We start from the raw sequence: 114,419 nt of genomic DNA on the forward strand, positions 1-114,419 counted from the left end.
TGGCCGGGGCTGGGGTAAGGGAGAAATTTGCGCAACGGCGAAAAAATTTCGCTAAGTGCAGAACTTTTCTGTCAGATGTCAGTCATAACTATTGCCACTGCTTTTCTTTGATGTCCCCAATTTGTGGAGCCCATCAACCCCGCCGTTTTGGTTCAAGGTTGATGGGTTTTTTGTTGCCTGAATTTTACCACCCATCGAATGAAACACTTACACCACCGCTTTCCCTTGTTGGCTACAAAGTGGCGACAATGCTTTAAACTGGCAGCAAAATCTTCACCTTAAGCCGTTTCAATCGCGTGCAACAATTCAACCAAAGCAACAGCGCCAACATCATCCCAGCGCAAATAACTCGATAAAGAACTTGTTCCTGAATCCCTTCCTAAAACTTTCTGACAGATAGCCTGATGATCGGCTGATGCGGAAACCCAAACGGCCCCGCCCTGATGGCAAAAGTAAGTAGAACCTTTCAAACCATCCCTCTGAATACGTTTCTTCCAGGTATCCACCTGCTGCGTTGTTACTCTTAAACTCATATTAGCCACTACGTAAATCAACTCATCACAGCCAACGATCCCTTAAAATACCAGGAATCAATCAGCGCGGAGAATCTCAGTGTTTAATTTTTATCCTGACAAAACATTCAGCAGAACAGAAGTCATGAGCCAACCAACACCTGTTCCTGCAATCAACGGTGTCTATTTCTGGTGGTTCAAAGAAATCCCTCCAGGCGTACCGACGGAAGATTGCCTCACTCAGGATGGGTACACATTGCTCTATGTCGGTATCTCACCTGATAAAAAGGGAAAACCCAACAGTCGCGCTAACCTTAAAACACGCATTAAAACGCATTACAGCGGCAACGCAGAAGGCTCGACACTCAGACGTTCGCTAGGGGTTTTACTTGCACTGGAAAGCAATTATCCGCTCCGCCGGGTTGGTTCAGGAAAAAGAACGACGTTTACCCATTTAGGTGAGCAATGGCTTGACCAGTGGATGGAAGAGAATGCAAAAGTTTACTGGGTCGCACATGAAGAACCCTGGTTACTTGAAGAAATTCTTATTGGCAGTATCTCACTGCCATTAAATATTCAAGGAAACAACCATCCTTTTAAGCCAACCCTTTCAGCCATGCGTAGTAAGGCAATGAAGGAAGCCAAAATAATGGAGATCGCAGATGAAACAGGATTTAGCAGAAGTAAAGTTGCAGAGATTATAGAGCAAGCTACGCAAGTAAAATGAAACAGTTATGAAGACAGCCGCTGCGCACGCCACCCTTCTCCCATTTAAGTGTTACGCTTAATACCTGAAACCCCATCCCTCCCCGAGCCAAAGGAGCAACAATGCTCGCGTTGTACAACACATTGATCGTGCTTTTAACCGTTGCCGCCATGGAGTTAGTCGCGGCCCTTGCGCATAAGTACATTATGCACGGCTGGGGTTGGGGGTGGCATGAATCGCATCATGAGCCGCGCACCAGCTGGTTTGAGGTAAACGACCTTTACGCGGTGGTGTTCGCTGTGCTGGCGATTGTGCTGATTGCTCTGGGCACCTGGGGGGTGTGGCCGCTGCAGTGGATTGGAGCGGGAATGACGCTTTACGGCGCGCTCTATTTTATGGTGCATGATGGCCTGGTGCATCAGCGCTGGCCGTTTCGCTATATCCCGCGCCGGGGTTATCTCAAGCGTCTTTATCTGGCGCACCGCCTGCACCATGCCGTTCGGGGCAAAGAGGACTGCGTCTCCTTTGGTTTCCTGTATGCGCCGCCCGTTGAAAAATTGCAGGCCACGTTACGCCAGCGCAAGGCGCGTCGCACGACTAGCGCGGACGCTGCCAGAGCCCGGCCGGACGCGGCGTCTGTGTCGCAAAACGAGAAGTGAGCGCCTGCCCGGCGCCTTTCAGCAGTAATCCCGACTTTTCAACCGCGCTGGTCCCCTGCCGTTTATCCCAGGCGCGGGACCCAGCCGCACTCACCTTCACGCCAATCTCACGATATACCCCGTGCGCCGAGGCGATTGCCCAGGCGGATCGCAGCGGCAGCCCCGCCAGCCCTTGCCGGGCAGAGGCATAGTAAGGCTCGGCTTCTGCCACCAGCCGCTGGGCAATATCCGCGAGGGGGGCGCGCATTTTGGGTTGCGCTATCGCCTCCGGGGGGATATCCGCCTCGGCCAGCCATTGGGCGGGCAGGTAACAGCGGCCAACCCGGGCATCCTCGACAATATCTCTGGCGATATTGGTCAGTTGAAACGCCAGGCCTAAATCACAGGCACGATCGAGCACAGCTTCATCGCGCACGCCCATCACCCGGGCCATCATTAACCCCACCACGCCCGCCACGCGGTAGCAGTATTGCAGGGTGTCATCGAACGTCTCGTAATGCGTCTCGCGTACGTCCATGGCAAAGCCATCAAGGTGATCGTAAGCCAGCTGGAGCGGGATATTGTGGCCCAGCGCCACCTCCTGAAAGGCGGCAAAGGCGGGCTCGTGCATCTCGCACCCTTCCCAGGCGCGCAGGGTCTGCTTTTTAAGCATCTCCAGGCGTAACTCTGCCTGAGCGCTATCCACGGGAGTGGCGTTAAACCCCAGCTCCTGGCCGTCGATTACGTCGTCGCAGTAACGGCACCAGGCGTAGAGCATCAGCACGCTACGTCGGGTCGCCGGGTCGAAGAGCTTCGCCGCAGTGGCAAAGCTTTTCGAACCCACAGCCATGGTGCCGGTGGCATGATCCATCAGGGTCGTATTCATCGGGAAAGCGCCTCCAGCATCAGCCCTGCCGTCGCTTTTGCCGAACCAATCACGCCGGGAATACCGGCCCCCGGATGGGTACCCGCCCCGACCAGGTAAAGGTTGGGGATTCGGCTGTCGCGATTGTGCGGTCGGAACCAGGCGCTCTGGCGCAGGATCGGTTCGACAGAAAAAGCCGACCCCAGATGGGCGCCCAGCTGATCGCGAAAATCGAAGGGAGTGAACATGCGGTGGGTTACCAGCTGGCTGCGCAGCCCCGGCATGTAATGGGCTTCCAGATAGGCAAAAATCCTGTCCCGCAGGCGCGGCCCTTCCACCGTCCAGTCGAGATCTGCGGTGCCCAGGTGGGGCACCGGCGCTAATACGTAATAACTGCCGCAGCCCGGCGGTGCCAGCGAGGGATCGGTAACGCAGGGGGCGTGAAGATAAAGCGAAAAATCCTCCGCCAGCGCATTTTTATTAAAAATATCGTCGATCAACTCTTTGTACCGCGGCCCGAAACAGACGGTGTGGTGCGCAAGATCGTGCTGCTTGTTCAGGCCAAAATAGAGCACAAACAAGGAATTACTCATCCGTTTACGCTTGAGCGATGCCGCACGAGAGGCGCCTACCGGATGGTGTCCCAGCAGTTTTTCATAGGTATGCACCACGTCGGCGTTGGAGGCCACCGCCGCGACCGGGATGACCTGGCCATCTTTCAGCTCCACGGCGCGAATATGCTCGCCCTCGGCCACCAGCCGGGTCACCTCAGCATTCAGCTGCAACTCGCCGCCCAGATCCTGATAGAGCTTCACCAGCCCCTGCACCAGCGCCCCGGTGCCGCCGCGGGCAAACCAGACGCCCCACTCACGCTCCAGGGCGTGGATCAGGGTATAGATGGACGAGGTGGCAAACGGATTACCGCCCACCAGCAGCGAATGAAAAGAGAACGCCTGGCGCAGCTGTTCATTCTCGATAAAGCGCGAGACCATGCTGTAGACGCTGCGCCAGGCCTGCAAACGGGTAAGCTGCGGCCCGGCGCGGAGCATATCGCGGAACGAGAGGAACGGCACCGTGCCGAGCTTGAGATACCCCTCGTTAAACACCTCCCGCGAGTAGGCGTGAAACTTGCGGTAACCTTCCACGTCGCGGGGGTTGAACCGTCTTATCTGCTCTTCCAGCCGGGTCTGCACATTGTCGTAATCAAACACCTCGCCGGTCTCCCAGCACAGGCGGTAGAAAGGGGTGACCGGCAGCAGATCAACATAGTCCGCCATGCGTTTGCCGGCCAGGGTAAAGAGCTCTTCGATGGCGGTGGGATCGGTTATCACCGTCGGTCCGGCGTCAAAGGTGAACCCTTTATCGTGATAAACGTAAGCGCGCCCGCCGGGCTTATCCCGCTGCTCCAGCAGAAGTGTGGCAATACCCTGCGCCTGCAGCCGAATGGCCAGCGCTAATCCGCCAAAACCGGCACCAATAATCACTGTTTTATTCATGGTGAAACGCTCGCATCCGGGGAGTGAGTTTCAGTATGGCGAGCATCGCTTCGCCGACGGGAACCGGGGGCTTACCTGCCAGGATCCGCGCTTTATCGGCCAGGTTCAGTTGCCCGGCGTAAAAGCGGGCAATCAGCCCTTCGTTAAGAGAGTAAAAACGCTGCATGACCTGCCAGCGTTTATCAGCATCCCCTGCCAGAAAGAGCATCCGGTTCAGGGTGCGGAAAAAACGCTGCGCGTGCCACTGGTGCAGGGCATAACGATGTATAACGGAAAAAACTGCGGCCGCGCTGAACTCCGCGCTTGCGGCAATGGCATCGGCCAGCGCCACCGCGTGCGGCAACGAATAGCCGGTGGTGGCATGAAACAGCCCGGCACGCAGGCCGCTGCATGGCTTCTTATCCCGCGCCTGCCAGTACGCGGGGAAATCCCCCGCCAGCATAATCGGCAGATGGCCCTGCTCTTCGCGAACCAGGCTCTCCAGGTACCAGCCCTGCTGACGGGCATAGTCAGCGATATTTTGCCGCGCGGCGCTCAGATGCAGCCGGGCGGCGTCAATGTAGTGGGTATCTTCAATCAGCAGTTCGGTTGCGGAAATCGGCAGGGTATAGACAAAACGATACCCGCCCTGCTGATTGACCGTGGCGTCCATCAGTATCGGCCGGGTCAGGCCGTGGGGCTGGCGCAGACGCCACTGTTGGCCGAGGAATGACTGGCTACCGGTGTTGAGGTGTTTGTCCGGCGTATAGCCCCGGCCATCAATGACCGCGCTGGCCCGGAGCCGCGTGCCGTCGGCGAGGGTCACCGTCTCAGGGGTGATATCAGTGACCACGGCGTCGGTTTGCAGGCTCTCGCCCAGGGTCTCCGTCAGCACGGCGGCAAAACGCGCCGAAGTGATGCTGAGATATTCTCCGGCAAGGGTCCGGTTCAGGCGGGGAAAGCGGACGTCGTATCCCTGCCAACGATGCGCCACCAGGGGGGCCATCCACCGGTGCTGATCGGGGGTTATGTCGCCCTCATGAAAGGACCAGGTGTGGTTACCGCCCGGCTGGCTGTCGGCCTCGAGCAGCAGCACGCGTAGCGCCGGGCACTGTTGTCGCAGCCGCAACGCGATCAGCCCGTTCGCCAGCCCACCGCCCACTAAGATGATGTCCCACGCGTGTGCCATCAGGTTTGTGCCACCAGCGGGGCCTGACGCAGCTGCGCCAGGTTTGCACTCCCGGTGCAGAAACAGGCGACGCGCAGTTGGGCGATGATTACCTGGAAATGGTCAATGACCGCCTCGCTGGAGATCAACGCGCTCTGCAGCACCCCGGCCGCTTGCCCCACCACGCTTGCGCCTAAGCGGATGGCTTTTGCCACCTCAATACCGTTGGCGATCCCGCCCGAGGCCACCAGCGGCATGTCGGGCAGGGCCTGATGCAGATCCTGTAATGCCGTTGCGGTGGGGATGCCCCAGTCGGCAAACGCCATGGCCACCGCCCGGTCGTGCGCGGTGACGGCGCGTTCGCCCTCTACCGCCGCCCAACTGGTGCCGCCAGCACCGGCGACATCCAGCATCGCCACGCCCGCCGCGGCCAGCTCGCGGGCAACCGGAACCGAAAGCCCGTTGCCCACCTCTTTTATCACCACCGGCACATGCAGCGCCTCAACGGTATGATGAATAGCGTCGATCACCCCGCACCAGTTGCGATCGCCGCCGTGCTGCAGCGCCTCCTGAAGCGGGTTGAGGTGGATAATCAGCGCATCTGCCGCAAGGGTCTCTACCGCACGTCTGGCGTAGTCGATCCCCTGTCGGCTCGCAATCTGCGCCGCACCGAGGTTGGCCATCAGCACAACGTCCGGGGCAAAGGAACGCAGCTCGCGCGTCAGGCCATAATTTACCTCGCTCTCCAGCGCCACACGCTGGGAGCCAACCCCCATAGCCAGCCCCAGCGCCTGCGCGGCAAGGGCCAGATGTTGATTGATCTGGCTCGCCCGGCGGGTGCCGCCGGTCATCGAGCTGATCAGCAGCGGCGCGTTAAGGGTCCGGCCAAACAGCGAGGTCGAGAGGTCAATATCATCCAGATGCAGTTCGGGCAGAGCACAGTGCCCGAAGCGCCATTTTTCAAAGCCGTTGGTACACTTTTTTGCGCCGGGTGCGCTGTTCAGTACGATATCGAGATGATCGCTTTTACGTTGCGACAGGCTGCTCATTGACACTCCGACAGGGATAACGACAGGCTCTGACTGATAAGCGTCAGCTGTTTTTCAAACCAGACGTGAACATAGTACCGGGCGGTATTTCCCGGCTGGCAGGCGCTGGCAATATGCTGATCGGCGCTGCGCACGTGTTCGCGCAGCCGCAGGAAGACGCTTTCTGCCCCCAGCACCGCCACCAGCGTCGATTTATCTTTATCCTGATGCGGATCTTTACCGGTGGCACTGGAGCCGTCCGTCAGGTCATCAATCAGCTGGAAGGCCTGGCCCAGATCGCGGGCGAAAAAGCGCAGACGTTCACTGACCTGAGGCGGTGCATCAGCGGCAATGGCCGCCAGTTGCAGGGTGGCGTTGAACAGGCTGCTGGTTTTCAGCTCGTTGGTCAGCAGGATCTCATCCGCATTCCGGCTCTGCCGGGACTCGTTCAGATCGCGAAATTGCCCCTGCACCAGCCCCATATGCCCCACCGATGCCGACAGCTCAGCAATCGCCCGCGCTTTTGCCTCAGGCGTAAGCGCAGGCGCGCGTGAGATAACGCAAAACGCATGACTCAGCAACGCCACCGCCGCCAGTATCGCGACGTTTTCGCCGTACTGATAATGAACGGTAGGACGTCCACGTCTGAGGGTGGCATTGTCCATGCAGGGCATGTCATCCAGAATCAGGGAGGCGACATGGACCATCTCAATGGCGCAGGCAAGGTCCAGCAGGCCTGTCTGCTCAGTTTTATAGCCCATATCCGTCGCGGCCAGCAGCAGCAACAGAGGGCGCATTCGCTTGCCGGCGACAAGCGTTGCTTCGCGCATGGCCGCATAGACCTGGCCTTCCTGCTCGCCCTCGGGCAAGAGTTGTTCCAGACGTCGTTCAAACGCAGACAGCAGCATTTTGACATCATCTTCATGACTAAGGGTCATAGGGGCTTCCCCGGTATTATGGTGGCGACGTCCGCAGAAGGGGTAAAAACGCTTGCCGCAGGATGATTTACAAAGCGTAGCGTATCCTTGTGCGTTTTGTTGTCCGGCGGAACAGTGGAAACGATATTTTGATTTTACACTCAATAAAATCAATATCTTAAAATTTATTTTGAGGAGTAAATTGCACAAAAATTTACATTTGTAGAGATTTTGAGTCGCCCGGCTGTGCCTCTCCCCGGGCTATCCTCATTCTTTGCCAAACGCCAGCCGGAGTGCGTAGTGGCGAATATCCTGCGGCCAGTGCCTGATACACGCGGTAAACGCCGCCTCGTCATCAGCGAAAAGTGCGCGCAGGCTGGCCTCGTAATCAGGCAGATCTCCCGCGATTTCGTACATAAAGTGGTAGGCGCGATCGTGGCGCTGGCGCTTATTATCCGCCGCTACGCTGGATTTTCTGGCCTGGTCGACAAGCCTGCGCAAGGTGGCAGACGCTCCGCCGGGCTGGGTGGCCAGCCACTCCCAGTGGCGTGGCAGTAATGTGACCTCTTTCGCGAGGACGCCGAGCTTTGGCCTGCCCCGGCTTCTGATGACGCTGCTTTCAGCCAGCTCCGGGTATACTGCCAGCGTGCTGGCAATATCTTCGTGAAGGTGAATATCGAGACGCTTGCCGCTGCGATCGTTAAAGATGAAAACGGTTTCATGACCGAGTTTTGCCGATTGAATCTGCTGGATCAGTTCGCTCAGCGTACCCTGGGCGATCTGTTTGTGCCGCCAGAAGGCGGTAAGGGTAATGTTCGCCATGCCGCTTCCTTTTTTATCCGGGTAAAAATAGCAACGTAGGCGTAAGGCCGCATCCTGTCAATTATACCCGGGTAAAAACCATGGCCCCCTGGCCCCTGCTTAACATGGGGAGATATGACGCGCTGGAAGTGTGTATAACAGCGGAAGATCGCTGTAAGGCTTAAAAATAAAAGGCAGATAAAAGCGTAGATCATTTTCGGTTAAAAACGGCTTCTGGAGGAATATATATCATCGCAGCGGAAAAATTTAATCCCTGTGGTTTTTCGCCGCCTGCTCTGCTGTATCCCGCTCCAAAGAACTACCAGAAATGGAGATTGACTGATCATGTCAACATGTTAAATTTTTTGAGGTTTTTCTCATGGATGAGCATCACGCTTTCTCGAGAGCAGTGGCAACATAAATTTTTCCTCCATCAGAATACGTTTTCGTGACTTGCCAGAACTTAAGTAAAATTTATAAGCGACCGCGAAAATCCTCCTCATCAATTATCAATGGCTCCATTGATAACATTGCGCCTTGAAAAAATAACGAACAAAAACGGAATTAACAGATGAGTATCACCCGACACAATTTAATCCTGCGTAGCTTACTGGTTCTGGCGTTAATTCTTGGATTAAGTGGCTGCTCTGTTCGTTACGATAAAAAAGGCAAAATTCTGTTTAATACCGATCTGGCGAGCGTACTGGGGAACGAAGTCGGACAGTTCACGCTGGCGGATGGCTCAACAGGAGCATTAAGAGAGCTGAATGGTCGTTATAGCCTGAAGTGGAGCAATCTGATGATTGAGCGCCCGCTGGAGGGCATCAGCTGGGCGAGGATCATCAACCAGTATCACATTGAAGGACATACGTTACTGCTGCTGAAAGTGGCAACGCCATCCTGCCCGGCACAGTATCGCCTGGTCGATCTGCAAAATACGCGCTCCCAGGAGTGGGCCTTCACCGGCGTGTGCGATACAGGGCCAGAGATCAACGCCAGCGCGGACAAGCTGCAACTGAATTTCACCACCGGCAATCGCGTTGAGCAGTTCAACTGGCAGCATGGCGAGGTTTACCACCGTCGCTTCCCTGTTCAGAAGCAAAAAACGGTCGTCAGCAACAGTAACGATAACGTGAGAACGTCCCGTAAAACCAAAGCGCAGCCTGTGGCGAAGCCGGTTAAACGCACACCGACCAAAACGGTGGAACCACTGCCGCCTAAGGTAGCCCAGCCGGAGTTGAACAATTCCGTGCCTACCGAGATCTATGCCCCGACGAAGACCCGTCAGACCAGCCTGGAGCTTAAATCATGACCGCGCAGGTTCAGGAAAAACACTGGCCGCAGGACGGGATCAAGCGTTCGGTCCTCCCCGCCTGGCAAAACTGGCTGGTGACGGGCATCACCCTCACCTATCTCATTTGTGAACTGGCCTTCAACTCCCGCCTGCTGGACCTGGTCGGCAGCGTCTCGACCGCCGATGAAGTTCACAACATGGAGCGCTACGGACGGACATTAACCGCCATCGCGGCGGCGCTGCTGGCGTTACAGTTCTCGCTGATGGGTCTTGTCCGGCTAAAGAAAAAAGGCGTCTGGCTGACGGCGAAAGCCAGCACCGCGCTGGTGCTGTTGATCTGCCTGATCACCGGCACATTAACCTGGCATGCGGTCGAATGGGTGATTGAACGCCAGGTGACGAAGAGCACGGGTGAGTTCCGTCAGATGTCCCTGCTGGCGCAGCTCTATCAGCACGCCTTAATTGAAGGACAGCAGACGCTGGAAGGCATCCCGCTGGATAGCGGCGGCGGGCAGGCGCAAACCTGGACCAGCCCCTCCGGGAAGGCGTTTCTGGCAACCTTACCGGTTCTGCTCAGTTCGTCCGATCGCTACCGTAAATTACTGGAACGCGATGCGGAACAGAACTTACGCGACAATATCAGTGCCCGGGAAGGCGGCGTTCGCGGCTACTACGAGCTCTGGCTCCAGGCTCGCGGCGAGGTGCATAAACAATTTGTTGCCTATTACAACGATGAGATGGATATCAGCGAAACGGTGCGACTTGAGCAGGCCCGGGCCTGGCAAAGGTACGAGCGCTCCTTAGAAGCGAAACGCCTGAAAACCTGGAACGTCCCACGCCGTTATTACGCCACTGTAAGAAAACAGGTTCGCGGCCAGGGCGTCCCTGTCACCAATGACTGGTCACCGTCAGATCGCACCGGGTTTAATGCCGCAGTGGCGAAAGCCGCCAGGCAGAAATATCTCGCCCAGCGAACCGTGGTCTACAAAGGGGTCACCCTCCCTAAGCGGCTGGACTGGGGCGTCTTTTTCCGCCTGGACGTGATTCAGAAAGAGTTACGCGAAAAACTGCTTCTCCCGGCGAATACGCTTGTTCGTGAAGAGTATCCGCTGAACGATAAGCTGAAGCAGTTTGCCCTTGAGCTTCACACGCCACATCTTAACGAGGCGGTGAAGCAGCAATTACCTGAACTGCGCGCGGCGGTATCAAGCTATAGCGCGGGAGGGAGTAATGAAAAGCTGGGTGAAGATGCCGCGCGTGCCGTTATTGTGCCGCCCATTGCGCTGATTTTCTCTCTGGTGGGTGCGCTTACGCACCTGGCAAAACTGCTCTATTTAGTCCTTCTTCCCCTGACGGCGACGCTATTAACCCGCCGTCCCTCGCGCCCGGTGCGGTTCCTGAATCGCCATCCTTTAGCCTTCCCTGTCGCGTTAATTGTCGTTCTGGTGGTCACGTTCAGTCTTATCAATAACAGCATCACTGAATCAGTGGCCTATAAAAATTTGAAAGATGGGCTGGCGGGCGCGAAAATTACCATAACCGATGAGCCTCTACCGCTGAGCGGGGGAGCGGTATTGCGTGTGATGCATGCCGTCAGTATCGGACAAAGCTACAGCTACCCGATCAATCAGTATTTGCGTGAACATGTGCTGCAGGGATTTGATTTCGGGTATGTCACGCGCGAAAAGTAATTTCCAGTCGGGAATACATCCATCAAAACAGCACATAAAGGCCAGCGCAAGCTGGCCTGTTTGTTGAGGTTAGATTCCCGCAATTCGCCTCACCATCGCCCGTAACGCCTCCCGCGAAAGCGGCTGTCTGTCGGTGACAAAATGCAGCGTCATCCCTTCGATAAACGCATCCAGCCCGCGGGCGGTGACCGGATCAAACCACTGCTCCAGCGTCGTCTGGCTGGTTTTCATCCAGTCCTGCATCACGGTTTTTAACGAGGGGCTGCGGTTCATAAACGCATAAAGCTGGTACATCAGCTCCATATTGTGCGGCGTGGTGACCTGGGAGCTGTAAATCAGGGTGGTGATGGATTCACAGGCCATTTCCGGCCCGGTCACACCGGCAAAGAACTCGCGGTACTGCACCGACATCTGCTGCGTAAACCAGGTGAAGGCCTCCTCAAGCAGTGCATCCATACCGGAAAAATAGTAGGTCATCGACCCCAGCGGCACCCCGGCGCAGCTGGCGATTTTGCGATGCGTGACGGCGTTCAGACCATGTTCAGCAATGGTGTCCAGGGTAGCCTGCAATATCCGTTCCCGCCGTTGCGGATCGTTGGGTCGTCTGTTCATTTATACCTCAGCGCATTTATGTACAAATGTACACAAACTTGCTAGTGTTGTCTTCTATGTTGTCCTTCTGGTACAGAAACCATGACCGTCATCTCACCGCGCAAAACGCTGCAACGCCGCCTGTGGGCGCTGTTTATGTTCTTCTTTATCCCCGGCCTGTTAATGGCCTCCTGGGCCACGCGTACCCCCGCCATCCGCGACATTTTGTCGGTCTCGACGGCGGAAATGGGCATCGTGTTATTTGGTCTGTCGATAGGGTCAATGAGTGGCATTCTCTGTTCCGCCTGGTTAGTTAAGCGCTTCGGCACGCGGAAAGTGATCCGCGCCACCATGTGCTGCGCGATTGTGGGTATGATGATGCTCAGCGCTGCGCTGTGGTTCGCCTCCCCGCTGGCCTTTGCCCTCGGACTGACCGTGTTTGGCGGCAGTTTTGGCGCGGCAGAGGTGGCGATCAACGTGGAAGGCGCCGCTATCGAGCAGGAGATGAACAAAACCGTGCTGCCGATGATGCACGGGTTTTACAGCCTCGGCACGCTGGCAGGCGCCGGTATCGGCATGGCGCTCACCGCCTCCGGTATCGCCGCCACGACCCATACCTTACTGGCCGCGCTGGTCTGTATCGCCCCGGTTCTGCTGGGGATCACCGCCATCCCGGATGGCAACGGCAAGAACCCCGCAGGTGAAGCCAAATCGGGTGAGAAAGGGCTGCCGTTTTATCGTGATATGCAGCTGATGCTGATTGGCGTGGTGGTGCTGGCGATGGCCTTTGCCGAAGGCTCTGCGAATGACTGGCTGCCGCTGCTGATGGTGGACGGTCACGGATTCAGCCCGACCTCTGGCTCGCTGATTTACGCCGGGTTCACGCTGGGGATGACCGTCGGTCGCTTTACCGGCGGCTGGTTTATTGACCGCTACAGCCGCGTGACGGTGGTTCGCGCCAGCGCCCTGCTGGGTGGTCTGGGCATTGCGTTGATTATTTTTGTCGATGTCGATTGGGTGGCTGGCGTATCGGTGGTGCTGTGGGGGCTGGGTGCCTCGCTCGGTTTCCCGCTGACTATCTCCGCGGCCAGCGACACCGGCCCGGATGCGCCAACCCGCGTCAGCGTGGTCGCCACCACCGGCTATCTTGCCTTCCTGGTGGGACCACCGCTGCTGGGCTTCCTCGGCGAGCACTACGGCTTACGTAGCGCCATGCTGGTGGTTTTAGGATTAGTGATGATTGCCGCCCTGGTCGCCCGGGCGGTCGCCAAACCGGTGACCCAGGCGAACTCGGTCATGGAGAATGGATAATGAGCGTAAAACTGATTGCGGTTGATATGGATGGCACCTTCCTGGACGATGCGAAGCAGTACAATCGCGCGCGTTTTCTGCGCCAGTACGCGCAGATGAAGGAACAGGGCATACGGTTTGTGGTCGCCAGCGGGAACCAGTACTACCAGCTGATCTCCTTTTTCCCGGAGATCGCCGATGAGATCGCCTTTGTCGCGGAAAACGGCGGCTGGGTAGTGAATGCCGGAGAAGATGTTTACAACGGCGAGTTAACGCAGGCCCAGTTCGCCACCGTGGCGGAGTTTCTCTGCACCATTCCTGAAGTCGAAGTGATCGCCTGCGGTAAAGGCAGCGCCTATACCCTCAAGCATTATGGCGAAGCCTTCCACGATCTTGCGGCGAAGTATTACCACCGGCTGGAAAAGGTGGATAAATTCGACAACTTTAACGACATCTTTTTCAAGTTTGGCCTAAACGTGTCGGATGACGATATCCCGCGTATCCAGGCAATCATCCACGAAAAGCTGAGCGACATTATGGTGCCGGTCACTACCGGACACGGCAGTATTGACCTGATCCTGCCGGGCATCCACAAAGCCAATGGCCTGCGTCTGCTGCAGGAGATCTGGGGCATCGACAACAGCGAAGTGGTCGCCTTTGGCGACAGCGGCAACGACGTGGAGATGCTGACCCAGTCCGGATTCAGCTTTGCGATGGCGAATGCCCGGGATCACATCAAAGCGGTTGCCCGCTATGAAGCGCCGAACAATAACGAAGAAGGGGTACTGGAAGTGATTGACCGCGTGTTGAAAGGGGAAGCCCCGTTCAACCAGGGCTAAACCCGGCGGCGCGTTACTTGCACCGGCCTACGGGTTTCGTAGGCCGGGTAAACGCAGCGCCATCCGGTAAAACGGCGAGCAGACTGCTTGCTTAATCCGGCTGTAATGAACTGCCCACCTGCTTGTCTTTCAGGAACACAAACATCAGTGCCAGCCACAATACGCCGTTCGCCAGGTTGAACAGGCTGAACAGCCCGTTGCCGCCGCTGCTGAAGGCGTGTTTGCTGACTTCGATACCAACGGTGAAGATCAGCATTTGCAACATGCCCATCGCCGCCGATACGGTGCCTTTGCTTATCTCGCTGGCAAACAGCGTCAGGCGCACCAGCCCGGCATTCGCCAGCCCAATACCAAACGCATAGATGCTCAGCCCGGCGGTCATCCACAGATACGCATGGGAAGAGACCACCGTCGCCACCGCCGCAACCACCAGCCCAATCACAATCGGCCAGCCGCCCATAATGATCAACGAGCGCACAGTACGGCGCGACGTCAGACGGGCCAGCACAACGTTGCCCACAATCAGCGCGCCAAAAATAGGCACCTGTAGCAGGCCATACTCGTAGCTGCTGAGCTTTTCGCCACTGATGATGATCACCGGCGACTGGGCAATCCACGCCAGCAAGGGCAGGCAGACAAAACCAATTGCCAGCGCCCCCGCCACAAAGCGAACATTTTTCAGCACCGCTTTATAGTCGCGCCCCAATTCCTGCAGGGAGAGCTTCTCCCCGATGCGGGTAGCGGTTTCGGGCATGGCGCGGTACAGACCGTAAAACGAGATCGCCGCCAGCGCCGCAAAGAGTACGAACATCCCCTCCCAGGGCGCAACATGCACCCAGGCGGCCCCCACCAGCGGGCCGAGCAGCGGCGCAATCAGCGCCACGTTAGCCATCAGGGCGGTGATTTTAATGCACACCGCTTCCTCGAAAGACTCCTGAATGGCGGCATACCCGACAGCGCCAATAAAGCACAGGCTGATGCCCTGTAAAAAACGCAGCACCATAAATTGTTCGATGGTTTGCGCCAGCAGGGTCGCCAGGCAGGTGACGATAAACCACACCACCCCGGTTAACATCACCGGGCGGCGGCCAATACGATCCGACAGCGGCCCGAGCAGCCACTGTAAAAACATCCCCCCCGCCAGATAGGCAGTCATGGAGGTGGGAACCCACTCAATCCCGGCGTTGTACTGCTCCACCACCGCCAGCATGCCCGGCTGGATCATATCGTTGCCGATATAGGTAGAGAATTCGTACAGCACCAGACACAGCGGGAACAGCAACGCCTGACGCCCCAGGCGCGTGCGGGAAGAAGAACGGTTTAACATGGGATCTCAATATCCGATAAAAAATCGCGCAAAGTGTAATGAAATGGCTGCGTCAGAGATAGCAGAAACACGCAGTTGTACAGAAATAACGCACAAATCGCCGTCGTTTAAGGTTGCCTTAAGTTAACGACCGTATGCTTAGACGTTTTTAGTCATTGGCTCTCAGTATGACACAACTCGCCTCCACTTCAGAATTGTCTAAGTTAAAGACTTCTAAGACAAAACCGCTTTACCGTATGCCGGTTCGTTTTTATGGTTACCAGCTCCTTGCGCTGCTGGTTCTGGCCGGGCTTTTTACCTGGCTGGCGCGGGACGAAACGCTGGACAGGATGTTAACGGGCTACTGGTATGACGCGGCGAGCCAGCACTTCCCGCTGCAGCACAACGCGCTGCTGGATCTGCTCAATCATCGCCTGGCGAAATACGCGACCATTACCGTGGCGGCGGTGACGCTGCTTTACGGCGCGTTCCGGCGTAATGCCCGGCTGGTGACCGCAGCGCTGCTGATGGCGCTGGGTACGGCGGTGGTGGGTTTACTGAAAGCGATCAGCCATCACAGCTGCCCCTGGGATCTGGTGGAGTACGGCGGCAAGGCGTTGTCCTATCCCCTGTTTGACGCAGCCCCTGCTGGCAGTGGCCCTGGCCGCTGTTTTCCGGGCGGCCACGCCTCAAGCGGCTTTATGGTGATGGGATTGTTTTTTGCTTTCTGGCGCGAGCGTCCCCGTCTGGCCTGGGCGCTGATGGCCACGGGTGTCGTACTCGGGCTGGTCATGGGCTATGGCCAGGTGATGCGCGGCGCACATTTCTTCTCTCATAACCTGTGGGCAGGTTGGTGGGTGTGGTTTTCACAGGTGGTGGCCTATGGCCTGATTTCCATCTGGTTTGCAAAAGAGTAACAAGGGTATGTTAGAGAATCTGAACTACGGACTGTTTTACCTGATTAATGCGACGCCAGCATCACCGGAGTGGAGCATCAAACTGGCCATCTTTGTGGCGAAAGATCTGATCAGCATTATGCCGGCGCTGATTGCAATTCTCTGGCTATGGGGACCGCGCAAGCAGGTGGGTGCTCAACGTCAGCTGGTGATTAAAATCGCCATGGCGCTGGTGATAAGCCTGGCGGCATCGTGGCTGCTGGGCCATCTGTTCCCGCATGACCGTCCGTTTGTCGATCATGTCGGCTATAACTTCCTGCATCACGCCGCCGATGACTCCTTCCCGAGCGATCACGGTACCGCCATTTTCACCTTTGCCCTGGCATTCCTGCTCTGGCACCGGCTCTGGTCGGGTATGGTGTTGATGGTCGTGGCCTGCGCCATCGCCTGGTCCCGCGTTTATCTGGGGGTCCACTGGCCGATGGATATGCTGGGTGGGTTGATGGTCGGGCTGCTGGGCTGCCTGAGCGCACAGATCCTGTGGAACCTGTGCGGAGACGTCCTCTACCAACGCCTCTCGCAGCTGTACCGGTTCTGCTTTGCCCTGCCCATCCGTAAAGGCTGGATACGTGACTAATTTGGGTCTCGCGAGTTAAACTTGAACCCCCGACGTAACGGGGGTTTATTAATGGCTCTGAGGACCTATGGAAACACGACGTGACGAACGGCTGGCTCAACTGATTACCGCGCTTAAGCGCAGCGATAAACTGCATCTGAAAGAAGCCGCCGCACTGCTGGGCGTCTCGGAGATGACTATCCGTCGCGACCTCAACAGTGAAAGCGGGCCAGTCGTGCTGCTCGGCGGCTACATTGTTCTCGAACCTCGTAGCGCCAGCCACTATCTGCTGAGCGATCAAAAAACCCGCCTGGTGGAAGAGAAGCGCAAAGCGGCGCGCCTGGCCGCCTCGCTGGTGCAGCCTCATCAGACGTTGTTTTTTGATTGCGGCACCACGACGCCGTGGATCATCGAAGCCATTGATAACGCCCTGCCCTTCACCGGGGTCTGCTACTCCCTGAATACGTTTCTCGCCCTGCAGGAAAAGCCCGAGTGCCGGGTGATCCTCTGCGGCGGCGAGTTCCATGCCAGCAACGCCATTTTCAAACCGCTCAATTTGCAGGACACCCTCAGCAACCTGTGCCCGGATATCGCCTTTTACTCCGCGGCAGGTGTGCATGTTCGCCAGGGGGCGACCTGTTTTAATCTGGATGAGCTGCCGGTAAAACAGTGGGCGATGAACATGGCGCAGTATCACGTGCTGGTGGTGGATCACAGCAAAATTGGGAAGGTGCGCCCGGCGCGGATGGGGGAACTGACGCGCTTTGACGCCATTGTGAGTAACTGCCGCCCGGATGAAGAGCTGGTGACGTATGCGAAGGCGCAGCAGATTAAACTGATGTACTGAGTGCAGTTTATTGCCCGGCAGCGCTACGCTTGCGCGGGCATACCGGGTCGTTCGTAGGCCGGGTCAGGCGAAGCCGCCACCCGGCTTTGACTTAATTAAACCAGCCGCCAAACCAGTCGTGGAACTTCATCAGCACGTAATCCCACATCCGACCAAAGAACCCGCCCTCTTCCACCGCTTCCATCACGATCAACGGACGCTGCTCAATCGATTTGCCGTTCAGCTGGAAGTCGATAGAGCCGACCACCTGGCCTTTTTTCAGCGGTGCGGTGAGTTGCTTTTCCGTCAGGGTGTAGCTGGCCTTGAGATTTTTCAGTTGGCCGCGCGGAATGGTGACCGAGCCGCTTTCACCGGCACCGAGCTTGACCTCGCTCTTGTCACCAAACCAGACGCGCTGGCTGACAAAGGTGGCATCCGGCTTGATAGGGGTAACGGTTTCGAAGAAGCGGAAGCCCCAGGTCAGCAGTTTTTCTGACTCGTTAAAGCGGATACGGTCGGTTTTGGTGCCCAGCACCACCGAGATCAAACGCATATCGCCCTGGGTTGCCGAAGCCACGAGATTATACCCCGCCCCGGCGGTAGTGCCGGTTTTCATCCCATCCACATTGACGTTGCTGCTCCACAGCAGACGGTTGCGGTTCGGCTGGCGGATCTTATTGAAGGTAAACTCTTTCTCTTTATGGATGGCGTACTCTTCCGGCACATCATGAATCAGGGCCTTACCCAGCAGCGCCATATCGCGGGCGGTACTGAACTGGCCCGGCGCGTCCAGCCCGTGAACGGTCTTGAAGGTGGTGTTGGTGAGGCCTAATTTTTGCGCATAACCATTCATCAAACCAATGAAAGAATCCTGACTGCCGGCCACATAATCGGCCAGCGCGATGCAGGCATCATTCCCAGACTGAATGATTACACCTTTGTTCAGATCGGAAACCGCCACCTGATCCCCCGGCTTGAGGAACATGACCGAGGAGCCGCGCAACGCCGGGTTGCCGGTCGCCCAGGCGTCTTTGCCGATGGTAACCATGTCGGTGAGCTTGATTTTACCGGCCTTCAGCGCCTGCCCCACCACGTAGCTGGTCATGATTTTGGTCAGGCTGGCTGGGTCGAGTTTTTCATCCGCATTGCCTTCTGCCAGCACTTTGCCGCTGGCATAGTCCATCAGTATCCAGGCGCGCGCATCAACCGGCGGAGCTTCTGGTGCCGCCTGTTCCGCTGCGTACAGCGAAGGTGCAAAAAGGACCAGTAGCGCAGAACCTGCGACCAGACCGCGTAAAGAAAAAGTTTTTCGCATCATAATGCCACCCGAGTTTCCATTCCAAAAATCACGTCATACCACCGTGTCAAAAGAAGCGATGAGTAATAACGTACTAACGCCTTAAAAAAAACCAAAACCTCGTAAAGTTTTTAAAGTTTATGCAATAACAACCCGATACGCTTTGACCGCATCGATTTTTTTCGCGTCTGTTGCGTATTGGTTTGGTTTATCTCACCATGTAAAGTCATCAACACGGATCTCATCCTGATATCGGCTTTAATTATAAGGGGTTGTTATGATTACTTTGTGGGGCAGGAACAATTCAACCAACGTTAAAAAGGTCATCTGGACGCTGGAAGAGCTGGATTTACCCTTTAAGCAGATCATGGCGGGACTGGAACACGGGGTAAATAAAGAGGCCGAGTATCTGGCCATGAACCCCAACGGCCTGGTGCCCCTGCTGCGGGATGACGAAACCGACCTTACGCTGTGGGAGTCCAACGCCATTGTGCGTTATCTCGCTGCGCAATATAGCCAGAACCGTCTGTGGATCGATGCGCCTGCGAAGCGTGCCGTCGGCGAAAAGTGGATGGACTGGGCTAACCAGACGCTCTCCCCGGCCCACCGGGTGATTTTGATGGGGCTGGTCAGAACCCCGGAAGCCAGGCGCGATTATGCGGCCATCGACGCTGCCAAAGCGACCTGCGAATCGCTGTTCGCCATGATGGACGAGGCGCTGGCGGCCCAGCCGTGGTTCTCGGGCGACGAGTTTGGCGTGGGTGATATCGCCGTCGCCCCCTTTGTCTGGAACCTGACCAACGTGGGCCTGGAGTGGGCACCGCGCCCGCATCTGGCACGCTGGCTGGCGAACCTGAGCGAACGTCCGGCCTACCGCAGCGTGGTGATGATCCCGGTTACCTGATCTACTCCCTGGACGGGCTGACTTTTAACAGCTGCCCGTCGGATTCATCGGTCAACACGTACAGATAGCCATCCGGCCCGACCCGCACGTCGCGCACCCGCTGGTTGCGGTCGCCGAGGATCCTTCCCTCCTCGGTGACGCTATTGCCACTGACGTTCAGCACAATCACATCCTTGTCCTTCAGCGCGCCGATAAAGAGTTTGTTTTTCCACTGCGGGAAGACGTCGCTGTTATAGAAAGCCATCCCGCTGAGCGCTGGGGACTTTTTCCAGACAAACAGCGGCGGCTCGGTGCCTGCGACCGTTTCCCCTTTCGCTTCCGGGATGGGCAACCCGCTGTAGTTGATGCCATGCGTCGCCAGCGGCCAGCCGTAGTTTTTGCCTCTTTCCGGGATATTGATTTCGTCGCCCCCGCGCGGGCCGTGCTCATGGAGCCACAGGGTGTTACTCCACGGGTTCATCGCCATCCCCTGCGGGTTGCGGATACCGTACGACCAAATTTCCGGCCGCGCCTCTTTGGTCTTCACAAAGGGGTTATCGTCCGGTACTGCTCCGTCTTCGGTCAGTCGTACCACTTTGCCCTGTAACTTATCCAGATCCTGGGCCGTAGGGCGCTGGTTATTCTCGCCCAGCCCAATAAACAGGTAGCCTTTGCCGTCGAACACCAGTCTGCCGCCAAAGTGATTGCCGGTAGAGAGTTTAGGCTGCTGTCGGAAGACCACCCTGAAGGCCTCCAGTCGGGTGTTATCGTCGCTCAGACGGCCATACCCCACCGCTGTGCCCGCTTTCCCGTCGTCGCCCGCCTCGGCGTAGCTTAGCCAGACCCGGCGCGACGTCGCGAAATCGGGTGCCAGCGCCACGTCAAGTAATCCCCCCTGGCCGCTGTCCCAGACCTTAGGTACGCCGACAATGGGATCAGATAGGCCTTTGCCTGGCTGCCAGCGTTTAAGCTGCCCGCCTTTCAGCGTGATGAGCATGCCCTGATCTTGCGGCAGGAACGCCAGCGCCCAGGGGTGATCGAGTTTATTTTGCAGCACCGCCACCTTCACTTCGGCAGGCGCGGCAAACAGCGAGGCGGATATTAGCAACACTGGCAGGGAAATAAGCGAGGATCGACGCATAACGCACTCCTTTTCGACGTATGGCATAAGACTAGCCACTCAGCGCAGGGGCGTTGATACTTTTACAAAAGCTTAACCAGAAGGGGGAGTTGCCTCCCCCGGGATCAGCTCTGAATCAGCGGTGTCTGTGATTTCAGATACTGGATGCAGAGAGTGAGATCGTTCAGACAGTTTTCCAACTTCTCTGCGTTGACGGCGATGAACGTCGGGCAATCGTGGTTGCCGGTCATCATACAGACGCCTGCGGTGGTGAGCGATCCGGCGGCGCGATAGAGCATCGCCTGCTCGTCGGCATTGCAATGCGCTCTCAGCTCAGGCGCTTTTTCTCGCATGTAGGTGCAAAGTTCAAAGAAGTTGTCACGCAGATGGTCGCTTTCGCTGACTGACATATACCCTTTCGCTTTCCTTAACTGCAGATAGGCCGCGAGATCAATTCGGGCATTGATCATCTTGTTAAGAAGATCGCGTTTCAGTCTGTCAACGGACATGCTTTTTCCCCCCTTGTCAGCTTAATTGCACCTTCAGATTATGTTTATTTTTTGCTCAATTTAATGCGTCAGGTCAATAATTCGTGACGGATTAACAAAATTTACAATGTTAAAACAGCAGGCGGAAAGGCTGTGCGGAGGTGGTTGTTTTGACTGAGCATAAAATCATGCTTCTCTTCTATAGCCTGTGGAGTCTCTTAAACGTGGCCGGGATGCTGGACGTTTCGGCCTTTGCTTTTAGCCCGTCTTTGGGATAACGGCACGGACCGCTGCGAGTCCCTTAAAGCCGGAATAGGTAAATATAAACAGTTACCTTCCCTGCACAGGGATCTGTATAAATCCCCGCGAGAACGCTGTACAATCCCTGCCCTGATAACTCCCTAACTGACTACTTTTTAATCTATGAGCAATGTTACGCACCAGCCGAAAATCGGCTTCGTCTCGCTGGGCTGTCCGAAAAACCTGGTGGATTCCGAACGTATCCTGACCGAACTTCGCACTGAAGGCTATGACGTCGTGCCGAGCTACGACAATGCCGACATGGTGATCGTTAACACCTGCGGCTTTATCGATAGCGCCGTGCAGGAGTCTCTGGAAGCCATCGGTGAAGCACTCACTGAAAACGGCAAGGTGATTGTCACCGGTTGTCTGGGCGCCAAAGTCGATCAAATCCGCGAAGTCCATCCGAAGGTACTGGAAATCACCGGTCCACACAGCTACGAGCAGGTGCTGGAACATGTGCATCACTATGTGCCAAAACCAAAGCATAACCCGTTCCTGAGCCTGGTGCCGGAACAGGGCGTGAAGCTGACCCCGCGTCACTATGCGTACTTAAAAATTTCTGAAGGCTGCAACCACCGCTGCACCTTTTGCATCATCCCGTCCATGCGTGGCGATCTGGTGAGCCGTCCGATTGGCGAAGTGCTGGCCGAAGCCAAACGTCTGGCGGATGCGGGTGTGAAAGAACTGCTGGTGATCTCCCAGGACACCTCGGCCTACGGCGTGGACGTGAAGCACCGCTCCGGCTTCCACAACGGCGAGCCGGTGAAAACCAGCATGGTCGGCCTGTGCGAACAACTGTCTAAGCTGGGCATCTGGACACGTCTGCACTACGTCTACCCGTACCCGCACGTTGACGACGTGATCCCGCTGATGGCGGAAGGCAAAATTCTGCCTTATCTGGATATCCCGCTGCAGCACGCCAGCCCGCGTATTCTGAAGCTGATGAAGCGTCCAGGCTCCGTTGACCGCCAGCTGGCGCGCATCAAGCAGTGGCGTGAAATCTGCCCGGATCTGACCCTGCGCTCCACCTTTATCGTCGGCTTCCCGGGTGAAACCGAAGAAGATTTCCAGATGCTGCTCGACTTCCTGAAAGAAGCGCGTCTGGACCGCGTGGGCTGCTTCAAGTACAGCCCGGTAGAAGGCGCTACCGCCAACGAACTGGCGGATCAGGTGCCGGAAGAGGTTAAAGAAGAGCGCTGGAACCGCTTCATGCAGCTGCAACAGCAGATCTCTGCTGAACGTCTGCAGGAAAAAGTGGGCCGCGAAATTCTGGTGATCATCGACGAAGTGGATGAAGAAGGCGCGATTGGCCGCAGCATGGCCGATGCCCCGGAAATCGACGGCGCGGTCTACCTGAACGGCGAAACGAAGGTGAAACCGGGTGATATCGTGCGTGTGAAAGTCGAAAACGCCGACGAGTATGACCTGTGGGGTAGCCGGGTTTAATCCCGGTTAACGCCTGATGACGCTGCGCTTATCAGGCCTGAAAAAAAGGGGACGTAACGTCCCCTTTTTTATTGCTATTAATACTCGAACTGCCGGTAGTAGCGGCGAATATCCAGACTGTGGCCGGTGTAGTGCTCGAAATGGGCAGCAAGACGGTCTACCAGCAAGGTTGAGATGAGGCACGGTGCCAGCAGCCAGCGGAACCGATCATCAATCCCCGCCAGCGCGTACTCACGCGGGTCAAACACCACCAGATTATCGGTAATTTTCGCTGCGAAACGCTCCACGCGGTCGTCCAGCGCCCGGCATTTGCCCTCGCCTTTCACCAGGAACAGCGGGACGTCCTTTTCCAGCAGCTCCAGCGTGCCGTGGAAAAACTCCGCAGATGAAACCGATTTGGTGCGCTTCCACTGCATCTCTTCCAGAATACACATCGAGAAGAGATAGACTTCGCCCCACATCTCCGCGCCGCCAATCCACATCATATAGTCGGCACTGTGATATTTTTGCGCGATGGCATCGGCCTGCGGATCAAATTGCTTTTTCGCGTTCAGGAGATTCTCAGGTAACAGCTCCAGCTGGCTGGCGAAGCGGTCATAATCGTCAAATTCCCCGTTACCCTGAACCAGGCGGAAGAATACCCAGTACAGCAGCATATACTCATATTCCACGCCGTTTTTGTGCCGCATCGGAATATGCCAGGTGGCGGCATTTGCCAGCGGCGAATCGCTATTTTTGGTGATCGCCACCACGCGGATCCCTTGCGCCTTACACAATTCGGCAATCGCCACCGACTCTTTGGTATCACCCGATTTCGAGAGAGTAATCACCACGGAATCTTTATTTAAGCGTTTATGTCCGGCATGGATTAATTCTGCCGCCTGCTCAAGATAAACCGGCAGCTCGGTTAATTCCCGGGCGAAGGCGTTAATCGCCATCATCGGCGCTAACGATCCCCCTACCGAGGCGAAAAATAGCGTGCTGAAGCCCTGCTGAATAATCTCATCAGCGACCTGTTCCGCCTGTTTACGCGCAGCAACAATCTCACGAGCACTGGTCAGGTACTCGTCCTGATTAAAACCTAACATAGTTGTTCTCCTTTAGATTTTACTCTTTAAAACCCGATCGAAGTCGTCGAAGATACGCACCGAGAGATCGATGCCTTTGGCGCAGGCGGTACGCCAGGCCAGAATTTGCAGAGGGATAATCAACAGCAGCGGCGAGAGCAGATGCGGCAGACGGCAGTTCAGCGCCAGGGTATTCTCCCCCTCCTCACCCGTCAGGGTGATCAGGAACGCCCGGTTAACCGCCGGAGCCATATAGTCTCTTAGCGCCCGCAAGCGTGGGTTTGGCGCATCCTCAATAAAGAACATCACATGCTCAGCGTTGGCCTCCAGATAGGGGCCATGCATGTACGCCTCCAGTTCAAACCCACCGGACGGCACCCGCACCGTTTCGGTGAACTTGGTTTCAAATTCTTTCGCCACGCCGGTCAGGGCACCTTCACCGATGGCGATAAAGCGCGTGCCGGATTGCAGGGCCTGAAGGTGCCGCTCGAAGAATGCCTCCGTGCGGGCAATCGTGTCGGGGATCGCCGCCGCGAGCTGGTGCAGCGCCGCCAGGGTGTCCTGCGTTTCACGCTCATCGAGCTGCTGTTGCGCCCGGGCAAGCGTCAGCGCGACCAGCAGCAGATTCAGCACCGTGGCGCTAAAGCCGCGGGTCACGAAGCCCACTTTCTCGATCCCGGTATGGATGTCTAGCACCTGGTCGCAGCGGCGACCGATCGGGCTGTCGGGATCCGAGGTCAGGGCAAACACCGGCAGCCCGGCGGCCTGCACTTTTTCCATTGCTGCCAGCGTCGAGGCGCTTTTTCCGCTCTGGGAAACGACCAGCACCATATCCGTGTGCGGGTCGATGGCCTCATAGTGCATAAAGTTGTACGGCTCTTTGATGTCCACCAGCAGGCCAAAGCGGTGTTCAAAGAAGTAGCGCGCGCACATCGCTGCATTCAGCGAGGAGCCGGTCGCCAGCACCAGCAGACGGCGCACCGGATGCTGGCGGGCAAAGGCTTCCACGGACGCCAGATGCTGCGGGTAGGCCCCGAGGATCGCCTCAAGCGCCGCGGGCTGCTCTTCGATATAGGTCATCATTGTCGGTTGCATCGTTTTCTCCGCTTAAAACAGGCCAATCCACGAACCCAGAATCCCCACCAGCGCCATGCCACCGATAATGGTGAGCGGTTTGACCTTGCGCCCCAGCAACCAGTAGACAATGCCGAAGCTGACGAGCGGCAACAGGCACGGCATGATGTTGTCGATAATCCCCTGGACCTCGGTTTTCGCCTCCCCCGCGCCGAAGGAGATGGGGATAGTGATGTTGATCATCGAGGCAGCCATTGCCCCCACCACCATCAGCCCGATAATCGAGGCGCCGTAGGTGAGGCTCTCCATCATCCCGCTCTTCTGAACGCGATGAAGCACCCCGGTGCCGAGCACGTAACCCCAGCGGGTAAAGAGCCAGCGCACCAGAATGTGCGGCACGTTAAACACCAGCAGGAACAGGATTGGCCCCAGGATGTTGCCCTGCAGCGCCAGGCTGGTGCCGATGCCGGTGGCAATCAGGCGCAGCGTGCCCCAGAAGAAGGAGTCCCCCAGCCCGGCCAGCGGCCCCATCAGCGACGCTTTCACGTTGTCGATCGCCGTGCCGTCCATCTCCTGCTGCTGGCTGTTTTTCTCCTCCATCGCGGTGGTAATGCCCAGCAGCAGCGTGACGATATGCGGCGTGGTGTTAAAGAACACCAGGTGGCGTTTTAACGCCGCCGCCAGCGCGGCTTTTTGCGGGTAGAGCTTTTTCAGCACCGGGATCAGGGCATAGACAAAAGCGAGGTTCATCTGCCGCTCATAGTTCCAGGAAAACTCCATCTGGAACGACCGCCAGAACACCCGGCGCAGATCGCGTGCATTGATCGCGTTCTCATCCTGCGTCTCAGGCAGGGTCTCTTCAGAAATCATCTTCGTCGTCATCACTGACTCCTTGATCGGTGGTAGTACGGGGAGCGTTATGCGCAGTCGTGTTGACCATCACTACCGCCACAATGGCACCCAGAATGGCGATACCGGTGACGGGTATTTTCAGGTACGCCATCAGCGCAAAGCCGAGGAAGAAAAAGGGGGCCACTTTTTTGTTGATCAGCAACCGGGCCAGCATTGCAAAGCCCAGCGCCGGAATGATTCCCGTCGCCACGCTTAACCCGTGTTTAATAAATTCCGGGATAGCATCCAGTAAGGATTTCACCGCGCTACTCCCGACCAGGAACGACACGGTGACCACTGCCGCCAGCATCAGTGACAGACCAAACCCGGCGAGAAGGTGCATTCGCTCGATACCGCGGGTATCCGCCTGCTCGGCATAGCTGTCGGCCTTCTGGCTGAGCATCGGGATAAACATGCCGAGATAGACGTTTTTCAACACCAATGTCAGGGTGGCAATCGGCAGGCCGAGCAGCAGCGCCGTTTCGGTTCCCGCCCCGGAGGTGATGGCAAACGCCACCCCCAGCACCCCGCCGGTGACCACATCGGGCGGAATCGACGCCCCCACCGAAAACGATCCGATAAACGCCAGTTCCAGCGTCGCCCCCATAATCACGCCCGTCTGTACATCGCCTAACACCAGCCCGGTTAATAATCCGGTGACAATGGGCCGGGAAAGCAGCGAGGTGCCCAGGGCATATTCCGACTGGGCGATAAACGCCACCAGTCCGAGTAACAGTGCCTCTACCATAGTGAGTCCTCAGGAGTTACAGAGATTCCGCTAATAACTGTTTGCGATCGTTAGGCACCTGGCGTATTTCGATCTCAATGCCAGTGCCGACCAGCTGAGTGAGTTTTTCAATTTCGTCCGGCAGCAAATTAATGGCCTTTGAAATATTCCTTGCCCCTTCTTTCGCTTTAATGCCGCCGAGATTAATGCTCTTAATCCCGTCCACCGCGGAGGCTAATCGCCAGGCATCCTCTACCGACTCCACCACAATAAACAGGTGGTATTTATCGGTGACGCCGCTTTTGATGGCCTCAATCGAGTCGTTAATATTTTTAATCACCAGCTTGACCGCAGGCGGCTTGGCCAGCTTGATAGTTGTTTTTCGCAGTTCGTCGTTGGGCACGCTGTCGTTGGCAATTAAAATGCAATCTGCCCCGACATATTGCGTCCAGGAAAAGGCCACCTGTCCGTGTAATAAGCGGTGGTCAACACGCAGTAACGTAATCATTATTATTCCTCGCGTTCAGAAGTCTTTATCTGCCTGTACCGCACTGGCAATGGTGTGGTTGCAATACTGAATACTTTCCCGGGCGCTGAATAACGCCTCATGGATTAATTTTTCGGTATCCGGTTCATCCGCAGAAATAAGCAAGCCGATGACCAGCGGCAAATTCAGGCCAGCGATCAGATGAAATTTCGGCTGATGCAGATAGCGGATAAATTCGTTATTGACGCTCCCGGCAAAAATATCGGTGATCACAATCACCTCATCCTGCTCCGGCAGGCTGGCAAGTAGCTCAGCCACCTGCCCGGTAACATCCTGGTTCTCGTCGACATAAGCGCAGAGGGTATGGATGTCCTGCTGCTTGCCGAGGATCAACTCGACCGAGTCGAGTACCCCGCGGGCTAAGGTGCCATGGCTGGCAAATATGTAATGTCGTTTCATCCTGTCCTCGAAGCTCATTCCACTGTGCAGCTGTTTGCTCTACAGAGACTGCAACCCACGTGCCAGGAAAAAGTGGCGCGTGGGAGACAGGAGAGAGGGAGGGATTAAAACTCTTGATCTGCCTGAATAAATTCCGTTTCCAGGGTCAGAATATTGTGGATGTAGCACAGCTCGACAACGGGGATTTTGACACTATAACTGCTCTCAATGACACTAAAGGCCTGCCGCAACAGCGCCAGCTCGCTTTCAGGACACTGTCGCCCGGCGTAGGTGGTGGGCGAGGCGTTACGGATCAGCCGCTCAATCAGACAGCTGATGTGCACATAGAGCGCCACCTTGCGTTCGTTCGGCACCTGGCAGCCCGCCAGATGCTCATAGCGGAAGACAAATTGCTCCACCTGGTTGATGACTTTGGTGGTATCGAGAATGGTCACCGACTCAATCACCCGCCGCAGGGAGAAGTTCTTCAGCAGCAGATTGTTGATCTCGGCCACCTGCTCCACCGTGGCGATATCGCCAAAGATGCGCATCAGCGGCCGCGTCCCCTCCCCGGCAATCAAGGAATCCAGTGAGATCCACGGCACACCGGGCACCTGCGGGTCGAAGGTGCCAACAATCGCCAGCATGTCGTAGCGGTTAAAGGCCACCGCCCGTTCCTGGGCGTCGCTGAGCATCTCGTAGTCGCAGGCGATGATCTCAATGCCCAGCGCCTCCGGGATGCTGGCCTTCAGCAGCTGACAGAGATTGGCCGCCGCGCCAATCCCGGTGATGCAGGTGGTGAGAATAACCCGGGGTTTACTGGCCTGCGGCCAGAAAAGCTGGTGTTCCACCGGCAAATCCGCGCCGATCTCGCGGGCGATTTCCTCGATGTGATGTCCCTGGAGGATCCGCTCCCCGACATACAGCGCCATGCTGGTGGAGACGTTGTTCACAATCGCGACCGGCGTGGAGACGCGGCGCTGGAAGTGGCTGTGGATAGCGTTCAGCGACCCCATATCCACCAGAATCATCAACCCGGACGCCAGAGCATTGCTTTCGATGTAGTGCATCACCTGCTGGGCAATCGCCTCCGGCGTGACGTCGAGCGGCATGTCGAAGGATTCAAAGACCGTGTGTTTCAACAGGCGGTTCGCCACATTGGCGATGCTGCTGGCGGTGGCGTAGCCGTGGGCGAGGATCACCGCCCGGGTCACCTGGGATTGGCTCACCGCGCCTGCTTTATGCAGCCATAGCACCAGCAACAGCGCGTCGATCCGCTGGGGTTCAATATCGAGCTTTTGCGTCAGGGCGGCGATCATCGCCTGGCAAAAGCGGTACAGCAGGGGATATTTTTGCGCCAGGAAGTCATCCAGCAACCGGACCCGCTCCTGGCTCAGAGCTGACAGCGCACCTGGCGCGCGATGCACCAGATAGTGGCTCAGGGCGTAGATGCCATTGCCGTTAAACTGCACGTTGAACTGCTGCTCCAGCCGGTAAAACGCTTCCCGCACCTGCTGCGTGGTGAGCTGCAATACCGGTGAGGCGGTGGTGTCGCGATGATGAAACACCAGCCTGTCGAACAGGGTTTCGATCTCCTCCCCCATCCGCCGATGGACCTCCTCCCATCCCGAGCGGCCGCTGAGCACCTCTTCGTACAGGGCCAGCACCTGGCACTGGGTATCATGGATCATCCCCTGGGTGCGATCGTGAGCGCGAAGCAGCCACAGCAGGCTGGTTTCCGGCTCGATGGTCAGCGGCTCTTCTGCAACGGGCATTTCGCCCATCGTCGGGATCGCGGCCATTACCTTCTCCGGCAGATCCTGAAGGGTGACGCCAATCGTCTCCTGCCCCCGCTGCCTGGCCCAGGCGGCGGCGACCGCATACTTGACCACGTTTTTCAGCTCGCCTACGTTGCCGCGATAGGGCGCGTGCTGCAGCACCTGGCGCAGGCGGGGGGTCAGATTCAGGCGCACATTCAGCTTTTTCGCCTCCCGCCAGAAGAACTGGAGGATCAGCGCCTCTTTTTCCTGGCGGGATCGTGCCTGGAGGTCGGGCAGCGTGACCAGGATGGGAATGCGGCGCAGGAAGGTGGTTAAAAAGGTGCTGTGCAGCTCCTCAGTGGTGGCGAAGACCAGCCGCGTGCTGATGGGGCGGCCCTGAGCGGTCTCCCCCACCCGGTAGATCTCCTTGCGGTCGAGCCAGGTAAAGAGCTTCTCCTGGCCCTCGGCGTTCAGACGATGCACCTCATCGAGAAACAGCATGCCGCCGTCGGCGGCTTCGAATGCCCCTTGTTTATCGTTCTGCGCCCCGGTAAAGGCGCCTTTCACATAGCCAAACAGGTTCGCCGCCAGCAGCTCCGGGTTGCTGGCGTACTGGGCGCAGTTAAAGCTCACAAAGGGGGCATCGTCCGCCAGCAGCCCCTGGGAAATCGCGAAGGCGTGCATCAGGTTCGCCATGTAGCTTTTGCCGGTGCCGCTGTCGCCGGTGATCAGCAGCGGCAGGCCGCCAGCGGGATAGAAGAGTGCCGTTTTCAGTTGGGCAATGGCCTTTTTGAGGCTGCCGTCATGCCCGATCAGCAGTGCAAAGTGATCCGGCGGCGCCTGCCCGCTGTCGCCGTCGTTCAGCAGCTGGGCGATGCTGTCGTATTCGTTCCCGGCCAGGCCGAAAAATTGCTGGCTAAAGGCTTTTTTGTGCAGGAAGTAGACCGGACGGGTATTGATTTTGACCAGCTCCCCCTGGGCCACCAGCTGGTTCAGATAGTGGCTGGCGGTATTGCGTTTCAGGTCAAACCGCTCTGCCAGGTAACTGGCGGTGAAGACTTCGCTCAGGTTTTCGGGGTCGAAAAAATCGGTCTGATTGGCCAGAAAGGTCAGGATTTCATTACGCATGGCTTATCCCACGGCTGGAGTGTCATGGGGGGTATGATGCCCGCAAACGCACAGGCGAAGGGAGGACGACGCCGGGTTATGTGCGCTTTTGTGGGGGAGTGCACAGAATGCCTGAGGGGGAGATAGCGAGAAGGGCGTGCGCAGAATGCCTGAAGCGTGGATAGCGAGCAGGGAGTGAGCAGAATGCCTGAGGCGTGGATAGCGAGGAGGGAGTGCGCAGAATGCCTGAGGCGTGGATAGCGAGCAGGGAGTACGCAGAATGCCTGAGGCGTGGATAGCGAGCAGGGAGTGAGCAGAATGCCTGAAGCGTGGATAACGAGAAAGCTGAGGGTTAAGCGATCGCCACAAACAGTTTCCGCACGGACGATCTCCTCTCCCCTCTGAAAACAGGGTCAGGAATAGTTTCCGCACGGTCGATCCCCTCTCCCCTCTGAAAACAGGGTCAGGAATAGTTTCCGCACGGACTATCCCCTCTCCCCTCTGAAAACAGGGTCAGGAATAGTTTCCGCACAGTCGATCCCCTCTCCCCTCTGGGGAGAGGGTTAGGGTGAGGGGAACATGCGGCTCTGGTGGTCGTTCCGTTCACCTCAGGTTCCTTGCTGCTCTGCTACACCGGAACCGGGGAACGTGCCAGAGGGGCTTACCGCCTCGCCCCTGCCTTCAGGAAACGCCTCAGCGATTTCACCCGGACCAGGAAATCGCCGTAAGAATTTGATTATTATCTACTTTCTTCGTTACGTTAAAATTTTTGCGAGGCGCCTTCCGGGAATGATTTTCCCGGCTTGTCGCCACGAATTCCCCGCAGTATCTTCCTGATGCGCCTGCAAAATCAGGCGCCGGGATTGGAACCCTGACTGACTTTATCGATGACATAAGAGGCCTTATGTCGTACGCTTTGCTGCACCTCAATGGTGGGCTGGCGGGGGCATCGTAAGATGCGCCGGTATCCGATAAAGCCGGTAGTTCCAACCTCGCTCAGTCCACCGCCATGAGATTGGAACCTCTGACGGTGGGTTTAACAACTTTATCGGAGGCTGCCACTATGGCTACTACCCCAACCCAGGCTCAGGCCTTATTTAACGTACCCTTCTCTCACAACACCGACTTCACCGAGCTGGCGAACCATTGCGAACGCTTCGCCTATACCCTGCTGGAAACTGATGATCCGGCGGAAAAACTGGCGCTCTGCGCCCGCCTTTCTGCTTGCCTGGCGCTGCTGCAGCCAACGCTTAACGAGCCTATTCCGCCGCACCTGGTGGCGCGTTTCACCCTGACCGATCTGCCCTCCCGCTTGCCCGCCTTTGAACCGGAAAGCGAGTTGTTGGGACTGTACTGTCAGACACTTACGCAACTGCTTCTCAGCAACGCACTGCCGTGGGATATGGCAAAAGTAATGGAAGGGCTACTGTATGAGCTGGTGAACTTCTACGCCGACACGCTGAACGCGCCACGCTGGTTACTAACGCCGGACGGGCGCGTGGCGATTGATGCGTTAATTGACTGAGGAAGGTTAACGGGGGAATGTGCACGTGGTTGCCCCTCACCCTAACCCTCTCCCCAAAGGGGAGAGGGGATCCGTCCGTGCGAATATTATTTGTGAGGCTCCCTCCGCCTTCGAGGGAGAGGGGATCCGTCCGTGCGAATATTATTTGTGGGGATCCCTCAGCCTTCGAGGGAGAGGGGATCGACCATGCAAACCACTAAATCGTGATCCGATAGCGCACGTAATCATCCACCACTGCCAGCTTGTCGTATAACGCCCGGGCCGGATTGCCTTCCCGGGTCACCCAGTAGACCTTCGACCAGCCCTTTACGCGCGCCTCGTTGATAATGGCCTCAATCAATGCCCTGCCCGCCCCTTTGCCGCGCGCCGCGTCATCGACAAACAGATCCTCCAGATAGCACAGCGGCTGGGTCACCCAGGTGCCTTCATGCAGCACACAAATCGCGAACCCCACCACCCCTTGTTCGGTTTCTGCCAGTCGGCAAAACAGAGTGGAATCCGCAGACAACACCCGGTGCCAGGTTGCCAGGGTCACCGCCTCATCAAGGCCTGTGCCGTAAAAACTGAGATAGCCGTTCCACAACCTTAACCATGCTTCGTAATCTTCCGCTTTCGCCTCACGCACCTTAACCATCGTTGTTATTCCTTGTCTGCCAAAGTAATTTGATGATAACAAGGTTTGACTACTATCGGTGGGGAATCAGTAATTCGCTGGACAAGGTAACTATATAATTACACATAAGCTCATATAATTAGCCTCATAATTAATCAACAACTAACTTTAACGGTATGGATTCTCTCAGATAAAAAGTAAACGTAAAAACATCTTATATCCACTTAATAATCATCCTTCCCAATAAAATACAAATACTGGAAACGCACTTTTAATTTCAAATATAATTAAGCCATTTTACATATTTAAAAAAGGGGAATAAATCCCCTTCTGTTTGTTTAACGGAACAATGTAAACCTTGATGGACATCTACTTGCCTGAAATATAATATCAAAATAACCAGCTAGCCAAATTCCTTTTTGCGCAATCGATGGATTTTTACTACTGATACAACTGCTAATCAAATTTTCCAATGACTCACGGGATTCTTCATCCATCTCATTACTTACATAATTAACGAAATATAATCCATCATATTCTTTGCAAAGAAATTCAGGAATATTTTTTGTAGGGAAAAGAAGTTCCATCAAATCTTCAGAAATGACAATCCTCGGATAGATTGCCTTTTTACTTTCAACATTATAAGCTTCAATAAGCGCAGGGCTAAATATAAAACCAGAATCGCTATAATGCTTATTTAAAGCAATTCCGCCGCGACAAAGAAAACCACTTTTCAATAACATTTTTTGATATGATGATACAGCCTTAATAAATTGCTCAAACGAATCAACAGAAAATGGTTTGCTAATGACAATGGAATCAGAAAACTGCACTATATCGATATGAAATTCTTTAAATATCTCACCACATTGTAAATGACACGCATAAAGTTTTGTAAGAAGGCCTTTATCAAATTGATTTGATTTTTCTTGCTCAACAATATCTTTAAAACCTAAAATATCAATAAACGCGACATAATAGGAGGCAACATTCATTGTTAACTTCTCCTATCAAACTCAAAAATTGATTTGGCAGCTTTATCAAAAAGAGAACGGTAGTTATTTATTCTTCCTAGTGCCCCAGTCCAGTTATTTCCTCTCCATGGATCGCCGCTTTTGGTAATCAATGCTGTATCTTGCTGTTGAATGTTGAAAACTGCTTTGCCAACCTCTTGCATTAAAGGTGCAAGTTGATTGAAGTCAGGTATTTCTATAATAATCGCGTGCTCTTTTGATTTATCATCTAATTGCGGAAGATATTTCTCATCCCCAATCAAAGGTCTAATTTTATCGTCAATTTCTACTGGAATTCTATCCATCCACATCTGATATCCTGGTTTTGCTGCTCCGGCGAACTTTTTAAAGGCTTGAACTATACAGCCCAAGAAGGAAGGATTACCTTCTCGAATAGGGAACCCTAATTCTCTATATGTTTCAATAGCCTGTTCATGATCGCTGGTCCACCTATCAATAATATGGCTAAGAGTTGAAATAGCTTGCACATTGAATCGATCGGGAGCTACCGGTATAAAGAATCCATCGCATGCTAAAAAGAACGCTCGTGTTAAAGCACCTGAGCTAGGCCCAACATCAATAAAAACATAATCATATGAATTTTTGGCGGCAATCCTTTCCAAAAAATCACCAATAGAAACATACGTTCGCATAAGATTAGTACGATTGCTCATTCTTTGGACATGAGCTTCAGCCAAGTCATCCTCGATAGAAGATAAGTCGACTGATCCACGAATTAAATCGAGATTATCTGCAACCTGACAAATTTCAACTTTATCAAGGTCAATAAACGCTGAATCACCTTTAATCCTTTGATTAAGCACTTCAAGAATATCACTTCCCGGCAATTCTTTTACAGTATTTTCTTTTTCAGATTGCTCATCGAGTTGCTTTATAATCGTAGCCATGGCAATTTCAGTTAAGTTGCATTGAGGATCAGCATCGACCATCAACACTTTTTTTCCAGAGCCCGATATATAATTGCATAAATTAAAAGTTGTTGTGGTTTTAGAAACGCCACCTTTATGGTTATAAAGTGTAATAATTTTCATATATTTCCTAATGTCAAGTTTATGTAAATATTAATAGGAATCTACTAGTCATTTATAAACCAACTAACTTGTTACTAAAACTTTTCCAATGTTCTTCAATACCTACATTTGGATAAGAATGTAATAATAACTCTTCAAGACTGAGATTACCATCGTCTATCACCGGAGATAACAATGAAAGTATTAATGGTTCTCACTTCTCACAGTGACCTGGGCAATACCGGTAAGAAAACGGGCTTCTGGCTGGAAGAGTTTGCCGCCCCGTATTACATCTTCAAAGATGCGGGAGCCGAAGTGGTGCTGGCCTCCCCGGCCGGTGGTCAACCGCCGCTGGATCCCAAAAGTGATTCAGCCGATTTCCAGACCGAACTGACCCAGCGCTTCAAAGCCGATCCGGCAGCACAGCGTGAACTTGCCAACACCCTGAAGCTCGACAGCGTGCGTCAGGACGATTTCGACACCGTATTCTATCCAGGCGGGCACGGCCCGCTGTGGGATCTGGCGGAGTCACAGACCTCCATCACGCTGATTGAAGCCTTCAACCGCGCGGGTAAACCCATCGGTTTCGTCTGCCATGCGCCGGGTGTGTTGCGCCATGTGAAGGCCGCCTCTGGCGAGCCGCTGGTGAAGGGCCGTCAGGTGACCGGTTTTACCAACGGTGAAGAGGCCGACGTCGAACTGACCGACATCGTTCCGTTCCTGGTGGAAGATGAGCTGATTGCCCTGGGCGCTAACTACCAGAAAGGCCCGAACTGGGGCTCCTTCATTGTCGAAGACGGTACGCTGATCACCGGGCAGAACCCGGGCAGTTCCGAAGCCGTGGCGAAAGCCTTAGTGGCTGCGCTGCGCTAATCCCCCTGCCCGGCCGCTGGTCGGGCAATCCCCTCTGATTTTCGCATAGAGTGTTAAAGGCAAAACGGTGCCGGGCTGGTAGGCTTTTGCGCTTCACACCGGAGATGCTATGAACACGATTATTGACCTGTTTAACGACCATAAAAGCGAGCGCAGCTTTACCGATCGCGCCATTGATGACGCCACCCTCGAACGCATTATTAGCACCGCGTACCGCGCCCCCACCTCCGTGCATTCCCAGCAGGTGTCGGTCATCGTGACGCGCGATGCCGAAAAACGCGCGCAGATTTCACAGATCGCGGGCGGCCAGCCGTGGATTGCCAAAGCCCCGGTGTTTATCACTTTTGTGCTGGATATGTATAAAACGGAAGTCGGCATGAAGCTGGCGGGCAAAGAGCAGGTTGCGCATCAGAGCATTGAGAGCCTGGTGGCTGGCGCAACCGATGTGGGCATTGCCCTCGGTTCCGTGATGGCAGCAGCCCGCTCTGAAGGGCTGGGGATCGTGCCGATTGGCGGGATTCGTCTGCGTCCACTGGAACTGATTGAGCTGCTTGACCTACCGGAACACACCTTCCCGGTGGCGGGCGTGGTGATTGGCCACGTTGATGTTCCTTCGCATCACAAACCGCGTCTCCCGCTGGAGACCTTCCGTCATGACGAAGCCTATATTACCGACGGGCTGGAAGCCAAAATCACCCGTTACAATCAGCAGATGACCGAACACTGGCAGGCCATTAACCGTACCGACGGTGATACCTGGAGTGAAAGCGTGAGCGGTTATTACCAGCACATTTACTTCCCGGACGTGCTCCCGGCCCTCATTAAGCAGGGCTTCGGCGTAGATAAGTAACGTGTAAAATTGCCGGGTGGCGCTGCGCTTACCCGGCAACATGCCAGAATCAGGTTGGCATTGAGAAGGTCGTGACTTTATTGGTCTGCGGATCGATTGAGATAATGCAGATAGCGTAGTTGCCGCCAAGACGGTCTTTACGATCGGAAATGCGCAGGTTGTAGGTCTCGGAGAAAGAGGTATAGCCCGAGGAGTTGGTCTCGTTCAGCTTGAAGCCAACAATCTGTTCAAAATAGTCACGGGATTTACCCACGCTGGTTTTGCACTGTTCATTGGTGATGGTGCCAGGCTGTTTTGCCGCCGCGGTGGTTTGCGCACCGGTAGAGGATTTTGGCGTAAGGGCCGAATTGACCGCTTTCATCCCGTCACTCATGTTTTTCTGGAAATCGGCGCACGAGGCAGAAAGTAAAACCATGCCGCATAAAAGAAGCTTTTTCATTGTAATCCTTACAATATTTAACGTTATTTAACGGTTAATCATTATAATTTTTACAAAGAGTTTACTCCAGCAACCCTTTTATGCGGCATTTTATAACTCACTGAATAAAAATAGCTTTTCCCATAAGCTATACAAATATTGGTAGGTTATCCCTTAATTCTCGGATCCAACGCGTCGCGCAGCCCATCTCCTAACAAATTAAACGCCAGCACGGTAAAGAAAATCGCCAGGCTCGGGAACAGCGCCACATGCGGGGCAATCACCATATCGGCCCGCGCCTCGTTGAGCATTGCCCCCCACTCCGGGGTCGGCGGTTGCGCGCCCAGACCTAAAAACGACAGGCTGGCGGCCGAGATAATCGACACCCCGATACGCATGGTGAAATAGACCACGATAGAGGAGACGGTGCCCGGCAGAATATGGTTAAACAGGATTGTGGTATCGCTGGCCCCAATGCTGCGCGCCGACTCGATAAAGGTCTGCTGTTTTAGCACCAGCGTATTGCCGCGCACCAGGCGGGCGAAGGCCGGAATCGAGAAGATCGCCACGGCGATGATCACGTTCGCCATGCCGTTGCCCATCACCGCCACCACCGCAATGGCCAGCAGAATGCCAGGGAAAGCAAAGAGCACATCGCAGATGCGCATGATGATCCGATCCCACCAGCCCTCGTAATAACCGGCCAGCAGGCCCAGCACCGTGCCGATGGCCGCGCCAATCAGTACCGCAAAGACCCCGGCGGCGAGCGAGATCTGCGCCCCCATCAGCACCCGGCTGAAGATATCGCGTCCAAGAGAATCTACGCCGAACCAGTGCATCACCGACGGACCTTCGTTCAGACGGTCGTAATCGAAGTAGTTTTCCGCATCAAAGGGGACGATCCAGGGGGCCAGCACCGCCACCAGGATCAGCAGCAGGACAAACAGCCCGGCGGTCATCGCCACCGGCTGCTTACGAAAGCGCCGCCAGAATTCATGCCACGGGGTGCGGATCTGATCCGGTTTGAGTCCCGGCATGGCCTTTAACATGGCCTGCCGACGCCAGTTTAACAGTCGCATCTTACTTGTACCTGATTGCGGGATTAATGGCGGCATAGAGCACATCCACCACTAAGTTGATAAGAATAAACTCCAGCGAAAAAAGCAGCACTTCCGCCTGGATCACCGGGTAGTCGCGCATGTCGACAGAATCGACCAGCAAACGCCCTAACCCCGGCCAGTTGAAGACCTTTTCCACCACGATCGAGCCACCGAGCAGGAAGCCGAACTGCAGCCCCATCATGGTCACTACCGGGATCATCGCATTACGCAGACCGTGCTTGAGGATCACCCACTTCTCGCTGACCCCCTTTGCCCGGGCGGTTCGCATATAGTCTTCGTTCAGCACGTCAACGAAGGAGGCGCGGGTGAAGCGCGCCATCACCGCCGCCACCGCCGCGCCGAGGGTCAGCGAAGGCAAAATGTAATGCCGCCAGCTGTCCGCGCCCACGGTGGGGAGCCAGCCCAGCTCGACGGAGAAGATCTGCATTAGCAGCATCCCCAGCGCAAAAGCCGGGAAGGAGATCCCGGTGACCGCCAGCGCCATGCCCAACCGGTCCGGCCAGCGGTTACGCCAGACTGCCGCCACAATTCCGGCCATCAGGCCAAACAGCACCGCCCAGGCCATGCTGGCGAGGGTCAGCCAGAAGGTGGGCATAAAGCGGCTGGCAATCTCCTCGGAAACGGGACGACGGGAGACCATCGAGGTACCAAAGTCCCCCTGCACGACACTGGTAATGTAGTGCCAGAACTGCCGGTAGAGCGGCTGATCCAGCCCCAGTTGCTTACGCACCAGCTCGATGACCGTGGCATCGGCTTCCGGGCCGGCAATCAGCCGCGCCGGATCCCCCGGCAGCAGATGAACGAATAAAAAGACCAGCACCGCCACAATCAGCAGCGTCGGGATCAGCCCCAGCAGGCGTTTAATCACATAATTCAGCATGCACATTCCTCTCATCCCGCAGGCGTACACCTGCGGGAATGAGTGCTTTATTTCAGATCCGCGTCGTCAAAGCTAAAGCCGGTATCCGGCATGATGTAAAAGCCGGTCAGCGCCTTGTTATGCGCCGAGACCAGTTTTTCGACCACCAGCGGTATCCACGGTGACTCCTTCCAGATCGTATCCTGTGCATCCCTGTACAGTTTCGCTTTCTCTTCCGGTTGGGTGGTTTTCAGCGCCTCCGTCAGGTCTTTATCCACCTGCGGATTGCTGTAGAACGCGGTATTGAACAGGGTTGGCGGCCAGTTTTGCGAGGCAAACAGCGGCGACAGCGCCCAGTCGGCTTCGCCGGTAGAGGCCGACCAGCCGGTGTAGAACATCCTCACCCCGCTCTCTTTTTGCCCTTTGCCTTCCACTTCGGCGGCACGCTGCCCGGCATCCATCGCCGTGACCTGCACCTTAATGCCCACCTGTGCCAGCTGCTGCTGGGTGAATTGCAGCACCTTCTGGGCGGTACTGTGATTGTGCGACGACCACAGCGTGGTGCTGAAACCGTTCGGGAAGCCCGCCTCTTTCAGCAGTGCACGCGCTTTTGTCGGATTATATTCCCACGGATGATACTGCTGGGAGTACGCAATGGACGGTGGCACCACGCCCGTTGCCGGGGTCGCATACCCGGCAAAGGCCACCTTCACCAGCGCCTCACGGTTGATGGCGTAGTTAATCGCCTCGCGCACTTTCGGGTTATCGAACGGTTTTTGCGTGACATTCATGCTGATGTAACGCTGCATGATCGACGGGCTGGCGACCAGCTCCAGCTTGCTGTTTTTCGCCAGCAGCGCCGCCTGCTCATACGGGATCGGGAAGGCAAATTGCGCTTCGCCGGTCTGCAACATGGCGGCGCGGGTGTTGTTATCCACCACCGGACGCCAGGTGATGGTGTCCAGCTTCGGCAGCCCCTGCTGCCAGTAACCGGCGAACTTTTTCACCTTCACAAAGTCGGTCTGATTCCAGGTCACCAGCTCATACGGCCCGGTGCCGACCGGATGGAAGCCGATCTCTTTGCCGTATTTTTTCAGCGCGTCGGGGGAGATCATCGCCGTGGCCGGGTGGGCCAGAATATTGATAAAGGCCGAGAACGGCTCTTTCAGGGTGATTTTTACCGTGGTGGGATCGACGGCCTCGGTGCTGGCGATGTTTTTATACAGGTTATAGCGCTTAAGGCTGTTTTCCGGGTTGCTGGCGCGATCGAGGTTGACCTTCACCGCTTCAGCGTTGAAGTCGGTGCCGTCCTGGAACTTCACCCCGCTGCGCAGCTTAATGGTGTAGACCAGCCCGTCGTCCGAGACGGTGTAACTCTCGGCCAGCACGTTTTTCAGCTGCATCTCTTTATCGAGACCAAACAGCCCCTGATAAAACGACTTCGCCACCGCCTGCGACAGGGTGTCGTTGGCGTCATACGGATCCAGGGTGGTGAAGTTGGAGGCCACCGCCACCACCACGTCTTTTGCTGCGAAGGCCGGCGTGGCCGCCAGGGCTGCCGTGACGCTCGCGGCTAACAGCCATTTGCGAGCAACATATTTTGTCATTGTTGTGTTCTCCTGTTGTTCCCTGCTGTCGTGATTTATAGATGTTTAAAGGCATTATCCTGGCGCGGCGGTGCGACGAAGTGGCCGGGGCCAACCTCCCGCAACACCACGCGCTCGGTGGATTCTCCCCGCTTACGAATGTTGCCCGGCAGCTCGTCCTGCAGCAGCACCCGCCGGGCCTGACGATGGGCCGGATCGGCCACCGGCACCGCCGCCATCAGCTTGCGGGTGTAAGGGTGCTGCGGGTTTTCAAACACCGCCCGACGCGGGCCAATCTCGACGATCTGCCCGAGGTACATCACCGCCACCCGGTGGCTGATGCGCTCCACCACCGCCATGTCGTGCGAAATAAACAGAAATGCGATGCCCATCTCCCGCTGCAAATCGAGCAGCAGATTGATGATCTGCGCCCGGATGGAGACATCCAGCGCCGAGACCGACTCGTCGGCAATGACCACTTTCGGATTGAGCGCCAGCGCGCGGGCGATGCAGATTCGCTGTCGCTGGCCGCCGGAAAATTCATGGGGATAGCGCCAGGCGTGCTCCGGCTTCAGGCCGACACGCTCCAGCAGCCACGCCACCCGCCGCTGGGCGGCATCGCCATCCAGCAGGTTATGCACCCGCAGCGGCTCCATAATCGAATAGCCCACCGTCTGGCGGGGATCGAGGGAGGCGTAGGGATCCTGGAAAATAAACTGAATATCCCGCCGCAGGGGTTGCAGTTGCCCGGCCGGCAGGGTGTCGATGCGCTTACCGTTAAAGGTGATGGTGCCCTCCTGGGTCTCCACCAGCCGCAACAGCGCCCGTCCGGTGGTGGACTTGCCGCTGCCGGATTCGCCCACTAGCGACAGCGTCTCGCCAGGCCATAAATCAAAGCTGACATTTTCTACCGCATGCACTTCCCGCTTAACCCGGTTTAACAGGCCGCCACGCAGCGGAAATCGGGTGACCAGGTCGCGCACCTGTAAGATGGGTTCGCCGGGCACCACCGTATCTTGTTCGGTTTCGGCCTCCTGAAAACCCGGGTTCGTGAGGGAGATCAGCGGAAAACGGCGCGGTAAATCACTGCCGTTCATTGCCCCCAGCCGCGGCACCGCGGCCAGCAGCGCCCGGGTATAGGGATGCTCAGGCGAGTGGAAAATCTGTTCTACAGTGCCGGTTTCGACCGCCTCGCCCTGGTACATCACCAGCACCCGGTCGGCGATGTCCGCCACCACGCCCATATCGTGAGTGATAAAAATCACCCCCATCTCCATCTCGTCCTGCAACACTTTGATCAGCTGCAGAATTTGCGCCTGAATGGTGACATCCAGCGCGGTGGTCGGCTCATCGGCAATCAGTACCGCCGGACGACAGGAGAGCGCCATGGCGATCATCACCCGCTGGCGCATCCCGCCAGAGAGTTGATGCGGGTAGCGTCCCAGAATGGCGTCGGCCTCCGGGATCCGCACCTGCTCCAGCATACGTCTGGCTTCAGCCAGCGCCTCATCGCCGCTCAGCCCCTGGTGCAGGCGGATCGACTCGGCAATCTGCTCCCCCACCGGGAAGACCGGATTGAGCGAAGTCATCGGCTCCTGAAAAATCATGGCGATGTCAGCACCACGCACGCTGCGCACCTGGGAGGAACTGAGGGTGGTGAGATCGCTCACCTGGCCATTACGGCGGCGCAGCAGCAGGCTGTCGCATGCCACCAGCCCGCCGGACTGTTCAATCAGGCGCATCAGCGACAGGGCGGTCACCGACTTACCGGAACCGGACTCGCCGACGATCGCCAGCGTCTCGCCGCGTTTCAGCGAAAAAGAGAGGTTTTTTACCGCCGGGATCGGTTGCCGTTCGTCGGGAAAGGCGACATTCAGGTTGTGCACCGCCAGCACCTGCTGGCGGTCAAGTTCATCGCTGTGTGGCACCCTTTCCCCCTTATTCACGGTAAATGCCGGTGCTTGGCGTATCGCCGGCATAGCCCCAGGCGCGGTACATCCCTTCGCTGTTAAAGGGCAATGCCACGTTACCCTCGCGATCGACGGCAATCAGTCCGCCGCTGCCTTCGAGCGCCGGGAGTTTTTCCATTACCACCCGCTCGCAGGCTTCGGCGAGGCTTAAGCCGCCGTAGTCCATCAGCGCGGCGATATCGTAGGCGGCCAGGGTGCGAATAAACACTTCGCCGGTGCCGGTACAGGAGACCGCCACGCTGGCGTTATTGGCATAGCAGCCCGCGCCGGGCAACGGGCTATCGCCCACCCGACCGGGGAGTTTGTTGGTCATGCCGCCGGTGGAGGTGGCGGCGGCCAGGTTTCCGGCCTTATCCAGCGCCACCGCGCCAACGGTACCCATTTTCGTGGTTTCATCCAGCGGGGCCGAATGGTCAAGTCGGGTTTCATCCGCATCACGCGCGGCCAGCAGTTGCTGATAGCGTTCGGGGGTGGAAAAAAGGTCTGGCGAGACTGCTTCCATGCCGTGTTCGAAGGCGAATTTCTCGGCCCCCTCGCCCACCAGCAGCACGTGCGGACTTTTCTCCATCACCAGACGCGCGGCCAGCACCGGGTTGCGCAGATGGCTGACTCCGGCCACCGCGCCCGCTTTCAGGGTAACGCCGTCCATCACGCAGGCATCCAGCTCATGAGTTTCGTCGCGGGTAAATACCGAACCGATACCGGCGTTGAACAGCGGGCACTCTTCCAGCAGGCGTACCGCTTCGGTGACCACATCCAGCGCGCTCTCCCCCGCCTCCAGCATCCGCTGGCCGGTTTCTACTATCGACGAGAGCGCCTCAATGTAGCGCCTCTCCTGTTCCTGACTGAGCTGTGCGCGGGTAATCGCCCCTGCGCCGCCGTGGATTGCGATGACTGCATTCCCCATCTACTTCACCTTTACGCGCGTAATTACCGCTTTTTCTATAAATATCATTATTGTTGCAGGAACTTCAGATGATTTTTGAATATAGAAAGACGTCACTGTGATGTAAAGGCTAAGCCCATGGTGTCATACAGTTAAGGGCACTTTTCTGCCATAATGGCCGCCTTCGTTATTCTCTTGCTGGAGTGACCCATGGATTTTACCGCCGGACTGATGCCGCTTGAGACGGCACTCGCGCAGATGCTCGATCGACTTTCACCGCTGTCAGACCAGGAAACACTGCCGCTGCTGCACTGTTTTGGCCGCGTGACCGCCGCCGACATCGTTTCGCCCCTTAACGTACCGGGCTTTGATAACTCGGCGATGGACGGTTATGCCGTGCGGCTGGCCGATCTGGCGGCGGGTAATGCGCTGCCGGTGGCGGGTAAAGCCTTTGCTGGTCAGCCCTTCCAGGGCGAGTGGCCTGCCGGAAGCTGTATCCGCATTATGACCGGCGCCCCGGTGCCAGCGGGCTGCGATGCTGTGGTGATGCAGGAAGAGACCGAGCAGACCGACGACGGTGTGCGGTTTATCGCCAGCGTGAAGCCGGGACAGAATATCCGTCGCAGCGGGGAGGACATTACCCTGGGCGCGACCGTCTTCCCGGCGGGCACCCGGCTGACCGCGGCTGAACTGCCGGTGCTGGCCTCGTTGGGTATTGCGGAGATTGCCGTGGTGCGCAAGGTGCGGGTGGCGCTGTTCTCCACCGGTGACGAGCTGCAACTGCCGGGCCAGCCGCTGGCCGAGGGGCAGATCTACGACACCAACCGGCTGGCGGTACACCTGATGCTGGAGCAACTGGGCTGCGAGGTGATCAACCTTGGGATTATCCCGGACGACCCAGAAAAACTGCGCGCCGCCTTTATTGAAGCGGATCGCGTGGCCGACGTGGTGCTCAGCTCCGGCGGTGTGTCGGTGGGCGAAGCGGATTACACCAAAACCATCCTCGATGAGCTGGGCGAGATCGGCTTCTGGAAACTGGCCATTAAGCCGGGCAAACCTTTCGCCTTTGGCAAGCTGCCGGACAGCTGGTTCTGCGGCCTGCCGGGGAACCCGGTCTCTGCGGCGCTCACGTTCTACCAACTGGTGCAGCCGCTGCTGGCGAAGCTCTCCGGCAACCGGGCGCACGCCCTGCCTGCCCGCCAGCGCGTGCGTGCCGCCACCCGCCTGAAAAAATCACCGGGACGTCTCGACTTCCAGCGCGGCATTCTGGCGCGTAACGCCGACGGCGAGCTGGAGGTAAGCATCACCGGCCATCAAGGCTCGCATATTTTCAGCTCCTTCAGCCAGGGTAACTGCTTCATCGTGCTTGAGCGCGAGCGCGGCAACGTGGAAGCGGGTGAATGGGTTGAGGTTGAGCCGTTTAACGCGCTGTTTGGGGGCTAACCATGGCGGTGGAACTGAGCGACCGGGAGATGCTGCGCTACAACCGTCAGATTGTGCTGCGCGGCTTTGATTTCGATGGTCAGGAAGCGTTAAAAGCGGCGAATGTGCTGGTGGTCGGTCTCGGGGGATTAGGCTGTGCCGCAGCGCAGTATCTGGCTGCTGCGGGCGTGGGCCGCATGACGCTGCTCGATTTCGACACGGTGTCGCTCTCCAACCTGCAACGCCAGACCCTGCACAGCGATGCCACCCTCGGCGAGCCGAAAGTGGAGTCGGCCCATGCGTCGCTGATGCGCATCAACCCTAACGTGCAGTTCACCCTGCTGAATGCCCTGCTGGATGAACCTTCGCTGTTGGCGCAGATTGCCCATCACGATCTGGTGCTGGATTGCACCGATAACGTCGCTATTCGTAATCAGCTTAACGCGGGCTGTTTTGTCCATAAAACCCCGCTGGTCTCCGGGGCGGCGATCCGCATGGAAGGACAGGTAAGTGTCTTTACCTATGCCGAAGGCGAACCCTGCTACCGCTGCCTGAGCCGCCTGTTTGGCGAAAACACCCTGACCTGCGTCGAGGCCGGCGTGATGGCGCCGTTGGTGGGGGTGATCGGGTCGATGCAGGCGATGGAGACCATTAAGGTGTTGACCCGGTACGGCACGCCCGCGGCGGGAAAAATCGTGATGTACGACGCCATGACCTGCCAGTTCCGCGAGATGAAGCTGATGCGTCATCCCGGGTGTGAGGTGTGCGGAGGTTAAAGCAAACGGCAACCTGAAGGTTGCCGTTTTAGTGTTTTCTCCCTGTGGGAGAGGGTTGGGGTGAGGGCATCAGGCCGCCCCATCAAATCGACGTCCGTCCGAACGCCCCCTGCCAGTCCTGCTCAAACTTCGCAATCGCTGCATCCACTGCCGGAGAGGTAATTAACTGCTGGGCCACGTCCAGTGGCAGGGTGATGGACTCACAGCCCGCCAGCAGGCAATCCAGCGCCTGGCGCGGGGTTTTGAAGCTCGCCGCCAGCACTTTTGACTGCGGCACGTGGAGCGTCAGCAGCTGCTGTAGCTCGGCCACCGTCTGGATCCCATCTCCACCCTGCGCATCCACGCGGTTCACATAGGGGGCGACATACTCCGCGCCCGCCAGCGCCGCCATCATCCCCTGCGCCGCGCTGTAGACCGCTGTCCCCAGGGTCGGCACCCCTTGCGCTTTCAGCATTTTGATCGCCGCCAGCCCTTCCGCTGTGACGGGCACTTTTACCACCAGATCCGCAACGATGGCGCGCAGCTTGAGGGCATCTTCCACCATCCCTTCTGCGGTCGTCGCCATGACCTGAGCAAACAGGCGGCCCTGACCCCCCATCGCCTCCTGCAGCTGAGGCAGTAACACCTCCAGCGGCGTTTTACCTGCGGCAACAATGCTTGGGTTGGTGGTTACGCCTGCCAGCGGCAACACGCGGGCCAGTTTTTTAACAGCCAGAACATCAGATGTGTCGAGATACAGTTCCATGATGGGGTCCTCAAAAATGACGATGCCGTAACCCTACACGGCAAAACCTGCGTCGGGGTTGATTTGCGTCAAGATAACTTTCATTCGAAAGTCATTTAATCTTCATACGCAACAAGAGGCGACATTATGATCTTCAACATTCAGCGTTACTCGACACATGACGGCCCCGGTATTCGTACCGTGGTATTTATGAAAGGCTGCTCGCTGGGCTGCCGCTGGTGTCAGAACCCGGAAAGCCGTGCGCGGTCGCGGGACCTGCTGTTCGACACTCGCCTGTGCCTGGAGGGGTGCAACCTCTGTCAGCAGGTGGCGCCTGATGTCATTGACCGGACGCTGAATGGGCTGGTGATCCACCGCGAAAAACTCGACGATAACTGTCTGGATGCCCTCACCCACTGCTGCCCAACCCAGGCACTGACCGTCTGCGGAGAAGAAAAGCAGGTGGAGGAGATCATGTCCACTGTGCTGCGCGATAAGCCGTTTTACGATCGCAGCGGCGGCGGGATGACCCTCTCCGGCGGCGAGCCATTCATGAACCCGGACCTGGCGCGCCAGCTGTTTCAGGCCAGCCATGAGCAGGGGATCCACACCGCGGTGGAAACCTGCCTGCATGTCCCCTGGCACTATATCGAGCCGTCGTTACCCTATATCGATCTGTTTCTCGCCGACCTGAAGCATGTCGATGGCGCGGTCTTTAAGCAGTGGACGGACGGCTCTGCGAAACGGGTGCTGGATAACCTCAAGCGCCTGGCCGCGGCCGGAAAACCGCTCACTATTCGCGTGCCGCTGATCCCGGGCTTTAACGCCGATGAAGCCTCGATTACCGCCATCACCAATTTTGCCGCCGACGAACTGAACGTCCACGACATCCATTTTCTGCCGTACCACACACTTGGCATGAACAAATACACCCTGCTCGGCCAACCCTACTCTGCCCCAGATAAACCGCTCGATAATCCTGCATTACTGGACTTTGCCCGGCAGTATGCCGCCCAGAAAGGGTTAACCGCGACCTTACGAGGATAATGTTATGACACAGCTGAATCTTACTACCCTGAGCGATCGCATTAAGGCGCACAAAACGGCTCTGGTCCACATCGTTAAGCCGCCGGTCTGTACCGAGCGTGCGCAGCACTACACCGAAATGTACCAGCAGCATATGGATAAGCCGATCCCGGTACGTCGTGCGCTGGCGCTGGCGCACCACCTGGCGCAGCGCACTATCTGGATCAAACATGACGAGCTGATCATCGGCAACCAGGCAAGCGAAGTGCGCGCCGCGCCGATCTTCCCGGAATATACCGTCTCGTGGATTGAAAAAGAGATCGACGACCTGGCCGACCGTCCGGGCGCGGGCTTTGCGGTGAGCGAAGAGAACAAACGTGTGCTGCATGAACTCTGCCCGTGGTGGCGCGGCCAGACGGTTCAGGATCGCTGCTACGGCATGTTCACCGATGAGCAGAAAGGGTTGCTGGGGACCGGGATTATCAAAGCGGAAGGCAATATGACCTCCGGCGATGCGCATCTGGCGGTGAACTTCCCGCTGCTGCTGGAAAAAGGGCTCGACGGCCTGCGCGCAAAAGTGGCCGAACGCCGCTCGCGCATCAACCTGACGGTGCTGGAAGACCTGCACGGCGACCAGTTCCTGAAAGCGATTGATATCGTCCTGGACGCGGTGAGCCTGCATATCAAACGCTTTGCCGATCTGGCCCGTGAGATGGCCTCGACCGAAACCCGCGAAAGCCGCCGCGACGAGCTGCTGGCGATGGCGGAAAACTGCGATGTTATCGCCCACGAGCCACCAAAAACCTTCTGGCAGGCGCTGCAGCTGTGCTATTTCATCCAGTTGATCCTGCAGATTGAGTCCAACGGCCACTCGGTGTCGTTTGCCCGTATGGACCAGTATCTCTACCCGTACTACCGTCGTGACGTGGAGCTGAACCAGTCCCTGGATCGCGAGCACGCCATTGAGCTGCTGCACAGCTGCTGGCTGAAGCTGCTTGAAGTGAACAAGATCCGCTCCGGCTCTCACTCTAAAGCCTCTGCCGGTAGCCCGCTGTACCAGAACGTTACCATCGGCGGCCAGGTGCTGGTCAATGACGTGCCTATGGATGCGGTCAATCAGCTCTCCTATGCGATTCTGGAGTCCTGCGGGCGTCTGCGCTCCACCCAGCCGAACCTGAGCGTGCGCTACCATGCGGGCATGAGCAATGACTTCCTCGACGCCTGCGTGCAGGTGATCCGCTGCGGCTTCGGGATGCCTGCCTTTAACAACGATGAGATTGTCATTCCTGAGTTCATCAAACTCGGCATCGAAAAAGCGGATGCCTACGATTACGCTGCCATCGGCTGCATCGAAACCGCCGTCGGCGGCAAGTGGGGCTACCGCTGCACCGGGATGAGCTTTATCAACTTTGCCCGCGTGATGCTGGCGGCGATGGAAGGTGGCCGCGACGCCACCAGCGGCAACGTGTTCCTGCCGCAGGAAAAAGCGCTGTCGGCGGGCAATTTCAACACCTTCGACGAGGTGATGGCCGCCTGGGATAACCAGATTAAATACTACACCCGTAAATCCATCGAGATTGAGTACGTGGTGGACACCATGCTGGAAGAGAACGTGCATGACATTCTCTGCTCGGCGCTGGTAGACGACTGCATTGAACGCGCGAAGAGCATCAAGCAGGGTGGCGCGAAATACGACTGGGTATCCGGCCTGCAGGTAGGCATCGCCAACCTCGGCAACAGCCTGGCGGCGGTGAAGAAACTGGTCTTCGACCAGGGCGCGATTGGTCAGCAGCAGCTGGCGGCGGCACTGGCCGATGATTACGAAGGGCTAACCCACGAGCAGCTGCGCCAGCGTCTGATCAACGGCGCACCGAAGTACGGTAATGATGATGACAGCGTGGATCTGCTGCTGGCGCGGGCTTATCAGACCTACATCGAAGAGCTGAAGCAGTACCATAACCCGCGTTACGGCCGCGGCCCGATTGGCGGGAATTACTACGCCGGGACGTCGTCTATCTCTGCCAACGTGCCGTTTGGGGCGGCCACCATGGCGACCCCGGATGGACGTAAAGCGCACACCCCTCTCGCGGAAGGGGCCAGTCCGGCTTCCGGCACTGACCATCTGGGGCCAACCGCGGTTATTGGCTCTGTCGGGAAACTGCCGACCGAAGCGATCCTCGGTGGCGTGCTGCTGAACCAGAAACTTAACCCGGCGACGCTGGATAATGACAGCGACCGCCAGAAGCTGATGGTGCTGCTGCGTACCTTCTTCGAGGTGCATAAAGGCTGGCACATCCAGTACAACATCGTCTCCCGCGAAACGCTGCTGGAAGCGAAAAAACACCCGGACCAGTATCGTGATCTGGTGGTGCGTGTGGCGGGGTATTCTGCGTTCTTCACCGCCCTGTCACCGGATGCGCAGGACGATATTATTGCGCGTACCGAGCATACGTTGTAACGGTGTATCCCCTCTCCCTTGCGGGTGAGGGGGAAATGCGCACGCTGATGCCCTCACCCCGGCTCTCTCCCACGGGGAGAGGGAAAACACTAAAAACGGCAACCTGGGTTGTAATGACAGTCAGCTAAGCAACTCGGTATTTCTGAATGACTGAAGTGGACAGGTTCCGTTCACTACAGCACCTCTGCTTTATGCCCCCTCCGCTGCGGTGAACGTGCCAGGGGGGCTCGCCGCCTCCCCCCTGGCTACCCCGGCTCCCGGCCAGGAAAATCGCCGCTTCGCGGTGCACTCAGCTTATTCCTTCAGGCTTTCGGGTCGGGCACCAGCCTGCATCCCTGCAGGCTATGCCCTCTCGGCGCGTCCCTGCGCCTCGCCCCGGCCTTACGGAAACGCTTCGTCGATTTTCAGCCGGACTCACGCTCCCTCACGCTTCGCAGTCGTCTGAAAGGGGCACCGGTGTTGAGTCCCCGCTGAAACCGGCGAACCGGAGACCGGATGACAAGGGCTGGACGCCAGGGATGGCAGCCAGAGGCGAATCGAGACAGGATGTCGAGTTGAGCCGACCGCAGGCAGCCGGTCGGGAGGTGAGCGCAGTGCGAAGCACCGGTTTCATTGCGGGGCCGCGGGGATTGACAAGGGGGGCCCGGCGGCCCCCCTTGTCACGTTCACGGGTTGTGGAATGCCATGTTCTGCTGAACATAAGGTGAACGGAACAGTCCGCCGGGCTTAACTGACTGGCATTACAACCTGGGTTGGCGTTTCGCTTTTACTTTCGAATGAAATTAAATTTGTGGTTTTAGTCACATTGTTATTAGAATGTTGCTGGTCGCAGTAACATCCAGGAGCGCAATGTATGACCGTTAAAGTTATCGTCACAGATATGGACGGAACTTTTCTTAATGACGCCAAGCAGTACGATCGTGACCGCTTTCAGGCGCAGTTCCAGCAACTTCAGGCCCGTAATATTGAGTTCGTTGTCGCCAGCGGCAACCAGTATTACCAGCTTATCTCCTTCTTCCCGGAGCTGAAATCGCAGATCTCCTTCGTGGCGGAAAACGGCGCGCTGGTGTTCGATCACGGCGAGCAGATTTTCCACGGCGAGCTGACGAAGCACGAGTCGCAGATTGTGATCGGCGAGCTGCTGAAAGATAAATCCCTGAATTTCGTCGCCTGCGGTCTGGAAAGCGCGTACGTCAGCGACCAGGCACCCGAGGCCTTCGTCGCGCTGATGTCGAAACACTATCACCGCTTAAAGCGCGTCAGCGACTATCGCGACATCGACGATGTGCTGTTTAAATTCTCCCTGAACCTGCCCGACAGCGATATCCCGAACCTGATTGACGCCCTGCATGTTTCGCTCGACGGCATCATGAAACCGGTGACCAGCGGGTTTGGTTTTGTCGATCTGATTATCCCCGGCCTGCATAAAGCCAACGGCCTCAGCCGTCTGCTGAAGCGCTGGAATATCTCCCCGCAGGCATGTGTGGCGATTGGCGACAGCGGTAACGACGCCGAAATGCTGAAATTCGCCCACTACTCCTTTGCTATGGGAAATGCTGGCGAGAGCATTAAAGCCATCACCCGCTACCAGACCGACGACAACAACCATCAGGGCGCGCTGAACGTGATTCAGGCCGTCCTCGATAACACCCCGCCTTTCAGCCACTGATCCTCTCGCCGGAGCCTGCTCCGGCGAATCTCCCTTTCTCTCCGGGTTGTGCACTTCATCAAGTTATTTAACTTGCTTTAACTTATTTTTAACCTAAAGTATCACTTGTAATTACTTTTACTTTCGAATGAAAGATAGCGAGGCTGTTATGACCTTAACCTTTACCAGTGAAACTTTGCCTTCAGACCACAAGGCCGCGATTCGCCAGATGAAACGCGAGCTGCGGGCGCAGATCGGTGACGTGCAGGCGGTGTTCGATCGCTTGAGCGATAAAATTGCCAGCCGCGTGGCAGAAATTAACGCGCTGAAAAGCAAAGGCGATCCCGTCTGGCCGGTGATCCCGTTTGCCGACGTGCAGAGCGGTAACATCAGCCAGGAGCAGCGCGAGGCGGTTAAGCGTCGCGGCTGTGCGGTGATCAAAGGTCATTTCCCCCGTGAGCAGGCGCTGGCGTGGGACAACGCGATGCTCGACTATCTCGATCTCAACCGTTTTGATGATGTCTACAAAGGCCCGGGAGATAACTTCTTTGGCAGCCTCACCGCCTCCCGCCCGGAGATCTACCCGATCTACTGGTCACACGCGCAGATGGAAGCCCGTCAGAGCGAAGAGATGGCCCAGGTGCAGTCGTTCCTGAACCGTTTATGGACATTTGAGAGCAACGGCAAACAGTGGTTTAACCCGGACGTGAGCGTGATCTACCCGGACCGCATCCGTCGCCGTCCACCGGGCACCACCTCGAAAGGCCTCGGCGCACACACCGACTCCGGCGCGCTGGAGCGCTGGCTGCTTCCGGCTTATCAGCAGGTCTTCGCCCGGGTATTCGATGGCAATATCGATCAATACGATCCGTGGAATGCCGCACACCGTACCGAAGTGGAAGAGTACACCGTGGATAACACCACCAAGTGCTCGGTGTTCCGTACCTTCCAGGGCTGGACGGCGCTCTCCGACATGATCCCGGATCAGGGGCTGCTGCACGTGGTGCCGATCCCGGAAGCGATGGCGTATATCCTGCTGCGTCCGCTGCTGGATGACGTCCCGGAAGATGAGCTGTGCGGCGTGGCACCGGGTCGCGTCCTGCCGATTTCCGAGAAGTGGCACCCGCTGTTGATTGAAGCGCTGACCAGCATTCCGGCGCTGGAAGCCGGGGATTCCGTGTGGTGGCACTGCGATGTGATCCACTCGGTGGCACCGGTAGAGAACCAGCAGGGCTGGGGCAACGTGATGTACATTCCGGCGGCCCCAATGTGCGAGAAAAACCTCGCCTATGCGAAAAAGGTGAAAGCAGCGCTGGAAACCGGCGCCTCTCCGGGCGACTTCCCGAGGGAGGATTATGAGTCAGACTGGCAGTCACGCTTCACCACGGATGATTTAAATATCCACGGCAAGCGCGCGCTGGGTATGGTGTAAGCTCTGAAGTTATCTCACTGATCCAGAAAGCGAAATACAAACCTGTCATACAACATTAAAATCGTGGTATGACAGGTTTTTTAAATGTTAAATTGGCATGCCAATTTCCCGAACGCCAAAAAGACGCACTGAGATGTATCAGCGAAACAAGACGTTATCAGGAAAAGTGCGGAGGGTGAAGCGAAAGGAAAGAGGAACGGCCCTCCCCCAACGGGAAAGGGCCAGGCTGAGGACAATTAGTTGTCGATGCCTTTGCTGCGCAGGTAATCTTCGTAGTTACCGCTGAAGTCCACGACGCGCTCCGGCGTAATTTCAATCACGCGGGTCGCCAGCGAGCTCACGAATTCACGGTCGTGTGAGACGAAGATCAGGGTACCCTGATACATCTCCAGCGCCATGTTCAGCGATTCGATAGATTCCATATCCAGGTGGTTGGTCGGTTCGTCCATCACCAGGATGTTCGGTTTTTGCATCATCAGCTTGCCGAACAGCATACGGCCCTTCTCACCACCGGAGAGCACTTTGGCTGGCTTTTTGATGTCATCCTGGCTGAACAGCAGACGGCCAAGGAAGCTGCGCACCACCTGCTCGTCATCGCCTTCCGACTTCCACTGGCTCATCCAGTCGAAAACGGTCAGATCGTTGTCGAAATCTTCGGCGTGATCCTGGGCGTAATAACCAATCTGCGCGTTCTCGGACCATTTCACGGTGCCGTGATCCGGAGTCAATTCACCCACCAGCGTTTTCAGCATGGTGGATTTACCCACGCCGTTGGCACCGAGGATAGCGATCTTCTCGCCCACTTCCAGCAGCAGGTTGAAGTTCTTGAACAGCGGGCCGTTGTCGAAACCTTTGGTCAGCTCTTCGACAGCTAAGGCGTTACGGAACAGTTTCTTGTCCTGCTCGAAGCGGATGAACGGGTTCTGACGGCTGGACGCTTTAACTTCATCCAGCTTGATTTTGTCGATCTGACGGGCACGGGAGGTTGCCTGACGCGATTTAGAGGCGTTGGCGCTGAAGCGGCTGACGAAGGATTGCAGGTCAGCAATCTGCGCCTTTTTCTTGGCGTTATCGGCCAGCAGACGTTCACGCGCCTGGGTTGCCGCGGTCATGTATTCGTCGTAGTTACCGGCATACACGCGCAGTTCGCCGTAGTCCAGATCCGCCATGTGGGTGCAGACCATGTTCAGGAAGTGACGGTCGTGCGAGATGATGATCATGGTGCTGTTACGCTCGTTCAGCGTCTGCTCCAGCCAGCGAATGGTGTCGATGTCCAGGTTGTTCGTTGGTTCATCGAGCAGCAGGATGTCCGGGTTAGAGAACAGCGCCTGCGCCAGCAGAACACGCAGCTTCCAGCCTGGCGCGACTTCGCTCATCAGACCATAATGTTGTTCCACCGGAATACCCACGCCCAGCAGCAGCTCACCGGCACGGGACTCCGCAGAGTAACCGTCCATTTCGCCGTACTGCACTTCAAGATCGGCCACTTTATAGCCGTCTTCTTCGCTCATTTCGGCAAGGCCGTAGATGCGATCGCGTTCCTGCTTCACTTCCCACAGCTCACCGTGGCCCATGATCACCGTATCAAGGACGGTGAACGTTTCAAAGGCGAACTGATCCTGACGCAGCTTACCGATGCGCTCGTTCGGATCGAGAGAAACGTTGCCCAGCGTCGGCTCTAAATCGCCGCCGAGGATCTTCATGAAGGTGGATTTTCCGCTACCGTTGGCACCAATCAGGCCGTAACGGTTGCCGCCGCCAAATTTGACGGAAATGTTTTCGAACAGCGGCTTACTGCCAAACTGCATAGTGACGTTGCTGGTAACTAACACGGGAGATTCCTGCGAGAAGTGTGATAAACCCAGCATTATGCCACAATTCCGAAATGAGATCCCGTGTATCAACGTAGCGCTAAACTCTAACAGGATGGAAAAAAGTGTGATTTAGTACACATCCGAATTCCATGCGGTCAGGAATGCACATATAATGCGCTCCCTAAACCGTTCTGACTTTTAAACAACCTGCCAATGTGGCACAGATACCTCGCACACCATGAATATGAAATTAACATCGCTTTTTGCGGCGGCGTTTGCCGTAGTAGGGTTTTGCAAGACCGCTTCTGCTGTCACTTATCCACTGCCAACCGACGGTAGCCGTCTGGTAGGTCAGAACCAGGTTGTGACTATTGAAGAAGGTAACACTCAGCCGCTGGAATATTTTGCTGCGGAATATCAGCTGGGCCTCTCCAACATGATGGAAGCCAACCCGGGCGTCGATCCGTATCTGCCGAAGGGCGGCACCGTGCTGAACATTCCTCAGCAGCTGATCCTGCCGGACACCGTGCATGAAGGCATCATCATCAACAGCGCCGAAATGCGTCTGTACTATTACCCGAAAGGCACCAACACCGTCATCGTGCTGCCAATCGGTATCGGCCAGTTGGGTAAAGATACCCCGATGAACTGGACCACCAAAGTCGAGCGTAAGAAAGCTGGCCCAACCTGGACGCCAACCGCGAAAATGCACGCGGAATACATTGCCGCGGGCGAGCCGCTGCCAGCCGTTGTTCCTGCTGGCCCGGATAACCCGATGGGTCTGTACGCTCTCTATATCGGCCGTCTGTATGCGATCCACGGCACCAACGCCAACTTCGGTATCGGCCTGCGCGTGAGCCACGGCTGTGTGCGTCTGCGTAACGACGACATTAAATTCCTGTTCGAGAACGTGCCGGTTGGTACTCGCGTGCAGTTCATCAACGAGCCGGTAAAAGCAACTACCGAGCCAGATGGCAGCCGTTACCTCGAAGTGCATAACCCGCTCTCTACCAGCGAAGATCAGATCGACAACAACGTCACCGTTCCGGTCACCCTGACCAGCAACGTGCAGGCCATCACCGGCCAGCAGGACGTGGATGCGAACATCGTTGAGCAAGCGATCAACAACCGTTCCGGTATGCCGGTTCGTCTGAACTGATCGTAACAGGAACAATTCTGTTGTTACTGTGGAATTGTTCCGTTCACTAAAGCATCTCTGCTTTTATGCCCATCCCGCTGCGGTGAACATGTTAAGGGGGCTACTGCCGCTCCCTTAACCATCCCGGCTCCCGGCAAAGAAAATCGCCGTTTCGAGAAATATTCGTCTCACCCCTTTGGTGCTAGCGCAGGCGCTGTTCAACATTGCTCCTGGCAATGTTGTCTTCGGCTTATTCCCTCCGGCTATCGGGTCCGGCGTGATTCTACATCCATCCAGGTCCGCATCCATGTGCCTCAACCCGGCATGCGGTCAAGGCCTCAGCGATTTTCAGCCGGACTCATCCCTCCTTCCAGCTTCTTAGCCACGTGAATGTGGCACGGGTGTTGAGTCCCCGCTGAAATCGGCGAACCGGAGATCGGTTGACAAGGGCTGGCCGCCAGGGATGGCGGCCAGAGGCGAATCGAGACAGGATGTCGAGTTGAGCCGACCGCAGGCAGTCGGTCGGGAGGTGAGCGTAGTGCGAAGCACCGATTTCGTTGCGGGGCCGCGGGGATTGATAAGGGGGCCGCGGTGGCCCCCTTATCACGTTCACAGGTTCCGTTCATTTCATATTCTGCTGGAAATAAGGTGAACGGAACGCACCACCGTATCGACCAGAAAACGATAAAAAGCTACTGCTGCGCCAGCTGATTACGCCGGTACTCCCCCTGTCGCTCCAGCATCCAGCCTGGGTATTCCCTCGGCAGCGCGCTCACCGCATCCAGCTGTTTCAGCTCGTCATCGCTCAGGCGAATCGCGGTTGCGGCAATATTGTCATCCAGCTGATCGATCCGTTTCGCGCCAATAATCACGCTGGTCACCGCTTTTTGATGCAGCAGCCACGCCAGGGCAATTTGCGCCACGGAAACGCCCTTGCTCCCGGCAATGTGGCGCATCACATCCACGCAGTCAAAGGCCCGCGCTTTATCCACCGGCGGGAAGTCAAATTCCTGGCGACGGCCACCGCCCTGCACCTGCCCATCGCGGCTGTATTTCCCACTCAGCAAGCCACCCGCCAGCGGGCTCCAGACCATCAGCCCGACACCTTCGCTTTGTAGCATCGGCACCAGCTCACGCTCCAGGTCACGCCCGGCAAGGGTGTAATAGGCCTGTAATGAGGCAAAACGTGCCAGCCCGAGCCGTTCGGAAATGCCCAGCGCCTTCATGATCTGCCAGGCTGCCCAGTTCGATACCCCGATATAGCGCACATGCCCGTGCTGGACGAGGTTATCCAGGGCATAGAGCGTCTCTTCAATCGGGGTGGCCGGGTCAAAACCGTGCAACTGATAGAGATCGATATGATCGAGCTGCATGCGGCGCAGGCTCTCTTTCACGCTGCTGATGATGTGATACCGCGAGCTACCGCGTGAGTTCACCCCCGCCTTGCCCGTTTCGCCAAACACCTTGGTGGCGATCACCACGTTTTCGCGCGGTATCTTCAGGTTTTTCAACGCCTGGCCGGTGATCTCTTCTGAACGCCCTTCGGAATAGACGTTGGCTGTATCAATAAAATTGATCCCGGCGTCCAGCGCACGCCCGACCAGCTGCTCGGCATCCTGTTGCTGGAGTTGACCTATCTTGCCCCACATGCCGCCTTCGCCGCCAAAGGTCATGGTGCCGAGGCAGAGCTCAGAAACAAACAGGCCGGTATTACCCAGATTTTGATATCGCATTTGACGCTCCTCGTATGTTGAGTACCCGATAGTTATACCCGGCTCACGCCGATAGCGAATGTGCGGTTCCTGCCCGTTTCTTGCCCAATCCTCTGAACTTATCCGCGCGGGGCGTCGCCAAAGACGGCGTACTCCGGCAGCTGCACCTGCTGATACGGCTCCCAGCCGCCGCCCAGGGCTTTATAGAGCGCCACCAGATCCAGCGCGCTCTGGACCCGGGCCTGATCCCGCTGCTGCTGCGCCTGAGCCAACTGGCGCTGCGCATCCAGCACGTCGATAAAGGTCGCGATCCCCTGGCGATAGCTGCTGCTCGCCAGATCAAAGGCGTTTTGCAGCGCATCGATGGTTTTGCTTAATCCCGCCTCCCGCTTCTGATCGGTGCGGTAGCTGACCAGCGCGTTTTCCACATCGCCCAGGGCGGTGAGCACCGTCTGACGATATTCCAGTACGGCGGCACCCTGCTGTGCGCGGGCGACCTTCACGCTGGAGACCAACCGCCCGCCCTGGAAGATGGGGATGGAGACCTGCGGCCCGACGCTGTAGAAGTGGCTACTCCAGTCGGTGAGCCAGCTGGCTTCGCTGTTACGCAGGCCAAACTGACCGCTGAGCGAGACGCTGGGGAACAGTTGCGCCACCGACACGCCGATCTGCGCGGTGGCTGCATGCAGATTCGCCTCGGCTTCACGCACGTCCGGGCGTCGCCGCGCCAGTGTAGAGGGAATACCGGTAGGGACAATCTCCGGCAGCGCAGGCAGCGGTTTGCTGGCCTGCAGCTCGCCATCCAGCGCCCCCGGGGGTTTGCCAAGCAGGATCGCCAGGCCGTTCATCGCCTGCCGCGCCTGGGCTTCATATTGCGGAAGCTGCGCCTCCAGGTTGCCAAGCTGGGCGCGGGCGTTCTCTACGTCCATCTGCGGTGACAGCCCGCCGCGCTGGCGGCTGTCGGTCAGCTCCAGCGTCTGCTGCGCGCTCTCGATCTGGGTGTTAAGGGTGGCGATACTGCTCTGGGCGCCACGCAGCTGTAACCAGCCGCGGGCCACTTCGGCCTCCAGCGACACCAGGGCATCGTTACGCTGCTCGATGGCTGCCTGCTGTTGCGCGTCGGCGGCTTCTACCTGACGGCGCACCTTGCCCCATAAATCCAGCTCCCACTGGGCATCAAAGCTGCCCTGGTAGAGGTTAATGGGCTGGGTCAGCGGCCCCAGCGCGCCGCGCAGTTCGGGATCGACGTCATCCAGCTGATCGTACACGCCGTGGGATTTCAGTTCTCCCTCCAGCCCCAGCTGCTGCCGGGTGGCCTGCAAATTACCATTCACCGCCGGGAAGAAGGCACCGCCCGCCTGGTTGATCTGTTCCCGTGCCCCCGCGATGCGCAGCACGGTTTGCTGCAATGACAGGTTACCGGCAATGGCGCGTTCAATCAGGCTGTCCAGTTGCGGGTCGCCAAAGGTTTTCCACCAGCGAGGATTGATGGCCGTTGACGCGGTTTGCGATTTTACGCCGCCGTCGCCCGGATCGTTCCAGTGCGTCGGGGTGTTGGGCGCGGGCTGCTGGTAGTCTGGCCCCACGGCGCAGCCTGCCAGCAACAGCATTAACATCAGGGGGCTTAAACGTCTGCAAATCATCAGTGTGCTCCTGCACTCCCCTCGCTCTTAACCGGCGAGAGCAACAAACAAAACGGAATCAGTAAAAAGGCCACCGCGCTCAGAATGGTGAAAACGTCCACGTAGGCCAGGAAACGCGACTGTTCGATCATCGCCTGATACATGCGCCCGGTGGCAATGCCGGTGGGGTCGCCCACCTGGGTGGTAAAGTTCTGGATCGCCTGCGCCATCTCGCGGAGCGTTTGCTGGAACGGCTCGTCGAATGCCGAAGTGTGGGTGGCCAGATAAGCGCTGTGGGCCTGCGAGCGCTCGGTAATGGCCGCCGTTGAGAGCGAAATGCCGATCGACCCCGCCACGTTACGGAACATGGTAAACAGCGCCGCTGCGTCGGCGTTCAGCTGCCGGGGAATCGAGATAAAGGCGATGGTGGTCAGCGGCACAAACAGGAAGCCCAGCCCGATCGACTGGGCGCTGCGGAACAGCACCAGGGTCTCGAAGTCGATATCCGGCGTCAGCGTGCGCGACCAGAAGAACGACACCGCGAGACAGGTAAAGCCGAAGGCGATGATCCAGCGCGTCTGCACAATCGGCATCAGCTTCAACACCAGCGGGATAGTGAGCACGATCAGGATCGCACCGGGCGACAGCACCAGCCCCGACCAGGTGGCGGTATAGCCCAGATCCTGCTGCGCCAGCTGCGGGATCACCACCGAACTGCCGTACAGGATCATTGCCATACCGGCCATCAGCAGGCTGGAGACGGCGAAGTTTTTGTCCTTCATGCAGTGCAGATCCACAACCGGCTTTTTGGCATACATCAGCCAGTAGATGGCCCCGATAATGCCAATCAGCGTCAGCACGGCAAAGGTGCGGATAAAGTTCGAGGTAAACCAGTCGTCATCTTCCCCGCGATCGAGCATCACCTGCAGGCAACCCAGGCCCAGGGCGATAAGCCCGATACCGGTCCAGTCGATGGAGAGCTTCTCCTTCGATTTACTCTCCCAGGGCGGATCTTCCAGCAGCTGGTAGATCGCCAGCACGGTAACGATCCCCACCGGAATATTGATAAAGAACACCCAGCGCCAGGAGTAGTTATCGGTGATCCACCCCCCGAGCGTCGGCCCCAGCACCGGGGCGACGATAATGGCAATCGACGACAGGCCAAAAGCCTTGCCGCGATCTTCCGGCTTAAAGTAGTCGAGCAGCACCGACTGCTGGGTGGGCTGTAGCCCGCCGCCAAAGAAGCCCTGCAAAATACGAAACAGGATGATCTGCCACAGCTCGGTGGCGATACCGCACAGGAACGAGCAGATGGTGAACATCACAATGCAGATCAGGAAGAATTGCTTGCGGCCAAAGACCCGGCTCAGAAACGCCGAGATAGGCAGCACGATGCCGTTGGCCACCAGATAGCTGGTGAGCACCCAGGTCGATTCGTCATAGCTGGCCGAAAGCGAACCGGCGACGTGGGGCAGCGCCACGTTGACGATGGTGGTATCAAGGATCTCCATAAATACCGCGAGGGTGACGACGATCGCCACCGCCCACGGGTTACTGGCTGGCCGCCAGTTTTCATGGCTGTGCTCACTCATTCCACGGTTACCTTAGGTTCAACCGAGAGGCCAAGCGGCAGCGGCTGGTTGGGATCCAGTCCTTTATCGATAACGATTTTTACCGGCACACGCTGGACGATCTTCACGAAGTTACCGGTGGCGTTCTCCGACGGGAAAGCGGCAAAGCGCGAGCCGCTCCCCTGCTGGATAGAGTCGATATGCCCTTCCAGCTCCAGATCCGGCCAGGCGTCCACGCTCAGCGTCACCTTATTACCGGGTCGCATCCGCTCCAGCTGCGACTCTTTAAAGTTGGCGACAACCCAGATATCGGCCGAGACCAGCGAAAAGAGCGCAGTGCCCGCCTGCACCAGGGTGCCGGTCTGGACGTTGCGTTTCGTTATGTAGCCATCAAAGGGTGCCCGTACCTCGGTGTACGAGAGATTCAGTTCTGCGGTTTCCAGCTGGGCGCGGGCCTGTTCCACCTGACGCTCCCGGGCTTCGACGTTGGTCTCCTGCTGGCGAATTTGCAGTTGCACCTGCGAAGCCACCTCAAGCTGCGCTTTCGCGCTGGCAAGCTGGGCCTGGGCGCTGCGCAACTGGGCATTGGCCGCGTCGATGCTCTGTTGCGTGGTGGCGCGGGGATCGACGCCGCGCTGGCGGCGATATTCCGCCTGAGCGTTGGCCAGATCCGCCTGGGCTTTGATCACCTGGGCGTTGGCTTCATCGCGCTGGGCAGGATATTGCACCTTCGAGAGCGCCAGCTGCGCCTGGGCCTGATGAAGCTGCGCTTCGGCCAGGCCAAGCTGGGCTTTTGCCTGGTCGCGCTGGGCAGCGGTGTCCCGGGGATCGATGGTCACCAGCAGATCGCCCTTTTTCACGCGCTGGTTATCCCGCACCCGCAGTTCGGTGACATAGCCTGCGGTTTTGGGCGCGATGGTCACGGCGTCGCCTTCGGTAAAGGCGTCGTCCGTCGTCTCCTGGTTACGGGTCATGAACCACCATACCAGGGCCACAATGACCATCACGATCACCACAATGCCCAGAATAATCAGCGGCTTTTTGCCGGGGCGTTTACGTTGCGTCTCTTTTTTATCGGTGTTTTCGGTGTTTTCGGAGGGTTGGTTTTCTTCAGCCATATAACAGCATCCGTCCTGTTAGTGAACGGCATCACAATTTATGCCGTTCACTAAAGTTAGGACGTTGCTATACATTTGCCAGGAAAAACTGACAAACAGGGCACTATATGAGAAGGAATAATCCGAATCCGATCAGCCCGGCCCAGACCAGCATCGGCAGCGACCAGAGGTGGAAGCGCCACCAGATACGGCGATCGTTTGCCATACGCAGGGCGATCAGGTTAGCGAGAGAGCCAGGCAGCAGGCCAAAGCCGCCCACGTTTACCGCCCAGGCCAGCAGCGCCGTCGGCGGCACGTAGTTAAGCAGCAGGATAGTCGAAGGCACATTACTGATCACCTGCGACATCCCGATAGCGGTCAGCCACAGCTGGCCCTGCGACAGGTGGGTGACGTTTTGCAGCACGTTCTGCAAGGCCGGCACCTGAATCAGCAGATGAACATCAATAAACATCGCCATAAAGACCAGCAGCAGCGTCCAGTCGACGCTAATCAGCACCCGACGGGCCAGCAGCAGGAAGCCCCCCGCCACCAGCAGCACGCCCCACAGCTCCTGCTTGAGATCGAGGGCCACAAGGAAGACCAGGTAAAGCGCCAGACAGCTCCATGCCAGCCGCGGTGTAGACTGGGCCGCCGCGCTACCGCTGTGATAGCGCAGTGGCCTGGCCGGGAAGGCGAACCAGCTCAGGGCCATCAGGGTCAGTACCATCACCAGCGCCAGCGGCGCCATCTGCCAGGTAAAGGCGGCAAAGGACAGGCCGGAGCGTCCCCACAGCAGGATGTTTTGCGGGTTGCCGATCGGGGTGAGCAGCGATCCGGCGTTAACCGCCAGCGCCTCAAAGATGATCAGCCGGTTGACCGGGATTTCACACAGCTTGCGCAGCGTGAGGGTGAGCGGCACCACGATAAACAGCGCCACATCATTGGTGAGAAAGGTCGACAGTAACGCCGCAGAGAAGACCATAAACAGCGACAGGCGTCGCTCAGTGGCGAAACGGCGCACCATCTTGCGCCCCAGCACGTCAAAAAAACCGCTCTGCTCGACCCCTTTGGTCAGCATCATCAACCCGGCAAGGGTAATGATGGTGTGCCAGTCAATGGCGGCAGGCCAGCGCTGCGGGGCGAAGGGCACCAGAAAGCTGAGTCCGACCCCAACCACCAGTAACAGATGAAAGAAACGATCACGGGCCAGCGCCCGCAGGCCAGGCACGGTCATTCCGCGGACGATCCATATTTAAGGGTAAAAGCCAGGAACTGTTGCAGGGTCTCTTCGCTAACGTGATGCTCCATCCCTTCGGCGTCACGGCGGGCGATGTCAGGACTGACGCCCAGTACCAGCAGGAAATTTTCGACAATTTGATGGCGCTCGCGGCTCGCCTGCGCCAGCTTCTCCCCTTCCGGGGTGAGAAACACGCCGCGCCAGGGGATCATTTCGATCAGACCAACCGTTGCCAGGCGCTTGAGCATTTTTGCCACCGTCGGCTGGGAGACGCCAAGACGTGCCGCCATATCCACCTGACGGGCCTCCCCCACTTCGCGGATCAGATCCGAGATCAGCTCGACATAATCATCGATCAACTCGCGGCGATGCGCTTCACGAACCTGGCGAAAGCCTTCGACATGCTCTTCGACGTTGACCAGTTGCGTCATTTTTTTTGTTGTTGGTTTACCTGCACGGCGGTTCATTGTGCTTCCTCAAGCGGGGGACACATCAAGCGTATCAATAGATAAACGGCCATTGTAAACCATCACTACACAAGCACAAAAAATTAACGATTTATACCCGTCATGCTTCAGGGTGCCTGTGGGTTGGCATGGCCTCGCCCCGTTGGGGCCAGTGCAAACGCTGTTCAACCTGGCGATGCCAGTTTGCCCTCATCCGCCCCCGTCACTGACTTCAGTAAGTGCCTGGGGATTCGCTGCGTCACTACGTTACACGGCATTTGGCCTCGCCCTTTTAGGGCCAGCGCAAGCGCAGTTCAAAACGATTAATCGTTTTGTCAGGCAACGCGAATTATTTGAGGTATAGCCATAGCCATATAATATAGCCTGTGCTATATCTGTATGTAATGCAGTCACCCTTCACGGATCGAAGGGATCAACCCGCAGGAGGTAACCATGAACGAATTCAAGAGGTGTATACGCGTGTTTAGCCACTCTCCCTTTAAAGTACGCTTAATGCTGCTGAATATGATTTGCGACATCATCAACGGCAAGCCACAGCAGAACAAACCTTCTCACTAAGCGGCGTCGCGGTACGCCGCTTCATTTTTGTGTCATTTATCTCCGCTATACTGCTCGTCCCCACGTTATGCCCTGACCTTTTTTGCGGAAATGGAATCCTCTTCGCAAAACACCCTCTTTATAACTGTTGACCTTAAAGGCCACTGGCTCTATCTTCTTGCAGCCCTGCACTATTTGCGGCTCCCAGATGCGGACCTCCTCTCCCCTTCTACGCATTCTCAGGCAGGTTTTGACCCTTGGCGCCAGGGTGAGCACATGGCGTTTTCACAATAGTGACCTATGAATTTAACCCTGAAAGAAACGCTCATTACCCGCAGCCGGGCCTTAAGCCCGTGGACGGGATTCTACTTTTTACAGTCGCTGCTGATTAACTTTTCCTTTGGCTACGCCTTCAGCCTGCTGTATGCCGTTGCCTTTACCTGTGTGCTGCATCTGCTCTGGATCAGCGCGCCGCGCGTGCAAAAAGGGCTAATCGGGATCTGCTCGCTGGTGGCGGCGATGTATTTCCCCTTTGGCCAGGCCTATGGCGCGCCAAACTTTAATACCCTGCTGGCGATGCACTCTACCAACATGGAGGAGTCAACGGAGATCCTCACTATCTTCCCGTGGTACAGCTACGTCGTCGGCCTGTTTATCTTTACCCTCGGGGTGATCGCCGTACGCCGTAAGCCGCAGCCCAAAAAGGCGTGGGGCAAAATCGACAGCCTGTGTCTGGTGTTCAGCCTGGTGGCCTTTTTCGTCGCCCCGGTGCAAAACCTGGCCTGGGGCGGCGTCTTCAAGCTGAAAGATACTGGCTACCCGGTGTTTCGCTTTGTCAAAGATGTGGTGGTGAACAACCAGGAAGTGGTGGAAGAGCAGACCCGGATGGCCGAGCTGTCGCAGATGAAGGACACCTGGAACGTGCTGGCCGTGAAGCCGAAATATCACATCTATATGGTGGTGATCGGTGAAAGCGCCCGCCGTGACGCGCTGGGTGCCTTCGGTGGACACTGGAACAACACCCCGTTTGCCAGCAAGGTCAACGGCACGCTGTTTACCGACTACATTGCCGCCAGTGGTTCAACGCAAAAGTCGCTCGGGCTGACGCTCAACCGGGTGGTGGATAACAAGCCGCAGTATCAGGATAACTTTGTCACCCTCGCCAACCGCGCGGGCTTCCAGAGCTGGTGGTTCTCGAACCAGGGGCAGATCGGTGAATACGACACCGCTATCGCCAGCATTGCTAAACGGGCTGACGAAGTGCAGTTCCTGAAAAGCGGGGATTTCGAGGCAGATAAAAATACCCGGGACGAGGCGTTGCTTAAGATGACCGAACAGGTCTTTAGCAGCCATCGCACCCAGCCGCAGCTGATCGTTCTGCATCTGATGGGTTCACACCCGCAGGCCTGCGATCGCACCCAGGGGAAATATGCCGAGTTTGTGCAGTCGAAAGAGACCTCATGCTATCTCTACACCATGACCCAGACCGACGATCTGCTCAGCAAGCTCTATACCCAGTTGCAAAACACCGGTGAGACCTTCTCGATGGCCTATTTTTCCGATCACGGGCTGGCCTTTAAAGAGCGCGGGAAAGAGGTGCAGTACCTGGCGCACGACGACAGTTTCCAGCAGAACTTCCAGGTACCGTTTATGGTGCTGTCGAGCGATGATAAAGCCCATCGCATCGTCAAGGCGCGCCGTTCCGCGAATGATTTTTTAAGCTTCTTCTCGCAGTGGACGGGCATCAGCGCGAAAGAGATCGCGAATAAGTACCGCTTTGTGTCGAACGACAAGGCGCCGCCGGTGTATGTGACAAACTTTAAGTTACAGAAAGTGGATTACAACCATCTGGGGACGGATCTGTTTGAGACGAAAAGCCGGTAACAGCGGTGCGGCCTGATGCCCTCACCCTGGCCCTCTCCCACAGGTAGAGGGGAAGGATCGCGCATCCCGCGATGACAGAGTACAAGAATGGCTCAGAGACAACAGCGATGGCCTGGTCCGGCTGAAAATCGATGAAGCGTTTCCGCAAGGCCGGGGCGAGGCGCAGGGACGCGCCGAGAGGGCATAGCCTGCAGGGATGCAGGCTGGTGCCCGACCCGAAAGCCTGGAGGAATAAGCTGAGTGCACCGCGAAGCGGCGATTTTCTTGCCGGTAGCCCGGGTCGCCAGGGTGGTGGCGATTGAGCCACCCTGGCACGTTCACCGGTTCAGGTATATCAGAGAAGTAAGGAACGTGAGGTGAACGGAACTACCACATTTTCCACATGTTCCCCCTAACGATAGATTCAGGTGTATCGGAGAAGTAAGGGATGCGAGGTGAACGGAACTACCACTTCTGCTACATGTTTCCCTCACCCCTCAGGTAAAGAACAAAAACAAAAAAACCCGCCGAAGCGGGTTTTTTACTAGCTCACCGAAGTGATTAGAAGCGGTAACCTACGCCTGCGATCCAGGTGCCAACATCAACGTTACGGATGCGGCTCTGCTCATAGGAGAAGTCCAGCGCAACGTTTTCAACTGGGTTGAACTGCATACCTGCGCCATAGGAGAAACCGTAGTCGCTGGTGCTTGCAGAGCGGTTGAAGCCCTGGTTTTCAGTCTGCTGGAATTTACCGTAGCCAACACCCACAACACCGTAGATGCTTGCCCAGTCGTTCAGACGGTAAGCCGGGCCAGCGGTGATGCCGTAGTACTGAGCTTTGTTGTAAGCGCCGTCTTCAGAACGGTCTTTCTCAGTGTAGGTGAAGGAACCGATGGCACCCAGCGGGTTGTTGTCCTGCTCGTAGCGATATTTCAGGTTGAAACCGTTGGTTTTGTTCATGACGCCCTGCATATCGCTCTGAGCGTAACCGCCAGTCACGGTAGAGGTCGCTGCTACAGCGGAACCTGCGGAAACAGCCAGAACAGCTGCCAGTGCTGAAAGACATGCAATTTTTTTCATAACCACCTCAAATGTGCTTCAAGTAATTCCGTAAGTTTTAAATATATCAAAAAATCTTGTGAAACTCTTTGTGCTTCGTGATGTCTAACGCAGGTTTTCATGTAACCAAACATTTCCACCCACAGCTATCTTCTTCAAAAAACACCAAATTTGTGTTTCAAAAGCGCATATTGCGCGTCAGTCACAATACATTCATCCAGACGATTCCTAATCTGTTACAGAAATCACCCACTGGGATGACGCCATTTTACGGATTTCCGGCGACTTTTTTTTCAACAAAGACTCAACCGCGCGGCGATATTTCCTTTACACTCCCCCTCTTTACTTCCTTTGACAGAAACTGACAGGAGAAAGGATGCCTGGGTTGTCTCGCAGGGCGCCAGTCTGGTTGCCCGTAATCGTCATACTTATTGCCATGCTCTCCATTCAGAGTGGTGCTTCGCTGGCTAAATCCCTCTTTCCGGTGGTGGGCGCGCCTGGCGTCACGGCGCTGCGTATTGCACTCGGCACCTTAATCCTGGTGGTTATCTTTAAACCCTGGCGACTGCGTTTCCAGAAAGAGCAGCGCCTGCCCCTGCTGCTGTACGGGCTGTCGCTGGGGGCGATGAACTATCTCTTCTACCTGTCGATTCAGACGGTGCCGCTGGGGATCGCTGTGGCGCTGGAGTTTACCGGCCCGCTGGCGGTGGCGCTGTTCTCCTCACGTCGCCCGATCGATTTTGTCTGGGTGGTGCTGGCGGTACTGGGGCTATGGTTTCTGCTGCCGCTGGGGCAGGACGTCTCTCACGTCGACCTGACCGGCGCGGCACTGGCTCTGGGGGCGGGAGCCTGCTGGGCGGTCTATATCCTCACCGGACAGCGTGCCGGCGAAGAGCACGGCCCGGCCACCGTGGCGCTGGGGTCTCTGATTGCCGCCATCATATTTGTGCCGCTGGGGATGGCGCAGGCCACCGAGTCTATCTGGCAGTGGTCGATCCTGCCGGTAGGTCTGGCGGTGGCGGTGCTCTCAACCGCGCTCCCCTACTCGCTGGAGATGATTGCCCTGACGCGCCTCCCAACGCGCATCTTTGGCACCCTGATGAGCATGGAACCCGCGCTGGCGGCGATGTCCGGGATGGTGTTCCTGGGCGAATCCCTCACCTTTACCCAGACGCTGGCGCTCTGCTCCATCATTGCCGCATCGATGGGATCGACGCTCACCCTGCGCCGGGAGAGTAAAGTCGAAGAAGTGGATATCCGCTAGCCAAAATTATTTGGCCGGGAAGCCACTTCCCGGCAAAATATTCCCATTCGCAATAACCGTCATTATTTTGAAATATCGCCTTACCTTCTCACCCGCCCGTTAAAAATAAGATAAATTTACCCATAAATAAAAATAAGTTAATCATTTCAGTAATTTAACTATCACAACCCGCCTTTCACTATTAAACCAATAGGCAGGACCCAATCGCACCTTCTATAGCCGGTGCTATACTTGATTTCGGAAATTACTTTGGACGCCAACATCAAGAGGAAATGAGATTATGCCTACCGCTAAACTGGTAAAAACGAAAGCACCTAATCTGCTCTATACCCGTAACGATGTCTCTGACAGCGATAAGAAAGCGACAATTGAGTTGCTGAATCGCCAGGTGATCCAGTTTATTGATCTGTCACTGATTACTAAACAGGCGCACTGGAATATGCGTGGCGCTAACTTTATTGCTGTACACGAGATGCTGGATGGCTTCCGTACTGCACTGACTACCCACCTGGATACCATGGCTGAACGTGCTGTACAGCTGGGCGGCGTGGCGCTGGGCACCACTCAGGTGATCAACAGCAAAACGGCGCTGAAAAGCTACCCGCTGGATATTCACAGCGTGCAGGAACATCTGAAAGAGCTGGCGGATCGTTATGCTGTCGTTGCAAACGACGTTCGTAAAGCGATCGGTGAAGTTAAAGATGAAGATACCGCTGACATCCTGACCGCGGCTTCCCGCGACATGGATCAGTTCCTGTGGTTCATCGAGTCTAACATCGAGTAATCCATAGCATTTTGCTATCACACCCTCGCTTCTGGCGGGGGTTTTGCACTTTTATAGTGCAGCAATTTCGCCCTCCCCGCCGCAAACGTAAAGCATTTGTAATAATCACCTCACACAATCGTTAACGAAAGATTGTTTTCTCATCAATATTTGCGCTTAATAGCTTAACGGTCAGTGATGGCGTTGCCATGCACCAAAACAGGGCTTCGTTATGGTGCATTTCAGCGCCATTGCTCCACATTTTGTGCAATGAAATTCGTATTGGCCTTTTAAAAACAACCTGTTGCAAAGTTGGCACGTTTTTTTCATAGAGCCGTTCGTTCTCGCAGGGGATCGCCCCGTGGATATAAAAGGAAATGCTATGAAGTCTGTATTAAAAGTTTCACTGGCTGCACTTACCCTGGCTTTTGCCGTTTCTTCTCAGGCTGCTGATAAAAAACTGATTGTTGCCACCGACACCGCCTTCGTACCGTTTGAATTTAAACAAGGCGATCAGTACGTTGGTTTTGACGTGGATCTGTGGGCAGCCATCGCGAAAGAACTGAAACTGGACTACACCCTGAAGCCAATGGACTTCAGCGGCATCGTTCCGGCACTGCAAACCAAAAACGTTGACCTGGCGCTGGCCGGTATCACCATCACTGACGCACGTAAAAAAGCTATCGACTTCTCTGATGGCTACTACAAAAGCGGCCTGCTGGTAATGGTCAAAGCTGACAACAACGACGTGAAGAGCGCGAAAGATCTCGACGGTAAAGTGGTCGCGGTGAAGAGCGGTACCGGTTCTGTTGATTACGCGAAAGCCAATATCAAAACCAAAGACCTGCGCCAGTTCCCGAACATCGACAACGCCTACATGGAACTCGGCACCAACCGTGCTGACGCCGTGCTGCACGACACGCCAAACATTCTGTACTTCATCAAAACCGCAGGTAACGGCAAGTTCAAAGCGGTAGGTGAATCCCTGGAAGCACAGGAATACGGTATCGCCTTCCCGAAAGGCAGCGACGATCTGCGTACTAAAGTGAACGGCGCGCTGAAAACCCTGCGCGACAACGGCACTTACAACGAAATTTACAAAAAATGGTTCGGAACTGAGCCAAAATAATAATGACGTTTTGAGCACTTTTTATCCTGGGGGCGTGCTTCGCCCCCTGTTGTTTTCACCACGGTATACAGGAACACATCATGGAGTTTGACTGGAGCGCCATCTGGCCTGCCATTCCTCTGTTGCTTGAAGGCGCCAAAATGACCCTCTGGATTTCGGTCCTCGGTCTGGTTGGCGGGTTAATTATCGGCCTCGTCGCCGGTTTCGCCCGCACCTACGGCGGCTGGATTGCCAACCACATCGCACTGGTTTTCATCGAAGTGATTCGCGGCACGCCAATTGTGGTGCAGGTGATGTTTATCTACTTCGCCCTGCCTATGGCGTTTACCGATCTGCGCATTGATCCGTTCAGCGCGGCGGTCGTCACCATTATGATCAACTCGGGTGCTTATATCGCTGAGATCACCCGCGGTGCGGTGCTGTCGATTCACAAAGGCTTTAGCGAGGCCGGTCTGGCGCTGGGGCTTTCCCGTCGCGAAACCATCCGCCACGTGATCCTGCCTCTGGCGCTGCGTCGTATGCTGCCGCCGCTGGGCAACCAGTGGATCATCAGCATTAAAGATACGTCCCTGTTCATTGTTATCGGCGTCGCTGAACTGACCCGTCAGGGCCAGGAGATCATCGCCGGTAACTTCCGCGCCCTGGAGATCTGGAGCGCCGTAGCAGTGGTCTATCTCATTATTACCCTGGCACTGAGCTTCGTGCTGCGTCGTCTTGAAAGAAGGATGAAAATCCTGTGATTGAATTTAAAAACGTTTCCAAGCACTTTGGCCAGACCCAGGTGCTGCACAATATCGATCTGCAGATCCAGACCGGTGAAGTGGTGGTGATTATCGGGCCGTCCGGTTCCGGTAAATCGACGCTGCTGCGCTGCATCAACAAACTGGAAGAGATCACCAGCGGCGATCTGATTGTCGATGGCCTGAAGGTCAACGACCCGAAAGTGGACGAGCGACTGATCCGCCAGGAAGCCGGGATGGTGTTCCAGCAGTTCTACCTCTTCCCACACCTGACGGCGCTGGAGAACGTGATGTTCGGTCCGCTGCGCGTGCGCGGTGCCGACAAAGCGGCCGCCGAGCGGCTTGCAAAAGAGCTACTGGCGAAAGTGGGTCTGGCGGAGCGCGGACATCACTACCCGTCCGAGCTTTCCGGTGGCCAGCAGCAGCGCGTGGCCATTGCCCGTGCGCTGGCGGTTAAACCGAAAATGATGCTGTTCGATGAGCCAACCTCGGCCCTCGACCCGGAACTGCGCCACGAAGTGCTGAAGGTTATGCAGGATCTGGCGGAAGAAGGGATGACGATGGTGATCGTGACCCACGAAATCGGCTTTGCCGAAAAAGTGGCCTCACGTCTGATTTTCATCGACAAAGGCCGTATTGCCGAAGATGGCAATCCGCAGACGTTGATCGAGAACCCACCGAGCCAGCGTCTTCAGGAGTTCCTGCAACACGTTTCCTGATGACAGCTCTGTTCGTACTTCAGGCCGGGTAAGGCGTCGCCGCCGCCCGGCTTTTTTGTCGCTGTTGTCAGGCGGCGCTGGCGCTTGCCCGACCCAGGGTTTTGCGACTGTTACGATTTTATCCCTGGAATCGTCCCAAAAACCCCCCGCTTCTGCGCGCCTTCTATACTTATCACTTTGCACAATATTGTCACCGGAGGACGCCGTGCCGTGGATCTTGCTGCTCCTGATAAGCCTGTTTTGCCTGCCTGCCCAGGCCGTTAGCCTGCCCGGCGTTCCTGCTGCTACCGCGACTGACGCGACAACCCCGCCCGCCGAGCCGGACGTTGAGCAGAAAAAAGCCGCCTATTCCGCGCTGGCAGACGTGCTGGAAAATGATGCCTCGCGCCAGGAGCTGATCACCCAGCTGCGCAGCGTCGCCGCCACGCCCCCACAGGAGCCGGTGCCCAAAATTACGCCGCCGGAGATCGTGGAAGAAAAGACCGTGCTGGAGAACCTGACCGACATCAGCCGTCATTACGGCGATGCACTCTCCTCCCGTTTTGCCCAGCTATACCGCAACCTGATCGGTTCCCCGCACAAGCCCTTTAACCCGCAGACATTCGTCGTGGCCGCGCGGCAGTTTTTGATCCTCGCCGGGCTAGTCTTTGCCTTCTACTGGCTGGTCAGGCTCTGCGCCTTGCCGCTGTACCGCAAAATGGGCACCTGGGGGCGCAGAAAGAACCGGGAAACCAGCAGCTGGTTCCACCTGCCGCTGACCATCGCCAGCGCCTTTATTATCGACCTGCTGCTGCTCGCGCTAACCCTGTTTATTGGTCAAATCCTCAGCGAATATCTTAATACCGGCAACCCCACCATCGCCTTCCAGCAGGCGCTGTTCCTCAACGCCTTCGCGCTCATTGAGTTCTTCAAAGCGATCCTGCGGCTGATATTCTGCCCACGGGTACCGGACCTGCGCCCCTTTGCCATTAGCGATCGCGCCGCACACTACTGGTCGCTACGCCTGAGCATTCTCAGCGGCATGATTGGCTATGGTCTGCTGGTTGCCGTGCCCATTATCTCCAACCAGGTTAACGTGCAGATTGGGGCACTGGCCAACGTGCTGATTATGCTGTGCATCACCGTCTGGGCGCTGTACCTGATTTTCCACAATAAACGCGCCATTACCGAGGGGCTGCTCCACCTTGCCGACCGCTCCCTCGCCTTCTTCAGCCTGTTTATTCGCGCGTTCGCCCTGGTGTGGCACTGGCTGGCGAGCGCCTATTTTATCGTGCTCTGCTTCTTCTCCCTGTTCGATCCGGGAAACAGCCTGAAGTTTATGATGGGGGCTACCTTCCGCAGTCTGGCCATCGTCGGGATCGCCGCGTTCGTCTCCGGGCTGCTCTCACGCTGGCTGGCTAAAACCATTACCCTGTCGCCGCACGTGCAGCGCAGCTACCCGGAGCTGCAAAAGCGGATTAACGGTTGGCTCTCCGTGTCGCTGAAGGTGGCGCGGATCCTGACGGTCTGTGTCGCCATCATGTTGCTGCTCAGCGCCTGGGGGTTATTCGACCTCTGGAACTGGCTGCATAACGGTGCCGGTGAAAAGACGGTGGATATTCTGATCCGCATCGCGCTGATCCTGTTCTTCTCCGCCATTGGCTGGACGATACTGGCGAGCCTGATCGAGAACCGGCTGGCCTCGGATATTCATGGCCGCCCCCTGCCCAGCGCCCGCGCCCGCACGCTGCTGACGCTGTTCCGTAACGCCCTGGCGGTGGTGATCAGCACCATTACCATCATGATTGTGCTGTCGGAAATCGGCGTGAACATCGCCCCGCTGCTGGCGGGTGCCGGGGCACTGGGGCTGGCGATCTCCTTTGGTTCCCAGACGCTGGTAAAAGACATCATCACCGGCATCTTTATTCAGTTTGAAAACGGGATGAACACCGGGGATCTGGTGACCATCGGGCCGCTGACCGGCACGGTAGAGCGGATGTCGATTCGTTCCGTCGGGGTGCGACAGGATACCGGCGCGTACCACATTATTCCGTGGTCTTCGATTACCACCTTCGCCAACTTTGTTCGTGGTATCGGTTCGGTAGTGGCGAACTACGACGTGGACAGGCATGAAGATGCCGAGAAAGCGAAGCAGGCGCTGAAAGCGGCGGTGGATGAACTGCTGGAGAAAGAGGATATTCGCGGCCTGATTATTGGCGAGCCGTCGTTCGCCGGGATTGTCGGGCTGACCAGCACCGCCTTTACGCTGCGCGTGTCGTTCACCACCCAGCCGCTGAAGCAGTGGACGGTGCGTTTCGCCCTCGACAGCATGGTGAAAAAACATTTCGATCTGGCAGAGGTACGGATGCCGGTGCAGATGTATCAGCTGCTGCCGTCCCCTGGCCCGACACCGCCTTCGCCGCAGGAGCCTACCCTGTAACGGACGGTGCCGTCAGACGTGCCCGATGCCGCTATGCGTATCGGGCCTCACCTGTTAACGCTGGCGACGCTTGTCGTTATCCATAAAGGTCCAGGCAATGAAGCGGCTCTGCTTCTGGCCCTGGGCCATCTCTTTTTTCACCACTTTGACCGCACCGACTTCCGTCAGCGCGCGGTACAGTGGCGGCAGGTTTTCACCGCGCGACACCAGCGTGGTAAACCACTTCACCTGACGGGCAAACTGGGCGCTCTCGGCAATCATCTTCGTGATAAAGGCCACTTCGCCACCTTCGCACCACAGCTCCTGCTGCTGGCCGCCAAAGTTCAGCGCGGCATCTGCCGCCTGGCCGAGGTTACGGCGCTTACGCTCGCTGCCGGCCCGGGCTGCTTCTGCCGAATCGTGGAACGGCGGATTGCACAGGGTGGCATCGTACTGTTCGTTTTTATGGATCACCCCGGCAAAAATCGCTGAAGGCTCTTTCTGACGACGCAGACGAATGGCGCGGGTCATGCCGGGGTTGCCATTAATAATGGCGGTGGCGTTGGCATACGCCTGCGGATCCACTTCGCTGCCGGTGAAGCGCCAGCCATATTCATGCGCACCGATCAGCGGGTAGATGAGATTAGAGCCAGTACCGATGTCCAGGATGGTCGCCTGGGCAGGCACCGCGCCATTATTCCCTTCTGCCAGCAGATCGGCGAGATGGTGAATATAGTCGGCACGCCCCGGCACGGGCGGGCAGAGATAGCCGTCCGGGATATCCCACTGCGCCACGCCGTAGAAATGGGCAAGCAGCGCCTTGTTCAGCGTCTTCACCGCCTGCGGATCGGCAAAGTTCACCGTCGGCTCGCCCGTTGGGTTCTGAATGATAAATTCGCGCAATGCCGGACAGCTCTCGCATAAGGCATTCATATCGTAACGGCTGCGGTGGCGGTTGCGTGGGTGCAACCCCGGCTTCTCGGGTGTCATGGCGTTCTCCTGTAAACAGCGGCGTAAGATACCCGTTGCGGGCGCGACGGTAAATATTTCTCTGCACTGGCGAATAAATCGCCAAAAATCAGTGACCTGTATGTATTTGATTTGTCATAGAATTGTCAAAATATGTCGTTCAAAAAATAAGCAGATCATCATCAATTTTTTGCACTAAATCACACTCTGACCCGTTCTACACTTAGTGTGCATCACCCCGTTGTCAATCAGAGGAAGTGATTATGAAAAAATACCTGGTAATGCTCGCTGCCGCTTCACTGGCAGGCGCGTCGTTTGCTGCATGGTCGATTGAATCACTCAATAGCGGCGATACTAGCCAACTCAGGCCAGCCGGAACGGTGCAGGCTTCGGGCGCAAGAGACCTCGACGATCTGCAGGATAAACTCGCTGAAAAAGCGCGTGAACAAGGTGCTAAAGGCTATGTGGTTAACTCTGCCAGCGGCGATAACACCATGTTTGGTACTGCCACCATCTACAAATAGTTCCCTCCCTGTATAACGACTGCATCCTCTCGGGTGCAGTTGATTTTTTGCCCAAAATCCACTTTGTGAAGTTTTTTAGCAGGCAATGTAAATTTACGTATTTCATTTTGTTGGCGAGAGTGATAAAAAGTCACGCCAAATGATAATGTTTATCACAATTATTATCATTTGTAGGTTCATTACGGTTATTCACGTGGCACAGGAAAAGGCACAGACCTGCCTGACAACGTAATGGAAACTCGATTCTAAAAATTATAAGTCGCTAAACAATATGGATAAAAATCGCAACGTTCCGAACAGCTTCAGTTCGCTGACCTTTTTCGCCGGCCTGTGTATCGGTCTGACCCCGGTCGCGAGTGCGCTGGCTGCGGATAATAACGAACAAAAGTCTGATGAAACCCTGGTAGTAGAAGCCGCGCAGCCTTCGCTCTATGCACCGCAGAAATCTGCCGATGCGAAGTTCAGCCGCCCGGTGGCCGACACCACCCGCACCATGACCGTGATTTCCGAGCAGGTATTAAAGGATCAGGGCACCACGAATCTGACCGACGCGTTGAAAAACGTGCCAGGCGTGGGGGCCTTCTTTGCCGGGGAAAACGGCAACTCCACCACCGGAGATGCGGTGTACATGCGCGGGGTAGATACCTCGAACAGCATTTACGTTGACGGGATCCGCGACATCAGCACCACCACGCGCGACACCTTCAACACCGAACAGGTCGAAGTGATTAAAGGGCCATCCGGCAGCGATTACGGACGTAGCGCACCCAGCGGCTCCATCAATATGATCAGCAAACAGCCGCGTCTGGACTCAGGCATTGATGCCTCTGCCAGCATCGGCAGCGCGTACATGCGTCGTGGAACCCTCGACATTAACCAGGTGATGGGTGACACCTCGGCGTTTCGTCTGAACTTGATGGGTGAAAAGACCCATGACGAAGGGCGCGATAACGTTAAGAACGAACGCTACGGCGTGGCCCCTTCCCTCGCTTTTGGCCTGGGAACGGAAAACCGTCTGTATCTGAACTACCTGCACGTGACCCAGCACAACACCCCGGATGGCGGTATTCCGACCATCGGGCTGCCGGGCTACTCTGCGCCATCTGCGGGGACCGCGGCGCTGAATCACTCGGGCAAAGTGGATACCAATAACTTCTACGGCACCGATTCGGATTACGACGACTCCACCTCTGACACCGCCACGATGCGTTTTGAGCACGACTTTAACGACAACACCACCGTGCGTAACACCACGCGCTGGTCACGGGTGAAGCAGGATTACCTGATGACCGCCGTCATGGGCGGCGCCTCCAACATTACGCAGCCCGATCGCAACAACGTGGATACCTGGACCTGGTCGCGTCTCGCTAACACCAAAGATGTCAGCAATAAGATCCTCACCAACCAGACCAACCTGACGACCAAATTCTTTACCGGCAGCGTCGGCCACGATATCAGCACCGGGGTGGAATTCACCCGCGAAACCCAGACCAACTACGGCGTGAATGCCATTACTCCGCCGCCGGTGAACATCTATCACCCGAACAGCAACGTCAGCCTGGGCGGGCTGGATAACAACGGTGCTAACGCCAACGGCCAGACCGATACCTTCGGTCTGTACGCCTTCGATACGCTGCAAATCACCCGTGATTTTGAGCTGAATGGCGGCATTCGTCTCGACACCTACCATACCGAATATGACAGCGCCAGCGTCTGCGGCGGCACAGGTCGCGGGGCTGTTGCCTGCCCGGCTGGCACGCCTAAAGGCTCTCCGGTCACCACGGTAGACACGGCAACGTCGGGCAACCTGGTCAACTGGAAAGCCGGGGCGCTCTATCATCTGACCGAGCACGGCAACGTGTACGTCAACTATGCCATCTCCCAGCAGCCGCCAGGCGGCAATAACTTCGCGCTGGCACAGGGCGGCACCGGCAGCAGTGCCAACCGCACGGACTTTAAACCGCAGAAGGCCAAAACCAGCGAGCTGGGCACCAAGTGGGAAGTGCTGGATAAGCGTCTGCTCCTGACCGCGGCCATCTTCCGCACCGACATCGAAAACGAAGTCGAGCAGAACGATGACGGCACTTATTCGCAGTACGGTAAAAAACGTGTTGAAGGGTATGAACTCTCTGCCGCAGGTAACATTACTCCGGCCTGGCAGGTGATCGGCGGTTATACCCAGCAGCACGCCAGCGTGCGCACCGGTAACAACGTGGCGCAGGATGGCACCTCTTCCCTGCCGTACACTCCAGAACATGCCTTTACGCTGTGGAGCCAGTACCAGGCCACGGATGCGATCTCCGTCGGTGCTGGCGCACGCTATATCGGCAGTATGCACCGCGGCTCTGACGGTGCGGTGGGTACTCCGTCATTCACGGAAGGTTACTGGGTGGCCGATGCCAAACTGGGCTATCGCGTTAACCGCAACCTCGATATGCAGCTCAACGTCTACAACCTGTTTGATGAAGACTATGTCGCGTCCATCAACAAGAGTGGTTACCGCTACCATCCGGGCGAGCCGCGCACCTTTATGTTAACGGCGAACATGCACTTCTGATCCCGCGTGGGGCTTCGGCCCCACCTTTCGGAGAACCTTTTATGATGTATCACATTCCGGGCGTGCTGAACGCCGATGAGGTGGCGCAGTTCCGCGCCCAGCTGGATCAGGCTCCCTGGGTCGACGGCCGTGCCACCGTGGGCAACCAGGGCGCACAGGTTAAAAATAACCAACAGGTCGATACCCAAAGCCCGCTGTACGCCAGTTTGCAGGCGGCGGTATTGCAGGCGGTGAATCAGCACGCGCTCTTTTTTGCCGCTGCCCTGCCGCGTCAGATCTCCAGCCCGCTGTTCAACCGCTATCAGCAACAGGAGACCTACGGGTTTCACGTTGACGGGGCCGTACGTAGCCACCCCCAGAGCGGCTGGATGCGCACCGATCTCTCCGCCACCCTCTTTTTAAGCGACCCCGACAGCTACGAAGGCGGCGAGCTGGTGGTGAACGACACATATGGCCAGCACAGCGTCAAGCTCCCGGCGGGGGATCTGGTGCTCTACCCCTCCAGCAGCCTGCATTGCGTTACCCCGGTTACCGCGGGCGTGCGGGTGGCCTCCTTTATGTGGATCCAGTCGATGATCCGCGATGATAAAAAGCGCGGCATGCTGTTCGATCTGGACCGTAACATCCAGGCTTTGCGCGCCCGTCACGGTGAAAGCGACGAAGTGCTCTCCCTGCTCAACCTTTACCACAACCTGCTGCGCGAATGGTCTGAAATCTAGCCCCGCGCCTTGATTGTGCGTTTTTTGACCCCATAGTTACTGGATAGCGCAATATCCTGTCAGGAGGGGTCTATGGCTTCCGGTTGGGCGAATGATGACGCCGTGAATGAACAGATCAACAGTACCATTGAAGATGCTGTTGCGCGGGCGCGAGGCGAAATTCCGCAAGGCGAAAGCCTGAAAACCTGTGAGGAGTGCGGGGAGCCCATCCCCGAGGCGCGGCGCAAAGCCGTACCCGGCGTCCGGCTGTGCATCGCCTGCCAGCAGGAGAAAGATTCACATAACGCATCCCATGCAGGATATAATCGTAGGGGATCGAAAGACAGCCAGTTGCGATGACTGGCATGGCGGCGGGTTTACCACGCAAGCGGTTACGTTCTTGTGCACGAATTTTCACCACAGGTTTGGCAAAATGTGCCCTTACCGTTGCGTCTGTAAAGCGCAATGGCAAGAAGCGTAAAGGCATTCACTGAATTTATTAATATTCAATAACTTATTTGTCATTCAAATTTTTCGAATGATGTCGTCAATTCTCTTCGATTTTATCTTTCGCAAAAAAGCGTGATACTTATCACATCGACGGAACAACGTCCCCTTAACAGAATAACCTGCGAGAGATTAACCATGAAAACCATCAAATATGCTGTTGCTGCTGTTGCCCTGACGACTCTATCTTTCGGTGCTTTCGCTGCGGAATCTCTTACCGCTGCCCAGGCAAACAGCATGAACAAAATCGGTGTGGTGAGTGCTGAAGGCGCGACCACGCTGGACGGTCTGGAAGCACGCCTGGCAGCAAAAGCTGAAGCGGCTGGCGCGACCGGTTACACCATTACCTCCGCTAACACCAACAATAAACTGAGCGGTACTGCGGTTATCTACAAGTAACCTGACCCTTATCTCTGCCCTGCTCGCCAGTTCGCTGGTGGGCTGCTCCAACCCTCATTGACCCTGTTGTTATTTTTTTGGCCCGTCCATCGCTGGACGGGCTTTTTTTTCGCTAAAAACTCTGGTTAACCCGCGCCAGTCCGGCGTCAACCGTCTCCACCTCACCGGTCGCCAGCAGGCAGCAGGCCATCTGGAGCTTCAGGGAGTGCGGCACCGCTTCGCGTCCGGCCAGGCAACTTTCTATCCAGCGGGCAGTGGTTTCAGGATCTTTCGCCTGCGGCAGGGAGACGTCGGTGTTCTCTTCCCCACGCTCCAGTATCACCCGTGTACCCGCCGTGGGATCAATCAGGGTTTGCTGCGGGCAGCGTTGCGGGTTGGCGTACACCTCCCCTTCGGTGCCGTGCATCAACAGCCCCCGGCCACCGATATCGGCAAAAAAGGTCGCCACGCGCGTGACATATTCCGGGTGCGAGACGCTGGAGAGGCGCAGCGCGGCATCCTCCGCAAAAGGCGTCGCCAGCTTGGCAAGGGTATGGGCGCTGTTACGCACCCCCATGCGCCAGCGCATCGCCAGCTGTTTTTCCAGCGGCGGGCAGAGGGTGCTGATCGGGATATAGACCGGGTGATGCCCCTCGAGCTTCGCCTGCGCCTGACCGCCGTGCAGGGTCGGCTCAATGCCCAGCAGAGTGAAAATGGTTTCTGTCAGCACGCGGGTGGGATCTTCACTGACGCCGTGCACCACCACCGGGAACCCTAGCTTTCGCAGCAGAATAGCCAGCAGCGGGGTCAGGTTGGCCTGTTTGCGTGCGCCGTTGTAGGTGGGGATTACGATTGGCATCGGCTTGAGAGCAGGCGGCGTCAGGCGCAGGGTGCGGGCCTGCATCGCGTCGTAAAAACCCCGCATCTCCGCTTCGCCTTCACCTTTAATTCGTAGCGCGATCAGAATACCGCCCATCTCCAGGTCGGGAACTTCTCCGTCCAGCATATGGGTATAAAGCATGCGGGCGGTCTCCTGATCCAGGTCGCGCGCATGGTTCTTACCACGCCCTACCTCTTTGATAATTTTACGGTAATCCACGGGATTTCTCCTTTACGACATGTTTTAAACACTATAGCCCTGATAAAGACCCGGCCGATAGCTTTTTATCCTTCGCCATTAACAGGCTGTTTTAACACAAGAATAAATTACGCAAGATTTATCGAGCATATTTGTGAATCGGGCAAAAGATTCTTATCAGGAGACATTCTGATTAAATAAACACCGGATTGTTATTGAAGATAGAAACCAGGATTGATTATGAACAAGGTGGCTTTAAGTTTATTCATCGCCGCAATGGCAGGATGCGCCGCGTCCGCCTTTGCGGCCACAAATGGCGAAGGACAGATTAACTTTAGCGGCGAAATTATCGATTCCGCTTGTCAGGTAACGAACGGTTTGAGTAATCCTCTGGATGTGCAGTTAGGTAAGGTGTCGAAAACCCTCTTTACCGGCACAGGCTCAACCAGCACCGCAACAAAGTTCGACATTCAGCTAACCAATTGCCCGGAAACGGTCACCTCTGCTGCGGTTAACTTCGGCGGGACGCCGGATGCAGATAACAATTCCACACTGGCGTTAACGCGAGATGCGGATGCCGCGACCGGTGTGGCAATTCAGCTGCTCGACACCGCCGGGCAACCCGTCAGTCTGTATACCCCTTCTCGCCAGTACCCGTTAACGGCTGGCAGTACGGTAAACGATCTGGAATTTGGTGCACGTTATATTCAGACGCAAGCGGCCGTAACCGCAGGCCCTGCCAATTCCGTGTCAACCTTTACCATTATCTATAACTGATATCATCAATTCAGAAATATCAGCCCTGATTTCGGGGCTGATATTTCTTGTTTATGTTGAGACATATTTATGCGCCATGTTTATTTACTGAGCACTCTATTACTGGTAGCCGCGACAGCGCATGCGGGTGTCATTATTAACGGCACCCGTCTTGTCTACCACGGAGATAAAAAGGAATCGTCTCTTGGCCTTTCAAATCCCGATAGCACGGATTATCTGGTTCAGTCCTGGGTTGATTCTGGCGATAAAAACATGGCCAAAGCCCCCTTCCTGATCACGCCGCCGCTATTCCGTCTGGACGGCAAGGAAGATAACGTTCTGCGTGTGGTCCGTACGGGCGGAAATATGCCCGAAGATCGCGAATCGCTTTTCTGGCTTAACATTAAAGCGATTCCCTCTTCTAAAAATCAGCAGGGGGTGAATACCCTGCAAATCGCGATTAATACGCGCATTAAGTTACTTTATCGTCCCGCGTCAGTAAAAGGCCAACCCGAAGAGGCAGGCGATAAACTGGCGTGGCATCGCGAGGGCAACGAGCTGATTGTAAATAACCCAACGCCGTTTTATATGAACTTCCAGCAAATCATGCTGAACGGCAAGAAAGTGCCAAACGTCACCTGGGCGGTACCGAAAGCCGAAACGCATTTTGCCCTTCCCGCCACTATCAGCGGTAATTCCGTCAGTTACTCCATCATTACTGATTACGGTAGCGTCAGTAAAACCTGGACCGCTGCACTCCATTAATTAAGCGGTACACGGGCGTTCCAAATAATCATGTACAGCACTAACAAGCCTTTTTCCTGTCATTTACTCGCACTGCTGGTCATTTTATGTGGCCTGGCAGTGGCGTGTTTTTCACAGCAAATATGGGCCGATGATTATTTTAACCCCGCCCTGCTGGATCTGGATAACCCCCAGCAGGGAAAAACTGACCTCTCAATCTATGAAAAAGGCCCTGGCCAGGCACCGGGTCAATATCAGGTGGCCCTTTTTATTAATAACAACAAGATTGATACCCGTGAGGTCACGTTTAAATTACATAAGGATGCCAAAGGCGACAGTTCACTTCAGCCCTGTTTTTCGCTGGGCGACTTAAAGCGTCTTGGCGTCAAAACGGAAAAATTTCCGCAACTGATGGCGAAGGGTGAGTGCGCAGAGTTAAGCGTGATTCCTGCCGCATCTGCCACGTTTAAAGTCCGCCATCAGCAGTTGCTGCTGAGCATTCCGCAGTCTGCACTGGGCCAGATACCCCGTGGCTATATCGACCCGAAAGACTTTGATGAAGGCATTACCGCCGGTTTGCTCAACTACAGCACCAACGCCAGCCAGAGCCATGCGCGCCAGCCAGGCGAGCAGGACAACAGCAGCCAGTATGTGAACCTGCGCCCGGGTCTGAATATCGGTGCCTGGCGCGTGCGAAACTACTCAACCTGGAATCGCAGCACCACCGGTCACGAAGAGCAGCACAGCTTCTCCTCCGTCTATACCTACGCTCAGCGCGATATCGTGGCGATGAAAAGCGATCTGACGGTAGGGCAAAGCTCTTCTCCGGCGGATGTGTTCGACAGCGTGCCCTATACCGGCATGCAGCTCAATTCCGACAGCGACATGCTGCCGGACAGCGAGAAAGGCTACGCGCCGATTATCCGTGGCACCGCCCACAGCAACGCGCTGGTGATGGTGCGTCAGAACGGCTACGTGATTTATCAAAATACCGTCGCCCCCGGTGCGTTTGAGATTAACGATCTCTACCCCACCGGCAGCAGTGGCGATCTACAGGTCACGGTGAAAGAAACCGACGGCAGCGAAAGCCATTTCGTGGTGCCTTACGCCTCGGTCCCCGTGCTGCAACGTGAAAAGAATCTGCGCTACAGCGTGACCGCAGGGCGCTATCGCTCTTATGACAAAGATGTTGAAAAAACTCCTTTTGCCCAGGGTAGCGCCATCTACGGCCTGCCTTACGGTTTTACTGCCTACGGCGGCGTGCAGCAGAGCAACCATTACCAGTCGCAGGCCGTTGGTGGGGGGAAAAATATGGGCGATTTAGGCGCTTTCTCTGTCGACGTCACGCGGGCCAAAGCGCTGCTTAAAAAACAGCATGCCAGCACCGGGCAGTCATGGCGCGTGCGTTACAGCAAAGATTTCTCAAAAATGGGGACTAACTTCATGCTGGCGGGCTATCGGTATAACAGCAAAGGATTCTACACCCTGGAAGATACCATAGAGTCTTATACCCGGAGTGACGACTGGTCTGCGCCGCAGCAGCGCCGCGCCCGTACCGAAGCCACCATTGACCAGACGCTGGGCGAAGGCTGGGGCTCGGTCACCCTGAGTCTGGTGAAAGAGACCTACTGGAGCCAAAGCCAGGATATGACCTCCATGAGCGTTAGCTACAACAACAGCTGGCACGGGGTGAGTTACAGCCTGAGCTATAGCCTCAATAAGAACACCAACGACAGCAACGAAGACGGTGAATCCGTTACCCAGGACAACCAGTTCGCGCTGAGCGTCTCCGTGCCACTGGATCACTGGATGCATAACACCTGGGCGACATACAACCTGAACAACACGAAAGCGGGCACCACGCAAAATATCGGGCTAAACGGCACCGCACTACAGGGTGACAACCTGAGCTGGAATATCCAGGAGGGATTGAGCAACAGCGGAAGCGGCAACTCAACCAACCTGAATGCCGATTACAAAGGAACTTATGGCGAAATCAGCGGCGGCGTGAGCCAGGACAAAAATCAGCGGAACGTTAACGTCGGCTTGCAGGGCGGTATGGTGGCCCATGCCAACGGCATCACCCTGAGCCAGCCGCTGGGGGATACCATCGCGCTGGTTAAAGCCCCAGGCACGCACGGCACGCACATTACCAACCAGACCGGGGTCAAAACCGATTTTCGCGGTTATACCGTCGTGCCCTTTGTCACCGCCTATCGCCACAACACTATTGCCCTGGATACGGAAACGCTGCCGGACGAGGCCGACGTGACCCACGCGGCGCAAGTTGTTACACCAACACGCGGCGCGGTGGTCCGCGCCAGCTTTAACACCCGCGTGGGCAGCCGGGTCTTAATGACGCTCACGCGACAGGGTAAGCCGCTGCCCTTTGGCGCAACGGTCACCACCGGGGATAAGGATAGCGAGTTTATCGTAGGCAATGACGGACAGACTTACCTCTCCGGCCTGCCTCAGCACGGAACGCTGTCTGTTTCCTGGGGTCAGGATGCCAGCGAAAGCTGTGTGGCTGAGTACCGGCTAACGGATGAGGAAAAGAAAACCAGCATCATCAACGCTGCCGCGCAATGTCACTGATTCACCGTTCAGGCTAACAATTATGCAGATTCTCAAACACTGTTTTTTCCTTCTGGTTCTTGGCACGGCGGCGTTGTTTATGCCGCACGCTAAAGCGGCGTGTACCACTCCCGATATGCCAAAAATGATCGATGTCGCCTCCGTCTCCATCCCCACCACGCTGGCGGTGGGTTCCACCATTCCGGGTACGGAACAGACCGTGCACGTGGCGGGTAATTGCGATCATTCGTATGAGAGTGGAATGGAAATTATCTCCTGCTATTACGGCAGCGGGGCCGAAATTCCAGGGCTGACTGGCGTCTATGATTCTGGCGTGCCGGGCGTCGGCGTGGCGTTGATGAATGATAAGGGGCAGCGTATCTCCGGTGGGGGAAAGACCGCGTGCGACTCCCGCAGTACCCCAATCGGCTATGTCTCGAATGATGGAAAAATGTCGTTCGACTTTAACGTGACCCTCCAGCTCGTCAAGACCAGCGAAACGGTGAAGTCAGGAACGTTAAGTCAGGCGCAAACCCAGTTTGGCATTGGCGTATTCGGCAATGACGGCATCGGCAGTCCCAATACTGTCTCCTATGCCGGTAACGTTATTCTGCATCAGGTCACCTGTTCCGTATCACCGAAAAATCTCACCATCAACCTGGGGGATTTTCCGGTCAGTGATTTCGCCGTCACTGGCACGCTCTCGTCTCCAGCCCAGGAATTTAATGTGGATGTGGATTGTGACACCACCGTTCAGCCGTTAGTGAAAATCTCCAGTGCCAATGGTTACGAACCGCAGTTTGAAGGAGTCATCAAACTCACCCAGCAAAGCGGCATGGCAACCGGCGTCGGCGTCAGAATGCTGTTCGACGACAACATTGCCACCTTTGATAGCTACGTTCCTACCCAACGTCCGGCAAACGCCAATGAAACGCTGAGGATCCCCTTCGAGGTGCGTTACGAACAGATCAGCGATGTCGTCACACCGGGGCCAGCGAACAGCATCGCGACCCTTACCCTCGCCTATAAGTGATCGTTATGAAAAAAACCGCATTGATTATGGCGCTGACGCTGCTGAGCCAGGCTCACGCAGAGGATATTCAGATTGAGATGAGAGGGAATATTTACGCCAATACCTGCATCGTAGACAGCGCCAGCAAAGATCTCACCGTCAACCTGGGGCAGGCCGTCTCAAGTGACTTCAGGAATGTCGGAGACACGGGCACGTGGAAAGCGTTCAGCCTGTCGGTATCGCACTGCCCGCAAACCCTGATGCTGGCCAACGCCTTTTTTTACGGCCAGGCCGACCGCATTCATCCGACAAAGTTTGCCAACACCGGTAGCGCCAAAGGGCTAGCGCTGGAGCTGGGCGACCCGCAGGACAATATTCTGCTTGCGCCGCAGGCGAGCTTTAACGTGCTGATCGATCAAAACACGCGCACGGCTACCTTCCCCCTTGCCGCCCGCTATTACGTCACCTCGATGCCCATCAGCGCAGGAACCTTCAGCAGCGTAGTCCAGGTGACGTTTACTTACCAGTAGGGCCACGCCGCTTAGGGCGGACGCTTTTTTTACGCCCGGCGGCGAGTGTAGCCGGACGTTTTTTCACCTCGGGTACGTCGGGCTGTTCGATAGGAAAGACCGGCAGGGCATTCAGCAGGCGCTTACCGTAATTTTTGGTGAGCAGGCGTTTATCGTAGATCACCACCTCCCCCCAGCAGCTGTGGCTGCGGATCAGACGCCCGACCTGCTGGATCAGGTTGAACGAGGCCGCAGGCAGGCTCTGTACTTCGAACGGGAAGCGATTCAGGCTTTTCAGCCACTCGCCTTCGGTGAGCACTACCGGGCTGTCGATAGGGGGGAAAGCAATCTTGTGGATGTGTACCTGGGTCAGGTAATCGCCCTTCAGATCCAGCCCTTCGGCAAAGGATTGCAGCCCCACCAGTACGCTGCGTTCGCCGTTATCAATGCGTTTGCGGTGTGTTTCAACCAGCCGGTAACGGGGCTGATCGCCCTGCACCAGCAGGAGCAGGCGCAGATCGGTGACAAAGGTTAAAAACAGCTGCATTGCCCGGGCGCTGGCAAACAGCACCAGCATGCCGGGGTATTTTTTGCTTTCCAGCTGTTCGCGGAAATAGGCCGCCATCTCGGCAAGGTGGTGCTCTTCGTTGTCGATCAGTGGCTCGTAATTCATGCGTGGAATGACCAGCTTGCCCTGCTCGCAGTGGTTGAATGGCGAGTCGAGCGCGACAAAGCGATCCCCTGCCTTTTCCTTCAGGCCGCTCATCTCCTGCAACCGCGAGAAGCTGTTCAGCGAGCGCAACGTGGCGGAGGTGACCACCACATGCGGCACGCTGCGCCAGAGCAGCTTTTCCAGCTGATCGCTGACGCGAATACCCGCGCAGTGGAAGAAGAGATGCACTTGCCCTTCTTTGACCTCCCGCGTCGCCCACTTGGTGACCGGCGCGCCGGAGGCCTGGGCCATGGACGCCAGCCGCCACAGCTTGCTTTGCCCTTCGAACATGCCCAGTGCGCGATTCATCTGCAACAGCACCCGGTGTACACGCACCACATCATGGGTGCCGGTCTTTTCACTCAGATCGTTTAAAAACAGCTCTGCCAGCCCGCGCAGTTTTTCGATGAGCTGCGCCAGCTCGCGGCAAACCGCCATGATCTCGTCCGGCAGCTCGCCCATCTCAAAGCGATGCTCCGCCTCCTGGCTGGCCGGGAGGTAGAGATTGAGGATGTTATTCAGCGAGGCGATATGAGTGTAGATGGTTTCGCAGTGTTCGCTCAGCCGCTCCGGGACCGCCAGCGGCGGGATGGTTTTCGGGCGGAATTGATCCATGCAGGTCGCCACCAGCTTGCAGAACAGATCCAGCTGCAGGCGGAACCACGGGGCGGTGATCTCGGCGCTCATCTCCAGCGCATCGCGGGCGACGTCCGGCAGGTGGTGGCCTTCATCCAGCACCAGCAGCAGGTGTTTTGGGTCCGGCAAGACCGACTCGCTCTCCATTGCCGCCATTACCAGCGCATGGTTGGCGACCACCACTTCCGCCTCCTGGATCTCACGGCGGGCGACGAAGAACGGGCACTCGCGATAGTAGTGGCAATTGCGGTTCAGGCAGCTGGCTTTGTCGGTGCTGAGCCTGCGCCACAGGTCATCACTGATGGCCTGATCGGTGTGATCGCGCAGGCCGTCCCACTTATAGCCGTCGAGATCGGTTTTGAGCTTCGCGCACTGCTCCTGCTCGGCCTTGTTATTGGGGGTGAGTTCGTCATCGAGAAACGCCAGCAGATCCTGCTGGGATGGCTCACTGCTGGCAAGGGCGGCCAGATTGCGCGGGCAGACGTAGCGCCCGCGGCCAAAGGCGGCGGTAAAGCGCAGCTCCGGGATGATTTTGCGCAGCAGGGGCAGGTCTTTGCTGTAGATCTGATCCTGCAGAGCGACGTTGGCGGTACTGACCACCAGCGTTTTTTGTTCTTCCCGGGCAATGGCGATGCCGGGGATCAGGTAGGACAGGGTTTTACCGACGCCGGTCGGAGCTTCAATTGCCAGATGTCGGCCCTCGTCACCGGCCAGCGTTTTTGCCACATCGGCAATCATCTGCCGTTGCGGTGCGCGGGGAATGAAGTCGGGGATCTGCTGTTGTAGCGCCTTATACCAGGCGGCAATTTGCGCTTTCAGCGCGGCGGTTAAAGCCATGATGAACCTGAAATACTGTATAAACAGCCACTATTGTGGCACTTTCTTAAGCGGGCCGCAAAAGAAAAGCCCGGCTTTACGACCGGGCTTCCAGATTACTGCGCTGCGGCAGGTTTACGCGGACGGCGTCGGCGCTGCTGTTCGCCTGCCGGTTTGGCGTCGCCGTCACGACGCGGAGGTTTGTTCGCGGCTTTTGGCGCACCACCTTCGCTACGGCGCGGTTGCTGCTGACCACGGCCACCGCCGCCCTGCCCGCGTCCACCGCCCTGACCACGCCCGCCACCCTGGCGACCGTTCTGGATCGGCTCGGCTTTGATTGACGGATCTACGTCGTAGCCGTCGAGAGCGATACGTGGGATCTCTTTTTTCAGCAGGCGTTCGATGTCGCGCAGCAGTTTGATTTCATCCACACAGACCAGCGACAGGGCTTCGCCCGTTGCCGCGGCACGGCCGGTACGGCCGATACGGTGAACGTAATCTTCCGGCACGTTCGGCAGCTCGTAGTTCACCACGTGCGGCAGCTCTTCAATGTCCAGGCCACGGGCAGCAATATCGGTTGCCACCAGCACGCGGATATCACCGGATTTAAAATCTGCCAGCGCGCGGGTACGTGCCCCCTGGCTCTTGTTGCCGTGGATGGCCGCGCTGCGGATCCCGTCTTTGTTCAGCTGTTCTGCAAGGTGGTTGGCACCGTGCTTGGTACGGGTGAAGACCAGCACCTGCTGCCAGTTGCCCTCGCCAATCATCTGTGACAGCAGCTCGCGCTTACGCTTTTTGTCCACCATGTGGACATGCTGGGTCACCTGCTCGGAGGCGGTGTTGCGACGCGCCACTTCCACTTCCAGCGGGTTGTGCAGCAGTTTTTCCGCCAGCCCTTTGATCTCATCGGAGAAGGTGGCGGAGAAGAGCAGGTTCTGGCGGCGAGCCGGCAGTTTTGCCAGCACGCGGCGAATATCGTGGATGAAGCCCATGTCGAGCATACGGTCGGCTTCGTCGAGCACCAGGATTTCAACGCTGTCGAGCTTCACGGCGTTCTGATGTTCCAGATCGAGCAGACGGCCCGGGGTGGCTACCAGCACGTCCACGCCGCTGCGCAGTTTCATCATCTGTGGGTTAATGCTCACGCCACCAAACACCACCAGCGAACGGATATTGAGATAGCGGCTGTACTCACGCACGTTCTCACCCACCTGGGCGGCGAGTTCACGGGTCGGGGTCAGGATCAGGGCGCGCACCGGGCGACGGCCTTTGGCGTGCGGCTCTTTCTGGATCAGACGTTGCAGCAACGGCAGGGTAAAGCCCGCGGTTTTACCGGTGCCGGTCTGGGCGCTGGCCATCAAATCGCGGCCTGCCAGCACGGCAGGAATGGCCTGCTGCTGAATAGGGGTAGGTTCGCGGTAGCCCTGCTCTTCTACAGCGCGCAGGATTTCCGGGTCCAGGCCAAGGGTATCAAAAGACATAACAACTCCGAACCGCCCCGACCGTTTCAGGTGTAGTTTTCAGGGAGATAGTGACAAATAAGAGGACAAAAACCACAGTGTCGCAAAGCAGCGGAGTGTAGCAGCTTTTGTGACGTGGCGCATAAAATATCCCGTTGGATTCCCTTAACGAAATATTTCTCCGGCTGGCTGGACTTATCACAAATCTGGCATAATCTTAATCAATCGATTGATTAAGATTATGCACACTATGAATCCGACCCCAACCACCACGAAAGGCGAACAGGCCAAAGCTCAGTTGATTGCCGCGGCGCTGGCGCAGTTTGGCGAGTACGGACTGCATGCCACCACCCGCGATATCGCCGCCCAGGCGGGGCAAAACATCGCCGCCATTACCTACTATTTCGGCTCGAAAGAGGATCTGTACCTCGCCTGCGCCCAGTGGATCGCCGATTTCATCGGCACCCACTTTCGTCCTCACGTCGAGGCCGCGACCACCCTGCTGTCCGAGCCTTCACCGGATCGCGCCGCCATTCGCGGGCTGATCTTAAATGCCTGCCACAATATGATTCAGCTGCTGACCCATGACGATACGCTGAACCTGAGTAAATTTATCTCCCGGGAGCAGCTCTCGCCCTCAGCTGCCTATCAGCTGGTGCACGATCAGGTTATCGCCCCGATGCACACCCACCTGACCCGGCTGGTGGCGGCGTATACCGGCCGCGACGCCAGTGATACGCAGACCATTTTGCATACCCATGCCCTGCTGGGCGAAGTGCTCGCCTTTCGCCTCGGGCGGGAGACCATTTTGTTACGCACCGGCTGGACCGAATTTGATGCGGACAAAGCCGCGCAGATAAGCCAGGTCATCACCTGCCATGTTGATCTGATCCTGCAAGGTTTAACCCAAAGGAGCCTGGAGTTATGAAAAAACCTGCCGTTATTCTTCTGGCCGTGGTGGTTGTGCTGGCCGCCGGATTCGGTGGCTGGTGGTGGTATCAGAGCCAGCAGGATAAGACGTTAACCCTGTACGGTAACGTAGATATTCGCACCGTGAATATGAGCTTTCGCGTCGGCGGGCGGCTGGCGTCGTTAACCGTGGACGAGGGGGACACTATCACCGCCGGGCAGACGCTGGGCGAGCTGGATAAAGCCCCGTACCAGAATGCGCTGCTGCAGGCCCAGGCGGGTGTTTCTGTCGCCCAGGCGCAATATGATTTAATGCAGGCCGGTTACCGGGATGAAGAGGTGGCCCAGGCCGCCGCCGCCGTGAAACAGGCTCAGGCAGCGTATGACTATGCGCAAAACTTCTACAATCGCCAGCAGGGGCTGTGGAAAAGCCGCACCGTGTCGGCTAACGATCTGGAAAATGCCCGCTCCTCGCGCGATCAGGCTCTGGCGACCCTGAAATCTGCTCAGGATAAGTTACGCCAGTACCGCTCCGGCAACCGCGAGCAGGATATCGCCCAGGCAAAAGCCAGCCTTGAACAGGCCCAGGCCCAGTTAGCGCAGGCCCAACTGGATCTGCATGACACCACCCTGGTGGCCCCAGCCAACGGCACCCTGATGACCCGCGCCGTCGAGCCGGGCAGCATGCTGAACGCGGGCAGCACGGTGCTGACCCTCTCCCTGACCCGCCCGGTGTGGGTACGCGCCTATATCAATGAAGCCAGCCTTGGGGAAGCCCGGCCGGGGCGCGAGGTGCTGCTCTACACCGACGGACGCGCGGATAAGCCTTATCATGGGAAGATCGGCTTTGTCTCTCCGACCGCCGAATTCACGCCGAAAACCGTGGAAACCCCGGATCTGCGCACTGACCTGGTCTATCGCCTGCGCATTATCGTCAACGATGCCGACGAAGCCCTGCGTCAGGGGATGCCGGTCACCGTCAGCTTCGACAATGGGCAAACCCATGAGTGACACGGTGATCCAGCTCACCGGCCTGGTCAAACGCTTTGCCGGAATGGACAAACCCGCCGTCGCGCCGCTCGACTGCACCCTGCATAAAGGCTATGTCACCGGGCTGGTCGGGCCGGACGGCGCAGGCAAAACCACCCTGATGCGGATGCTGGCCGGGCTACTTAAGCCCGACGAAGGCACCGCCAGCTTGCTGGGACTGGACCCGGTTCGCGACGATCGCGCCCTGCATGCGATGCTGGGCTACATGCCGCAGAAGTTCGGCCTGTACGAAGATCTGACGGTGATGGAGAACCTGACCCTGTATGCCGACCTGCGCAGCGTTACCGGCGAGACGCGGCAGAAGACCTTTCAACGCCTGCTCGAATTTACCGCGCTCGGCCCCTTCACCGACCGGCTGGCGGGCAAGCTTTCCGGCGGGATGAAGCAGAAGCTGGGCCTCGCCTGCACCCTGGTGGGTGAACCGAAAGTCTTACTGCTGGACGAGCCTGGCGTTGGCGTGGATCCCATCTCCCGCCGCGAACTGTGGCAGATGGTGCATGAGCTGGCAGGCGACGGCATGTTAATCCTCTGGAGCACCTCGTATCTCGATGAAGCGGAACAGTGCCGGGACGTGCTGCTGATGAACGAAGGGGAGCTGCTCTATCAGGGGGATCCTACCGCGCTCACGCAAAGCATGACCGGCCGCAGCCTGCTGCTGAATTCACCTCACGAAAACAACCGCCGCCTGCTGCAGCGGGTGCTGAAGCTGCCCCAGGTGAGCGACGGCATGATCCAGGGGAAATCGGTGCGGGTGATCCTTAAAAAAGAGGCCAGCGCCGATGATCTGCGCCAGCATGCGGATCTCCCGGATCTGGCCGTCAGGGATGCTGCCCCGCGCTTTGAAGATGCCTTTATCGATCTGCTCGGTGGCGCAGGCACCGCGGAATCTCCTCTGGGGGCGATCCTGCATACCGTGGAAGGCACGCCGGGTGAAACGGTAATCGAGGCCAAATCCCTGACCAAAAAGTTCGGCGATTTTGCCGCCACGGATGACGTGAACTTCGCGGTGAAACGCGGCGAAATCTTTGGCCTGCTCGGCCCTAACGGCGCGGGGAAATCCACCACCTTTAAAATGATGTGCGGCCTGCTGGTGCCCACCGCCGGGAAGGCGCTGGTGCTGGATATGGATTTGAAAGTCAGCTCCGGCAAGGCGCGCCAGCATCTGGGCTATATGGCGCAAAAGTTCTCTCTGTACGGCAACCTGACGGTGGAGCAGAACCTGCGCTTTTTCTCCGGCGTGTATGGCCTGCGTGGGCGGGCGCAGAACGACAAAATCAGCCGCATGAGCGAAGCGTTCGGGTTGGATCATGTTGCCAGCCATGCCACCGACGATCTGCCGCTCGGGTTTAAGCAGCGGCTGGCGCTGGCTTGCTCCCTGATGCATGAGCCGGACATTCTGTTTCTCGATGAGCCGACCTCCGGTGTGGATCCCCTCACCCGTCGCGAGTTCTGGCTGCATATCAATAGCATGGTGGAAAAAGGGGTCACTGTGATGGTGACCACCCACTTTATGGATGAGGCGGAATATTGCGACCGCATCGGGCTGGTGTACCGCGGCAAGCTGATCGCCCACGGCACGCCTGACGATCTCAAAGCCCAGGTGGCCGACGAGCAACAGCCCGATCCGACGATGGAGCAGGCATTTATTACCCTGATTAACGACTGGGATAAGGAGCACGGCCATGTCTGATACCGCCCTCTCCTGGCGTCGGGTGCGCGCCCTGTGCATCAAAGAGACGCGGCAGATCGTTCGCGACCCGAGCAGCTGGCTGATTGCGGTGGTGATCCCCCTGCTGCTGCTGTTCATCTTTGGCTACGGCATTAACCTCGACTCCAGCAAGTTGCGCGTCGGCATCCTGCTGGAGCAGCGCAGCGAAGAGGCGCTCGACTTTACTCACACCATGACCGGCTCGCCGTACATTGACGCCACCATCAGCGATAACCGCCAGGCGCTGATCCAGATGATGCAGGCCGGGCGCATTCGCGGGCTGATTGTCATTCCGGTGGATTTCGCCGAGCACATGGCCCGCCCGAACGACACCGCCCCCATTCAGGTGATCACCGACGGCAGCGAACCGAATACCGCCAACTTTGTGCAGGGTTATACCGAAGGGATCTGGCAGATGTGGCAGATGCAGCGGGCGGAAGATCGGGGTGAAACGTTCGAGCCGCTGATCGACGTGCAGACCCGCTACTGGTTTAACCCGGCGGCCATCAGTCAGCACTTTATTATTCCCGGCGCGGTGACCATCATCATGACGGTGATCGGCGCTATTTTGACCTCGCTGGTGATCGCCCGCGAGTGGGAGCGCGGCACCATGGAGGCGCTGCTCTCTACCGAAGTCACGCGCACGGAACTGCTGCTGTGCAAACTCATCCCTTACTACTTCCTCGGGATGCTGGCGATGCTGCTCTGCATGCTTGTCGCAGTCTTTATTCTCGGGGTGCCCTATCGTGGCTCGCTGCTGGTGCTGTTCATCATCACCAGCCTGTTTTTACTCAGCACCCTGGGGATGGGCCTGTTGATTTCTACCGTCACCCGCAACCAGTTTAACGCCGCCCAGGTGGCGCTGAATGCCGCCTTTTTGCCGTCCATTATGCTGTCCGGGTTTATTTTCCAGATCGACAGTATGCCCGCGGTGATCCGCGCGGTGACCTACATTATTCCGGCGCGCTATTTCGTCAGCACCCTGCAAAGCCTGTTCCTGGCGGGCAATATCCCGATGGTGCTGATTGTGAACCTGCTATTTTTGATTGCCTCGGCGGTGATGTTTATCGGGCTGACGTGGATGAAAACCAAACGGCGCCTGGATTAGGTTGCGCCCGGTGGCGCTCCGCTCACCGGACCTGTAAGACCCGTTGATTTTGTAGGTTGGGTAAGCGAAAGCGCCACCCGACAAGAGGACGACACTATGCTTTACCGTTTATGGACGTTGATTCGCAAAGAGCTGCAATCGCTGCTGCGCGAGCCGCAGACCCGGGCAATTTTAATATTGCCGGTGCTGATCCAGGTGCTGCTGTTCCCGTGGGCGGCCACCCTGGAGGTGACCAATGCCACCATTGCCGTCTATAACGAAGATAACGGCAAGCATTCGGTGGAGCTGACTCAGCGATTCGCCCGCGCCAAAGCCTTTACCCACGTGCTGATCCTCAATAGCCCACAGGAGATCCAGCCAACCATCGACACGCAAAAGGCGCTATTGCTGGTGCGCTTCCCGGCCGATTTTTCCCGTAACCTGGACACCCTGCAAACCGCCCCCATGCAGCTGATCCTCGACGGGCGTAACTCCAACAGCGCGCAGATTGCCGCTAACTATTTGCAGCAGGTAGTGAAAACGTATCAGCAGGAGTTGATGGAGGGCAAACCGAAGCCGAACAACAGCGAGCTGGTGGTGCGCAACTGGTATAACCCGAACCTCGACTACAAATGGTTTGTGGTGCCGTCGCTGATCGCCATGATCACCACCATTGGGGTGATGATTGTCACGTCGCTGTCGGTGGCGCGCGAGCGCGAACAGGGCACGCTGGATCAGCTGCTGGTCTCCCCGCTGGCGACCTGGCAAATCTTCGTCGGCAAAGCGGTGCCTGCGCTGATTGTCGCCACCTTCCAGGCCAGTATCGTGCTGGCGATTGGCATCTGGGCCTATCACATCCCCTTTGCCGGTTCACTGGCGTTGTTTTACTTCACGATGGTGATATACGGACTGTCGCTGGTGGGATTTGGTCTGTTGATCTCGGCGCTCTGTTCAACCCAGCAGCAGGCGTTTATCGGGGTGTTCGTCTTCATGATGCCGGCGATTTTGCTCTCGGGCTATGTCTCGCCGGTTGAGAATATGCCGGTCTGGTTGCAGAACCTGACCTGGGTGAACCCGATTCGGCACTTCACCGATATCACCAAGCAGATCTATCTCAAGGATGCGAGTCTGGATATTGTGTGGGGGAGTTTGTGGCCGCTACTGGTAATAGCGGCCGTGACAGGCTCAGTGGCGTACGCGATGTTTAGACGCAATATCGCGTAGCTTTTTATCTTTGGTTAACAGTGAAACGATCGCAGGCCCTGCAAGGATCGCCAGGCCTGCGACGGCCAGCAAAAAGTTGTTTTGCAGTACCCGGGACAACAACCACAGCACAATGACTGCCGCGCCAAAATACCAGGTGGTGGTCAGCTCTTCGAGCACATCCGCCACTTCGCGCCAGCGCTCTTCATGGTGACGCTGTAAAAAGAGCATTAACAGTACGGTGACGCCGTACAACACACATAATCCCAGGCCGACCCGCACCAGGGTTCCGCTCATCCAGGCCATCACCAGTACAGCCACTACCAATAAATGCAACATAATCTGCCAGCAACTGAGGCCGGTCGCGACGCGTATGCGTTGTTGCCACTTCATGGCACTCTCCTGAAGGATTTTACTCTGCTTGTTCAGACTATCGCACTTTACGGAAAATTCCGTAACACAGCACCTTTTTGTGACGACGACTACACTTTATTTTCATCAGGATAGAGACGCGGGAAGGAGTGTATGGCCCAACAAACCCGGCATTTTTCGCTAAAAGTGTTAACGATCAACATTCATAAAGGATTCGCGGCTTTCAACCGCCGTTTCATTCTGCCCGAACTGCGCGACGCCGTACGTACCGTCAGCGCCGATGTCGTCTGCCTGCAGGAGGTCATGGGCGCGCATGAGGTGCATCCGATGCATGTGGAGAACTGGCCCGATACCAGCCACTACGAATTTCTGGCTGACACCATGTGGAGCGATTATGCCTACGGGCGTAACGCCGTCTATCCAGAAGGGCATCACGGCAACGCGATCCTCTCCCGCTACCCCATCGAACACTATGAAAACCACGATGTCTCGGTTGGCGAGAGCGAAAAGCGCGGGCTGCTTTACTGTCGGCTTGCCGTACCGGAGCTGACCATGCCGCTGCATGTGGCCTCGGTTCACCTTGGCCTGCGGGAAGCCCACCGTCAGGCGCAGCTGCAGATGATGGCCGAATGGGTCAACGCCCTGCCGGAAGGCGATCCGGTGGTGGTGGCTGGCGACTTTAATGACTGGCGCCAGCGCGCCAGCCATCCGCTGAAGGCGGAGGCCGGGCTGGAGGAAGTGTTCACCCTTGCTCACGGCCGACCTGCCCGCACCTTCCCGGTAAGGTTCCCGCTGCTGCGTCTTGATCGTATCTATGTCAAAAATGCCCATGCCAGCAGCCCAACCGCGCTGGCCCTGAGTAACTGGCGTCATCTCTCCGACCATGCACCGTTAAGTGCGGAGATCCATTTATGAAAAGTTCATGGCAAAGCGGTAACCGGATCAAGCTGCTGGAAAATGGCGATCAATTTTACCCGGCGGTCTTTGCTGCCATTGATAAGGCGCAGAGTCGGGTGTTCCTTGAGACCTTCATCTGGTTCGATGACAGTGTGGGCCGCAAGCTGCATGCCGTTATCCTGCGTGCAGCCCAGCGTGGGGTACATATCGAAGTGCTGCTCGACGGCTACGGCTCCCCCGACCTCGACGACGACTTTGTAGGGGAACTCACCGCAGCAGGCGTGGTATTCCGTTACTACGATCCGCGCCCTCCTCTGTTTGGTATGCGCACAAACGTGTTCCGCCGCATGCACCGTAAAATTGTGGTGGTGGATGAGCAGGTGGCATTTGTCGGCGGCATTAACTACTCCGCCGAACATATGTCGGACTACGGCCCGGAGGCGAAACAGGATTATGCCGTCCAGGTCGAAGGGCCAGTGGTGCAGGATATTTTGCAGTTTGTCGTGGAAAACCTGCCCGGCAAAGCCGCCGTGCGTCGCTGGTGGAAGCGGCGCCATCGCCCCGAAGAGAACACCAAACCGGGCGAAGCCCAGGCGCTGTTTGTCTGGCGTGATAACGAAGAGCACCGGGATGATATTGAGCGGCACTATCTGAAGATGCTGGCCAACGCCCGGCGCGAAGTGATCATCGCCAACGCCTATTTCTTCCCGGGCTATCGTCTGCTGCACGCCATGCGTAACGCGGCCCGTCGCGGCGTGCGGGTTAAGCTGATTGTGCAGGGCGAGCCGGATATGCCGATTGTCACGGTGGGCGCGCGCCTGCTCTACAACTATCTGGTGAAAGGTGGCGTAGAGATTTACGAATACCGCCGCCGTCCGCTGCACGGCAAGGTGGCGCTGATGGACGATCACTGGGTGACCGTCGGCTCCAGTAACCTCGACCCCCTCAGCCTGTCGCTGAATCTGGAGGCCAACCTGATTATTCACGATCGCGAGTTTAACCAGACCTTGCGCGATAATCTTTCCGCCATTATCGCCGAGGATTGCGTGCGGGTTGATGAAACCATGGTGCCGAAACGCACCTGGTGGAATCTGGGCAAAAGCGTGCTGGTGTTCCACTTCCTGCGTCACTTCCCGGCCCTGGTGGGTTGGCTGCCGGCCCATACGCCTAAGCTGGCGCAAGTGCCGCCACCGGTACAACCCGAAATGGAGACCCAGGATCGGGTCGAAGCAGGTAGCACGGGAGTGAAACCCTGATGAGCAAAAAACATTCGCGCTGGCGTCTGGCAAAAAAGATCCTCACCTGGGTGTTTTTTATTGCCGTTGCGGTGCTGCTGGTGGTTTACGCGAAAAAGGTCGACTGGGCTGAAGTCTGGAAGGTTATTCGTGACTACGACCGTATGTCGCTGATGGGCGCGGTGGCGCTGGTGGTGCTGAGTTATCTACTGTATGGCTGTTACGACCTGCTCGGACGGGTCTACTGTGGGCATAAGCTGGCTAAACGCCAGGTTATGCTGGTGTCGTTTATCTGCTATGCCTTCAACCTGACTCTGAGCACCTGGGTGGGCGGCATCGGGATGCGCTACCGGCTCTATTCCCGCCTGGGGCTGCCCAGCAGTACCATCACGCGGATCTTCTCCCTGAGCATTACCACCAACTGGCTGGGCTATATCCTGCTGGGCGGGGTGATCTTTACCGCCGGGGTGGTGCAACTGCCTGACCACTGGTACATCGACCAGTCTACGCTGCGCATTCTTGGCGTGGTATTGCTGCTGGTGATTGCCGTCTATCTGTGGGCCTGCGCCTTTGCCAAACATCGCCATATGACCATCAAAGGACAGAAGCTGGTGCTGCCTTCCTGGCGCTTTGCGCTGGCGCAGATGGCCATTTCTGCCGCTAACTGGATGGCGATGGGGGCGATTATCTGGCTGCTGATGGGCGAAGATGTGAACTACTTCTTCGTGCTGGGGGTGCTGCTGGTGAGCAGTATTGCCGGGGTGATTGTGCATATCCCGGCCGGGATCGGCGTGCTGGAAGCGGTGTTTATTGCCCTGCTGGCGGGGGAACATGTCTCCCACGGCACCATTATCGCCGCCCTGCTGGCCTACCGTATGCTCTATTACTTCCTGCCGCTGGCGCTGGCGACGGTCTGTTATCTGGTGCTGGAGAGCCGGGCGAAGAAAATGCGGGCCAAAAACGAGCAGCAGATGGCGAAGTGATGTCCCCTCACCTCAACCCTCTCCCCATCGGGGAGAGGGAGAAGTCCTTTGCAGGCCCGGCAAGCAACGCGCCGCCGGGCATGACGATTAACGGCGGTTGCCGAAGATGCGCAGCAGCATCAGGAACAGGTTGATGAAGTCCAGATAGAGCGTCAGCGCCCCAAGAATGGAGTATTTGCGCAGGTTTGAACTGTCGCGCACGTCAATCTGCTCACCGATATTTTTCAGCTTCTGCGTGTCGTAGGCCGTCAGCCCAACAAACACAATCACCCCGATATAGGTCACCGCCCACATCAGCGCTTCGCTCTTCAGCCAGAAGTTCACCAGCGAGGCCAGCACGATACCAATCAGCGCCATAAACAGCATATTGCCAAAGCCGCTCAGATCGCGTTTGGTGGTGTAGCCGTAGAGACTCATCGCGCCAAACATCCCGCCCGCCACGACAAAGGTGCTGGCAATCGAGGAGTAGGTGTAGACGATGAAGATGCTGGAGAGTGTCAGGCCGGTGAGCGCCGAGTAGAGCATAAACAGCGTGGTGGCCATCCCGGCACTGAGTTTATGCACTAGCCCCGACAGGACAAATACCAGCACCAGTTGGGCGATGATCAGGCCGAAAAAGGTAATTTTGCTGGAGAAGACGAACATCATCACGGCGGGGGTGTTCGCAGAAAACCACGCGACAAACGCGGTGAGCAATAAACCGCAGGTCATCCAGCCGTAGACCTGGGCCATGTAAGTTTGCAGCCCGGTACGGCTCTGCTGAACGATGGAATCGGAACGGGGAAATCTGTCCATAACATACTCCTTTTTAAGTGGACGCACTGTTATAGCCTAACACATCCCCGGAATCCGGCTACCAGCGGCTGGCGGCGTCCTTGTCGCTGTCGCGGGATTCCACCCAACGCTCCCCTTCCGGGGTGGCTTCGCGCTTCCAGAACGGGGCGCGGGTTTTCAGATAATCCATAATGAACTCGCCCGCGGCAAAGGCGCCGCCGCGATGGGCGCTGGTGACACCCACAAAGACAATCTCTTCTCCGGGCCACATTTCACCGATGCGGTGGATAACCGTCACCCGGCCGAGCGGCCAGCGTTCACGGGCCTGTTCGACAATCTCTGCCAGCGCCTTTTCGGTCATGCCAGGATAGTGCTCCAGCGTTAACGCCTTTACGCTGTCGCCCAGATTATGGTTGCGCACTTTACCCGTGAAGGTGACCACCGCCCCGTCTTCGTCGCGCTCCGCCAGCCAGTTATATTCTGTGCCGACGTTGAAACGCGCCTCATCGACAACGATTTTGGTCTCTGTCATGTCAGCCCCCGGTCACCGGTGGGAAAAAGGCCACTTCATCGCCCGACGTAATCGGATGATTAAATTCCACCAGGGTCTGATTCACCGCCGCCAGCAACTTACCGGCGTCCAGCGCCAGTGCCCAGCGGTCGCTCTGCGCCGCCAGATGAGCCCGCAGCGCTTCTACGGTAGCGAATTCGTTATCCAGCGTCAGGCTGTCGATATTGACCAGCTCGCGAACCTGCGCAAAAAACAGCACTTTAATCATTTTCTTCCGCCCTGAAATCACCCGATTTACCGCCGCTTTTCGCCAGCAGGCGAACCGGCCCGATCACCATATCCTTCTGCACCGCTTTGCACATGTCGTAGATGGTTAATGCCGCCACCGACGCGGCGGTCAACGCTTCCATCTCCACCCCGGTCTTGCCCGTCAGGCGGCAGAGGGATTCGATGCGTACCCGGTTATGTTCCGGTTCGGCCCGTAGATTCACTTCCACTTTGCTGAGCATCAGCGGATGGCACAGCGGGATAAGATCCCAGGTGCGTTTCGCCGCCTGGATCCCGGCGATGCGCGCCGTGGCGAAGACATCCCCTTTGTGGTGGCTGCCGTCAATGATCATGGCCAGGGTTTCGGGGAGCATGGTGACGAACGCTTCCGCGCGGGCTTCACGTACGGTCTCGGCTTTGGCGGAGACATCCACCATATGGGCTTCGCCCGCGGCGTTAATGTGGGTCAGTTGCGACATAACTTACTTCTTCAGATGTGGATGGAAATTACACGGACGCGTGCGGGCATCCAGCTGCGGGGCAATAATGTTTTCCCATGCGGTGCGGCACGCTTTGGTGGAACCCGGCATAGCAAAAATCACCGTGTTGTTGGCGATACCGGCGACAGCGCGCGACTGCAAGGTAGAGGTGCCGATCTCTTCGAATGAGAGCATGCGGAACACTTCCCCAAAGCCTTCGATCTCGCGGTCGAACAGCGGGAGCAGTGCTTCCGGGGCCTGATCGCCCGCGGTAAACCCGGTGCCGCCGGTGATCAGCACCACCTGTACGTTGTCACTGGCGATCCAGCGCGACACTTCTGCGCGAATGGCGTAGCGGTTCTCTTTGACGATGGCCTTATCGACAATCTGATGCCCCGCCTCGTGGGCTGCATCGCGCAGCCAGTGGCCGGAGGTGTCATCCTCTTCGCCGCGACGTTCGGAAACGGTAAGGATAGCAATACGCGTCGGGATAAATTCTGCGCTTACCTGACTCATCTTCTGGTTCCTTGTAGCGATTACCCGCCAATATAGGACAGGTTCTGGGTGATCCCGGTGTTGCCCTGATGCAGGAAGTGGGTCTGTTTTTTGTGCATCAGCGCCTCAGAAATGCGCGCTTCCAGTGCCTGCTGCTGGGCATCATCGGCCAGCAGATCGCGCAGGTCGACGCCACCGTCGCCAAACAGGCACAGGTGCAGCTTGCCCACCGACGAGACACGCAGGCGGTTGCAGCTGGCGCAGAAGTCTTTTTCATACGGCATGATAAGCCCGATCTCCCCTTCGTAATCGGGGTGACAAAAGACCTGCGCCGGGCCGTCGCTACGCTGGCGAAGCTGGTGGATCCAGCCGCGTCTGAGCAGTTCATCGCGCAGCACCATGCCGGAGATGTGATGACGGGCGAAGAGGTCGCTGCCCTCGCCGGTTTCCATCAGCTCGATAAAACGCAGTTGTATGCGGCGGGGTTTGATCCACGCCAGGAAGGTATCCAGCTGATGATGGTTTACATCGCGCATCAGCACGGTGTTGACCTTCACCTTGTCGAAGCCCGCCGTAAAGGCCGCATCGATGCCCTCCATCACCTGGCGGAATTTGTCCTGCCCGGTGATGGCGTGAAACTGGCGGGCATCCAGGCTGTCGACGCTGACGTTAATGGCCGTCAGCCCCGCCTCGCGCCACTGGGCGACATCGCGCGCCAGACGATAACCATTGGTGGTCACCGCAATCTGACGGATGGCGTCGTTTTCACGTACCGCCGCGAGGATCTCAGTGAAATCCCGGCGCAGCGAGGGTTCGCCGCCGGTGAGACGGATCTTCTCTGTTCCCATGGCGGCAAAGGCGCGCGTCACGCGGCGCACTTCATCCACGGAGAGAAAGCCGTTATTGGTGGTGTCGCCCGGCTTGTAGCCGTCCGGCAGACAGTAGGTGCAACGGAAATTGCACACATCGGTAATAGACAAACGCAGGTAAAAAAACTTACGCGCGAATGCATCGGTAAGTTGTGATGCCATGTACACCTTTCCTGATACGGGAGGCACAGTCATTTCTTTCTGTACCCTGGTGGCGAAACCGCCACGGCCAGAGCACCATATCTTTCGACACAGGCGCAAAGGCTAGAGTGTATGTTTTCGATTACGAAAACGTGGTTATGCCGATAGTAGCGTGTTAAAAGCAGTTTCGCTATTACCGTCTTTCGTTATATAAACTTGTATATATCGACATGTTCGTGCCATTTCGATCCAGAATACGTCATTATCAAATTCTTGCATTGATATATGTCATTTTGCCCCCGGCGTAGCATCGTCATTTAGGGGTAGTTGAGTTACTGTTAAGATGTTCGTCTTACTAAGGAATTTCTATGCGCAATCGCATTTTTGCTGATCTCGACCGTGTCGTCGCTCTCGGCGGAGGCCACGGACTGGGCCGGGTTATGTCCTCGTTGTCATCGCTCGGTTCACGGCTGACCGGGATCGTTACCACCACCGATAACGGTGGCTCCACCGGACGCATTCGACGCGCCGAAGGGGGGATCGCCTGGGGGGATATGCGCAACTGCTTAAATCAGCTTATCACTGAACCCAGCGTCGCTTCCGCTATGTTTGAGTATCGTTTTGGCGGTAATGGCGAGCTTTCGGGGCATAACCTCGGAAACCTGATGTTAAAGGCGCTGGACCATCTCAGCGTGCGGCCTCTGGAGGCGATCAATTTAATTCGTAATCTGTTAAAAGTGGATGCGTTTTTGATTCCGATGTCCGAACATCCGGTCGATTTAATGGCTATCGACAGTCACGACCATGAAGTGTATGGCGAAGTGAATATCGACCAGTTGGACCTGCCGCCAAAAGAGTTGATGCTCTACCCCACCGTTCCGGCCACCCGGGAAGCGGTAGAGGCGATTGGCGAAGCAGATCTGATTCTGATTGGCCCCGGCAGTTTTTACACCAGTCTGATACCGCTGCTGCTCATCAAAGAGCTGGCCCAGGCGCTGCGCCGGACGCCCGCACCGGTGGTCTACATCGGCAATCTGGGCCGTGAACTCAGCCCTGCCGCCGCCGGGCTTTCGCTGCCCGCTAAGTTGGCGCTGATGGAGCAGTATGTCGGCAAAAAGATTATTGATGCGGTGGTGGTCGGGCCGAACGCGGATGTATCAGGGATGCAAGGCCGAGTGGTGATCCAGGAGCCGCTGGAGGCCAGCGATATCAAGTATCGTCATGATCGGCATTTACTGCGCGTGGCGCTGGAGAAGGCTATTCAGGCGTTAGGTTGAGATTGTGGGCGCTACGCTTACCGAGCCTACGGGCTGGTGCGATCTGGTGCCCTCATGGCGGCCTTCTCACACCGAGAGGAGGTGTAAACCCTAAAAATGGCAGCCTTCGGCTGTAATGCCAGGCAGTTGAGCAATTCGATATTTCTAAGGGACTGAAGTGGACAGGTTCCGCTCACTAAAGCACCTCTGCTTTATGCCCCCTCCGCTGCGGTGAACGTGCCAGGGGGGCTCGCCGCCTCCCCCCTGGCTACCCCGGCTCCCGGCAAAGAAAATCGCCGCTTCGCAGAATATTCGCCCCATCCCCGAGCCTCACCCCTTCGGGGCCAGCGCAGGCGCTGTTCAACATTGCTCCCGGCAATTTTGTCCTCAGCTTATTCCCTCCGGCTTTCGGGCGGGGCACCAGCCTGCATCCCTGCAGGCTATACCCTCTCGGCGCGTCCCTGCGCCTCGCCCTGGCCTTACGGAAACGCTTCGTCGATTTTCAGCCGGATTCACGCTCCCTCACGCTTCTCAGCTATCTGAATGTGGCACCGGTGTTGAGTCCCCTCTGAAACCGGCGAACCGGAGACCGGATGACAAGGGCTGGACGCCAGGGATGGCGGCCAGAGGCGAATCGAGACAGGATGTCGAGTTGAGCCGACCGCAGGCAGCCGGTCGGGAGGTGAGCGCAGTGCGAAGCACCGGTTTCATTGCGGGGCCGCGGGGATTGACAAGGGGGGCCCGGCGGCCCCCCTTGTCACGTTCACGGGTTGTGGAATGCCATATTCTGCTGAACATGAGGTGAACGGAACAATCCGCCGAGCTTAACGGCATCACAGCCTACGGCTGCCAGTTCGCTTTTACCTAGGACGCGGCGATAAACAGATCCCGCAGCTGGTGCAGCTGGTCGCGGATCTGCGCGGCCTCCTCGAACTCCAGATTCTGCGCATGCTGCATCATCTGCCCTTCCAGTTCATGAATTTTCTGCTGCAGCGCCTTCGGCGTCAGGGCAACGGTATCGGCCTCCACCGGTGAGCGCGACTTGCCGCGACCTTTCGCTTTGGTTTTGGCGATGTTCTGGCCGAGCGCCAGGATATCCACCACCTTCTTGTTCAGACCCTGCGGCGTAATGCCGTGCTCTTCGTTGTAGGCCTGCTGCTTCTCGCGACGGCGTTCGGTTTCCCCAATCGCTTTTGCCATTGAGGGGGTGATTTTATCGCCGTAGAGAATCGCTTTGCCGTTGACGTTACGCGCGGCGCGTCCAATGGTCTGGATAAGCGAGCGCTCAGAGCGCAGGAAGCCCTCTTTATCGGCATCCAGAATCGCCACCAGCGACACTTCCGGCATATCCAGCCCTTCACGCAGCAAGTTGATCCCCACCAGCACGTCGAACTCGCCAAGACGCAGATCGCGGATGATCTCCATTCGCTCCACGGTGTCGATATCGGAGTGCAGATAGCGCACCTTCTCGCCGTGCTCCTCGAGGTATTCGGTCAGATCCTCGGCCATGCGTTTGGTCAGGGTGGTGACAAGCACGCGCTCGTTGATGGCCGACCGGGCGCGGATCTCCGACAGCAGGTCATCCACCTGCGTCGCGACCGGGCGCACTTCGATAATCGGATCCAGCAGGCCTGTCGGACGCACCACCTGATCGACCACTTCGTCGCCCGATTTCTCCAGTTCGTAGTTGCCCGGCGTCGCGGAAACGTAAATGGTTTGCGGTGCCAGCGCCTCAAACTCTTCAAATTTCATTGGGCGGTTATCCAGCGCTGACGGCAGGCGGAAGCCGTACTCCACCAGGGTCTCTTTACGCGCCCGGTCGCCGCGATACATCCCGCCAATCTGCGGAATGGTGACGTGGGATTCGTCCACCACCAGCAGGCCATCCGCCGGCAGGTAGTCGAACAGGGTTGGCGGTGCCTCCCCCGGCCCGCGGCCAGAGAGATAGCGCGAGTAGTTTTCAATCCCGGAGCAGTAGCCCAGCTCGTTCATCATCTCGAGATCGAACTGGGTACGCTGGCTGATACGTTGCTCTTCCAGCAGCTTGTTATTGTCCAGCAGCGTTTTGCGGCGATCCGCCAACTCGACTTTGATATCTTCCATCGCCTGCACGATGCGCTCGCGCGGGGTCACGTAGTGGGTTTTCGGGTAGACGGTGAAGCGCTGAATAATTGACTCCACCTGGCCGGTCAGCGGGTCAAACAGCGACAGACGCTCAACCTCTTCATCGAACAGCTCGACGCGCAGCGCGAAGTCGTCCGACTCGGCCGGGAAGATATCGATGACCTCCCCGCGAACGCGGAAGGTGCCGCGCTGGAACGCCTGATCGTTACGGGTATACTGCAGCTCCGCCAGCCGCCGCAAAATGGCGCGCTGATCGATAATCATCCCCTGGGTCAGGTGCAGCATCATCTTCAGGTAGAGATCGGGATCGCCGAGGCCGTAAATGGCTGATACCGATGCCACCACCACTACGTCACGGCGTTCAAGCAGCGCCTTGGTCGCGGACAGACGCATCTGCTCGATATGCTCGTTCACCGAGGCATCTTTTTCGATAAAGGTATCGGAGCTGGGGACGTAGGCTTCCGGCTGATAGTAGTCGTAGTACGAGACGAAATACTCCACCGCATTTTCGGGGAAGAACTCTTTCATCTCGCCGTACAGCTGCGCAGCCAGCGTTTTATTCGGTGCCAGCACCATGGTCGGCCGCTGCAGATCGGCGATCACGTTGGCGACGGTGAAGGTTTTACCCGAACCGGTTACGCCCAGCAGCGTCTGGTGTGCAAGCCCATCCTCCAGCCCCTCTTTCAGACGGCGAATCGCTTCAGGCTGATCGCCGGAAGGACGGAAAGCGGAATTCAGTTTGAACGGTTTACTCATGAGCGGCGACCTGATGATGGTTAATACGGCAGGTGTGTAATTTTACTCCTGATGGCTATTTTTGCCAGTAAATTATACTGGATATAAATCCAGTGGCATCCGCGCCGTTTTGTGCCAGCAGCAGTGGGAATCGAGCGAAGCTGCGTAAAATTTCGGCTGCAACGGGATAAAATTCCAACAGGGGTGGGTTATCCCCAGAACTTTTCATTTTTTAACATTTGTCAAGGCGAGCCGCTGGACTTCACCCCTGCAAGTTGACACTTTGATGACAATGATTGCTTTTATTTAACGCTTTGATCTTCTTAAAAATTTTCAAAAAGACGCGTTTCGCAGCAATTCAGGCGCAGGCCGCGTATTCTCTCGCTTACCTTGTGTTTTCTAACTCTAATGCACATGGTTATCCACAGGAATAGTGGATAACTGCCGCCAGCCCATACGGAACGTGACTCGGCTCGTTCCCGGTTTTTACCCACAACGGAACGGTAAAAAATTTTTATCGCCTAATTTTGGCGATCTGATGACCAAAATCACCGAAGGATTTGGTGAGATCCTGTTCACATTTTGACCAAAATCGCCCTGCACCAGGCGCATCTCAGAGGGCACCGACGCGGTGCATCGCCCCTGGCTCACCGCGCTGATTTTTGAGCCGATTCCGAAAAAAGCAGCTTTAAACGCCCTTTTATAGGCAGTGGCAAGAGTCTTGCAGAGTATCAGGTGTCACCGATGCCTGAAAAGGAGCACCACCATGTTAAGCCTGCGCGCCGTTAATCAGTATTACGGAGATCGCCACACCCTGTGGAACGTTGACCTCGATCTCCCCCCCGGCGTCTGCACCGGCGTACTCGGGCTACCCGGGATGGGGAAAACCACCCTCGTGAGCTGCATTGCTGGCCTGCTGCCGATTGCCAGCGGCACCATGGTCTGGCATGACGCCGGGGCCTCGCCCTGCGATTTGCAGCAGGCCAGGACGGGAATTAGCTTTGTGCCGCAGGACAGGCGGATCTTCTCGCAACTGACGGTAGAGGAAAATTTGCACATTGCGCGAATGGCGAAAGGCGTCGCGGGCGGGACAACAAGCCGCGACGTTTTTGAGTTCTTTCCCGAGCTTTATCCGCTGCGCCAGCTGCGGGCCTCCGGTCTTAACGACGATCAGCAATATCAGCTGGCGCTGGCGAACGCGCTGGTGACCCACCCTCGCCTGCTGATCCTCGACGAGCCGAGCCGTGGGACAGGCCAGTTATTTACTCTCAAACTGGCGCAACTGCTGCTCAGGTTCAACCGGGAGCTGGGGTTATCGGTACTGCTGGCCGAGCAGCACCTCTCCCTGATCCGCCGGGTAGCGGATCGCTTTTGCCTGCTTTACCGGGGGCGAAATGTAGCCCAGGGCAGGGTCAGCGAGCTGGATGATCCGCTTATAGCCCACTGGATGGGGCCTGCGGCGTCAGCGCAGTAAGGGAAAGATAGTGCCCGACGGTTGCGGTGTCCGCTTCGTCGCCCAGCCACGGGATTTCGCCCAACAAGGGGGCTGGCAGCACGCGCCTGAGCGTGGCCATGTATTCAGGATGGCGCTTGCCGGGCGGCACCACCCCGTTCGCTACCCAGCCTGCAAAATGCAGCCCAGCCTGGCGGATCGCCTGCGCGGTCAGCATGGCGTGGTTAATACAGCCCAGCTTCACCCCTACCACCAGGATCACCGGCAGGCGCTCGGCCATCACCCAGTCTGCGAAGGTCTGCTCCTGCGACAGCGGCGTAAACCAGCCGCCCGCGCCTTCCACCAGCACCCAGTCAGCCTGCGTCTCCAGCGTGCGTAACCCGGCGGAAAGCGTACTGAACAGGATCGGGCGCTGCTCATCCGCGCTGATGATATGCGGCGAGGTCGGCTCGGCAAAGGTGTAGGGATTGACCGCCGGATAGCTCAAGGCCACGCTACTGTTGCGTTGTAACGCCAGCGCATCGCTGTTACGCAGCCCTGCTGCGGTCATCTCGCTACCGGAGGCCACCGGTTTGTATCCCGCGGTATGGCGACCCAGCGCACGCGCCGCCTGTAACAGAGCGGTGCTGGCAACGGTTTTTCCGACCTCGGTGTCGGTGCCGGTGACAAAATAACGTTCAGTCACGTTCAATAATCCCATGAAAAAGTTGGTAAGAGAGCGGGAATTTTCCCGCCTGCTGTGGCCAGGCCTGGGCCAGCTGGTGCAGTTGCCCGCGGGTTAAGGGTTTACTCGACCGTCCGGCGTGAAGATGGGTGGCCCCAATCCCCTTCAGGGACTGCATGGCGCTGAGCGCATCGTCAAACAGCAGGGTGACGGTCTGGACCGCGGAGCGGTACTGCCAGCCGGACAGGGCGTCGTTTACCTGCTGCCCGGACAGAAACCGGTTGGCATGCGGCTGGGTATCTATCGCCTGCCAGGCCTGATTCAGCTCCGGCAGCGAGCCATTGAGCAGCGTCGTGAAGGCCACCTTGCCCCCCGGCTGCGCCACCCGGTAGAGTTCGGCCAGCGCCTGCGGCAGGCTGGCGCACCATTGCACCGCCAGATGGCTCCAGACGAGGCTGAACTGCCCCTCCGCCAGCGGAATGGCTTCGATATCGGCCTGCAGATAGTGGTCGGCCGCCTGGTTGCGACGCGCTTCCTCCAGCATCGGGGCGCAGAGATCCATCGCCGTCACGTGGCTCCCGGCCTTGCGCCAGGTGAGGCTGTTACTCCCCGGTCCGCAGCCCGCATCCAGCACGCGGGGGAAACGGTTTTCAGCGAGCAAGGCCCGCAGCCCGTCAGCGCTTTGCCGCTGGAGTCCGTCGTGGCGTGCGTAGCTGTGCGCCGCCCGGCCAAAGGCGGCGGCAATCGCCTGTTTATTCACTTGCGACATGCAGCGCCTCCAGTAATGCGGCGATATCAGCCGACTCATGGGCCGCCGTCAGGGTCAGGCGTAAGCGCGCCGTCCCTGCCGGCACGGTAGGAGGACGAATCGCGGTTACCCAGATCCCCTGCTGCCTGAGGGTGTGCGCCAGATGCAGCGCACGGGCGTTTTCGCCCACAATCAGCGGCTGAATGGCGCTCTGCGAGGCGGTGATCGTCATCGGGAGGTCACCCACACCCGCTCGGAACTGGCGGATATGCCCCGCCAGCCGCTGCCGACGCGCTTCACCTTCGTCGCTACGGATCAGGTTAAAGGCCGCCAGCAGCGCCACCGCCTGGGCGGGCGGCATACTGGTGCTGTAGATCAGGTGCCGGGCGAACTGCAGCAGGTAGTCGGCTACCGGGTCGCTGCACAGTACCGCCGCCCCGCTGATGCCAACGCCTTTGCCAAAGGTCACCACCAGCAGCTCGGGTTTTACCCCCTGCCCGGCGGCACTTCCTCGCCCTTCTGGCCCGGTGACGCCAATGCCGTGGGCATCGTCCACCAGCAGCCAGCTGCCCTGGCGCTGCGCTGCCGCATGGATCTCACCCAGCGGCGCGCTGTCGCCGTCCATGCTAAAGATCCCCTCGGTCACGACAAGCTGTTGCCCTTCGCAGGGTTTATCCAGCAGCGCGTCCAGCTGGGCGACATCGTTATGGGCAAAACGGCGTAACTGTGCCGGGCTAAGGCTGGCGGCCTCCAGCAGCGAGGCGTGGCTTAAGCGATCGGCCAGGATGCGATCGTCCTTGCCGGTCAGGGCAGCAATCAGCGCCTGATTGGCGGCAAAGCCGGATATAAACAGCAGCGCCCGGGGGTAGCCGAGCCAGTCAGCAAGATGCGCTTCCAGCGCCTGATGCGCATGGGTGTAGCCGCTCACGTGGCCGGATCCGCCGCTGCCCACCCCGTACTGCTCCGCGCCCTGTTGCCAGGCGCGGATGATCGCCGGGTGCTGGCTCAGGCCGAGATAGTCATTGCCGGAGAAATTGCAGTATTGCCGCTGCTCGCGGATGAGAAAGCGCCCCGCGCCGTGCTCCACCGGGGTGCGCACGCGCAGGGCATCTGCCGCCCGGCGCGCATCAAGGGCAGCATCGATGCGTTGTTGCCAGGTCATACCGTCGCCGCGTTGTAGAACTGGTCGGTATCGGCGTTGATCAACTGCTGTTCGAGCTGATACTGCTGCTCGTTATCGCCCGTCAGCACCGCGGTTTGCTGCGGATTCAGCCCCAGCTTGCGGAACAGCTGTACGTCTTTGTCCTCTTCCGGGTTCGGGGTGGTGAGCAGCTTGCAGCCGTAGAAAATGGAGTTGGCTCCGGCCATAAAGCACATCGCCTGGGTCTGCTCATTCATCTGCTCCCGGCCCGCCGAGAGGCGCACGAACGACGTCGGCATCATCACGCGCGCAACCGCAATGGTGCGAATAAAATCAAACGCGTCCACATCGTCGTTGTCGGCCAGCGGGGTGCCCTTCACCTTCACCAGCATGTTAATCGGCACGCTCTCCGGCGGGGTCGGCAGGTTCGCCAGTTGCAGGAGCAGACCGGCGCGATCGGTCACCGTCTCGCCCAAGCCGACAATCCCGCCCGAGCAGACCTTAATGCCCGCATCGCGCACTTTGTCCAGCGTATCCAGACGCTCCTGATAGGTGCGGGTGGTGATAATGTTGCCGTAGAACTCCGGGGAGGTGTCGAGGTTGTGGTTGTAGTAATCCAGCCCTGCCGAGGCAAGACGCTGGGCCTGGGTGTCGTCCAGCGTGCCGAGGGTCATACAGGCTTCGAGGCCCATGGCCTTCACACCCTGCACCATCTGCTCGAGGTAGGGCATGTCACGCTCGTGCGGGTTTTTCCATGCCGCGCCCATGCAGAAGCGGGTCGAACCGGCGTTTTTCGCCTGACGCGCCGACTCCAGCACCTGCTCTACCTCCATCAGGCGTTCGGATTCAAGGCCAGTCTTATAGCGCGCGCTTTGCGGGCAATATTTGCAATCTTCCGGGCAGGCGCCGGTTTTGATCGACAGCAGAGTACTGACCTGAACCTGCTGCGGGTCGAAATGCTGACGGTGGATCTGCTGCGCTTCAAACAGCAGTTCCAGCAGCGGTTTTTCAAATAATGCGGTGACTTGCGACAATGTCCAGCGAGTCTGGTGAGCCATGGGGCGTCTCCAAAGGGGTTTAGTTCAGGATGGGTTCGGGTTATGCTTGTAAACCTAAATGTTTTCAAAATGGTTTACAAGTCGATTATGACAACGGACGATCTCGCCTTCGATCAGCGCCATATCTGGCATCCCTACACCTCCATGACTCAGCCCCTGCCGGTATACCCGGTGACGGAAGCACACGGCTGCGAGCTGACGCTGGCCAGCGGCGAACAGCTGGTGGACGGTATGTCCTCCTGGTGGGCAGCCATTCATGGCTACAACCATCCGCGGCTGAATGCGGCGATGAAAGCGCAGATTGACCGCATGTCCCACGTGATGTTCGGTGGGATCACCCATCAACCGGCGGTGGATCTCTGCCGTCGGCTGGTGGCGATGACCCCCGAGACGCTGGAGTGCGTCTTCCTGGCGGATTCCGGCTCGGTGGCGGTGGAAGTGGCGATGAAAATGGCCCTGCAGTACTGGCATGCGAAGGGCGAAAACCGTCAGCGCTTTATCACCTTCCGCAACGGCTACCACGGTGACACCTTCGGCGCGATGTCGGTGTGCGATCCCGACAACTCCATGCACAGCCTGTGGAAAGGCTACCTGCCAGAAAACCTGTTTGCCCCGGCGCCGCAAAGCCGCTTTGACGGCGAGTGGGATGAAATGGACATGGTCGGCTTTGCCCGTCTGATGGCCGCCCATCGTCATGAGATTGCGGCGGTGATCCTGGAGCCAGTGGTACAGGGTGCGGGCGGGATGCGCATGTACCACCCGGAGTGGCTGAAGCGCATTCGCAGGATGTGTGACCGCGAAGGCATCCTGCTGATTGCCGATGAAATTGCCACCGGCTTCGGGCGTACCGGCAAGCTGTTTGCCTGTGAGCACGCGGGCATTACGCCGGACATTCTCTGTCTCGGCAAAGCCCTGACGGGCGGCACCATGACGCTCTCCGCCACCCTCACCACTCGCCAGGTGGCAGAGACCATCAGCAATGGCGAAGCAGGCTGCTTTATGCACGGCCCGACCTTTATGGGCAACCCGCTGGCCTGTGCGGTGGCCAGCGAGAGTCTGGCGTTGCTGGAGAGCGGCGAGTGGCAGAGCCAGGTGGCCGCCATCGAAGCCCAGCTGAAGGATGAGCTGGCGGCAGCGCGGGAGGCAGAATATGTCGCTGACGTGCGGGTGCTGGGGGCCATCGGCGTCGTCGAAACCACCCATCCGGTGAACATGGCGGCGCTGCAACGCTTCTTTGTGGCACGTGGCGTCTGGGTGCGCCCGTTCGGAAAGCTAATTTATCTGATGCCGCCGTATATCATTGGCCGCGATCAGCTTAACAAACTGACCGCCGCCGTGGTGGATGCCGTGAATAATCCCGCCCACTTTGCGATTTAAGCCCACAGGATTACACTTTTTGCAGGGCTTATACGGAGAGATACGATGAAACTGATCAGTCAGGATCTGCAAGACGGCGATAAACTCCCGCTGCGCCACGTGTTTAACGGTATGGGATATGAGGGAGATAACATCTCTCCGCATCTGGCGTGGGACGAGGTGCCATCGGGCACCAAAAGCTTTGTCGTGACCTGTTACGACCCGGATGCGCCTACCGGCTCGGGCTGGTGGCACTGGATCGTCGCCAATATTCCCGCCGATACCCGCGTGCTACCGCAGGGTTCCGGCTCCTCGCTGGTGGCGCTGCCGGATGGCGCGGTGGAGACCCGTACCGATTTTGGTAAGCCGGGATATGGCGGCGCGGCTCCGCCGAAAGGCGAAACCCATCGCTATATCTTTACGGTGCATGCGCTGGATGTGGAGAGAATCGAGGTCGATAAAGAGGCGAGCGGTGCGATGGTGGGCTTTAACGTCCATTTCCATACCCTGGGCAGCGCGTCGATTACGGCGATGTACAGTTAACTAAAAAAACCGGCCAATAAGCCGGTTTTTTTGTAGGCCCGGTAAGCGAAACGCCTCCGGGCAAACCGTTACAGCACGGGAGGCAATAACGCCACCAGAGTGCGTTTATCCAGCAGCCCCATCGCCGCATCAATATCCGGGGCGAAGAAGCGGTCATCATCATAGTGCGCCACCTGCTCCCGCAGGATCTGCCGCGCCTGCTCCAGCAGCGGGCTGGAGGTCAGGCCGTCCCGCAGATCGCAGCCCTGGCAGGCCGCCAGCCACTCCACCGCCAGCACGCCGCGGGTATTGCTCGCCATCTCCCACAAACGACGCCCCGCCGCCGGGGCCATCGAGACATGATCTTCCTGGTTGGCTGAGGTCGGCAGGCTGTCCACGCTGTGCGGGTGCGACAGGGCTTTGTTCTCGCTCGCCAGCGCCGCCGCCGTCACCTGGGCAATCATAAACCCGGAGTTTACGCCGCCGTTGCGCACCAGGAACGGCGGCAGTTGCGACATGTGTTTATCCATCATCAGCGCGATAC

106 protein-coding genes and 1 riboswitch (2 of these 107 running past the window's edge) are annotated in these 114,419 nt (G+C 57.2%); of the genes, 52 read left to right on the forward strand and 54 right to left on the reverse strand.

Going from position 1 to position 114,419, the window contains the following annotated elements:
• Positions 1–18, forward strand: partial view of an aspartate:alanine antiporter gene (locus ABIE02_RS04130; protein ID WP_032617265.1) — the end only. It extends 1,668 nt beyond the left edge of the window; only the last 18 of its 1,686 coding nucleotides appear in the window; the start codon falls outside the window, past its left edge; its stop codon occupies positions 16–18.
• 260 nt (positions 19–278) lie between these two features.
• On the opposite strand, the gene ABIE02_RS04135 is transcribed toward ABIE02_RS04130, so the two are convergent.
• Entirely contained in the window at positions 279–542 is a 264-nt protein-coding gene (locus ABIE02_RS04135; protein ID WP_127472139.1) for a hypothetical protein, read from the reverse strand.
• Positions 543–657: 115 nt separating this feature from the next.
• Between ABIE02_RS04135 and ABIE02_RS04140 the strand changes: the two genes are divergently transcribed.
• Positions 658–1,239, forward strand: a complete 582-nt coding sequence (locus tag ABIE02_RS04140; protein ID WP_051916122.1) for a GIY-YIG nuclease family protein — start codon at positions 658–660, stop codon at positions 1,237–1,239.
• Positions 1,240–1,340: 101 nt separating this feature from the next.
• On the forward strand, positions 1,341–1,877 hold the full coding sequence (locus tag ABIE02_RS04145; RefSeq protein ID WP_032617263.1) for a sterol desaturase family protein: 537 nt from the start codon (positions 1,341–1,343) through the stop codon (positions 1,875–1,877).
• Here ABIE02_RS04145 and crtB read toward each other — a convergent pair.
• The 6 genes from crtB to ABIE02_RS04175 form a co-directional block, all read right to left on the reverse strand.
• Positions 1,816–2,742, reverse strand: coding sequence for a 15-cis-phytoene synthase CrtB (gene crtB / locus ABIE02_RS04150; protein ID WP_032617262.1), 927 nt, complete (start codon positions 2,740–2,742; stop codon positions 1,816–1,818). The two genes, ABIE02_RS04145 and crtB, sit on opposite strands and share 62 nt — an antisense overlap.
• Positions 2,739–4,217: a phytoene desaturase gene (locus ABIE02_RS04155; RefSeq protein WP_032617261.1), complete on the reverse strand. Its 1,479-nt coding sequence runs from the start codon at positions 4,215–4,217 to the stop codon at positions 2,739–2,741. The genes crtB and ABIE02_RS04155 overlap by 4 nt, the downstream gene beginning before the upstream one ends.
• Positions 4,210–5,385, reverse strand: coding sequence for a lycopene beta-cyclase CrtY (gene crtY / locus ABIE02_RS04160; RefSeq protein ID WP_032617260.1), 1,176 nt, complete (start codon positions 5,383–5,385; stop codon positions 4,210–4,212). The genes ABIE02_RS04155 and crtY overlap by 8 nt, the downstream gene beginning before the upstream one ends.
• A complete protein-coding gene (fni, locus tag ABIE02_RS04165) occupies positions 5,385–6,413 on the reverse strand; it encodes a type 2 isopentenyl-diphosphate Delta-isomerase (RefSeq protein WP_032617259.1) in 1,029 nt (342 codons plus the stop codon). The genes crtY and fni overlap by 1 nt, the downstream gene beginning before the upstream one ends.
• The gene (locus ABIE02_RS04170) at positions 6,410–7,330 is read right to left on the reverse strand and encodes a polyprenyl synthetase family protein (RefSeq protein ID WP_032617258.1); all 921 of its coding nucleotides are present in this window, start codon (positions 7,328–7,330) and stop codon (positions 6,410–6,412) included. The genes fni and ABIE02_RS04170 overlap by 4 nt, the downstream gene beginning before the upstream one ends.
• Positions 7,331–7,576: 246 nt before the next feature.
• On the reverse strand, positions 7,577–8,131 hold the full coding sequence (locus tag ABIE02_RS04175) for a DUF2239 family protein (RefSeq protein WP_117385734.1): 555 nt from the start codon (positions 8,129–8,131) through the stop codon (positions 7,577–7,579).
• A 550-nt stretch (positions 8,132–8,681) separates the two neighbouring features.
• Here ABIE02_RS04175 and ABIE02_RS04180 point away from each other — a divergent pair.
• Both ABIE02_RS04180 and ABIE02_RS04185 read left to right on the forward strand, forming a co-directional pair.
• Positions 8,682–9,422, forward strand: coding sequence for a hypothetical protein (locus tag ABIE02_RS04180; RefSeq protein ID WP_059308418.1), 741 nt, complete (start codon positions 8,682–8,684; stop codon positions 9,420–9,422).
• Entirely contained in the window at positions 9,419–11,095 is a 1,677-nt protein-coding gene (locus tag ABIE02_RS04185; RefSeq protein ID WP_336995006.1) for a hypothetical protein, read from the forward strand. The genes ABIE02_RS04180 and ABIE02_RS04185 overlap by 4 nt, the downstream gene beginning before the upstream one ends.
• A gap of 69 nt (positions 11,096–11,164) precedes the next feature.
• Here the strand turns inward: ABIE02_RS04185 and ABIE02_RS04190 are convergent, their stop codons facing one another.
• Positions 11,165–11,707, reverse strand: a complete 543-nt coding sequence (locus ABIE02_RS04190; RefSeq protein ID WP_077227465.1) for a TetR/AcrR family transcriptional regulator — start codon at positions 11,705–11,707, stop codon at positions 11,165–11,167.
• A gap of 81 nt (positions 11,708–11,788) precedes the next feature.
• Here ABIE02_RS04190 and ABIE02_RS04195 point away from each other — a divergent pair, with 81 nt between their 5' ends.
• Both ABIE02_RS04195 and ABIE02_RS04200 read left to right on the forward strand, forming a co-directional pair.
• Entirely contained in the window at positions 11,789–12,997 is a 1,209-nt protein-coding gene (locus ABIE02_RS04195; RefSeq protein ID WP_032617252.1) for an MFS transporter, read from the forward strand.
• A complete protein-coding gene (locus ABIE02_RS04200) occupies positions 12,997–13,815 on the forward strand; it encodes a Cof-type HAD-IIB family hydrolase (protein ID WP_032617251.1) in 819 nt (272 codons plus the stop codon). Before ABIE02_RS04195 ends, ABIE02_RS04200 begins: the two co-directional genes overlap by 1 nt.
• A 91-nt stretch (positions 13,816–13,906) precedes the next feature.
• On the opposite strand, the gene ABIE02_RS04205 is transcribed toward ABIE02_RS04200, so the two are convergent.
• A complete protein-coding gene (locus tag ABIE02_RS04205) occupies positions 13,907–15,142 on the reverse strand; it encodes an MFS transporter (protein WP_032617249.1) in 1,236 nt (411 codons plus the stop codon).
• A gap of 167 nt (positions 15,143–15,309) precedes the next feature.
• Between ABIE02_RS04205 and ABIE02_RS04210 the strand changes: the two genes are divergently transcribed.
• The 3 genes from ABIE02_RS04210 to deoR all read left to right on the forward strand — a co-directional run bounded on the left by ABIE02_RS04210 (position 15,310) and on the right by deoR (position 17,480).
• Positions 15,310–16,038, forward strand: coding sequence for a phosphatase PAP2 family protein (locus ABIE02_RS04210; RefSeq protein ID WP_144883908.1), 729 nt, complete (start codon positions 15,310–15,312; stop codon positions 16,036–16,038).
• A 7-nt stretch (positions 16,039–16,045) separates the two neighbouring features.
• Positions 16,046–16,654, forward strand: a complete 609-nt coding sequence (gene ybjG / locus ABIE02_RS04215) for an undecaprenyl-diphosphate phosphatase (protein ID WP_200142242.1) — start codon at positions 16,046–16,048, stop codon at positions 16,652–16,654.
• Between the two features lie 67 nt (positions 16,655–16,721).
• Entirely contained in the window at positions 16,722–17,480 is a 759-nt protein-coding gene (gene deoR / locus ABIE02_RS04220) for a DNA-binding transcriptional repressor DeoR (RefSeq protein WP_032617246.1), read from the forward strand.
• Positions 17,481–17,571: 91 nt separating this feature from the next.
• On the opposite strand, the gene dacC is transcribed toward deoR, so the two are convergent.
• Complete coding sequence (gene dacC / locus ABIE02_RS04225) at positions 17,572–18,777, reverse strand: serine-type D-Ala-D-Ala carboxypeptidase (RefSeq protein ID WP_032617245.1); 1,206 nt, start codon at positions 18,775–18,777, stop codon at positions 17,572–17,574.
• Positions 18,778–19,033: 256 nt separating this feature from the next.
• Here dacC and ABIE02_RS04230 point away from each other — a divergent pair, with 256 nt between their 5' ends.
• The gene (locus ABIE02_RS04230; protein WP_429211236.1) at positions 19,034–19,660 is read left to right on the forward strand and encodes a glutathione S-transferase family protein; all 627 of its coding nucleotides are present in this window, start codon (positions 19,034–19,036) and stop codon (positions 19,658–19,660) included.
• 1 nt (position 19,661) lies between these two features.
• On the opposite strand, the gene ABIE02_RS04235 is transcribed toward ABIE02_RS04230, so the two are convergent.
• Positions 19,662–20,780 carry a PQQ-dependent sugar dehydrogenase gene (locus ABIE02_RS04235; protein WP_117385743.1) on the reverse strand — a complete coding sequence of 373 codons (1,119 nt, stop codon included), beginning with the start codon at positions 20,778–20,780 and terminating at the stop codon, positions 19,662–19,664.
• A gap of 104 nt (positions 20,781–20,884) precedes the next feature.
• The gene (bssR, locus tag ABIE02_RS04240; RefSeq protein WP_032617240.1) at positions 20,885–21,268 is read right to left on the reverse strand and encodes a biofilm formation regulator BssR; all 384 of its coding nucleotides are present in this window, start codon (positions 21,266–21,268) and stop codon (positions 20,885–20,887) included.
• A 402-nt stretch (positions 21,269–21,670) separates the two neighbouring features.
• Here bssR and rimO point away from each other — a divergent pair, with 402 nt between their 5' ends.
• Positions 21,671–22,996, forward strand: a complete 1,326-nt coding sequence (gene rimO / locus ABIE02_RS04245) for a 30S ribosomal protein S12 methylthiotransferase RimO (protein WP_032617233.1) — start codon at positions 21,671–21,673, stop codon at positions 22,994–22,996.
• 77 nt (positions 22,997–23,073) lie between these two features.
• On the opposite strand, the gene ABIE02_RS04250 is transcribed toward rimO, so the two are convergent.
• The 7 genes from ABIE02_RS04250 to ABIE02_RS04280 form a co-directional block, all read right to left on the reverse strand.
• Positions 23,074–24,084 (reverse strand): SIS domain-containing protein, encoded by a 1,011-nt coding sequence (locus ABIE02_RS04250; RefSeq protein WP_336995005.1) that lies wholly within the window; start codon positions 24,082–24,084, stop codon positions 23,074–23,076.
• Between the two features lie 12 nt (positions 24,085–24,096).
• Positions 24,097–25,158: an SIS domain-containing protein gene (locus ABIE02_RS04255; protein WP_117385745.1), complete on the reverse strand. Its 1,062-nt coding sequence runs from the start codon at positions 25,156–25,158 to the stop codon at positions 24,097–24,099.
• A 12-nt stretch (positions 25,159–25,170) separates the two neighbouring features.
• A complete protein-coding gene (locus ABIE02_RS04260; protein WP_032617230.1) occupies positions 25,171–26,019 on the reverse strand; it encodes a PTS system mannose/fructose/sorbose family transporter subunit IID in 849 nt (282 codons plus the stop codon).
• Positions 25,997–26,776 (reverse strand): PTS mannose/fructose/sorbose/N-acetylgalactosamine transporter subunit IIC, encoded by a 780-nt coding sequence (locus tag ABIE02_RS04265; RefSeq protein ID WP_117385747.1) that lies wholly within the window; start codon positions 26,774–26,776, stop codon positions 25,997–25,999. The genes ABIE02_RS04260 and ABIE02_RS04265 overlap by 23 nt, the downstream gene beginning before the upstream one ends.
• Positions 26,777–26,792: 16 nt before the next feature.
• Positions 26,793–27,263: a PTS sugar transporter subunit IIB gene (locus ABIE02_RS04270; RefSeq protein WP_032617228.1), complete on the reverse strand. Its 471-nt coding sequence runs from the start codon at positions 27,261–27,263 to the stop codon at positions 26,793–26,795.
• 15 nt (positions 27,264–27,278) lie between these two features.
• Positions 27,279–27,701 (reverse strand): PTS sugar transporter subunit IIA, encoded by a 423-nt coding sequence (locus ABIE02_RS04275; RefSeq protein ID WP_032617227.1) that lies wholly within the window; start codon positions 27,699–27,701, stop codon positions 27,279–27,281.
• Positions 27,702–27,805: 104 nt separating this feature from the next.
• Positions 27,806–30,568 carry a sigma 54-interacting transcriptional regulator gene (locus tag ABIE02_RS04280; RefSeq protein WP_144883888.1) on the reverse strand — a complete coding sequence of 921 codons (2,763 nt, stop codon included), beginning with the start codon at positions 30,566–30,568 and terminating at the stop codon, positions 27,806–27,808.
• A gap of 1,042 nt (positions 30,569–31,610) precedes the next feature.
• Here ABIE02_RS04280 and ABIE02_RS04285 point away from each other — a divergent pair.
• Positions 31,611–32,072 (forward strand): hypothetical protein, encoded by a 462-nt coding sequence (locus ABIE02_RS04285; protein WP_336995004.1) that lies wholly within the window; start codon positions 31,611–31,613, stop codon positions 32,070–32,072.
• Positions 32,073–32,268: 196 nt separating this feature from the next.
• Here ABIE02_RS04285 and ABIE02_RS04290 read toward each other — a convergent pair whose 3' ends face one another.
• The 3 genes from ABIE02_RS04290 to ABIE02_RS04300 all read right to left on the reverse strand — a co-directional run bounded on the left by ABIE02_RS04290 (position 32,269) and on the right by ABIE02_RS04300 (position 34,750).
• Entirely contained in the window at positions 32,269–32,706 is a 438-nt protein-coding gene (locus tag ABIE02_RS04290; RefSeq protein WP_336995003.1) for a GNAT family N-acetyltransferase, read from the reverse strand.
• Positions 32,707–33,023: 317 nt separating this feature from the next.
• Positions 33,024–33,680, reverse strand: a complete 657-nt coding sequence (locus tag ABIE02_RS04295; protein WP_336995002.1) for a hypothetical protein — start codon at positions 33,678–33,680, stop codon at positions 33,024–33,026.
• A gap of 2 nt (positions 33,681–33,682) precedes the next feature.
• Positions 33,683–34,750: a ParA family protein gene (locus ABIE02_RS04300; protein ID WP_336995001.1), complete on the reverse strand. Its 1,068-nt coding sequence runs from the start codon at positions 34,748–34,750 to the stop codon at positions 33,683–33,685.
• Between the two features lie 174 nt (positions 34,751–34,924).
• On the opposite strand from ABIE02_RS04300, the gene ABIE02_RS04305 reads away from it, so the two are divergent.
• Positions 34,925–35,602, forward strand: coding sequence for a type 1 glutamine amidotransferase domain-containing protein (locus ABIE02_RS04305; RefSeq protein WP_130589125.1), 678 nt, complete (start codon positions 34,925–34,927; stop codon positions 35,600–35,602).
• A 109-nt stretch (positions 35,603–35,711) separates the two neighbouring features.
• The gene (locus ABIE02_RS04310) at positions 35,712–36,452 is read left to right on the forward strand and encodes a nitroreductase family protein (protein WP_336995000.1); all 741 of its coding nucleotides are present in this window, start codon (positions 35,712–35,714) and stop codon (positions 36,450–36,452) included.
• 49 nt (positions 36,453–36,501) lie between these two features.
• Here ABIE02_RS04310 and ABIE02_RS04315 read toward each other — a convergent pair whose 3' ends face one another.
• The 6 genes from ABIE02_RS04315 to iaaA form a co-directional block, all read right to left on the reverse strand.
• A complete protein-coding gene (locus ABIE02_RS04315) occupies positions 36,502–36,891 on the reverse strand; it encodes a hypothetical protein (RefSeq protein WP_032617214.1) in 390 nt (129 codons plus the stop codon).
• Between the two features lie 146 nt (positions 36,892–37,037).
• The gene (gene gsiD, locus ABIE02_RS04320; RefSeq protein WP_032617212.1) at positions 37,038–37,949 is read right to left on the reverse strand and encodes a glutathione ABC transporter permease GsiD; all 912 of its coding nucleotides are present in this window, start codon (positions 37,947–37,949) and stop codon (positions 37,038–37,040) included.
• Between the two features lies 1 nt (position 37,950).
• Entirely contained in the window at positions 37,951–38,871 is a 921-nt protein-coding gene (gene gsiC, locus ABIE02_RS04325; RefSeq protein ID WP_032617211.1) for a glutathione ABC transporter permease GsiC, read from the reverse strand.
• A 47-nt stretch (positions 38,872–38,918) separates the two neighbouring features.
• Positions 38,919–40,457, reverse strand: a complete 1,539-nt coding sequence (gene gsiB / locus ABIE02_RS04330; protein WP_032617210.1) for a glutathione ABC transporter substrate-binding protein GsiB — start codon at positions 40,455–40,457, stop codon at positions 38,919–38,921.
• 35 nt (positions 40,458–40,492) lie between these two features.
• A complete protein-coding gene (gene gsiA, locus ABIE02_RS04335) occupies positions 40,493–42,364 on the reverse strand; it encodes a glutathione ABC transporter ATP-binding protein GsiA (protein ID WP_336994999.1) in 1,872 nt (623 codons plus the stop codon).
• A 10-nt stretch (positions 42,365–42,374) separates the two neighbouring features.
• Positions 42,375–43,313, reverse strand: coding sequence for a beta-aspartyl-peptidase (gene iaaA / locus ABIE02_RS04340; protein WP_077226638.1), 939 nt, complete (start codon positions 43,311–43,313; stop codon positions 42,375–42,377).
• Positions 43,314–43,502: 189 nt separating this feature from the next.
• Between iaaA and moeA the strand changes: the two genes are divergently transcribed.
• Positions 43,503–44,735, forward strand: a complete 1,233-nt coding sequence (gene moeA, locus ABIE02_RS04345; RefSeq protein ID WP_336994998.1) for a molybdopterin molybdotransferase MoeA — start codon at positions 43,503–43,505, stop codon at positions 44,733–44,735.
• 2 nt (positions 44,736–44,737) lie between these two features.
• A complete protein-coding gene (gene moeB, locus ABIE02_RS04350; protein ID WP_336994997.1) occupies positions 44,738–45,490 on the forward strand; it encodes a molybdopterin-synthase adenylyltransferase MoeB in 753 nt (250 codons plus the stop codon).
• A gap of 82 nt (positions 45,491–45,572) precedes the next feature.
• Here the strand turns inward: moeB and fsa are convergent, their stop codons facing one another.
• On the reverse strand, positions 45,573–46,235 hold the full coding sequence (gene fsa, locus ABIE02_RS04355) for a fructose-6-phosphate aldolase (protein ID WP_032617204.1): 663 nt from the start codon (positions 46,233–46,235) through the stop codon (positions 45,573–45,575).
• A gap of 126 nt (positions 46,236–46,361) precedes the next feature.
• Here fsa and ABIE02_RS04360 point away from each other — a divergent pair, with 126 nt between their 5' ends.
• The 4 genes from ABIE02_RS04360 to ABIE02_RS04375 all read left to right on the forward strand — a co-directional run bounded on the left by ABIE02_RS04360 (position 46,362) and on the right by ABIE02_RS04375 (position 52,778).
• Complete coding sequence (locus ABIE02_RS04360; protein ID WP_059308441.1) at positions 46,362–47,261, forward strand: glycyl-radical enzyme activating protein; 900 nt, start codon at positions 46,362–46,364, stop codon at positions 47,259–47,261.
• Between the two features lie 4 nt (positions 47,262–47,265).
• Positions 47,266–49,698, forward strand: a complete 2,433-nt coding sequence (locus ABIE02_RS04365) for a formate C-acetyltransferase/glycerol dehydratase family glycyl radical enzyme (RefSeq protein ID WP_336994996.1) — start codon at positions 47,266–47,268, stop codon at positions 49,696–49,698.
• A gap of 853 nt (positions 49,699–50,551) precedes the next feature.
• Positions 50,552–51,367, forward strand: coding sequence for a Cof-type HAD-IIB family hydrolase (locus ABIE02_RS04370; RefSeq protein ID WP_032617199.1), 816 nt, complete (start codon positions 50,552–50,554; stop codon positions 51,365–51,367).
• A 148-nt stretch (positions 51,368–51,515) separates the two neighbouring features.
• Positions 51,516–52,778, forward strand: coding sequence for a DUF1479 domain-containing protein (locus tag ABIE02_RS04375; protein WP_148568855.1), 1,263 nt, complete (start codon positions 51,516–51,518; stop codon positions 52,776–52,778).
• A gap of 236 nt (positions 52,779–53,014) precedes the next feature.
• On the opposite strand, the gene ABIE02_RS04380 is transcribed toward ABIE02_RS04375, so the two are convergent.
• Positions 53,015–54,610: an ABC-F family ATPase gene (locus tag ABIE02_RS04380; protein ID WP_077226631.1), complete on the reverse strand. Its 1,596-nt coding sequence runs from the start codon at positions 54,608–54,610 to the stop codon at positions 53,015–53,017.
• Positions 54,611–54,830: 220 nt separating this feature from the next.
• Between ABIE02_RS04380 and ldtB the strand changes: the two genes are divergently transcribed.
• Positions 54,831–55,751 carry a L,D-transpeptidase gene (ldtB, locus tag ABIE02_RS04385; protein ID WP_032617187.1) on the forward strand — a complete coding sequence of 307 codons (921 nt, stop codon included), beginning with the start codon at positions 54,831–54,833 and terminating at the stop codon, positions 55,749–55,751.
• A gap of 671 nt (positions 55,752–56,422) precedes the next feature.
• Here the strand turns inward: ldtB and ABIE02_RS04390 are convergent.
• The 6 genes from ABIE02_RS04390 to mntR form a co-directional block, all read right to left on the reverse strand.
• The gene (locus ABIE02_RS04390; protein WP_336994756.1) at positions 56,423–57,463 is read right to left on the reverse strand and encodes an aldo/keto reductase; all 1,041 of its coding nucleotides are present in this window, start codon (positions 57,461–57,463) and stop codon (positions 56,423–56,425) included.
• Between the two features lie 98 nt (positions 57,464–57,561).
• Entirely contained in the window at positions 57,562–59,085 is a 1,524-nt protein-coding gene (locus tag ABIE02_RS04395; protein ID WP_103791946.1) for an efflux transporter outer membrane subunit, read from the reverse strand.
• Positions 59,085–60,656 carry a DHA2 family efflux MFS transporter permease subunit gene (locus ABIE02_RS04400; RefSeq protein ID WP_059308447.1) on the reverse strand — a complete coding sequence of 524 codons (1,572 nt, stop codon included), beginning with the start codon at positions 60,654–60,656 and terminating at the stop codon, positions 59,085–59,087. Before ABIE02_RS04400 ends, ABIE02_RS04395 begins: the two co-directional genes overlap by 1 nt.
• The gene (locus tag ABIE02_RS04405; RefSeq protein ID WP_059308448.1) at positions 60,653–61,753 is read right to left on the reverse strand and encodes an HlyD family secretion protein; all 1,101 of its coding nucleotides are present in this window, start codon (positions 61,751–61,753) and stop codon (positions 60,653–60,655) included. Before ABIE02_RS04405 ends, ABIE02_RS04400 begins: the two co-directional genes overlap by 4 nt.
• Before the next feature lie 103 nt (positions 61,754–61,856).
• Entirely contained in the window at positions 61,857–62,966 is a 1,110-nt protein-coding gene (locus tag ABIE02_RS04410) for an anion transporter (protein ID WP_077226629.1), read from the reverse strand.
• The gene (mntR, locus tag ABIE02_RS04415) at positions 62,963–63,436 is read right to left on the reverse strand and encodes a manganese-binding transcriptional regulator MntR (protein ID WP_032617181.1); all 474 of its coding nucleotides are present in this window, start codon (positions 63,434–63,436) and stop codon (positions 62,963–62,965) included. The genes ABIE02_RS04410 and mntR overlap by 4 nt, the downstream gene beginning before the upstream one ends.
• 432 nt (positions 63,437–63,868) lie before the next feature.
• Between mntR and mntS the strand changes: the two genes are divergently transcribed.
• Positions 63,869–63,994 (forward strand): manganase accumulation protein MntS, encoded by a 126-nt coding sequence (gene mntS / locus ABIE02_RS04420; RefSeq protein WP_032617180.1) that lies wholly within the window; start codon positions 63,869–63,871, stop codon positions 63,992–63,994.
• A gap of 279 nt (positions 63,995–64,273) precedes the next feature.
• Positions 64,274–65,857 carry a phosphoethanolamine transferase gene (locus ABIE02_RS04425; protein ID WP_059308450.1) on the forward strand — a complete coding sequence of 528 codons (1,584 nt, stop codon included), beginning with the start codon at positions 64,274–64,276 and terminating at the stop codon, positions 65,855–65,857.
• A 540-nt stretch (positions 65,858–66,397) separates the two neighbouring features.
• Here the strand turns inward: ABIE02_RS04425 and ompX are convergent.
• On the reverse strand, positions 66,398–66,916 hold the full coding sequence (ompX, locus tag ABIE02_RS04430) for an outer membrane protein OmpX (RefSeq protein ID WP_032617177.1): 519 nt from the start codon (positions 66,914–66,916) through the stop codon (positions 66,398–66,400).
• Between the two features lie 355 nt (positions 66,917–67,271).
• Here ompX and rhtA point away from each other — a divergent pair, with 355 nt between their 5' ends.
• The 6 genes from rhtA (at position 67,272) to ybiO (ending at position 73,929) form a co-directional block, all read left to right on the forward strand.
• A complete protein-coding gene (gene rhtA / locus ABIE02_RS04435) occupies positions 67,272–68,159 on the forward strand; it encodes a threonine/homoserine exporter RhtA (protein ID WP_032617176.1) in 888 nt (295 codons plus the stop codon).
• 280 nt (positions 68,160–68,439) lie between these two features.
• The gene (gene dps, locus ABIE02_RS04440; protein ID WP_336994757.1) at positions 68,440–68,943 is read left to right on the forward strand and encodes a DNA starvation/stationary phase protection protein Dps; all 504 of its coding nucleotides are present in this window, start codon (positions 68,440–68,442) and stop codon (positions 68,941–68,943) included.
• Positions 68,944–69,304: 361 nt separating this feature from the next.
• Positions 69,305–70,051: a glutamine ABC transporter substrate-binding protein GlnH gene (glnH, locus tag ABIE02_RS04445; protein WP_032617174.1), complete on the forward strand. Its 747-nt coding sequence runs from the start codon at positions 69,305–69,307 to the stop codon at positions 70,049–70,051.
• Positions 70,052–70,131: 80 nt separating this feature from the next.
• A complete protein-coding gene (gene glnP / locus ABIE02_RS04450) occupies positions 70,132–70,791 on the forward strand; it encodes a glutamine ABC transporter permease GlnP (protein WP_032617173.1) in 660 nt (219 codons plus the stop codon).
• Positions 70,788–71,510: a glutamine ABC transporter ATP-binding protein GlnQ gene (gene glnQ, locus ABIE02_RS04455; protein WP_032617171.1), complete on the forward strand. Its 723-nt coding sequence runs from the start codon at positions 70,788–70,790 to the stop codon at positions 71,508–71,510. The genes glnP and glnQ overlap by 4 nt, the downstream gene beginning before the upstream one ends.
• 205 nt (positions 71,511–71,715) lie before the next feature.
• Positions 71,716–73,929, forward strand: a complete 2,214-nt coding sequence (ybiO, locus tag ABIE02_RS04460; protein WP_032617170.1) for a mechanosensitive channel protein — start codon at positions 71,716–71,718, stop codon at positions 73,927–73,929.
• A gap of 54 nt (positions 73,930–73,983) precedes the next feature.
• Here ybiO and rlmF read toward each other — a convergent pair whose 3' ends face one another.
• Complete coding sequence (gene rlmF / locus ABIE02_RS04465; RefSeq protein WP_032617169.1) at positions 73,984–74,898, reverse strand: 23S rRNA (adenine(1618)-N(6))-methyltransferase RlmF; 915 nt, start codon at positions 74,896–74,898, stop codon at positions 73,984–73,986.
• Positions 74,899–75,140: 242 nt separating this feature from the next.
• Between rlmF and mcbA the strand changes: the two genes are divergently transcribed.
• The 5 genes from mcbA (at position 75,141) to ybiJ (ending at position 79,562) form a co-directional block, all read left to right on the forward strand.
• Positions 75,141–75,401 (forward strand): DUF1471 family periplasmic protein McbA, encoded by a 261-nt coding sequence (gene mcbA / locus ABIE02_RS04470; RefSeq protein WP_032617167.1) that lies wholly within the window; start codon positions 75,141–75,143, stop codon positions 75,399–75,401.
• Between the two features lie 271 nt (positions 75,402–75,672).
• Positions 75,673–77,958 (forward strand): catecholate siderophore receptor Fiu, encoded by a 2,286-nt coding sequence (locus tag ABIE02_RS04475; protein WP_059308452.1) that lies wholly within the window; start codon positions 75,673–75,675, stop codon positions 77,956–77,958.
• 41 nt (positions 77,959–77,999) lie between these two features.
• The gene (gene ybiX, locus ABIE02_RS04480; RefSeq protein WP_032617165.1) at positions 78,000–78,677 is read left to right on the forward strand and encodes a PKHD-type hydroxylase YbiX; all 678 of its coding nucleotides are present in this window, start codon (positions 78,000–78,002) and stop codon (positions 78,675–78,677) included.
• Positions 78,678–78,749: 72 nt separating this feature from the next.
• Positions 78,750–79,016 carry a DksA/TraR family C4-type zinc finger protein gene (locus tag ABIE02_RS04485; RefSeq protein WP_032617164.1) on the forward strand — a complete coding sequence of 89 codons (267 nt, stop codon included), beginning with the start codon at positions 78,750–78,752 and terminating at the stop codon, positions 79,014–79,016.
• A gap of 285 nt (positions 79,017–79,301) precedes the next feature.
• Complete coding sequence (gene ybiJ, locus ABIE02_RS04490) at positions 79,302–79,562, forward strand: DUF1471 family protein YbiJ (RefSeq protein ID WP_032617163.1); 261 nt, start codon at positions 79,302–79,304, stop codon at positions 79,560–79,562.
• A 112-nt stretch (positions 79,563–79,674) separates the two neighbouring features.
• Here the strand turns inward: ybiJ and ybiB are convergent, their stop codons facing one another.
• Positions 79,675–80,640: a DNA-binding protein YbiB gene (gene ybiB / locus ABIE02_RS04495; RefSeq protein WP_032617162.1), complete on the reverse strand. Its 966-nt coding sequence runs from the start codon at positions 80,638–80,640 to the stop codon at positions 79,675–79,677.
• Between the two features lie 219 nt (positions 80,641–80,859).
• Between ybiB and ABIE02_RS04500 the strand changes: the two genes are divergently transcribed.
• From ABIE02_RS04500 to ABIE02_RS04520, 5 genes are all read left to right on the forward strand, one after another.
• Positions 80,860–81,396 (forward strand): fimbrial protein, encoded by a 537-nt coding sequence (locus ABIE02_RS04500; RefSeq protein WP_032617161.1) that lies wholly within the window; start codon positions 80,860–80,862, stop codon positions 81,394–81,396.
• Between the two features lie 69 nt (positions 81,397–81,465).
• On the forward strand, positions 81,466–82,140 hold the full coding sequence (locus tag ABIE02_RS04505; protein WP_148568851.1) for a fimbrial biogenesis chaperone: 675 nt from the start codon (positions 81,466–81,468) through the stop codon (positions 82,138–82,140).
• A 30-nt stretch (positions 82,141–82,170) separates the two neighbouring features.
• Positions 82,171–84,714 carry a fimbria/pilus outer membrane usher protein gene (locus ABIE02_RS04510; RefSeq protein ID WP_336994758.1) on the forward strand — a complete coding sequence of 848 codons (2,544 nt, stop codon included), beginning with the start codon at positions 82,171–82,173 and terminating at the stop codon, positions 84,712–84,714.
• A gap of 22 nt (positions 84,715–84,736) precedes the next feature.
• A complete protein-coding gene (locus tag ABIE02_RS04515) occupies positions 84,737–85,726 on the forward strand; it encodes a fimbrial protein (RefSeq protein WP_148568849.1) in 990 nt (329 codons plus the stop codon).
• 5 nt (positions 85,727–85,731) lie between these two features.
• Positions 85,732–86,235, forward strand: coding sequence for a fimbrial protein (locus ABIE02_RS04520; RefSeq protein ID WP_336994759.1), 504 nt, complete (start codon positions 85,732–85,734; stop codon positions 86,233–86,235).
• Here ABIE02_RS04520 and dinG read toward each other — a convergent pair.
• Positions 86,222–88,399, reverse strand: coding sequence for an ATP-dependent DNA helicase DinG (dinG, locus tag ABIE02_RS04525; RefSeq protein WP_144883854.1), 2,178 nt, complete (start codon positions 88,397–88,399; stop codon positions 86,222–86,224). The genes ABIE02_RS04520 and dinG overlap by 14 nt on opposite strands.
• Before the next feature lie 95 nt (positions 88,400–88,494).
• Positions 88,495–89,859 carry an ATP-dependent RNA helicase RhlE gene (gene rhlE / locus ABIE02_RS04530; RefSeq protein WP_032617156.1) on the reverse strand — a complete coding sequence of 455 codons (1,365 nt, stop codon included), beginning with the start codon at positions 89,857–89,859 and terminating at the stop codon, positions 88,495–88,497.
• A 229-nt stretch (positions 89,860–90,088) separates the two neighbouring features.
• Between rhlE and cecR the strand changes: the two genes are divergently transcribed.
• The 5 genes from cecR (at position 90,089) to ABIE02_RS04555 (ending at position 95,816) form a co-directional block, all read left to right on the forward strand.
• Positions 90,089–90,766 (forward strand): transcriptional regulator CecR, encoded by a 678-nt coding sequence (gene cecR, locus ABIE02_RS04535; protein ID WP_032617155.1) that lies wholly within the window; start codon positions 90,089–90,091, stop codon positions 90,764–90,766.
• Positions 90,763–91,758, forward strand: coding sequence for a secretion protein HlyD (gene hlyD, locus ABIE02_RS04540; RefSeq protein ID WP_191153025.1), 996 nt, complete (start codon positions 90,763–90,765; stop codon positions 91,756–91,758). Before cecR ends, hlyD begins: the two co-directional genes overlap by 4 nt.
• Entirely contained in the window at positions 91,751–93,487 is a 1,737-nt protein-coding gene (locus ABIE02_RS04545; RefSeq protein ID WP_191153026.1) for an ATP-binding cassette domain-containing protein, read from the forward strand. Before hlyD ends, ABIE02_RS04545 begins: the two co-directional genes overlap by 8 nt.
• On the forward strand, positions 93,480–94,613 hold the full coding sequence (locus ABIE02_RS04550; RefSeq protein WP_032617153.1) for an ABC transporter permease: 1,134 nt from the start codon (positions 93,480–93,482) through the stop codon (positions 94,611–94,613). The genes ABIE02_RS04545 and ABIE02_RS04550 overlap by 8 nt, the downstream gene beginning before the upstream one ends.
• A 96-nt stretch (positions 94,614–94,709) precedes the next feature.
• A complete protein-coding gene (locus ABIE02_RS04555; protein ID WP_032617152.1) occupies positions 94,710–95,816 on the forward strand; it encodes an ABC transporter permease in 1,107 nt (368 codons plus the stop codon).
• Here ABIE02_RS04555 and ABIE02_RS04560 read toward each other — a convergent pair.
• The gene (locus ABIE02_RS04560) at positions 95,778–96,188 is read right to left on the reverse strand and encodes a YbhQ family protein (protein WP_032617151.1); all 411 of its coding nucleotides are present in this window, start codon (positions 96,186–96,188) and stop codon (positions 95,778–95,780) included. The two genes, ABIE02_RS04555 and ABIE02_RS04560, sit on opposite strands and share 39 nt — an antisense overlap.
• 132 nt (positions 96,189–96,320) lie before the next feature.
• Between ABIE02_RS04560 and ABIE02_RS04565 the strand changes: the two genes are divergently transcribed.
• The 3 genes from ABIE02_RS04565 to ABIE02_RS04575 are packed head-to-tail and all read left to right on the forward strand — an operon-like array spanning position 96,321 to position 99,282.
• Complete coding sequence (locus ABIE02_RS04565) at positions 96,321–97,082, forward strand: endonuclease/exonuclease/phosphatase family protein (RefSeq protein ID WP_032617150.1); 762 nt, start codon at positions 96,321–96,323, stop codon at positions 97,080–97,082.
• A complete protein-coding gene (gene clsB / locus ABIE02_RS04570; RefSeq protein WP_032617149.1) occupies positions 97,079–98,320 on the forward strand; it encodes a cardiolipin synthase ClsB in 1,242 nt (413 codons plus the stop codon). Before ABIE02_RS04565 ends, clsB begins: the two co-directional genes overlap by 4 nt.
• Entirely contained in the window at positions 98,320–99,282 is a 963-nt protein-coding gene (locus ABIE02_RS04575) for a lysylphosphatidylglycerol synthase domain-containing protein (protein WP_032617148.1), read from the forward strand. Before clsB ends, ABIE02_RS04575 begins: the two co-directional genes overlap by 1 nt.
• Positions 99,283–99,369: 87 nt before the next feature.
• Here the strand turns inward: ABIE02_RS04575 and ABIE02_RS04580 are convergent, their stop codons facing one another.
• From ABIE02_RS04580 to moaA, 6 genes are all read right to left on the reverse strand, one after another.
• Positions 99,370–100,077: a Bax inhibitor-1/YccA family protein gene (locus tag ABIE02_RS04580; RefSeq protein ID WP_032617147.1), complete on the reverse strand. Its 708-nt coding sequence runs from the start codon at positions 100,075–100,077 to the stop codon at positions 99,370–99,372.
• Between the two features lie 58 nt (positions 100,078–100,135).
• Positions 100,136–100,588, reverse strand: coding sequence for a molybdopterin synthase catalytic subunit MoaE (gene moaE, locus ABIE02_RS04585; RefSeq protein ID WP_336994760.1), 453 nt, complete (start codon positions 100,586–100,588; stop codon positions 100,136–100,138).
• Position 100,589: 1 nt separating this feature from the next.
• The gene (gene moaD / locus ABIE02_RS04590) at positions 100,590–100,835 is read right to left on the reverse strand and encodes a molybdopterin synthase sulfur carrier subunit (RefSeq protein ID WP_144883846.1); all 246 of its coding nucleotides are present in this window, start codon (positions 100,833–100,835) and stop codon (positions 100,590–100,592) included.
• Positions 100,828–101,313, reverse strand: a complete 486-nt coding sequence (gene moaC, locus ABIE02_RS04595) for a cyclic pyranopterin monophosphate synthase MoaC (RefSeq protein WP_059308466.1) — start codon at positions 101,311–101,313, stop codon at positions 100,828–100,830. The genes moaD and moaC overlap by 8 nt, the downstream gene beginning before the upstream one ends.
• 3 nt (positions 101,314–101,316) lie before the next feature.
• Positions 101,317–101,829 carry a molybdenum cofactor biosynthesis protein B gene (gene moaB / locus ABIE02_RS04600; RefSeq protein ID WP_103178765.1) on the reverse strand — a complete coding sequence of 171 codons (513 nt, stop codon included), beginning with the start codon at positions 101,827–101,829 and terminating at the stop codon, positions 101,317–101,319.
• Positions 101,830–101,849: 20 nt separating this feature from the next.
• Complete coding sequence (moaA, locus tag ABIE02_RS04605; protein WP_032617142.1) at positions 101,850–102,839, reverse strand: GTP 3',8-cyclase MoaA; 990 nt, start codon at positions 102,837–102,839, stop codon at positions 101,850–101,852.
• Positions 102,827–102,961: riboswitch (molybdenum cofactor riboswitch) on the reverse strand. Its footprint overlaps the gene before it by 13 nt.
• A 225-nt stretch (positions 102,962–103,186) precedes the next feature.
• Between moaA and yvcK the strand changes: the two genes are divergently transcribed.
• On the forward strand, positions 103,187–104,095 hold the full coding sequence (gene yvcK / locus ABIE02_RS04610; protein ID WP_191153029.1) for a uridine diphosphate-N-acetylglucosamine-binding protein YvcK: 909 nt from the start codon (positions 103,187–103,189) through the stop codon (positions 104,093–104,095).
• An 843-nt stretch (positions 104,096–104,938) separates the two neighbouring features.
• Here the strand turns inward: yvcK and uvrB are convergent.
• Positions 104,939–106,954: an excinuclease ABC subunit UvrB gene (uvrB, locus tag ABIE02_RS04615; protein ID WP_103791935.1), complete on the reverse strand. Its 2,016-nt coding sequence runs from the start codon at positions 106,952–106,954 to the stop codon at positions 104,939–104,941.
• Between the two features lie 745 nt (positions 106,955–107,699).
• Between uvrB and ABIE02_RS04620 the strand changes: the two genes are divergently transcribed.
• Positions 107,700–108,407 carry an ABC transporter ATP-binding protein gene (locus ABIE02_RS04620; protein ID WP_130589145.1) on the forward strand — a complete coding sequence of 236 codons (708 nt, stop codon included), beginning with the start codon at positions 107,700–107,702 and terminating at the stop codon, positions 108,405–108,407.
• Here ABIE02_RS04620 and bioD read toward each other — a convergent pair.
• The 4 genes from bioD to bioB are packed head-to-tail and all read right to left on the reverse strand — an operon-like array spanning position 108,367 to position 111,997.
• The gene (gene bioD, locus ABIE02_RS04625; RefSeq protein ID WP_072250856.1) at positions 108,367–109,071 is read right to left on the reverse strand and encodes a dethiobiotin synthase; all 705 of its coding nucleotides are present in this window, start codon (positions 109,069–109,071) and stop codon (positions 108,367–108,369) included. The genes ABIE02_RS04620 and bioD overlap by 41 nt on opposite strands.
• On the reverse strand, positions 109,064–109,819 hold the full coding sequence (bioC, locus tag ABIE02_RS04630) for a malonyl-ACP O-methyltransferase BioC (protein WP_204231050.1): 756 nt from the start codon (positions 109,817–109,819) through the stop codon (positions 109,064–109,066). The genes bioD and bioC overlap by 8 nt, the downstream gene beginning before the upstream one ends.
• Positions 109,803–110,960 carry an 8-amino-7-oxononanoate synthase gene (gene bioF, locus ABIE02_RS04635; RefSeq protein ID WP_032617128.1) on the reverse strand — a complete coding sequence of 386 codons (1,158 nt, stop codon included), beginning with the start codon at positions 110,958–110,960 and terminating at the stop codon, positions 109,803–109,805. Before bioF ends, bioC begins: the two co-directional genes overlap by 17 nt.
• Positions 110,957–111,997 carry a biotin synthase BioB gene (gene bioB, locus ABIE02_RS04640; RefSeq protein ID WP_144839853.1) on the reverse strand — a complete coding sequence of 347 codons (1,041 nt, stop codon included), beginning with the start codon at positions 111,995–111,997 and terminating at the stop codon, positions 110,957–110,959. Before bioB ends, bioF begins: the two co-directional genes overlap by 4 nt.
• Before the next feature lie 69 nt (positions 111,998–112,066).
• Here bioB and bioA point away from each other — a divergent pair, with 69 nt between their 5' ends.
• Positions 112,067–113,374, forward strand: a complete 1,308-nt coding sequence (bioA, locus tag ABIE02_RS04645) for an adenosylmethionine--8-amino-7-oxononanoate transaminase (RefSeq protein WP_032617139.1) — start codon at positions 112,067–112,069, stop codon at positions 113,372–113,374.
• A gap of 45 nt (positions 113,375–113,419) precedes the next feature.
• The gene (locus tag ABIE02_RS04650; RefSeq protein ID WP_032617125.1) at positions 113,420–113,896 is read left to right on the forward strand and encodes a kinase inhibitor; all 477 of its coding nucleotides are present in this window, start codon (positions 113,420–113,422) and stop codon (positions 113,894–113,896) included.
• Between the two features lie 68 nt (positions 113,897–113,964).
• Here ABIE02_RS04650 and hutH read toward each other — a convergent pair whose 3' ends face one another.
• A protein-coding gene (hutH, locus tag ABIE02_RS04655; RefSeq protein WP_336994761.1) for a histidine ammonia-lyase crosses the window boundary here: on the reverse strand, positions 113,965–114,419 show its end. It continues 1,066 nt past the right edge of the window; only the last 455 of its 1,521 coding nucleotides appear in the window; the start codon falls outside the window, past its right edge; its stop codon occupies positions 113,965–113,967.

Source organism: Leclercia sp. 1548, assembly GCF_050435045.1.
In the GTDB taxonomy this organism is placed as follows: Bacteria; Pseudomonadota; Gammaproteobacteria; order Enterobacterales; family Enterobacteriaceae; genus Enterobacter; species Enterobacter adecarboxylatus.

Excerpts from the sequence above, each read along its gene's own strand:
- ABIE02_RS04295 (WP_336995002.1), bottom strand. The coding sequence starts at position 33,680 with ATGAATGTTGCCTCCTATTATGTCGCGTTTATTGATATTTTAGGTTTT.
- moaB (WP_103178765.1), bottom strand. The coding sequence starts at position 101,829 with ATGAGTCAGGTAAGCGCAGAATTTATCCCGACGCGTATTGCTATCCTT.
- moaC (WP_059308466.1), bottom strand. The coding sequence starts at position 101,313 with ATGTCGCAACTGACCCACATTAACGCCGCGGGCGAAGCCCATATGGTG.
- gsiB (WP_032617210.1), bottom strand. The coding sequence starts at position 40,457 with ATGACAAAATATGTTGCTCGCAAATGGCTGTTAGCCGCGAGCGTCACG.
- ABIE02_RS04360 (WP_059308441.1), top strand. The coding sequence starts at position 46,362 with ATGATCTTCAACATTCAGCGTTACTCGACACATGACGGCCCCGGTATT.
- ABIE02_RS04230 (WP_429211236.1), top strand. The coding sequence starts at position 19,034 with ATGATTACTTTGTGGGGCAGGAACAATTCAACCAACGTTAAAAAGGTC.
- ABIE02_RS04390 (WP_336994756.1), bottom strand. The coding sequence starts at position 57,463 with ATGCGATATCAAAATCTGGGTAATACCGGCCTGTTTGTTTCTGAGCTC.
- ABIE02_RS04290 (WP_336995003.1), bottom strand. The coding sequence starts at position 32,706 with ATGGTTAAGGTGCGTGAGGCGAAAGCGGAAGATTACGAAGCATGGTTA.
- ABIE02_RS04555 (WP_032617152.1), top strand. The coding sequence starts at position 94,710 with ATGCTTTACCGTTTATGGACGTTGATTCGCAAAGAGCTGCAATCGCTG.
- ABIE02_RS04205 (WP_032617249.1), bottom strand. The coding sequence starts at position 15,142 with ATGTTAAACCGTTCTTCTTCCCGCACGCGCCTGGGGCGTCAGGCGTTG.
- ABIE02_RS04175 (WP_117385734.1), bottom strand. The coding sequence starts at position 8,131 with ATGGCGAACATTACCCTTACCGCCTTCTGGCGGCACAAACAGATCGCC.
- clsB (WP_032617149.1), top strand. The coding sequence starts at position 97,079 with ATGAAAAGTTCATGGCAAAGCGGTAACCGGATCAAGCTGCTGGAAAAT.
- ompX (WP_032617177.1), bottom strand. The coding sequence starts at position 66,916 with ATGAAAAAAATTGCATGTCTTTCAGCACTGGCAGCTGTTCTGGCTGTT.
- ABIE02_RS04200 (WP_032617251.1), top strand. The coding sequence starts at position 12,997 with ATGAGCGTAAAACTGATTGCGGTTGATATGGATGGCACCTTCCTGGAC.
- fni (WP_032617259.1), bottom strand. The coding sequence starts at position 6,413 with ATGAGCAGCCTGTCGCAACGTAAAAGCGATCATCTCGATATCGTACTG.
- ABIE02_RS04510 (WP_336994758.1), top strand. The coding sequence starts at position 82,171 with ATGTACAGCACTAACAAGCCTTTTTCCTGTCATTTACTCGCACTGCTG.
- ABIE02_RS04155 (WP_032617261.1), bottom strand. The coding sequence starts at position 4,217 with ATGAATAAAACAGTGATTATTGGTGCCGGTTTTGGCGGATTAGCGCTG.
- uvrB (WP_103791935.1), bottom strand. The coding sequence starts at position 106,954 with ATGAGTAAACCGTTCAAACTGAATTCCGCTTTCCGTCCTTCCGGCGAT.
- gsiD (WP_032617212.1), bottom strand. The coding sequence starts at position 37,949 with ATGCGACTGTTAAACTGGCGTCGGCAGGCCATGTTAAAGGCCATGCCG.
- ybjG (WP_200142242.1), top strand. The coding sequence starts at position 16,046 with ATGTTAGAGAATCTGAACTACGGACTGTTTTACCTGATTAATGCGACG.
- fsa (WP_032617204.1), bottom strand. The coding sequence starts at position 46,235 with ATGGAACTGTATCTCGACACATCTGATGTTCTGGCTGTTAAAAAACTG.
- ABIE02_RS04505 (WP_148568851.1), top strand. The coding sequence starts at position 81,466 with ATGCGCCATGTTTATTTACTGAGCACTCTATTACTGGTAGCCGCGACA.
- ABIE02_RS04515 (WP_148568849.1), top strand. The coding sequence starts at position 84,737 with ATGCAGATTCTCAAACACTGTTTTTTCCTTCTGGTTCTTGGCACGGCG.
- ybiX (WP_032617165.1), top strand. The coding sequence starts at position 78,000 with ATGATGTATCACATTCCGGGCGTGCTGAACGCCGATGAGGTGGCGCAG.
- moaD (WP_144883846.1), bottom strand. The coding sequence starts at position 100,835 with ATGATTAAAGTGCTGTTTTTTGCGCAGGTTCGCGAGCTGGTCAATATC.
- gsiC (WP_032617211.1), bottom strand. The coding sequence starts at position 38,871 with ATGCTGAATTATGTGATTAAACGCCTGCTGGGGCTGATCCCGACGCTG.
- ABIE02_RS04475 (WP_059308452.1), top strand. The coding sequence starts at position 75,673 with ATGGATAAAAATCGCAACGTTCCGAACAGCTTCAGTTCGCTGACCTTT.
- ABIE02_RS04300 (WP_336995001.1), bottom strand. The coding sequence starts at position 34,750 with ATGAAAATTATTACACTTTATAACCATAAAGGTGGCGTTTCTAAAACC.
- rimO (WP_032617233.1), top strand. The coding sequence starts at position 21,671 with ATGAGCAATGTTACGCACCAGCCGAAAATCGGCTTCGTCTCGCTGGGC.
- ABIE02_RS04405 (WP_059308448.1), bottom strand. The coding sequence starts at position 61,753 with ATGGCTGAAGAAAACCAACCCTCCGAAAACACCGAAAACACCGATAAA.
- ABIE02_RS04365 (WP_336994996.1), top strand. The coding sequence starts at position 47,266 with ATGACACAGCTGAATCTTACTACCCTGAGCGATCGCATTAAGGCGCAC.
- ABIE02_RS04425 (WP_059308450.1), top strand. The coding sequence starts at position 64,274 with ATGAATTTAACCCTGAAAGAAACGCTCATTACCCGCAGCCGGGCCTTA.
- ABIE02_RS04520 (WP_336994759.1), top strand. The coding sequence starts at position 85,732 with ATGAAAAAAACCGCATTGATTATGGCGCTGACGCTGCTGAGCCAGGCT.
- ABIE02_RS04195 (WP_032617252.1), top strand. The coding sequence starts at position 11,789 with ATGACCGTCATCTCACCGCGCAAAACGCTGCAACGCCGCCTGTGGGCG.
- ABIE02_RS04180 (WP_059308418.1), top strand. The coding sequence starts at position 8,682 with ATGAGTATCACCCGACACAATTTAATCCTGCGTAGCTTACTGGTTCTG.
- ABIE02_RS04250 (WP_336995005.1), bottom strand. The coding sequence starts at position 24,084 with ATGTTAGGTTTTAATCAGGACGAGTACCTGACCAGTGCTCGTGAGATT.
- ABIE02_RS04305 (WP_130589125.1), top strand. The coding sequence starts at position 34,925 with ATGAAAGTATTAATGGTTCTCACTTCTCACAGTGACCTGGGCAATACC.
- ABIE02_RS04190 (WP_077227465.1), bottom strand. The coding sequence starts at position 11,707 with ATGAACAGACGACCCAACGATCCGCAACGGCGGGAACGGATATTGCAG.
- mntR (WP_032617181.1), bottom strand. The coding sequence starts at position 63,436 with ATGAACCGCCGTGCAGGTAAACCAACAACAAAAAAAATGACGCAACTG.
- ybiJ (WP_032617163.1), top strand. The coding sequence starts at position 79,302 with ATGAAAACCATCAAATATGCTGTTGCTGCTGTTGCCCTGACGACTCTA.
- ABIE02_RS04410 (WP_077226629.1), bottom strand. The coding sequence starts at position 62,966 with ATGACCGTGCCTGGCCTGCGGGCGCTGGCCCGTGATCGTTTCTTTCAT.
- bioA (WP_032617139.1), top strand. The coding sequence starts at position 112,067 with ATGGTTTACAAGTCGATTATGACAACGGACGATCTCGCCTTCGATCAG.
- mntS (WP_032617180.1), top strand. The coding sequence starts at position 63,869 with ATGAACGAATTCAAGAGGTGTATACGCGTGTTTAGCCACTCTCCCTTT.
- ABIE02_RS04375 (WP_148568855.1), top strand. The coding sequence starts at position 51,516 with ATGACCTTAACCTTTACCAGTGAAACTTTGCCTTCAGACCACAAGGCC.
- moaE (WP_336994760.1), bottom strand. The coding sequence starts at position 100,588 with ATGACAGAGACCAAAATCGTTGTCGATGAGGCGCGTTTCAACGTCGGC.
- ABIE02_RS04185 (WP_336995006.1), top strand. The coding sequence starts at position 9,419 with ATGACCGCGCAGGTTCAGGAAAAACACTGGCCGCAGGACGGGATCAAG.
- ABIE02_RS04265 (WP_117385747.1), bottom strand. The coding sequence starts at position 26,776 with ATGGTAGAGGCACTGTTACTCGGACTGGTGGCGTTTATCGCCCAGTCG.
- ABIE02_RS04275 (WP_032617227.1), bottom strand. The coding sequence starts at position 27,701 with ATGAAACGACATTACATATTTGCCAGCCATGGCACCTTAGCCCGCGGG.
- ABIE02_RS04650 (WP_032617125.1), top strand. The coding sequence starts at position 113,420 with ATGAAACTGATCAGTCAGGATCTGCAAGACGGCGATAAACTCCCGCTG.
- mcbA (WP_032617167.1), top strand. The coding sequence starts at position 75,141 with ATGAAAAAATACCTGGTAATGCTCGCTGCCGCTTCACTGGCAGGCGCG.
- ABIE02_RS04565 (WP_032617150.1), top strand. The coding sequence starts at position 96,321 with ATGGCCCAACAAACCCGGCATTTTTCGCTAAAAGTGTTAACGATCAAC.
- rhlE (WP_032617156.1), bottom strand. The coding sequence starts at position 89,859 with ATGTCTTTTGATACCCTTGGCCTGGACCCGGAAATCCTGCGCGCTGTA.
- bioC (WP_204231050.1), bottom strand. The coding sequence starts at position 109,819 with ATGTCGCAAGTGAATAAACAGGCGATTGCCGCCGCCTTTGGCCGGGCG.
- ABIE02_RS04260 (WP_032617230.1), bottom strand. The coding sequence starts at position 26,019 with ATGACGACGAAGATGATTTCTGAAGAGACCCTGCCTGAGACGCAGGAT.
- moeB (WP_336994997.1), top strand. The coding sequence starts at position 44,738 with ATGGCGGTGGAACTGAGCGACCGGGAGATGCTGCGCTACAACCGTCAG.
- ABIE02_RS04575 (WP_032617148.1), top strand. The coding sequence starts at position 98,320 with ATGAGCAAAAAACATTCGCGCTGGCGTCTGGCAAAAAAGATCCTCACC.
- deoR (WP_032617246.1), top strand. The coding sequence starts at position 16,722 with ATGGAAACACGACGTGACGAACGGCTGGCTCAACTGATTACCGCGCTT.
- crtB (WP_032617262.1), bottom strand. The coding sequence starts at position 2,742 with ATGAATACGACCCTGATGGATCATGCCACCGGCACCATGGCTGTGGGT.
- ABIE02_RS04145 (WP_032617263.1), top strand. The coding sequence starts at position 1,341 with ATGCTCGCGTTGTACAACACATTGATCGTGCTTTTAACCGTTGCCGCC.
- crtY (WP_032617260.1), bottom strand. The coding sequence starts at position 5,385 with ATGGCACACGCGTGGGACATCATCTTAGTGGGCGGTGGGCTGGCGAAC.
- ABIE02_RS04140 (WP_051916122.1), top strand. The coding sequence starts at position 658 with ATGAGCCAACCAACACCTGTTCCTGCAATCAACGGTGTCTATTTCTGG.
- ABIE02_RS04270 (WP_032617228.1), bottom strand. The coding sequence starts at position 27,263 with ATGATTACGTTACTGCGTGTTGACCACCGCTTATTACACGGACAGGTG.
- ABIE02_RS04370 (WP_032617199.1), top strand. The coding sequence starts at position 50,552 with ATGACCGTTAAAGTTATCGTCACAGATATGGACGGAACTTTTCTTAAT.
- bioB (WP_144839853.1), bottom strand. The coding sequence starts at position 111,997 with ATGGCTCACCAGACTCGCTGGACATTGTCGCAAGTCACCGCATTATTT.
- ABIE02_RS04500 (WP_032617161.1), top strand. The coding sequence starts at position 80,860 with ATGAACAAGGTGGCTTTAAGTTTATTCATCGCCGCAATGGCAGGATGC.
- glnP (WP_032617173.1), top strand. The coding sequence starts at position 70,132 with ATGGAGTTTGACTGGAGCGCCATCTGGCCTGCCATTCCTCTGTTGCTT.
- ldtB (WP_032617187.1), top strand. The coding sequence starts at position 54,831 with ATGAATATGAAATTAACATCGCTTTTTGCGGCGGCGTTTGCCGTAGTA.
- ABIE02_RS04400 (WP_059308447.1), bottom strand. The coding sequence starts at position 60,656 with ATGAGTGAGCACAGCCATGAAAACTGGCGGCCAGCCAGTAACCCGTGG.
- rlmF (WP_032617169.1), bottom strand. The coding sequence starts at position 74,898 with ATGACACCCGAGAAGCCGGGGTTGCACCCACGCAACCGCCACCGCAGC.
- ABIE02_RS04280 (WP_144883888.1), bottom strand. The coding sequence starts at position 30,568 with ATGCGTAATGAAATCCTGACCTTTCTGGCCAATCAGACCGATTTTTTC.
- dps (WP_336994757.1), top strand. The coding sequence starts at position 68,440 with ATGCCTACCGCTAAACTGGTAAAAACGAAAGCACCTAATCTGCTCTAT.
- ABIE02_RS04395 (WP_103791946.1), bottom strand. The coding sequence starts at position 59,085 with ATGATTTGCAGACGTTTAAGCCCCCTGATGTTAATGCTGTTGCTGGCA.
- ABIE02_RS04255 (WP_117385745.1), bottom strand. The coding sequence starts at position 25,158 with ATGCAACCGACAATGATGACCTATATCGAAGAGCAGCCCGCGGCGCTT.
- hlyD (WP_191153025.1), top strand. The coding sequence starts at position 90,763 with ATGAAAAAACCTGCCGTTATTCTTCTGGCCGTGGTGGTTGTGCTGGCC.
- glnH (WP_032617174.1), top strand. The coding sequence starts at position 69,305 with ATGAAGTCTGTATTAAAAGTTTCACTGGCTGCACTTACCCTGGCTTTT.
- rhtA (WP_032617176.1), top strand. The coding sequence starts at position 67,272 with ATGCCTGGGTTGTCTCGCAGGGCGCCAGTCTGGTTGCCCGTAATCGTC.
- moeA (WP_336994998.1), top strand. The coding sequence starts at position 43,503 with ATGGATTTTACCGCCGGACTGATGCCGCTTGAGACGGCACTCGCGCAG.
- ABIE02_RS04170 (WP_032617258.1), bottom strand. The coding sequence starts at position 7,330 with ATGACCCTTAGTCATGAAGATGATGTCAAAATGCTGCTGTCTGCGTTT.
- ABIE02_RS04560 (WP_032617151.1), bottom strand. The coding sequence starts at position 96,188 with ATGAAGTGGCAACAACGCATACGCGTCGCGACCGGCCTCAGTTGCTGG.
- iaaA (WP_077226638.1), bottom strand. The coding sequence starts at position 43,313 with ATGGGGAATGCAGTCATCGCAATCCACGGCGGCGCAGGGGCGATTACC.
- ABIE02_RS04210 (WP_144883908.1), top strand. The coding sequence starts at position 15,310 with ATGACACAACTCGCCTCCACTTCAGAATTGTCTAAGTTAAAGACTTCT.
- cecR (WP_032617155.1), top strand. The coding sequence starts at position 90,089 with ATGAATCCGACCCCAACCACCACGAAAGGCGAACAGGCCAAAGCTCAG.
- ABIE02_RS04485 (WP_032617164.1), top strand. The coding sequence starts at position 78,750 with ATGGCTTCCGGTTGGGCGAATGATGACGCCGTGAATGAACAGATCAAC.
- ABIE02_RS04285 (WP_336995004.1), top strand. The coding sequence starts at position 31,611 with ATGGCTACTACCCCAACCCAGGCTCAGGCCTTATTTAACGTACCCTTC.
- ABIE02_RS04315 (WP_032617214.1), bottom strand. The coding sequence starts at position 36,891 with ATGAAAAAGCTTCTTTTATGCGGCATGGTTTTACTTTCTGCCTCGTGC.
- moaA (WP_032617142.1), bottom strand. The coding sequence starts at position 102,839 with ATGGCATCACAACTTACCGATGCATTCGCGCGTAAGTTTTTTTACCTG.
- yvcK (WP_191153029.1), top strand. The coding sequence starts at position 103,187 with ATGCGCAATCGCATTTTTGCTGATCTCGACCGTGTCGTCGCTCTCGGC.
- bssR (WP_032617240.1), bottom strand. The coding sequence starts at position 21,268 with ATGTCCGTTGACAGACTGAAACGCGATCTTCTTAACAAGATGATCAAT.
- ABIE02_RS04545 (WP_191153026.1), top strand. The coding sequence starts at position 91,751 with ATGAGTGACACGGTGATCCAGCTCACCGGCCTGGTCAAACGCTTTGCC.
- ABIE02_RS04580 (WP_032617147.1), bottom strand. The coding sequence starts at position 100,077 with ATGGACAGATTTCCCCGTTCCGATTCCATCGTTCAGCAGAGCCGTACC.
- bioF (WP_032617128.1), bottom strand. The coding sequence starts at position 110,960 with ATGACCTGGCAACAACGCATCGATGCTGCCCTTGATGCGCGCCGGGCG.
- ABIE02_RS04620 (WP_130589145.1), top strand. The coding sequence starts at position 107,700 with ATGTTAAGCCTGCGCGCCGTTAATCAGTATTACGGAGATCGCCACACC.
- ABIE02_RS04235 (WP_117385743.1), bottom strand. The coding sequence starts at position 20,780 with ATGCGTCGATCCTCGCTTATTTCCCTGCCAGTGTTGCTAATATCCGCC.
- dinG (WP_144883854.1), bottom strand. The coding sequence starts at position 88,399 with ATGGCTTTAACCGCCGCGCTGAAAGCGCAAATTGCCGCCTGGTATAAG.
- ABIE02_RS04310 (WP_336995000.1), top strand. The coding sequence starts at position 35,712 with ATGAACACGATTATTGACCTGTTTAACGACCATAAAAGCGAGCGCAGC.
- ABIE02_RS04550 (WP_032617153.1), top strand. The coding sequence starts at position 93,480 with ATGTCTGATACCGCCCTCTCCTGGCGTCGGGTGCGCGCCCTGTGCATC.
- dacC (WP_032617245.1), bottom strand. The coding sequence starts at position 18,777 with ATGATGCGAAAAACTTTTTCTTTACGCGGTCTGGTCGCAGGTTCTGCG.